At 75.3% G+C, this 110577-nt stretch carries 118 protein-coding genes and 1 pseudogene (3 of these 119 cut by a window edge); 45 read left to right on the top strand and 74 right to left on the bottom strand.

Annotated features, from left to right (window positions below; genetic code table 11):
- Positions 1-206, bottom strand: the 5' end (the start) of a protein-coding gene (locus HOP40_RS18640; protein ID WP_172160321.1) for a cobalamin biosynthesis protein. The gene continues 724 nt to the left of window position 1, outside the view; the window shows 206 of its 930 coding nt (coding positions 1-206); the start codon lies at positions 204-206; its stop codon lies off the left edge, out of view.
- 56 nt (positions 207-262) lie between these two features.
- Here HOP40_RS18640 and HOP40_RS18635 point away from each other — a divergent pair, with 56 nt between their 5' ends.
- A complete protein-coding gene (locus HOP40_RS18635) occupies positions 263-901 on the top strand; it encodes a flavin reductase family protein (protein WP_172160319.1) in 639 nt (212 codons plus the stop codon).
- On the opposite strand, the gene HOP40_RS18630 is transcribed toward HOP40_RS18635, so the two are convergent.
- Complete coding sequence (locus HOP40_RS18630; protein WP_172160317.1) at positions 880-1104, bottom strand: hypothetical protein; 225 nt, start codon at positions 1102-1104, stop codon at positions 880-882. The genes HOP40_RS18635 and HOP40_RS18630 overlap by 22 nt on opposite strands.
- Before the next feature lie 124 nt (positions 1105-1228).
- Positions 1229-2947, bottom strand: a complete 1719-nt coding sequence (locus tag HOP40_RS18625; protein ID WP_172160316.1) for an AMP-binding protein — start codon at positions 2945-2947, stop codon at positions 1229-1231.
- Positions 2948-3087: 140 nt separating this feature from the next.
- Between HOP40_RS18625 and HOP40_RS18620 the strand changes: the two genes are divergently transcribed.
- Together HOP40_RS18620 and HOP40_RS18615 are read left to right on the top strand one after the other, a co-directional pair.
- On the top strand, positions 3088-3528 hold the full coding sequence (locus HOP40_RS18620) for a hypothetical protein (RefSeq protein ID WP_172160314.1): 441 nt from the start codon (positions 3088-3090) through the stop codon (positions 3526-3528).
- A 151-nt stretch (positions 3529-3679) separates the two neighbouring features.
- A complete protein-coding gene (locus HOP40_RS18615) occupies positions 3680-4093 on the top strand; it encodes an SsgA family sporulation/cell division regulator (protein WP_172160312.1) in 414 nt (137 codons plus the stop codon).
- A 15-nt stretch (positions 4094-4108) separates the two neighbouring features.
- On the opposite strand, the gene HOP40_RS18610 is transcribed toward HOP40_RS18615, so the two are convergent.
- Together HOP40_RS18610 and HOP40_RS18605 are read right to left on the bottom strand one after the other, a co-directional pair.
- Positions 4109-4495, bottom strand: a complete 387-nt coding sequence (locus HOP40_RS18610) for a DUF5313 family protein (protein WP_172160310.1) — start codon at positions 4493-4495, stop codon at positions 4109-4111.
- Positions 4496-4557: 62 nt separating this feature from the next.
- A complete protein-coding gene (locus HOP40_RS18605) occupies positions 4558-5094 on the bottom strand; it encodes a DUF5709 domain-containing protein (protein ID WP_172160308.1) in 537 nt (178 codons plus the stop codon).
- Between the two features lie 84 nt (positions 5095-5178).
- Between HOP40_RS18605 and HOP40_RS18600 the strand changes: the two genes are divergently transcribed.
- On the top strand, positions 5179-5733 hold the full coding sequence (locus HOP40_RS18600) for a TetR/AcrR family transcriptional regulator (RefSeq protein WP_172160306.1): 555 nt from the start codon (positions 5179-5181) through the stop codon (positions 5731-5733).
- 26 nt (positions 5734-5759) lie between these two features.
- Here the strand turns inward: HOP40_RS18600 and HOP40_RS18595 are convergent, their stop codons facing one another.
- Both HOP40_RS18595 and HOP40_RS18590 read right to left on the bottom strand, forming a co-directional pair.
- Positions 5760-6695 carry an SDR family NAD(P)-dependent oxidoreductase gene (locus HOP40_RS18595; RefSeq protein WP_338053017.1) on the bottom strand — a complete coding sequence of 312 codons (936 nt, stop codon included), beginning with the start codon at positions 6693-6695 and terminating at the stop codon, positions 5760-5762.
- Positions 6696-6714: 19 nt separating this feature from the next.
- A complete protein-coding gene (locus HOP40_RS18590) occupies positions 6715-7458 on the bottom strand; it encodes a DUF1990 family protein (protein WP_172160304.1) in 744 nt (247 codons plus the stop codon).
- A gap of 46 nt (positions 7459-7504) precedes the next feature.
- Here HOP40_RS18590 and HOP40_RS18585 point away from each other — a divergent pair, with 46 nt between their 5' ends.
- Complete coding sequence (locus tag HOP40_RS18585; protein WP_172168552.1) at positions 7505-8215, top strand: DUF1990 family protein; 711 nt, start codon at positions 7505-7507, stop codon at positions 8213-8215.
- Positions 8216-8333: 118 nt separating this feature from the next.
- Here the strand turns inward: HOP40_RS18585 and HOP40_RS18580 are convergent, their stop codons facing one another.
- The 4 genes from HOP40_RS18580 to HOP40_RS18565 all read right to left on the bottom strand — a co-directional run bounded on the left by HOP40_RS18580 (position 8334) and on the right by HOP40_RS18565 (position 10901).
- Positions 8334-8645 carry a hypothetical protein gene (locus HOP40_RS18580; protein WP_172160302.1) on the bottom strand — a complete coding sequence of 104 codons (312 nt, stop codon included), beginning with the start codon at positions 8643-8645 and terminating at the stop codon, positions 8334-8336.
- Positions 8646-8694: 49 nt separating this feature from the next.
- A complete protein-coding gene (locus HOP40_RS18575; protein ID WP_172160300.1) occupies positions 8695-9672 on the bottom strand; it encodes an AsnC family transcriptional regulator in 978 nt (325 codons plus the stop codon).
- A gap of 73 nt (positions 9673-9745) precedes the next feature.
- A complete protein-coding gene (locus tag HOP40_RS18570) occupies positions 9746-10234 on the bottom strand; it encodes an SRPBCC family protein (protein ID WP_172160298.1) in 489 nt (162 codons plus the stop codon).
- A gap of 16 nt (positions 10235-10250) precedes the next feature.
- A complete protein-coding gene (locus HOP40_RS18565; protein WP_172160296.1) occupies positions 10251-10901 on the bottom strand; it encodes an HAD family hydrolase in 651 nt (216 codons plus the stop codon).
- Positions 10902-10994: 93 nt separating this feature from the next.
- On the opposite strand from HOP40_RS18565, the gene HOP40_RS18560 reads away from it, so the two are divergent.
- Both HOP40_RS18560 and HOP40_RS18555 read left to right on the top strand, forming a co-directional pair.
- Positions 10995-11597, top strand: coding sequence for a superoxide dismutase (locus tag HOP40_RS18560; RefSeq protein ID WP_172160294.1), 603 nt, complete (start codon positions 10995-10997; stop codon positions 11595-11597).
- A 55-nt stretch (positions 11598-11652) separates the two neighbouring features.
- A complete protein-coding gene (locus HOP40_RS18555; protein WP_172160292.1) occupies positions 11653-12549 on the top strand; it encodes a ribonuclease Z in 897 nt (298 codons plus the stop codon).
- A gap of 13 nt (positions 12550-12562) precedes the next feature.
- Here the strand turns inward: HOP40_RS18555 and HOP40_RS18550 are convergent, their stop codons facing one another.
- Both HOP40_RS18550 and HOP40_RS35960 read right to left on the bottom strand, forming a co-directional pair.
- On the bottom strand, positions 12563-13369 hold the full coding sequence (locus HOP40_RS18550) for an NAD-dependent epimerase/dehydratase family protein (RefSeq protein ID WP_240157135.1): 807 nt from the start codon (positions 13367-13369) through the stop codon (positions 12563-12565).
- A complete protein-coding gene (locus tag HOP40_RS35960; RefSeq protein ID WP_240157134.1) occupies positions 13363-13650 on the bottom strand; it encodes a hypothetical protein in 288 nt (95 codons plus the stop codon). Before HOP40_RS35960 ends, HOP40_RS18550 begins: the two co-directional genes overlap by 7 nt.
- Before the next feature lie 85 nt (positions 13651-13735).
- On the opposite strand from HOP40_RS35960, the gene HOP40_RS18545 reads away from it, so the two are divergent.
- Positions 13736-14791: a pyridoxal-phosphate dependent enzyme gene (locus HOP40_RS18545; RefSeq protein ID WP_172160288.1), complete on the top strand. Its 1056-nt coding sequence runs from the start codon at positions 13736-13738 to the stop codon at positions 14789-14791.
- Here HOP40_RS18545 and HOP40_RS18540 read toward each other — a convergent pair.
- The 8 genes from HOP40_RS18540 to HOP40_RS36615 form a co-directional block, all read right to left on the bottom strand.
- On the bottom strand, positions 14778-15134 hold the full coding sequence (locus HOP40_RS18540) for a cupin domain-containing protein (protein WP_172160286.1): 357 nt from the start codon (positions 15132-15134) through the stop codon (positions 14778-14780). The genes HOP40_RS18545 and HOP40_RS18540 overlap by 14 nt on opposite strands.
- A 73-nt stretch (positions 15135-15207) precedes the next feature.
- The gene (locus HOP40_RS18535) at positions 15208-18336 is read right to left on the bottom strand and encodes an ATP-binding protein (protein WP_205346811.1); all 3129 of its coding nucleotides are present in this window, start codon (positions 18334-18336) and stop codon (positions 15208-15210) included.
- A gap of 22 nt (positions 18337-18358) precedes the next feature.
- Positions 18359-19327, bottom strand: a complete 969-nt coding sequence (ligD, locus tag HOP40_RS18530; protein ID WP_338053016.1) for a non-homologous end-joining DNA ligase — start codon at positions 19325-19327, stop codon at positions 18359-18361.
- A 67-nt stretch (positions 19328-19394) separates the two neighbouring features.
- A complete protein-coding gene (locus tag HOP40_RS18525) occupies positions 19395-19790 on the bottom strand; it encodes a DUF6221 family protein (RefSeq protein WP_205346810.1) in 396 nt (131 codons plus the stop codon).
- A 155-nt stretch (positions 19791-19945) separates the two neighbouring features.
- Complete coding sequence (locus HOP40_RS18520) at positions 19946-20275, bottom strand: phosphatase RsbU N-terminal domain-containing protein (protein ID WP_172160282.1); 330 nt, start codon at positions 20273-20275, stop codon at positions 19946-19948.
- On the bottom strand, positions 20272-20682 hold the full coding sequence (locus HOP40_RS18515; RefSeq protein ID WP_172160280.1) for an STAS domain-containing protein: 411 nt from the start codon (positions 20680-20682) through the stop codon (positions 20272-20274). Before HOP40_RS18515 ends, HOP40_RS18520 begins: the two co-directional genes overlap by 4 nt.
- Positions 20669-21559, bottom strand: coding sequence for an STAS domain-containing protein (locus HOP40_RS18510; RefSeq protein WP_172160278.1), 891 nt, complete (start codon positions 21557-21559; stop codon positions 20669-20671). Before HOP40_RS18510 ends, HOP40_RS18515 begins: the two co-directional genes overlap by 14 nt.
- 41 nt (positions 21560-21600) lie before the next feature.
- Positions 21601-22680, bottom strand: a complete 1080-nt coding sequence (locus tag HOP40_RS36615; protein WP_172160276.1) for a sigma-70 family RNA polymerase sigma factor — start codon at positions 22678-22680, stop codon at positions 21601-21603.
- 236 nt (positions 22681-22916) lie between these two features.
- Here HOP40_RS36615 and HOP40_RS18500 point away from each other — a divergent pair, with 236 nt between their 5' ends.
- Positions 22917-23417 carry an ATP-binding protein gene (locus HOP40_RS18500; protein ID WP_172160274.1) on the top strand — a complete coding sequence of 167 codons (501 nt, stop codon included), beginning with the start codon at positions 22917-22919 and terminating at the stop codon, positions 23415-23417.
- Here HOP40_RS18500 and HOP40_RS18495 read toward each other — a convergent pair.
- On the bottom strand, positions 23392-24570 hold the full coding sequence (locus tag HOP40_RS18495) for an LLM class flavin-dependent oxidoreductase (RefSeq protein WP_172160272.1): 1179 nt from the start codon (positions 24568-24570) through the stop codon (positions 23392-23394). The genes HOP40_RS18500 and HOP40_RS18495 overlap by 26 nt on opposite strands.
- Positions 24571-24613: 43 nt before the next feature.
- Positions 24614-26104: an aldehyde dehydrogenase gene (locus tag HOP40_RS18490; protein ID WP_172160270.1), complete on the bottom strand. Its 1491-nt coding sequence runs from the start codon at positions 26102-26104 to the stop codon at positions 24614-24616.
- Between the two features lie 221 nt (positions 26105-26325).
- Here HOP40_RS18490 and HOP40_RS18485 point away from each other — a divergent pair, with 221 nt between their 5' ends.
- Positions 26326-27309, top strand: coding sequence for an AraC-like ligand-binding domain-containing protein (locus HOP40_RS18485; protein WP_172160268.1), 984 nt, complete (start codon positions 26326-26328; stop codon positions 27307-27309).
- On the opposite strand, the gene HOP40_RS18480 is transcribed toward HOP40_RS18485, so the two are convergent.
- The gene (locus tag HOP40_RS18480; RefSeq protein WP_205346809.1) at positions 27306-27827 is read right to left on the bottom strand and encodes a flavin reductase family protein; all 522 of its coding nucleotides are present in this window, start codon (positions 27825-27827) and stop codon (positions 27306-27308) included. The two genes, HOP40_RS18485 and HOP40_RS18480, sit on opposite strands and share 4 nt — an antisense overlap.
- Before the next feature lie 180 nt (positions 27828-28007).
- On the opposite strand from HOP40_RS18480, the gene HOP40_RS18475 reads away from it, so the two are divergent.
- Positions 28008-29276 carry a bifunctional 3,4-dihydroxy-2-butanone-4-phosphate synthase/GTP cyclohydrolase II gene (locus HOP40_RS18475; RefSeq protein ID WP_172160267.1) on the top strand — a complete coding sequence of 423 codons (1269 nt, stop codon included), beginning with the start codon at positions 28008-28010 and terminating at the stop codon, positions 29274-29276.
- 24 nt (positions 29277-29300) lie between these two features.
- Here HOP40_RS18475 and HOP40_RS18470 read toward each other — a convergent pair whose 3' ends face one another.
- Together HOP40_RS18470 and HOP40_RS18465 are read right to left on the bottom strand one after the other, a co-directional pair.
- Complete coding sequence (locus HOP40_RS18470) at positions 29301-30455, bottom strand: hypothetical protein (protein WP_172160265.1); 1155 nt, start codon at positions 30453-30455, stop codon at positions 29301-29303.
- Between the two features lie 49 nt (positions 30456-30504).
- Positions 30505-31002, bottom strand: a complete 498-nt coding sequence (locus HOP40_RS18465) for a VOC family protein (protein ID WP_172160263.1) — start codon at positions 31000-31002, stop codon at positions 30505-30507.
- A gap of 50 nt (positions 31003-31052) precedes the next feature.
- On the opposite strand from HOP40_RS18465, the gene HOP40_RS18460 reads away from it, so the two are divergent.
- On the top strand, positions 31053-31739 hold the full coding sequence (locus HOP40_RS18460) for a TetR/AcrR family transcriptional regulator (RefSeq protein ID WP_172160261.1): 687 nt from the start codon (positions 31053-31055) through the stop codon (positions 31737-31739).
- Here the strand turns inward: HOP40_RS18460 and HOP40_RS18455 are convergent.
- Both HOP40_RS18455 and HOP40_RS18450 read right to left on the bottom strand, forming a co-directional pair.
- Positions 31693-32535 carry an MBL fold metallo-hydrolase gene (locus HOP40_RS18455; RefSeq protein ID WP_172160259.1) on the bottom strand — a complete coding sequence of 281 codons (843 nt, stop codon included), beginning with the start codon at positions 32533-32535 and terminating at the stop codon, positions 31693-31695. The two genes, HOP40_RS18460 and HOP40_RS18455, sit on opposite strands and share 47 nt — an antisense overlap.
- Positions 32536-32548: 13 nt before the next feature.
- A complete protein-coding gene (locus HOP40_RS18450; protein WP_172160257.1) occupies positions 32549-33340 on the bottom strand; it encodes an enoyl-CoA hydratase/isomerase family protein in 792 nt (263 codons plus the stop codon).
- Positions 33341-33447: 107 nt separating this feature from the next.
- Here HOP40_RS18450 and HOP40_RS18445 point away from each other — a divergent pair, with 107 nt between their 5' ends.
- Positions 33448-35202 carry a CocE/NonD family hydrolase gene (locus HOP40_RS18445; RefSeq protein WP_172160255.1) on the top strand — a complete coding sequence of 585 codons (1755 nt, stop codon included), beginning with the start codon at positions 33448-33450 and terminating at the stop codon, positions 35200-35202.
- A 71-nt stretch (positions 35203-35273) separates the two neighbouring features.
- On the opposite strand, the gene HOP40_RS35500 is transcribed toward HOP40_RS18445, so the two are convergent.
- Both HOP40_RS35500 and HOP40_RS18430 read right to left on the bottom strand, forming a co-directional pair.
- Positions 35274-36440 carry an alpha/beta fold hydrolase gene (locus HOP40_RS35500; protein ID WP_205346808.1) on the bottom strand — a complete coding sequence of 389 codons (1167 nt, stop codon included), beginning with the start codon at positions 36438-36440 and terminating at the stop codon, positions 35274-35276.
- A 109-nt stretch (positions 36441-36549) separates the two neighbouring features.
- Positions 36550-37260, bottom strand: coding sequence for a flavin reductase family protein (locus HOP40_RS18430; RefSeq protein WP_172160253.1), 711 nt, complete (start codon positions 37258-37260; stop codon positions 36550-36552).
- Between the two features lie 139 nt (positions 37261-37399).
- Between HOP40_RS18430 and HOP40_RS18425 the strand changes: the two genes are divergently transcribed.
- From HOP40_RS18425 to HOP40_RS18410, 4 genes are all read left to right on the top strand, one after another.
- A complete protein-coding gene (locus tag HOP40_RS18425; RefSeq protein WP_172160251.1) occupies positions 37400-38002 on the top strand; it encodes a CGNR zinc finger domain-containing protein in 603 nt (200 codons plus the stop codon).
- A gap of 2 nt (positions 38003-38004) precedes the next feature.
- Positions 38005-38517, top strand: coding sequence for a putative immunity protein (locus HOP40_RS18420; RefSeq protein ID WP_338053015.1), 513 nt, complete (start codon positions 38005-38007; stop codon positions 38515-38517).
- Between the two features lie 886 nt (positions 38518-39403).
- A complete protein-coding gene (locus HOP40_RS18415; protein WP_205346807.1) occupies positions 39404-40576 on the top strand; it encodes a collagen-like domain-containing protein in 1173 nt (390 codons plus the stop codon).
- 40 nt (positions 40577-40616) lie between these two features.
- Positions 40617-41369 (top strand): ZIP family metal transporter, encoded by a 753-nt coding sequence (locus tag HOP40_RS18410; RefSeq protein ID WP_172160249.1) that lies wholly within the window; start codon positions 40617-40619, stop codon positions 41367-41369.
- A gap of 9 nt (positions 41370-41378) precedes the next feature.
- Here HOP40_RS18410 and HOP40_RS18405 read toward each other — a convergent pair whose 3' ends face one another.
- The 3 genes from HOP40_RS18405 to HOP40_RS18395 all read right to left on the bottom strand — a co-directional run bounded on the left by HOP40_RS18405 (position 41379) and on the right by HOP40_RS18395 (position 43228).
- Positions 41379-41600 carry a three-helix bundle dimerization domain-containing protein gene (locus HOP40_RS18405; RefSeq protein ID WP_172160247.1) on the bottom strand — a complete coding sequence of 74 codons (222 nt, stop codon included), beginning with the start codon at positions 41598-41600 and terminating at the stop codon, positions 41379-41381.
- An 85-nt stretch (positions 41601-41685) separates the two neighbouring features.
- Entirely contained in the window at positions 41686-42681 is a 996-nt protein-coding gene (locus HOP40_RS18400; protein WP_172160245.1) for a DUF6319 family protein, read from the bottom strand.
- 58 nt (positions 42682-42739) lie between these two features.
- The gene (locus HOP40_RS18395; RefSeq protein ID WP_172160243.1) at positions 42740-43228 is read right to left on the bottom strand and encodes a hypothetical protein; all 489 of its coding nucleotides are present in this window, start codon (positions 43226-43228) and stop codon (positions 42740-42742) included.
- Positions 43229-43350: 122 nt separating this feature from the next.
- On the opposite strand from HOP40_RS18395, the gene HOP40_RS18390 reads away from it, so the two are divergent.
- A complete protein-coding gene (locus HOP40_RS18390; RefSeq protein ID WP_172160241.1) occupies positions 43351-44787 on the top strand; it encodes a protein adenylyltransferase SelO in 1437 nt (478 codons plus the stop codon).
- 9 nt (positions 44788-44796) lie between these two features.
- On the opposite strand, the gene HOP40_RS18385 is transcribed toward HOP40_RS18390, so the two are convergent.
- Positions 44797-45573: a hemerythrin domain-containing protein gene (locus tag HOP40_RS18385; protein ID WP_172160239.1), complete on the bottom strand. Its 777-nt coding sequence runs from the start codon at positions 45571-45573 to the stop codon at positions 44797-44799.
- A 79-nt stretch (positions 45574-45652) separates the two neighbouring features.
- Here HOP40_RS18385 and HOP40_RS18380 point away from each other — a divergent pair, with 79 nt between their 5' ends.
- Positions 45653-46117, top strand: a complete 465-nt coding sequence (locus HOP40_RS18380; RefSeq protein WP_172160237.1) for a hypothetical protein — start codon at positions 45653-45655, stop codon at positions 46115-46117.
- Positions 46118-46162: 45 nt separating this feature from the next.
- On the opposite strand, the gene HOP40_RS18375 is transcribed toward HOP40_RS18380, so the two are convergent.
- From HOP40_RS18375 to HOP40_RS18365, 3 genes are read right to left on the bottom strand one after another with little or no spacing between them, the layout of a single operon-like run.
- Entirely contained in the window at positions 46163-47044 is an 882-nt protein-coding gene (locus HOP40_RS18375; protein ID WP_172160235.1) for a manganese catalase, read from the bottom strand.
- Positions 46992-47843: a cytochrome c oxidase assembly protein gene (locus HOP40_RS18370; protein WP_205346806.1), complete on the bottom strand. Its 852-nt coding sequence runs from the start codon at positions 47841-47843 to the stop codon at positions 46992-46994. The genes HOP40_RS18375 and HOP40_RS18370 overlap by 53 nt, the downstream gene beginning before the upstream one ends.
- Positions 47840-48316 carry a DUF2243 domain-containing protein gene (locus HOP40_RS18365; protein ID WP_240157133.1) on the bottom strand — a complete coding sequence of 159 codons (477 nt, stop codon included), beginning with the start codon at positions 48314-48316 and terminating at the stop codon, positions 47840-47842. The genes HOP40_RS18370 and HOP40_RS18365 overlap by 4 nt, the downstream gene beginning before the upstream one ends.
- Positions 48317-48411: 95 nt before the next feature.
- On the opposite strand from HOP40_RS18365, the gene HOP40_RS18360 reads away from it, so the two are divergent.
- From HOP40_RS18360 to HOP40_RS18350, 3 genes are all read left to right on the top strand, one after another.
- Positions 48412-48945: a hypothetical protein gene (locus HOP40_RS18360; protein WP_172160233.1), complete on the top strand. Its 534-nt coding sequence runs from the start codon at positions 48412-48414 to the stop codon at positions 48943-48945.
- A gap of 18 nt (positions 48946-48963) precedes the next feature.
- Positions 48964-50208 carry a phosphoglycerate dehydrogenase gene (serA, locus tag HOP40_RS18355; protein ID WP_172160231.1) on the top strand — a complete coding sequence of 415 codons (1245 nt, stop codon included), beginning with the start codon at positions 48964-48966 and terminating at the stop codon, positions 50206-50208.
- 706 nt (positions 50209-50914) lie between these two features.
- On the top strand, positions 50915-51148 hold the full coding sequence (locus HOP40_RS18350) for a hypothetical protein (protein WP_172160229.1): 234 nt from the start codon (positions 50915-50917) through the stop codon (positions 51146-51148).
- A gap of 7 nt (positions 51149-51155) precedes the next feature.
- Here the strand turns inward: HOP40_RS18350 and HOP40_RS18345 are convergent, their stop codons facing one another.
- Both HOP40_RS18345 and HOP40_RS18340 read right to left on the bottom strand, forming a co-directional pair.
- Positions 51156-51491 (bottom strand): hypothetical protein, encoded by a 336-nt coding sequence (locus tag HOP40_RS18345; RefSeq protein WP_172160227.1) that lies wholly within the window; start codon positions 51489-51491, stop codon positions 51156-51158.
- Between the two features lie 91 nt (positions 51492-51582).
- Entirely contained in the window at positions 51583-52206 is a 624-nt protein-coding gene (locus HOP40_RS18340; RefSeq protein ID WP_172160225.1) for a TetR/AcrR family transcriptional regulator, read from the bottom strand.
- Positions 52207-52259: 53 nt separating this feature from the next.
- On the opposite strand from HOP40_RS18340, the gene HOP40_RS18335 reads away from it, so the two are divergent.
- From HOP40_RS18335 to HOP40_RS18325, 3 genes are all read left to right on the top strand, one after another.
- Positions 52260-52745, top strand: a complete 486-nt coding sequence (locus tag HOP40_RS18335; RefSeq protein WP_172160223.1) for a cupin domain-containing protein — start codon at positions 52260-52262, stop codon at positions 52743-52745.
- Positions 52746-52857: 112 nt separating this feature from the next.
- On the top strand, positions 52858-53256 hold the full coding sequence (locus HOP40_RS18330) for an STAS domain-containing protein (RefSeq protein ID WP_172160221.1): 399 nt from the start codon (positions 52858-52860) through the stop codon (positions 53254-53256).
- Positions 53253-54164, top strand: coding sequence for a MerR family transcriptional regulator (locus tag HOP40_RS18325; RefSeq protein WP_172160219.1), 912 nt, complete (start codon positions 53253-53255; stop codon positions 54162-54164). Before HOP40_RS18330 ends, HOP40_RS18325 begins: the two co-directional genes overlap by 4 nt.
- On the opposite strand, the gene HOP40_RS18320 is transcribed toward HOP40_RS18325, so the two are convergent.
- Entirely contained in the window at positions 54161-54907 is a 747-nt protein-coding gene (locus HOP40_RS18320) for an ATP-binding protein (protein WP_172160217.1), read from the bottom strand. The two genes, HOP40_RS18325 and HOP40_RS18320, sit on opposite strands and share 4 nt — an antisense overlap.
- A gap of 164 nt (positions 54908-55071) precedes the next feature.
- On the opposite strand from HOP40_RS18320, the gene HOP40_RS18315 reads away from it, so the two are divergent.
- Both HOP40_RS18315 and HOP40_RS18310 read left to right on the top strand, forming a co-directional pair.
- The gene (locus HOP40_RS18315; RefSeq protein WP_172160215.1) at positions 55072-55809 is read left to right on the top strand and encodes a GAF and ANTAR domain-containing protein; all 738 of its coding nucleotides are present in this window, start codon (positions 55072-55074) and stop codon (positions 55807-55809) included.
- A complete protein-coding gene (locus HOP40_RS18310) occupies positions 55806-57290 on the top strand; it encodes a PP2C family protein-serine/threonine phosphatase (RefSeq protein WP_172160213.1) in 1485 nt (494 codons plus the stop codon). Before HOP40_RS18315 ends, HOP40_RS18310 begins: the two co-directional genes overlap by 4 nt.
- A 15-nt stretch (positions 57291-57305) precedes the next feature.
- Here the strand turns inward: HOP40_RS18310 and HOP40_RS18305 are convergent, their stop codons facing one another.
- Entirely contained in the window at positions 57306-57968 is a 663-nt protein-coding gene (locus tag HOP40_RS18305; protein ID WP_205346805.1) for a FadR/GntR family transcriptional regulator, read from the bottom strand.
- A 133-nt stretch (positions 57969-58101) separates the two neighbouring features.
- Between HOP40_RS18305 and HOP40_RS18300 the strand changes: the two genes are divergently transcribed.
- From HOP40_RS18300 to HOP40_RS18285, 4 genes are all read left to right on the top strand, one after another.
- Complete coding sequence (locus HOP40_RS18300) at positions 58102-59010, top strand: fumarylacetoacetate hydrolase family protein (RefSeq protein ID WP_172160210.1); 909 nt, start codon at positions 58102-58104, stop codon at positions 59008-59010.
- Positions 59007-59768: an alpha/beta fold hydrolase gene (locus HOP40_RS18295; RefSeq protein ID WP_172160208.1), complete on the top strand. Its 762-nt coding sequence runs from the start codon at positions 59007-59009 to the stop codon at positions 59766-59768. Before HOP40_RS18300 ends, HOP40_RS18295 begins: the two co-directional genes overlap by 4 nt.
- Before the next feature lie 30 nt (positions 59769-59798).
- Positions 59799-61091, top strand: coding sequence for a metal-dependent hydrolase family protein (locus HOP40_RS18290; protein ID WP_172160206.1), 1293 nt, complete (start codon positions 59799-59801; stop codon positions 61089-61091).
- Between the two features lie 383 nt (positions 61092-61474).
- The gene (locus HOP40_RS18285) at positions 61475-61639 is read left to right on the top strand and encodes a hypothetical protein (RefSeq protein ID WP_172160204.1); all 165 of its coding nucleotides are present in this window, start codon (positions 61475-61477) and stop codon (positions 61637-61639) included.
- Positions 61640-61666: 27 nt separating this feature from the next.
- On the opposite strand, the gene HOP40_RS18280 is transcribed toward HOP40_RS18285, so the two are convergent.
- The 12 genes from HOP40_RS18280 to HOP40_RS18220 all read right to left on the bottom strand — a co-directional run bounded on the left by HOP40_RS18280 (position 61667) and on the right by HOP40_RS18220 (position 75806).
- Entirely contained in the window at positions 61667-62368 is a 702-nt protein-coding gene (locus HOP40_RS18280) for an anti-sigma factor (RefSeq protein WP_172160202.1), read from the bottom strand.
- Positions 62349-62921 carry an RNA polymerase sigma factor gene (locus HOP40_RS18275; protein WP_172160200.1) on the bottom strand — a complete coding sequence of 191 codons (573 nt, stop codon included), beginning with the start codon at positions 62919-62921 and terminating at the stop codon, positions 62349-62351. Before HOP40_RS18275 ends, HOP40_RS18280 begins: the two co-directional genes overlap by 20 nt.
- Entirely contained in the window at positions 62918-63355 is a 438-nt protein-coding gene (locus HOP40_RS18270; protein WP_172160198.1) for a class F sortase, read from the bottom strand. Before HOP40_RS18270 ends, HOP40_RS18275 begins: the two co-directional genes overlap by 4 nt.
- A gap of 185 nt (positions 63356-63540) precedes the next feature.
- A complete protein-coding gene (locus HOP40_RS18265) occupies positions 63541-64356 on the bottom strand; it encodes a DUF4397 domain-containing protein (protein ID WP_172160196.1) in 816 nt (271 codons plus the stop codon).
- A 108-nt stretch (positions 64357-64464) separates the two neighbouring features.
- Positions 64465-64764, bottom strand: a complete 300-nt coding sequence (locus tag HOP40_RS18260) for an STAS domain-containing protein (protein ID WP_172160194.1) — start codon at positions 64762-64764, stop codon at positions 64465-64467.
- Positions 64765-64877: 113 nt separating this feature from the next.
- Complete coding sequence (nrfD, locus tag HOP40_RS18255) at positions 64878-65963, bottom strand: NrfD/PsrC family molybdoenzyme membrane anchor subunit (RefSeq protein WP_172160192.1); 1086 nt, start codon at positions 65961-65963, stop codon at positions 64878-64880.
- Entirely contained in the window at positions 65960-67006 is a 1047-nt protein-coding gene (locus HOP40_RS18250; RefSeq protein WP_172160190.1) for a 4Fe-4S dicluster domain-containing protein, read from the bottom strand. The genes nrfD and HOP40_RS18250 overlap by 4 nt, the downstream gene beginning before the upstream one ends.
- Positions 67003-70290, bottom strand: coding sequence for a formate dehydrogenase (gene fdh / locus HOP40_RS18245; protein WP_240157132.1), 3288 nt, complete (start codon positions 70288-70290; stop codon positions 67003-67005). Before fdh ends, HOP40_RS18250 begins: the two co-directional genes overlap by 4 nt.
- 112 nt (positions 70291-70402) lie before the next feature.
- Positions 70403-70873 (bottom strand): hypothetical protein, encoded by a 471-nt coding sequence (locus tag HOP40_RS18235; protein ID WP_172160187.1) that lies wholly within the window; start codon positions 70871-70873, stop codon positions 70403-70405.
- A 1665-nt stretch (positions 70874-72538) separates the two neighbouring features.
- The gene (locus tag HOP40_RS18230) at positions 72539-73402 is read right to left on the bottom strand and encodes an alpha/beta fold hydrolase (protein ID WP_172160186.1); all 864 of its coding nucleotides are present in this window, start codon (positions 73400-73402) and stop codon (positions 72539-72541) included.
- The gene (locus tag HOP40_RS18225) at positions 73399-74244 is read right to left on the bottom strand and encodes an SDR family NAD(P)-dependent oxidoreductase (RefSeq protein ID WP_172160185.1); all 846 of its coding nucleotides are present in this window, start codon (positions 74242-74244) and stop codon (positions 73399-73401) included. Before HOP40_RS18225 ends, HOP40_RS18230 begins: the two co-directional genes overlap by 4 nt.
- On the bottom strand, positions 74241-75806 hold the full coding sequence (locus tag HOP40_RS18220; protein WP_240157131.1) for a flavin-containing monooxygenase: 1566 nt from the start codon (positions 75804-75806) through the stop codon (positions 74241-74243). The genes HOP40_RS18225 and HOP40_RS18220 overlap by 4 nt, the downstream gene beginning before the upstream one ends.
- 69 nt (positions 75807-75875) lie before the next feature.
- On the opposite strand from HOP40_RS18220, the gene HOP40_RS18215 reads away from it, so the two are divergent.
- Complete coding sequence (locus HOP40_RS18215) at positions 75876-76886, top strand: AraC family transcriptional regulator (protein ID WP_172160183.1); 1011 nt, start codon at positions 75876-75878, stop codon at positions 76884-76886.
- Between the two features lie 22 nt (positions 76887-76908).
- Here the strand turns inward: HOP40_RS18215 and paaE are convergent, their stop codons facing one another.
- From paaE to HOP40_RS18180, 7 genes are all read right to left on the bottom strand, one after another.
- Positions 76909-78003 (bottom strand): 1,2-phenylacetyl-CoA epoxidase subunit PaaE, encoded by a 1095-nt coding sequence (paaE, locus tag HOP40_RS18210; RefSeq protein ID WP_172160182.1) that lies wholly within the window; start codon positions 78001-78003, stop codon positions 76909-76911.
- Positions 78003-78488 carry a 1,2-phenylacetyl-CoA epoxidase subunit PaaD gene (paaD, locus tag HOP40_RS18205; RefSeq protein WP_275691298.1) on the bottom strand — a complete coding sequence of 162 codons (486 nt, stop codon included), beginning with the start codon at positions 78486-78488 and terminating at the stop codon, positions 78003-78005. Before paaD ends, paaE begins: the two co-directional genes overlap by 1 nt.
- A gap of 50 nt (positions 78489-78538) precedes the next feature.
- The gene (gene paaC, locus HOP40_RS18200; RefSeq protein ID WP_172160181.1) at positions 78539-79465 is read right to left on the bottom strand and encodes a 1,2-phenylacetyl-CoA epoxidase subunit PaaC; all 927 of its coding nucleotides are present in this window, start codon (positions 79463-79465) and stop codon (positions 78539-78541) included.
- Entirely contained in the window at positions 79462-79788 is a 327-nt protein-coding gene (gene paaB, locus HOP40_RS18195) for a 1,2-phenylacetyl-CoA epoxidase subunit PaaB (protein WP_205347326.1), read from the bottom strand. The genes paaC and paaB overlap by 4 nt, the downstream gene beginning before the upstream one ends.
- A gap of 35 nt (positions 79789-79823) precedes the next feature.
- Positions 79824-80783 (bottom strand): 1,2-phenylacetyl-CoA epoxidase subunit PaaA, encoded by a 960-nt coding sequence (gene paaA / locus HOP40_RS18190; protein WP_172160179.1) that lies wholly within the window; start codon positions 80781-80783, stop codon positions 79824-79826.
- 88 nt (positions 80784-80871) lie between these two features.
- Entirely contained in the window at positions 80872-81516 is a 645-nt protein-coding gene (locus HOP40_RS18185) for a TetR/AcrR family transcriptional regulator (protein WP_172160177.1), read from the bottom strand.
- Positions 81513-82340: an enoyl-CoA hydratase-related protein gene (locus HOP40_RS18180; protein ID WP_172160175.1), complete on the bottom strand. Its 828-nt coding sequence runs from the start codon at positions 82338-82340 to the stop codon at positions 81513-81515. The genes HOP40_RS18185 and HOP40_RS18180 overlap by 4 nt, the downstream gene beginning before the upstream one ends.
- A 56-nt stretch (positions 82341-82396) precedes the next feature.
- Here HOP40_RS18180 and HOP40_RS18175 point away from each other — a divergent pair, with 56 nt between their 5' ends.
- The 5 genes from HOP40_RS18175 to HOP40_RS18155 all read left to right on the top strand — a co-directional run bounded on the left by HOP40_RS18175 (position 82397) and on the right by HOP40_RS18155 (position 88605).
- Positions 82397-83632: a thiolase family protein gene (locus HOP40_RS18175; protein ID WP_172160173.1), complete on the top strand. Its 1236-nt coding sequence runs from the start codon at positions 82397-82399 to the stop codon at positions 83630-83632.
- A gap of 31 nt (positions 83633-83663) precedes the next feature.
- Positions 83664-85694 (top strand): phenylacetic acid degradation bifunctional protein PaaZ, encoded by a 2031-nt coding sequence (gene paaZ / locus HOP40_RS18170; protein WP_275691297.1) that lies wholly within the window; start codon positions 83664-83666, stop codon positions 85692-85694.
- Positions 85691-87016 (top strand): phenylacetate--CoA ligase PaaK, encoded by a 1326-nt coding sequence (gene paaK / locus HOP40_RS18165; RefSeq protein ID WP_172160171.1) that lies wholly within the window; start codon positions 85691-85693, stop codon positions 87014-87016. The genes paaZ and paaK overlap by 4 nt, the downstream gene beginning before the upstream one ends.
- Positions 87017-87025: 9 nt before the next feature.
- Positions 87026-88141, top strand: a complete 1116-nt coding sequence (locus tag HOP40_RS18160) for a class II histone deacetylase (RefSeq protein WP_172160169.1) — start codon at positions 87026-87028, stop codon at positions 88139-88141.
- A 92-nt stretch (positions 88142-88233) separates the two neighbouring features.
- Complete coding sequence (locus HOP40_RS18155) at positions 88234-88605, top strand: Rieske (2Fe-2S) protein (RefSeq protein ID WP_205346804.1); 372 nt, start codon at positions 88234-88236, stop codon at positions 88603-88605.
- Between the two features lie 798 nt (positions 88606-89403).
- On the opposite strand, the pseudogene HOP40_RS18150 reads toward HOP40_RS18155, so the two are convergent.
- The 9 genes and pseudogenes from HOP40_RS18150 to HOP40_RS18110 form a co-directional block, all read right to left on the bottom strand.
- Positions 89404-90622: pseudogene (locus tag HOP40_RS18150) on the bottom strand (IS110 family RNA-guided transposase).
- 427 nt (positions 90623-91049) lie between these two features.
- The gene (locus HOP40_RS18145; protein WP_172160167.1) at positions 91050-91352 is read right to left on the bottom strand and encodes a YciI family protein; all 303 of its coding nucleotides are present in this window, start codon (positions 91350-91352) and stop codon (positions 91050-91052) included.
- 57 nt (positions 91353-91409) lie between these two features.
- On the bottom strand, positions 91410-92441 hold the full coding sequence (locus HOP40_RS18140; protein WP_172160165.1) for a TIGR03857 family LLM class F420-dependent oxidoreductase: 1032 nt from the start codon (positions 92439-92441) through the stop codon (positions 91410-91412).
- Entirely contained in the window at positions 92438-93535 is a 1098-nt protein-coding gene (locus HOP40_RS18135) for an ecdysteroid 22-kinase family protein (RefSeq protein ID WP_240157130.1), read from the bottom strand. Before HOP40_RS18135 ends, HOP40_RS18140 begins: the two co-directional genes overlap by 4 nt.
- A 66-nt stretch (positions 93536-93601) precedes the next feature.
- Positions 93602-93961 (bottom strand): nuclear transport factor 2 family protein, encoded by a 360-nt coding sequence (locus HOP40_RS18130; protein WP_172160163.1) that lies wholly within the window; start codon positions 93959-93961, stop codon positions 93602-93604.
- A gap of 66 nt (positions 93962-94027) precedes the next feature.
- Complete coding sequence (locus tag HOP40_RS18125; RefSeq protein ID WP_172160161.1) at positions 94028-95767, bottom strand: PEP-utilizing enzyme; 1740 nt, start codon at positions 95765-95767, stop codon at positions 94028-94030.
- Positions 95768-95982: 215 nt separating this feature from the next.
- The gene (locus tag HOP40_RS18120) at positions 95983-96687 is read right to left on the bottom strand and encodes a TetR/AcrR family transcriptional regulator (protein WP_240157129.1); all 705 of its coding nucleotides are present in this window, start codon (positions 96685-96687) and stop codon (positions 95983-95985) included.
- 71 nt (positions 96688-96758) lie between these two features.
- Positions 96759-98225, bottom strand: a complete 1467-nt coding sequence (locus tag HOP40_RS18115) for an aldehyde dehydrogenase family protein (RefSeq protein WP_172160157.1) — start codon at positions 98223-98225, stop codon at positions 96759-96761.
- A complete protein-coding gene (locus HOP40_RS18110) occupies positions 98222-99493 on the bottom strand; it encodes a cytochrome P450 (protein ID WP_172160155.1) in 1272 nt (423 codons plus the stop codon). Before HOP40_RS18110 ends, HOP40_RS18115 begins: the two co-directional genes overlap by 4 nt.
- A 69-nt stretch (positions 99494-99562) precedes the next feature.
- Here HOP40_RS18110 and HOP40_RS18105 point away from each other — a divergent pair, with 69 nt between their 5' ends.
- The 5 genes from HOP40_RS18105 (at position 99563) to HOP40_RS18085 (ending at position 104871) form a co-directional block, all read left to right on the top strand.
- The gene (locus HOP40_RS18105; RefSeq protein WP_172160153.1) at positions 99563-100363 is read left to right on the top strand and encodes an SDR family oxidoreductase; all 801 of its coding nucleotides are present in this window, start codon (positions 99563-99565) and stop codon (positions 100361-100363) included.
- 69 nt (positions 100364-100432) lie between these two features.
- Positions 100433-101968: an AMP-binding protein gene (locus tag HOP40_RS18100; protein WP_172160151.1), complete on the top strand. Its 1536-nt coding sequence runs from the start codon at positions 100433-100435 to the stop codon at positions 101966-101968.
- A complete protein-coding gene (locus HOP40_RS18095; protein ID WP_172160149.1) occupies positions 101968-102597 on the top strand; it encodes a histidine phosphatase family protein in 630 nt (209 codons plus the stop codon). Before HOP40_RS18100 ends, HOP40_RS18095 begins: the two co-directional genes overlap by 1 nt.
- A 23-nt stretch (positions 102598-102620) precedes the next feature.
- Positions 102621-103274: a MarR family transcriptional regulator gene (locus tag HOP40_RS18090; RefSeq protein WP_172160147.1), complete on the top strand. Its 654-nt coding sequence runs from the start codon at positions 102621-102623 to the stop codon at positions 103272-103274.
- A gap of 1 nt (position 103275) precedes the next feature.
- Entirely contained in the window at positions 103276-104871 is a 1596-nt protein-coding gene (locus tag HOP40_RS18085; RefSeq protein ID WP_205346803.1) for a pyruvate, phosphate dikinase, read from the top strand.
- 39 nt (positions 104872-104910) lie between these two features.
- Here the strand turns inward: HOP40_RS18085 and HOP40_RS18080 are convergent, their stop codons facing one another.
- Genes HOP40_RS18080 through HOP40_RS18060 form a run of 5 tightly spaced genes read right to left on the bottom strand, consistent with a single transcriptional unit; the run spans position 104911 to position 108428 of the window.
- Positions 104911-105714: an enoyl-CoA hydratase/isomerase family protein gene (locus HOP40_RS18080; RefSeq protein ID WP_172160145.1), complete on the bottom strand. Its 804-nt coding sequence runs from the start codon at positions 105712-105714 to the stop codon at positions 104911-104913.
- A complete protein-coding gene (locus tag HOP40_RS18075; RefSeq protein WP_172160143.1) occupies positions 105711-106472 on the bottom strand; it encodes an enoyl-CoA hydratase/isomerase family protein in 762 nt (253 codons plus the stop codon). Before HOP40_RS18075 ends, HOP40_RS18080 begins: the two co-directional genes overlap by 4 nt.
- Positions 106469-106690, bottom strand: coding sequence for a hypothetical protein (locus tag HOP40_RS18070; RefSeq protein WP_172160141.1), 222 nt, complete (start codon positions 106688-106690; stop codon positions 106469-106471). The genes HOP40_RS18075 and HOP40_RS18070 overlap by 4 nt, the downstream gene beginning before the upstream one ends.
- Positions 106690-107178: an aromatic-ring-hydroxylating dioxygenase subunit beta gene (locus tag HOP40_RS18065; RefSeq protein WP_172160139.1), complete on the bottom strand. Its 489-nt coding sequence runs from the start codon at positions 107176-107178 to the stop codon at positions 106690-106692. The genes HOP40_RS18070 and HOP40_RS18065 overlap by 1 nt, the downstream gene beginning before the upstream one ends.
- Positions 107175-108428 (bottom strand): aromatic ring-hydroxylating oxygenase subunit alpha, encoded by a 1254-nt coding sequence (locus tag HOP40_RS18060; RefSeq protein ID WP_172160137.1) that lies wholly within the window; start codon positions 108426-108428, stop codon positions 107175-107177. Before HOP40_RS18060 ends, HOP40_RS18065 begins: the two co-directional genes overlap by 4 nt.
- An 83-nt stretch (positions 108429-108511) precedes the next feature.
- Between HOP40_RS18060 and HOP40_RS18055 the strand changes: the two genes are divergently transcribed.
- Positions 108512-109312 carry an SDR family NAD(P)-dependent oxidoreductase gene (locus tag HOP40_RS18055; RefSeq protein WP_172160128.1) on the top strand — a complete coding sequence of 267 codons (801 nt, stop codon included), beginning with the start codon at positions 108512-108514 and terminating at the stop codon, positions 109310-109312.
- 67 nt (positions 109313-109379) lie between these two features.
- Positions 109380-110577 carry the 5' portion of an enoyl-CoA hydratase-related protein gene (locus tag HOP40_RS18050; RefSeq protein ID WP_172160126.1) on the top strand. Its footprint extends 2 nt past the window's final position, so 1198 of the gene's 1200 nt are visible here — the first part of the coding sequence; it begins with the start codon at positions 109380-109382; only part of the stop codon is in view: it crosses the right edge, with 1 base visible at position 110577.
- A protein-coding gene (locus tag HOP40_RS18045) for an acyl-CoA dehydrogenase family protein (RefSeq protein WP_172160124.1) crosses the window boundary here: on the top strand, positions 110576-110577 show a 2-nt sliver of it. 1180 nt of this gene lie beyond the right edge of the window; just 2 of its 1182 coding nucleotides fall inside the window; the start codon is cut by the window's right edge — 2 of its three bases fall inside, at positions 110576-110577; the stop codon falls past the right edge of the window. Before HOP40_RS18050 ends, HOP40_RS18045 begins: the two co-directional genes overlap by 4 nt.

Here is a 110577-nt window from a genome sequence, read left to right as displayed (position 1 = left end):
CCCTCCACCGCGACCCCGGCACCGACGACCCCGCCGACGAGCACGGCCGTGTGCACGACCCCCGACGCCCGCCGGTCGGCGTACGTCCGCCGCTCCACCGCCGCCGCGACCGAGCCGAAGCCCGCGACCGGGTGGAAGCGGCGGGGGTCGCCGAGCAGGGCGTCGGCGAGCGCCCCGAGGAGCAGCCCGGCTGCGCGCGTTCTCACGCCGCGAACCTACGGCGGAGCGGGCGCGGCGATCACCCGCGGGGCAGGATCGGGCCATGCGCACCGATCTCGACCCGGCCGGCCTCGGCGTCCGCGGGTTCTACCGCCTGCTCACCTCCGTGGTCGTGCCCCGCCCGATCGCCTGGGTCAGCACGCGCTCGGCCGCGGGCGTCGACAACCTCGCCCCGCACTCGTTCTTCACCGTCTCCTGCGTCGACCCGCCGATGGTCCAGTTCACCAGCGTCGGGGTGAAGGACTCGCTGACCAACGCGCGCGACACCGGCGAGTTCGTCGTCTGCCTGGCCACCGAGCCGCTGTTCGAGCAGGTCAACGCGACGGGCACCGACTTCCCGGCCGGGGTCAGCGAGTTCGCCGAGGTGGGGCTGACGGCCGAGCCGAGCGCGCTGGTGGCGCCGCCGCGGGTCGCCGAGTCACCGGTGGCGCTGGAGTGCCGCCTCGAGCAGGCGCTGACGCTGGGCGACTCGACGGTCGTCATCGGCCGCGTCGTGCACGCCTCGGTCCGCACCGACGTGTTCGACGGCGACCCCCACGACGGCGGCCTCCCCACGATCGCCGGCCTCGCCCCGCTGGCCCGTCTCGGGCGCGACGAGTGGTCGACCGTCGGCGAGCTCCGCGAGATCACGCGGATCCCCTACCGGCACTGGCCCGGGCACTACTCCGCGCCGACCGCCTGACCGAGCTTCAGGTCGTAGAGCCGCTCCGCCTCGGCGGCGACGCGGTGCAGGTTGCAGGGCCACTTCGCGCCCGACCCGCTGGAGTGGCGGCACGACGTGCAGCGCCCCAGCCGGTCGGGCACGTGGGCGGCGAGCAGCCGTCGCCACACCTGCGGCATCGCGGCCATCTCGCCGGCCAGGCCGGACTTCTGCGTGACGTCCACGGATCCCCCTCGTCGCGTCCGGGAGCCGGACGCGCGCGGCATTCGCGGCGCACCCGGTCCCGGTTCAGTGGAGTGGTACCCATTCTGGCGGGCGCGACGCCCGACGGCCTCCCAAGATCACGTACTAGAGGGTGAACTCTCCGGGCGGAGTGGCGCCGTCCTGGGCGTGCAGCTCGCCCTCGCGGCCCCGCAGCTCCACGCGGCGGATCTTGCCGGAGATCGTCTTGGGCAGCTCGAAGAACTCCAGGCGCCGGATCCGCTTGTAGGGGGCGAGGTTGTCGCGGGCGAACTGCAGGATCGAGCGCGCCGTCTCCTCGGTCGGGTCGTACCCCGCGGCGAGCACGACGTACGCCTTCGGGACGGCGAGCCGCACGGGGTCGGGCGAGGGCACGATCGCCGCCTCCGCCACCGCCGGGTGCTCGATCAGCACGCTCTCCAGCTCGAACGGCGAGATCCGGTAGTCCGAGGCCTTGAACACGTCGTCGGCGCGCCCGACGTAGGTGATGTAGCCGTCCTCGTCGCGGGAGCCGACGTCACCGGTGTGGTAGACGCCGTCGGCCATCGCCTCGGCGTTGCGCTCGGGGTCGCCGTGGTAGCCGACCATCAGGCCGAGCGGGCGCCGCTCGAGGTCGATGCAGATCTCGCCCTCGGTGACACCCTTCTCGCCGGTGGCCGGGTCGACCAGGACGATCGGGTAGCCCGGGATCGGGCGGCCCATCGAGCCCGGCTTGACGGTCTGCCCGGGCGGGTTGCCGATCTGCACCGTGGACTCGGTCTGCCCGAAGCCGTCGCGGATCTTGACGCCCCACGCCTTCTCGATCTGCTCGATGACCTCGGGGTTGAGCGGCTCCCCCGCGCCCACGACCTTCTGCGGCGGGGTCTTCAGGCCCGAGAGGTCGGCCTGGATGAGCATGCGCCACACCGTGGGCGGGGCGCAGAAGCTGTCGACGCCGCAGCGGTCGAGCACCGCCAGCACCGACGCCGCGTCGAACTTCGCGTAGTTCATGACGAGCACGCACGACTCGGCGATCCACGGCGCGAAGACGTTGCTCCACGCGTGCTTGGCCCAGCCGGGCGAGGAGATGTTGAGGTGGACGTCGCCGGGCTCGAGCCCGATCCAGTACATCGTGGACAGGTGCCCGACGGGGTAGCTGGCGTGGGTGTGCTCGACGAGCTTGGGCTTCGCGGTGGTGCCGGAGGTGAAGTACAGCAGCAGCGTGTCGGAGCCCTTGGTGACGCCGTCCGGCGTGAACTCCGCGGGGGCGTCGTCGGCGTCGGCGTAGTCGAGCCAGCCCTCGGGGGCGCCGCGGACGGCGATCCTCGTGTAGTCGCCCTCGACGCCGTCGAACTTGCCGGCGTCGGCGCCACCCACGACGACGTGCTTCGCGGCGCCGCGGTCGAGGCGGTCGCGCAGGTCGGACGCCGTGAGCAGCGTCGTCGCCGGGATGACGACCGCGCCGAGCTTCATCGCGGCGAGCATCGTCTCCCACAGCTCGACCTGGTTGCCGAGCATGAGGATGATCCGGTCGCCGCGCGCGACGCCGTGCCCGCGCAGCCAGTTGGCGACGCGGTTCGAGCGCTCGGCCAGCTCCCGATAAGTCCAGTGCGCCTCGGACCCGTCGCCCTCGACGATCCACAGCGCCCGCTTCGCGCCGCGCTCGGGATCGGCGGCGACGGCGTCGATGTGGTCGAGCGCGAAGTTGAACTCGTCGATCTCGGGCCAGGCGAAGTCGCGCAGCGCCGTGTCGTAGTCGAGGCGGTGCTCCTGCAGGAACGCCCGCGCCGCGTAGAAGGCCTCTGCCGAAGGGTTCTGTGCCGAAGGGTTCTGGACCGACCCGGTCATGTGGTTCACCTCGTGATGTCGCCGCCCGTGCTCCGGCGAACCCTAGTGATCCGCCCCGTCGGCCGCTGCCCCTCCTCCCACCCCGACGCGCCGCCCGCGGTGGCTGCCGGGCGCGGCGCGACGCGGCTAGCGTCCGCCGGATGACCCTGCGCCGCCTCCTGGTGACGTCCGCGACCGCCTGCGTCCTGCTGGCCGGCTGCGGCTCCCCCACCCCCGCCGCGACCCCCGACCCGGTCCCGCCGCCGTCGGGCGTCCCCGCCGTCACGGAGCCGGCGGTCGCGCCCGCCGTCGCCGCGCCGTGGCCCGCCCGCAGCGCCGCCGAGTCGGTCGGCCTGCAGGAGAGCGTCGACGACGGGGCGCAGCCCTGGCTGCTCGACCCCGCCGAGCTCGCCCGCTCCTACGTCGCCGCGGCCTACGGCTGGGACGACGCGACGGTGGTGGCGGCCGGCGGGGGCACGGCCGGTGCGGACACCGTCGACGTCACCGGCCCCGACGGCACCCGCCGCGTGCTGACCGTGGCCCAGCCCGGGCGCACCGGCGAGGGCGGCATCTGGGTCGTCACCGCCGACGACCCCGCCTGATCGCCCGGACGGGGCCCGGTCGTGACCGACCGCGACGGCCTCACTTGTTCGGGTGAACAGCGGCCGGAAGTGATGCGCCCGCGGCACCTGCGGCGATTCTCCTCATGACACCGTCGCAGCAGCGGCGGGCACCCGAACCACAGGGGCGATCATGGACACCGTCGACACGGTCTCGCAGGACATGTTCACCGTTCTCCACGGCCAGCCGGCGCCCGTCGTGACGCGCTGGAGCTACTCGGCGACCGACCCCTTCGCCGTCATCCTCGCCGTCCGGACCAGGGCCGACCGCTGGGTCGAGTGGCTCGTCGCCCGCGACCTGGTCCGCGAGGCGCTCGACGAGGCCGCCGGCGAGGGCGACATCCGGATGAGCCCGCAGGTCGTCCAGGGCTACGACATCGTCGAGATCGAGATCCGCTCGACCGACGGCCGCGCCGTCCTGGAGGTCGACCGCGACCTGCTGCGCCACTTCGTCGAGACCACCGCCGAGCTGGTCGCGTTCGGTGACGAGGGCGGCCGGATGGACCTGGACGTGGAGATCGCCAAGCTCACCGCGGGCGCCGAGTAGCACCGACGACCGGGATCAGCGGTACCGCTCCTCGTACCGCCGCGCCGCCGCCTCCCGCCGGGGGGCCGTGCGCTTCTCCCGGACCGCCTCGGCCTGGCCCCGCGCCCAGCCGGCCTTGACCGACCGGTGCTCGGTCGTCAGGTGGACGAACGAGGCCGCGTAGATCATCCCCACCGCCGCCCCGCCGAGCACGGCGACCAGCCGGACCCACAGCTCCCCGGGCACCAGCAGCACCAGCAGGATCCCGATCGGCACCAGCTGCACGATCGAGCGCAGCATCTGACGCAGCGCCCACGTCCTCGTCGTGACGTCGTGCAGCACCCAGTCGCGGTAGCGCGCCGGCAGCCCGCCGCCCATGGCGTACCAGAGCCACCGCAGCGGACCGGGCCGGTGCACCGTCATCCCTCCACCCTCGTCATCCCTCCACTGTCCCCGGGGGAACCGTGCCTGTCACCGCGACCTGCTCACAGGCCCGGTACCGGCCCCGCGTCCGTGCGTCCCGACGCCCCCGCGGCGGAGCCGTCGACCGCCCGGTCGAGGGTGTCGGCGAGGTCGCGGCCCGCGTCGCGGCGGGCGAGCGCGTCCTCGGACCCGTCGATCTCGGCCTCCACCTCCGGGTCGAGGAGCTCCGGGTCGGCGGCCACGGATGGCTCGCCGTCGACGCGCGTGTCGACGTCGACGTCGTGCACGGCCGCCTCCTCCGCCGACGCCGCACCGCCGTCGATGCCGACGTCGACGGCGTCCATGTCGTCGCCGTCGTCGTTGGTGAGCCGTCCGGCGCGGTCGACCTGCGCGTCGACGACCTCCTCGGGGAGCTCCGCGGCGAGCCGGTCGTCGAGGGTCTCGGTGCGGTCGTCGTCCAGGGCGTAGGGGCGGTCCGGCGGCACGTACCCGGCGTCGAGCGGGTCCGCCCCGGGCGGCCCCTCCATCGTCTCGCTGTTCTCGAGCTGCACCGACGCGCCCAGGTCGGGGGCGTCGGACTGGTCGTCGTAGTCGGGCATGCCGGGGCGTACCCCGCGGCGCGGCGCACCACACGCGTGCCCGATGTGGTCTGATCGCCCGATCCCGCCGGAGAGGAAGCGCCGATGACCACCGTCCCGCGCCCCCGCGACTCGGCCGCCACCCGCGGCGCCCTGCTGGCCGCCGCGCGCACGCTGTTCGCCGAGCGCGGCTACGACCGGACGACGGTGCGCGGCGTCGCCGACCGGGCCGGCGTCAACCAGGCGCTGCTGTTCCGGTACTTCGGCAACAAGGAGTCGCTGTTCGCCGAGGCGGTCACCGCGCAGGCGCTCGCCCCGCTGTCGGACGGCCCGCCGGAGACGCTGCTGGAGCGCCTGGTCACCGCCGTGTTCGCCGACGAGCCCGACGGCGCGATGTTCCACGCCGTCCTGCGCTCGGGGGGCACGCCGGCCGAGACGGTGCGCACCGAGCTCGGCGCCGCCTACCGCGCGGCGTTCGCGGCGCAGGCGGGCACCGACGACCCCGACGAGGCCGATCTGCGGGCCACCCTGCTGCTCGCGTGGCTGCTCGGGCTCGGGCAGGTCCGGGCCGAGATCGGCGCGGGGGCGGACCGCGGCGCCGTGGCCCACGTCCTGCGGGCGGCCCGCGTCCTGCTCGACGGGCCCACCCCCAGTGCCTAGCGCTGCACAGCCCGAGGAGCTGCTGCTCAGCTGGTGAGGGACTCCGCGCGGGCCCACAGCTCCGCGCGGTCGGCCGCGCTCTCCCGCGTCCAGGGCACGTAGTGCTCCGGGCGCGGGCGGCGGTCGTGCCAGAACCGCCCCGTCCCGGCGACGTCCGCGGGCGCGGCCGCGAGCCACACCGCGGTGTCGGCTCCCTGCTCGGCGGTGCGCAGCAGCGGGCCGAGCAGCCGCCCGAAGCCGGGCAGCGAGCTGGCGAGGCCCGGGGTGTCGGCCCAGCCCGGGTGCACGGCGTGGACGTCGACGCGGCCCCGCAGCTCCCGCGCCCACAGCCCGGACAGCACCACCTGCATCCGCTTCGTGCGGGCGTAGGCGGTGGTGCCGTCGTAGGGAACGGGCTCGTCGGACCGCAGGCGCTGGGCGTACATCCCGCCCGACGCGATCCACAGCACCCGCCCGCCGCGCTCGCCCAGCGGGCCCGCGAGCAGCCGCGTGAGCAGGTGCGGGCCGAGCACGTGCGTGGCCAGCGTCAGCTCGTGGCCCTGCGCGGTCGTCCTGCGCGCGGGCGGCAGCACCCCGGCGTTGTGCACGAGGAGGTCGGGACGCGCGTCGGCGAGGACGGGGGCGGCGCGGCGCACGTCGTCGAGATCGGAGACGTCGCAGCGCGTGACGCGCAGGTCGGCGCCCGGCAGCTCCGCGGCCAGGCGCGCGCGTGCCTGCTCGCCGCGCCCCTCGTCGCGCACGACCAGGTGGACCGCGGCCCCGAGCCGCGCCAGCCCGGCGACGGTGGCGAGCCCGAGGCCCCCTCCCCCGCCCGTGACCAGCGCGACCCTGCCCGCCAGCGCGCCCGGCGCCGGGTCGGCCTGCGCGCCCGACCACCCCGCCGACCGCGCGAGGTAGCCGAGGCGCGAGTAGCCGGGGGCGACCGTCCGGTCCAGGACGGTGTCGAGCGCGGAGATCAGCACCGCCCCAGGCTAGGGCCGGTCAGACCCCGGGGCCCGGCCGCGCCGCCACGTCCTCCTCGACGACGCGGGTGAGGACGGTGATGCCGTCGCGGACGGTGCCGCCCACCATCTCGGCGACGGCGCTGCAGGTGCGCGTCCACACCGTCAGCTGGATCTCCTTCGCCAGCGGCAGCCGGTTGTAGAGCAGGTGCGACGCGCGGTCGCCCGCGCGGGCCCAGGACTCGATGACGAACCGCAGCGCGCCGCCGGGCAGCGGCTCGGCCCGGAACTGGATCTGGCCCGCCTCCAGGTGCCCCCACAGCGTGGCCAGGCGGAACGAGCGCGGCGTCACGTCGATCACGCGGACCGGGCCGTCCCACGGCGCCGGGATGCGGACGACGTACTCGTCGCCCAGGCTCAGCGGTCCGTCGGTCCCGTCGGGGCGCTGGAAGACGGCGGCGTCGGGGACGGCGCAGTTGGGGTCGCGGCGCAGCTCGGCCATCACCGACTCGGCGGTGCGCTCGGCGCCGTCGACCTCGATGGAGTAGCTCCGGTGCATCAGCGGGCCGACGCCGTCGGAGACGTACTGGATGCGGTCGTCGCGGAGGTCGGCCGGGACGGGGTCGGGCAGGTCGCCCGCGTCGCCCCCGATCTGGGTGCGGTGCAGCACGGGGCCGCCGGGCAGGCGGTGGCGCAGGGCGTTGACGATCCCGTAGGGCCAGCGCAGGACGTGGTCGACGAACTGGAGGCGGGAGCCGGGGGCGGGACGACCGAGTAGGAACACGTCGGTCCGGGTACCCGATCCGCGTGATCATCACCGGAGGCCCGCGCTGAGGGGCCCGGACCTGCCCGCGATCGTCGAGGACCTCGGCCGCCGGCACATCAACTACGACGAGGGCCAGGCCCCGCCGCACGTCACGCACGGGTGGCACCAGGACCGCTGGACCCTCGAGCTCGGCTACGAGCAGCCCGGCGAGCCCGAGCCCCACGGGCTCGTGCACGACGCCGGCGAGCTCGTGAACGGCTACGAGTTCACCGACCCGGCGGTCCTGCGCGCGGTGTACCGCTACCCCGCCGACGTGGTGGGCCGCGACATGCTGCTGCAGGGCCGCTTCGCGAACTTCCGGTTCCTCATGGGCGTGCGGATCACCTCCGAGCTCGACGAGCTGCGCGACGGCCCGAACGGCCCGGAGCGCGTCGTCGGGTGGGCGTACCAGACCCTCGACGGGCACCTGGAGCAGGGGAAGCTCGTCTACGAGGTGGCCAAGGAGCTGCAGACCGGGCGGGTGGAGTTCCGGATCGACGCGTACTCGCGCCAGTCCGAGATCCGCAACCCGCTCTACCGCGTCGGCTTCGCGGTGTTCGGCCGGCGCACCCAGCTGCGGTTCTACCGGGCCGCGCTGGGCCGCCTGCGCGACCGCCTCCCGAACCTGCCCGGCACGGCCGAGCCGGGGCCCGACGGCCTGGTCCGCGTGCCCACCGGTGCCCCGCCGGACCGGGTGACGTGGGCGGAGATCCACGTGGTGCACCCGGGGGTCTGAGCGTCGCCCTCCCCCGCTCTTCCCGTTGCAGGAAAGCCACGTTCATGCAATCCAGTGGCGTGAACGTGGCTTTCCTGCAACTCGGGGGCGGGGCCTCGCGGGCAGAGCGGGCCCCCGGCTACGCCTGCGCACCCTCGATGTGCACCTTCACCGACCGCCCGTCGACCGACAGCCAGCCCGACTTCTCCGCGTAGCCCACCATCTTGTCCCACCGCGCCGGCCAGTCCTCGGCCGTGGCGGCGAGCTGCGCCCGGGAGCGCAGCACGGCCAGGTCGAGCCAGACGGCGCCGTCGGGCGCGACCTCGCCCGTCCCGGTGTCGCGCAGGGCGGCCCGCAGCGCGGGGCCGGTCAGGGAGGTCTCGAGGTGCAGGCGGGTGCAGTCGTCGGCGTCGACGACGACGGCGCCCTGGGCGGTGAGAGTCACGTGCATCGCCCGATAGTGCCCCGTGATCGTCGCCGGCGGCACCCGCGGGCGGCGGTCAGTCCCAGGACGAGCGCGGGGCGGGCGGGCTGAACAGCCCGCCGTCCTTGAGCGTGCCGACGACCACCGCGGTGTCCAGGGCGGTGACGCGGTCGAGCCAGGGGGCGTCGGTGGTGAGGTCGTGCAGGGCGTCGACTCCGGGCACCGCGACCTCGGCCAGCAATGGGCGGTCGCCGGTGACGCGGCACGCCCGCAGCACCCAGGGCTCGCGGCGCAGCCCGGCGGCCACGGCCGCCACGTCCCGCGGCACCGCCGACGCGCGCACGACGGCGCGCAGGGGGAACCCGATCCGGGCCGGGTCGACGACGACGCGGATGCGCAGGCGGCCGTCGCGGCGGAGGCGGTCGACGCGGCGGGGCACGGCGCTGCGCGAGAGCCCGGTGACCTCGGCCAGCTCCTCGTCGCCGCGGCGGGCGTCGAACTGCAGGGCGGTGAGCAGCATGCGGTCGCTCGGGCTCAGCTCCTTGACCTCGCCGAACGGCGCGTCGCCGGGCGGGGGCAGGTGCTCGGACAGGGCGTCGCACTCCTCGGTGGCGAGCAGGCCGGGACGCCACTCGTCCTCGGTGCGGACGTGGCGCAGGACCGTGTCGGCGGTGGCGTCGACGAGGCCGGGCACGCGGGGCAGCTCGTCGCCGACGAGCCGGGCGAGCCGGTCGGGCGGGCAGCGGATCTCCGCGACGCCCCCGGCCGGGCCCGCGAGCAGGTGCGCCCAGCGGGTGTCGCCGCGACGGGCCAGCGCGAGCACGGCCACCCGCTCCTGACCGGGCCCGCAGCGCAGGTGCACGACCGCGCCAGCCTCCGGCGCCGGCACGCCGACGACCCGGACCCCGCCCTCACCCAGCAGCGCCGCCCCGTGCCGGGCGACGGTGCCCTCGGGCTCGCCGAGCACGGCGGCGATCCGCTCCCAGGCGGCGCGGCCGTCGACCTGCAGCGCGCCGACGATGCGGCGGTCGAGCGCGCCGAGGGGGCCGGTCACCGCACACCCCTGCCTCGCCACCCCCGCCGGGGCGGGGTCCGTTCACGTCACGTTCTCCTGGACGCCGGTCAACCTACCGGGCCGGAACGCCGAGGTGGCGCAGCAGGTTCGCGGAGAAGCGGTCGCCCATCCGCTGCATCGTCTCCTTCATCACGGCGGTGACGGCCGGGGCCGCGAGCCGCGGGAGCGGCAGCTCCACGCTCAGACCGAGGCTGATCGCGAGCCGCGTGCCGCCGCCGGGCTCGTCGGTGAGGACGTACCAGCCCTCGGCGCCGGTGCTCTCGCGCACGCCGGGCGGCGGGGCGTGGGTGTAGTCGATGCGGTGGCCGTCACCGTCGCCCTCGTCGAACACCATCCGCTCGGTGAACACCGGGCTGATCCCGACGCCGAGCACCGACAGCCCGACGAGGTGCCACCGCCACCGGTCGCCGTCGGTCTCGATCTTCCGCAGCAGCGGCGTCAGCTGCGGCAGCAGGACGGGGTCGCGCAGCACCGCCCAGATCCGGGAGCGGTCGGCGGCCACGACGGCCTCCGACGCGGTGGTCGCGGAGAAGCGGCTCATCGGGGCAGTCTGCTGATCAGGAGCGCGCGGCGCGAGTCGGCCGGTCCGGGCCGGCATCCAGCAGCGCCAGCACGTCGGCCGGGCGGGCGGCCACCGCCGCGCCGACCGCGCCGGGCCGGTGGTTGTGCCCCCACGCCGCCGCGACCGGGACCGCGCCGGCGTTGACGGCGGTGGTCAGGTCGCTGTCGGTGTCGCCGACGTAGAGCGCCGCGGCGGGCGCCACCCCGAGCCGCCGGCAGGCGAGCTCCAGCCCGTCGGGATGCGGCTTGCGACGGGCCACGTCGTCGCCGGCGACGACGGTGTCGAGCAGGTCGTGCAGGCCGGTCGCGCGCAGCAGGATGCCGGTCGCGACGGCGTTCGAGCCGGTGAACACCCCGGTCGGGACGCGCCCGGCGAGCGCGGCCAGGACGTCGTGGACGCCCGGGTAGGGCTCGACGCCCTCGGCCTCGACGGCCAGCGCCGCGTAGAAGGCGTCGACCTCCGCGGGGCCCGCGTCGGTTCCGGCCAGGTCCGTGAGGATCGCCGCCGGCGTGGGTAACCGGAAGAGGCGCTCGACCTCGGCCGGCGGGATCGGCGGGCGGCCGGTGACCGCCGCGAACGCCGCGGCGATGGCGTCGACCGAGTCGAGGAGCGTGCCGTCCATGTCCCACACCACCGCCGCGACCACGGGACGCACGCTATCCCGCCGTCGCTGCGTGGATACGTTGGCTACAGCAAGATGATGGCACCACCGGAGAAGATCGAGAGAAGGAGCTGCACCGTGGCCCAGTACTCGCTGCCCGACCTCCCCTACGACTACGGCGCGCTCGCGCCGCACATCGCGGGCGAGATCATGGAGCTGCACCACTCGAAGCACCACCAGACCTACGTCAACGCGCTCAACGAGACACTCGACAAGCTCGCCACGGCCCGCGAGGGCGGCGACTTCGGCGCGATCGTCGGCCTGGAGAAGACCCTCGCGTTCAACCTCGGCGGGCACATCAACCACTCGCTGTTCTGGAAGAACCTCTCCCCCGACGGCGGCGGCAAGCCCACCGGCGACCTCGCGAGCGCGATCGACGAGGCCTTCGGGTCCTTCGACGCCTTCCAGGCCCAGTTCACGGCCGCCTCGACCACCATCCAGGGGTCGGGCTGGGGCGTGCTCGCCTACGACCCGCTCGGGCAGCGCCTGCACATCCTGCAGCTGTGGGACCAGCAGGGGAACGTGCCGGTCGGCGTCGTGCCGATCGTCATGCTCGACATGTGGGAGCACGCGTTCTACCTGCAGTACAAGAACGTGAAGCCGGACTACGTCAAGGCCTGGTGGAACGTCGTCAACTGGGACGACGCCGCGCAGCGCTTCGCCGCGGCCCGCGCCGCCTGACGCCCCCGGCGCCGGTCCGGGCCCCCCGCCCGGGCCGGCGCGTAGGGTCGCGGCCGTGTCCGACCGGGAGCTCGTGGTGCTCGGCACCGCCAGCCAGGCCCCGACCCGGCGGCGCAACCACAACGGCTACCTGCTCCGCTGGGACGGCCACGGCCTCCTGTTCGACCCCGGCGAGGGCACCCAGCGCCAGCTGCTGCTGGCCGGCGTCGCGAGCTCGGCGATCACCCGCATCTGCCTGACGCACTTCCACGGCGACCACTGCCTGGGCCTGCCCGGGGTCGTGCAGCGGCTCTCGCTCGACCGCGTGGCGCACCCCGTGCACGCGCACTTCCCGGCGTCGGGGCAGGCGTGGTTCGACCGCCTGCGCCACGCCACCCCGTTCCACGACGTCCTCGACGTGCGCGAGCACCCGATCACCGCAGACGGCCCGGTCGCCGACGAGCCGCACCTCGAGGTGCGCCGCCTCGACCACGGTGTCGAGGCGTACGGCTACCGCCTCGTCGAGCCCGACGGCCGCCGGATGCTGCCTGACCGCCTCGCCGCCGCCGGCGTCCACGGCCCCGCCGTCCGGGAGCTGCAGCGCACCGGGTCCCTCGGGGGCGTCGCGCTCGAGGAGGTCAGCGAGCCGCGGCCGGGCCAGAAGGCCGCGTTCGTCATGGACACCCGCCTGTGCGACGGCGTGCACGCGCTGGCCGAGGGCGTCGACCTGCTGGTGATCGAGTCGACCTTCCTCGACGAGGACGCCGACCTGGCGCACACCTACGGCCACCTGACGGCGGGCCAGGCCGGGGCGGTCGCCGCGCGCGCCGGGGTGCGCACGCTCGTGCTCACCCACTTCTCCCAGCGCTACCCCGACCCCGCCCGGTTCGGCGAGCAGGCGGCCGCGGTGTTCGGCGGGGACGTCGTGGTGGCCGAGGACCTGGTGCGGGTGCCGGTGCCGCCCCGTCGGTGAGCAGGCCGGTGAGTCAGGAGTCGAGCCGCTCCCCGAGCGGCGCCACGGTGAAGGCCCCGCCGACGCGGTGGTGGACGGGACCGGTGAGGTCGGGGCCGTCGGCGTCGCCGAGCAGGCCGGCCGCGTGCGCCTCGGCGTCGTCGAGCGGGTGGTAGCCCAGCGCCGCGCCCTCGTCGAGCGACCACCAGCGGCGGGTGTTCGCCGACACCCCCCACACCGTGTGGAAGCCACGTGCGGCCAGGGCGGCCTCGACCAGCCGGCCGCCGTCGTCGGGCGAGATCCACGTCGACAGGGCGCGGGCGTCGCCCGGGCGCTGCGCCCACGAGCCGATGCGCAGGCAGACGACGTGGGTGCCGCAGCGGTCGTGGTAGAGCCGCCCGAGCGCCTCCAGCGCCGCCTTGCTCCAGCCGTAGAAGGTGTCCGGGCGGGGCTCGGCGGTCGCCGGGAGCGGCCCGGCGGCGTCGCGGGTGTGGAAGCCGGCGGCGTGGTTGCTCGACGCGAGCACGACGTGCCCGACCCCGGCGCGGGCGGCGGCGTCGAGCACCGCCTGGGTGCCGTCGACGTTGGCCGCGACGATGTCGCCCCACGGCGCCTCGTCGGGGATCCCGGCCAGGTGGACGACGGCGTCGACGCCCGCCACCGCCGCGGCGACGGCGTCGCGGTCGGTGACCGACCCCGTGACGACCTCCTCGCCCGGCCCGGGGTCCGGGACGGGGACGAGGTCCATCAGCCGCAGCACCCGGCCGGGCCGGGCGAGACGCGGACGCAGGTCCGTGCCGATGCTGCCGGCGGCCCCGGTGACCAGGAGGCGGGTCACCACCCGCCCAGCCTCCTGCGGTTCGCCACCACCCGCTGGTGCACCGGCGCGAGGACGGCGGCGGCGAGGCGGGCCGTGTCGCGCGGCGGCGTCGTGACCGCCACGACGGCGGCGCGCGTGAACCCCTCCGTCTTCTCCCGCACCATGCGCGAGTACTCGCGACGGGCCTTCGCCGTGGGCGGCCACCCGCCGCGCACCATCCCGACCGTCCTGATCCCGATCACCACCGGTGCCGACACCGCGATCTCCACCATCTGCACCCAGGGCCGCACCCATCCGGTCATGGGGCCCACGGTAGGCGCGCGCGGTGATCATCGGCCACACTCCGCGCCATGGGAGACGCGAACAACAGCCTCTGAGACGGAGTCGATGGGACCCATACCGGCATCCGGGGGCGACCTGGCCGTGCTCCCCCGGGAGTTCCACGCGACCCTGCCCGGCTACCGCCCCACCCCGCTGACGCCGCTGCCCGCCCTCGCGGCGGAGCTGGGCGTGGGGCAGGTGTGGGTCAAGGACGAGTCCGAGCGGCTCGGCCTGCCGGCGTTCAAGGTGCTCGGCGCGTCGTGGGCGGTCAACCGGGCGCTCAGCGCGCGGGCCGGGCACGCGGACCCCGCGCGCTCGCTCGACGAGCTGCGGCGCCGCACGGCCGGAACGGCGCCGACCCTGGTCACGGCCACCGACGGCAACCACGGGCGCGCGCTGGCCCGGATGGCGCGGCTGCTCGGGGTGCGGGCACGCGTCCACCTGCCGGGCGGTCTCGACCCGGCCGTCGCCGACTCCGTCGCGGGCGAGGGGGCCGAGGTCGTCCCGACCGACCTGGTCTACGACGACGTGGTGCGCCACGCCGCGGCGTCGGTGCGGGGCGACGACGTGCTGGTGCAGGACACCGCCCGCCCCGGGTACGAGGACGTCCCCGGCTGGGTCGTCGACGGCTACGGGACGCTGTTCGCCGAGGTCGACGAGCAGCTCGGCGCGGCGCCGGACCTCCTCGTGGTGCCCACGGGCGTCGGCTCGCTGCTGCAGGCCGCGCTGCAGCACCACCGCTCGCGCCCGCCGGCGGTGCTGGCCGTCGAGCCGGTCGGCGCGGCCTGCGTGGGCCGCTCGCTCGCGGCCGGGCGGCCGGTCACCGTCGACACCTCGGCGCCCACGGTGATGGCCGGGCTCAACTGCGGCACCGTGTCCTCGACCGCCTGGCCGGTGATCGCGGAGCGGCTCGACGCCGCGGTCGCGGTCACCGACGACCAGGCGCTGGCCGCGGTGGCCGACCTCCGCGCCGCCGGGGTCCCCCTCGGGCCCTGCGGCGCGGCGGCCCTGGCGGGCCTGCGGGTGCTGGCCGCCGATCCCGGTGCGACCGCGCGCCCCGGCGCCGCGGCGGTCGTGGTGCTGGTGGGGACCGACGGCGGCCCGCCCGTCAGCCCCGGGTGAGGTGCGCGATCACCGTGTCGAACTCCGCGGTGGGCGAGAAGTCGACGTAGGCGCAGTCGGTGAGCGCGAAGGGCGCGTGCCCGGGCGCCCAGTAGAAGGCCTCGCCCGCGGAGTAGGTGCGGTCGCCGCCGGGCACGCGCATGAGCAGGCGCCCCTCCAGCATGTAGCCCCAGTGCGGGCACGAGCAGGTGTCGCCGGGGAGCCCGACGAGCGCCGGCCCGAGGTCGGTGCCCTCGGTGAGGCGGATGAACGAGACGGTCATCTCGCCGACCTGCGTGAGGCGGACCTCGACGTTCTCGTCCTTGATGACGACGGGCACGGTATCGGGGGTGAGTGTCTGCACGGGAGGCTCCTCGGGTCGGTGCAACGGGTGTGCGGCGGAGCCTCCCGCGCGGGCGTTCCTGGAACGTTCTCGATCATCGGGAGCGTTCGGGGGCGCTCGCGAGCGCCGCGCAGCGCGCCGCGTCGAGCGGCTGCCCCGCCGCCCCGAACCCGGCGGCCGCCGCCGCGAAGTGCGCCGCGGACGGCTCCCCCGCCGCCCGCGCCCGGTGGCCGCGGACCTCGTCGAGCGCCGCGTCCCAGCCCGGCAGCCGCATGACGACGCCGGCGAGCCACTCCGCCGACGTCCCGTACTCGGCCGCGCGGTCGAGGTCGCCCCCGCGCGCCGCCGCGATCGCGCCCGGGACGACGAGCGTGATCCGGCAGCCGGGGCAGGTCTCCAGCGGCCCGCGGACGGAGTCCTCGGCGTCGTCGAGGGCGGCCAGCGCGGCGTCGGGGTCGGCCGCCGCGGCGATCCGGGTGCCGTAGATGCGGTCGAGCAGGTGGAACCCGACGTCGGACTCGCGGGCGACGGCGAGCGCCTCGTCGAGCAGCAGGTCGGCGCCTCGGGCGTCGCCCCGGTGCAGGGCGATCTCGGCGCGGCGCTGCAGCGCCAGCGACTCCCCCACCGCGCCGCCGCTCGCCCGGCTCAACCGGATCGCCTCGCCGAGCGCGGTCTCCGCCTCCTCCAGCCGCCCGGACAGCAGCAGCGCCTCGCCCCGCAGCGTCACCGCGTACGCGAGGCCCCGGGCCGCGCCGAGCCGCTCGGCCTCGGCGGCGAAGGCGTCGGCGAACGCCAGGACGTCGGCGTAGGGCCGGGCGCCGTAGAGCAGGCGCTGGTTGATGCAGAGGTGCCCGTCGAAGACGCTGGTGGCGAGCTCGGGCAGGGCCGCGGTCTCCAGCAGGTCGGCGACGACGCTGGCGCGCAGCTCGCCGCGGGCGTGCGCGGCCGCGGCCTGCGCCCAGGAGGCGATGACCAGCGACGGGGCGTCGCCGGACTCCAGCGCGAGGCGCCGGCTCTCCGCGGCCTTCGCCGTGCCCGTCTCGGGGTCGGCGAACCCGAGCACCGCGGCGCCGGCCCAGGCCAGGGCGTGCGCGAGCCGGCCCCCGACCGTGACCGGCTCCAGGCCCCGCAGCGTGACCAGGGCGCCGGGCGGGTCGCCGCGCTTGACCTGGGCCAGCGCCTGCTTCGAGCGGATCTCCTGCGCGGCCGGTTCCCCCGCGGCGTCGGCCGCCAGCCCGTAGGCGGCCGGGGCGCGCAGGTCGCCCAGGGCGTCGAGGACCTCGGCGCGCAGGCACAGCGCGTCGGCGTGGCCCGGGTCGTGCTCCAGCAGGGCGTCGACGTGGCGCAGGGCGTCGCCGAACGCGCCGAGCCGGTGGGCGCGCTCCGCGGCGGCGAGCAGGAAGGGCACGGCCTCGTCGGGCCGGTCGCCGTCGAGCCAGTGCCGGGCGACGCGCGAGGGCTCCGCGCCCGCCCCCGCCAGCCGGCGCGCGGTGTCGCGGTGCATCGCGACCCGGTGGTGCGGGGGCACCTGCTCGGCGAGCGCGCGGCGGACGAGGTCGTGGCGGAACCGGTAGCGCCCGTCGTCGACGACCAGCGCGCCGGCCGCGAGCCCCGCGTCCAGCAGCGCGAACCCGTCGGCCTCGGGCAGCCCGGTCAGGGCGAGCACGCCGCCGGGGCCGAGGTCGCCGCCGGCCACCGCGAGGCGGCGCAGCATGGCGGCGATGGGCTCGTCGAGGTCGAGGAACCGGGCCGCGACCGTCTCCCACACCGACCGCGGCACCGCCGGCGCGTCCCCGGCCCGGGCCAGCTCGAGCGCGAGGAACGGGTTGCCGTGCGCGGTGTCCACGATCCGCGCCAGCGCGGCCGGGCCCGGGCGCTGCGGGGCCCCCGCGACGACGAGCGCCTCGACGTCGGCGCGCGGCATCGGGCCGAGGTCCACGACCGCGCACCGCCCCGCCCGCTCCAGCCCCGCGACGCCGCGCACCAGCGCGGTGCGGGCGGCGTCGGCCCGGTAGGACAGGACCACGAGCAGCGGCCGCGGCCCGCGGGTCCGGGCGACCTGGACGCAGGTCTCGACCGTGGCGTCGTCGGCGAGGTGGGCGTCGTCGACGACGAGCACGACCCCCGCGGGCGGGGCCGCCGCGGTGAGCAGCCGGTGCACGGCGCCGACGATCCGGTGCCGGTGCAGCGCCGGATCGGGGGGCTGCCCCGACCCGGCCAGCGGCGTCAGCCCGGCGAGCACCGCGCGGGTGGCGGCGGGCACGGCGTCGAGCAGGCCCCGGTCGCGCCCCACCAGCTCCTCGACGGCGGCGGCGAGCGGCGCGTACGGGCCGTCGCCCGCCGCGGCCGTGACCGTGACGACGAGCCGCCCCGCCGCCCCGGCCAGGGCCGCGACCTCGCCGCACAGCGCGGACTTGCCGATCCCGGCGGGGCCGCGGACGGCGAGGGCGCCCGGGTCCGCGGCGTCCCCCAGCGCCGCTCCGGCGCGGGCCAGCTCGACCTGCCGCCCGACGAACGCGGTCGCGGCCGGGCCGAGCCCGGCGACGCACTCCTCGTACAGCGCCCGGCTGCGCGGGCCCGGGGCCACCCCCAGCTCGCTCTGCAGGGCCGTGCGCAGTCGCCCGTACCAGCGGATCGCCCCGTGCCGGTCGCCCGCGCGCAGCGCCGCCCGCACCAGCTCCTGGTGGGCGTGCTCGTCGGCGGGCTCGACCTCGACCAGCCGCGCCCACCGCCCGGCCAGCCGCAGCACCTCGACGTGCCGGGCGCGCACCCGCTCGCGCGGGTCCTGCACCCACTCCTCGTAGCGGTACTCGGGCAGCAGCTCGCCGGTGCAGGCGTCCGCCGCGGCGCCCGCCGCCCGCGCGTCGCCGGAGCGGACGGCGTCGGCGGCCAGCAGCAGGAACCGGTCGAGGTCGACCTCCGCGGACGGGAGCAGCGCGACCCGCCCGCCGGCCAGCACGACGCCGTCCTCCCGGCCCAGCACCTGGCGGGCCTGGTGGGCGGCCTTGCGCAGGTTGGCCGCGCCGGCGGCGGGCGCGAGGTGCGGCCACAGGGCCTCGACCACCTGCTCGCGCTGCAGCCGGCGCCGCTCGGCGAGGGCGAGCAGCGCCACCAGCTCGGCCGCCCGGCGTCCCGGCCACCCGTCGGCGGGCACCTCGCGGTCGCCCACCACCACGCGGAACGCACCGAGCAGGGCGATGCGCACGGGTCCGGCGTCGATCACGCCGCCCATCGTGGCGGACCGGTCACGGCAGGTCGAGCACGATCTCGTCGGGATCCCGGTCCGGGCGCAGCCCGCGCCACGCCGCGTGCCGGAGCCGGCCGTCGGTGGTCAGCGTGCGATAGCGCACCTCCCCCACCAGCCGCGGCTCCACCCACCGCACGCCGCGGACGTGCTCGCGGGGCACCTCCTCGTCGAAGGGGCTGCGGTCGCGCCGCAGCGGGGCCATGCGGGCCATCAGGTCGCGCAGCACCGCCTCGGTGAAGCCGGTGCCGACGTGGCCGAGGTAGCGCAGCCGCCCGGCGCGGTCGCGGGCGCCCAGCAGCAGCGCTCCCATCGTCGACGCCCGGCGGCCCTGTCCGGGGCTCCAGCCGCCGACGAGCACCTCCTGGGTCCGCACCAGCGCCGTCTTGACCCACGCCGGTGACCGCCGCCCCGGGTCGTAGCGGGCCGCGCGCCGCTTCGCGACGATGCCCTCCAGCCCGTGCTGCCGGGCGACCTCGAGCATCTGCGCCCCGCTGACGTCGGGCACCGAGGGCGGCACGCCGACACCCGGCAGCGCGTCCAGGCCGAGGCCCAGCAGCACCTCGCGCCGCGCGTCGTAGGGCTCGGGCAGCAGGCTCGCGCCGTCGAGGACCAGCACGTCGAACACGTAGAACAGGACCGGGACGCGCTCGCGCAGCTCGGGCGCGGGGCCGCGCACGTGCATCCGCTGCTGCAGCAGCCCGAAGTCGGGCCGGCCCTGCGCGTCGAGCGCGACGAGCTCCCCGTCGACGAGCACCGAGCGCCCCGCGCCGATCCCGGCCGCGACGATCTCGGGGTAGCCGCCGGTGATGTCGTTGCCGTTGCGGCTGGCGATCCGCACCGCGTCGCCCGCGGCGGCGAGCACGGCGCGCACGCCGTCCCACTTGAACTCGACCGCCCAGCCCGGCCCCGCCGGCGGGTCGCCGGCGGTCGCGAGCATCGGGCTCACCGGCTCCGGCAGCGCGTCCACCCGCCCAGACTGCCCGTCCGGGCCGCCCGGGGGGAGCGTTTCCGCCGATCGGGTGCGGTGCCCGGCCTCAGCCGAGCAGCGGGAGCTGCACGACGTTGTCGGGCGTCTCGGTCCCCTCGTCGACGACGGCCAGCCACTCCGGGTCGAAGTCCGGGTGCTCGGCGAACACGCAGGCGAGGGCCGCGACGAGCGCGTGCGCCGGGTCGGACCCGGGCGGCCCGGCCTCGAGGATGCGCGACACCGCCGCCTTCGTGGCCGCCACCTCGCGCAGGACCCGCAGCGGGCCGTGCCGGGCGCCGTGGTCGGCGGTCTGCAGGATCGACTCGTACGGGAGCAGGTCCCCGGAGAGCACCACCGCCCGCGCCGCCGCCTCGTCCTCGTCGAGCCGCGCCAGCAGGAACCGCGCGAGGCCCTCGAGCCGGGGGTCGGCGTCCGTTCCGCGGGGATCGTCGTGGGTGGTCATCAGGGGTCTCCTCCCGGTGGCCCCGGACGGGGCGGCGGCATGTGCCCGCACCGCCCCGCCCGGAGACGGTGGCCGGCTCGCGCCGGATGTCAGGACGTCACACATGGGGACGGCCCGCACCGGCGGGGATGACGCGGGAGGGAGGAACCCGCTGGTCAGGAGGAGGTGGGGGCGTCGCCTCGCGGCGGCGCCGCGGCGCGGGCCAGGGCCGCGCGGTTCGTCATCTCGAAGGAGGCCAGCACCTCGACGAGGAACGCGGCCGCCGCCTCGGCGACGTCCTCGATCTCGTCGGGGCGGGCCGTGCGCAGGGCGTCGAGGAGGACGGTGTGGTGGACCTGGACGACGTCGAGCAGGCCGACCCCGCCGGTCAGCCCGGCGCGGCCGATCTCGTAGGCCGACAGCAGCGAGCTCTCGTCGCGGCGGCCCAGGTAGCGCAGGAAACCGACGCCGTAGTTGCGGCGCAGGCGCTCGAGGGCGGCGCTCATCGCAGCGGCCCGGCCGGGGGCACCGCGGCCCGGTCGGCGAGCACCTCGAACGCCTCCTCGAGGTCGAGCGCGGTGGTCACGGGGCCCAGCGAGGCGCCGAGCTCCACCATGGCCAGCGCGACGTCGGGCCGGATGCCCACGACGACGGTCTCGGCGCCCCGCAGCCGCGCGACCTCGGCGATGGTGCGCAGCGTGTGGCAGGCGAACGAGTCGATGACGTCGAGCGCGCCGACGTCGATGACCACCCCGCGGGACCGCCGGCTGCCGATCTGGTCGAGGAGGTCGCGCCGGAAGCGCAGGAGCTGGCCGTCGTCGAGCGCCGTGTGCACGGACGCGACGAGGTAGCCGCCCTGCGTCAGGATCGACACGCGGAGCGGCCCGGAGGGCTCGAGGTCAGCGGTCGGCATCATCCGCCCTGACGACGCGGAACCCGAGCAGCCGCTCGGCCTCCTCGATGCCGCCCTGCAGGTCGCCGACGGTGTTCATCTTGCTGAGGTCGACCCCGATCGTCACCAGGGTCTGGGCGATCTCCGAGGACAGCCCGGTGATGATGACGCCCGCGCCCATCAGCCGCGAGGCATCGACGGTCTTGACGAGGTGGTCGGCCACCGACTCGTCGACGTCGGGGACGCCGGTGATGTCGATGACGACCACCCGGGCGCGGTGCGAGCGGATGGCGTGCAGCAGCTGGTCGGTGAGCTGGTGCGCCCGGTCGGTGTCGAGCACGCCGATGATCGGCAGGATGAGCAGCCGCTCCCGGACCTGCAGGACCGGGGTGGACAGCTCGCGCAGCGAGTCCTGCTGCTGGCGGATCACCCGCTCCCGCTCCTCGACGAAGCTCCCCGCGACGGTCGTGGCGATGCGGTTGGCGGCCGGCTCGTAGGCGTTGAGGACCCGGTTGAGCAGGTCGAAGTCGTCGCGGTACTTCTCGAACAGCGAGCGGGCCAGGACGTCGCGCAGCAGCAGCACGATCCCGATGACCTCGTGGGTCTCGACCCCGCGCGGGATGATGCGCTCCGACAGGTCCCGGGCGTAGTCGCGCAGCTCGTCGACGCTGCCCGTCTCCAGCACGCCGACGTAGTTGTCGTACACGGACGTGACCTCGCTGAACACCTCCTGCGGTGTCATCGCGGACAGCAGGTGGGCCTCGTTGATCCGCGACGCCCACTCCTCGCGCAGCACGGTGCGGTGCTCACGCAGATGGGCGACGAGCTCGGGCAGCAGCATCGCGTCCTCCTCGTGCCGGTGGTGCTCCTCCACGTCCGACGGACCGTCCCCTGCCATCGTGCCTCCCTCGTCGTCCATCACGTCACGCCGCCACTCGGTCATCGTCGCCACTTGGTCATCGTCACCGTCGTGCCGCGCCCGACCTCGCTGACCACCTCGAACTCGTCCATCAGCCGCCGCGCGCCCGGGAGCCCCAGCCCCAGGCCGCGGTAGGTGCTGTAGCCGTCCTCCAGGGCCTGCGCGACGTCCCGGATGCCGGGGCCGCTGTCGCGGGCCACGACCCGGACGCCGGTCCGCCCGCCCGCCTCTTCCTCCTCCAGCACGGAGAACACGAACTCGCCGCGCACCGCGAACTTCACGATGTTGCGCGCGATCTCCGAGATCGCGGTGGCGATCACGGTGAGGTCCGTCCCGGAGAACCCGGCGGCGGCGGCCACCTCGCGGCCCTTCTGGCGGACGAGCACCACGTCGGCGTCCTCGCGCACGGGGACGCGGGTGTCGTCGGTCGCCGGGCGGCGCGCCCGCGGCGGGACGAGCCCCGGGGCCAGCCTGCTGCAGAAGTCGCAGGACAGGAGGTGGCCGTCGGCGTCGAGCTCGCGGCGGCGTCGCCGGTCCCCCGACGACACGGCGACCAGCACCGGAAGGCACCGGTCGGTGGGCGGCTCGGACCCGCTCTGCGTGACGAGGTACTCCACGCGCAGCCGCGAGCGCGTCCGGCTCAGCTGGGCGGCGATCGCGCCCGGCGTCGAGCCGCGGTCGGCCGCGAGCGTGGCCGTGTCCGTGCCGTCGACCTCGTGCGCCAGCAGGATCGCCCGTTCCTCCTCCGGGAGCCGGGCGATGGCGGTGGCGACGGTCGACGCCTCCTCCTGGCGCAGCAGCTCCTCGTCGGGGCGGGGCTCGGTGTCGTCGGTGTCGGCCAGCAGGTGCGCGCTGCGCCGGTCCCGCTGCTCGCGCTGCACCAGCGAGGCGATCAGGTTGCGTGCGATCGTCACCGCGTACGGGACGAGCGAGTCGTTCTCGATCCGCGAGCGCGAGGCCACGACCCGGGCCAGCGTCTCCTGCACGATGTCCTCGCGGGTCGCGGCGTCGGCGATCCGCGCCCCCACCACCCGTCGCACGATCGGCACGAGGTCCAGGATCGGGCCCTCGTGCGGCGGATCGGGGTGCGCGGCGCTCATGCCCGCCCCTTTCCACAGACACTCACGGAGCGCGGAGCGTAGCCCTACGGGGTGAGTCCCACCGGCCCTGCGACGCACCGTCACTCGACCGGACGGATCCGTCGGAGTCCGGGACCCGGCCGGGATGACGCGGGAGGCCCGCCCCCCCCTGTGTGATCCCGGTCCGCCGGTGCGCGGCGGCCCCGCCTCGGGGGATACTGCTGCCGCGGTCCAGCAGAGCGGCCGCGAGGAGAGGCATGACCACCATCGACGAGCCCCGCGCCGTCCGACCCGAGCACCCCGGCGACCTCATGACCGTGCTGCCCGCCGACGCCGCGTCGCTGCGCCCCGTGCGCAAGCTGGTGCGCACCTGGCTGAACGGACAGGGTTGGCCCGAGGACGAGGCCGAGGACGTGGAGCTGGCCGTCAACGAGGCCGTCGCCAACGTCGTCGACCACGCCTACCACCCGGGCACGGCCGGGACCGTCACCCTGCACGCCTGGATCCGCCGCACGGCCGGCGCGCGCCGCGTCGTGGCCACGGTGCTCGACCGCGGCCGCTGGGGCGCCCACCAGCCCGCCACCCCGCCCGCCCACACCCGCGGCCACGGCCTGGCCGTGATGAGCGGGTGCATGGAGGAGATGCACATCCAGCGCGGCACCGCCGGCACGACCGTGGTGCTGGTCAGCCGGCCGGTCGGCGCCGCGCCCGACGTCACGGCGGCGCAGGAGGTCAGTGCCGTAGGCCCGCCTGCTTGAGCAGGGGCATGACCTCGTCGCCGAAGTACTTGAGCTCCTCGTTGTAGTCGATGAGCCCGAAGATCATGCCCTCCATGCCGGCCTCGTTGAGCCGGCCGAGCTCCTCGGTGACCTGCTCGGGCGTGCCGACGATCGGGTAGCCGCCCCAGCCGGCGATGAAGCGCTCCTGCATCTCCTTGACGGCGTGGTCGAACGACTGGCTCGCGCCCGACCCGGCGATCTTGATGACGTTGCCGGCCGCGCCCCAGTCGCCCTCGTCGACGACCTGCTGGAACGCCCGCTTCGCCTCCTCCTCGGTGTCGCGGCAGACGACCAGGCCGTAGGTCATCGCGTGGATCTCGCGCTGGTACTCCTCGCGCGCCTTCGCCTTGAGCTTGGTCGTGTACCCCTTGATGTTCTCCAGGGTGTCCAGCGAGGCGAAGTTGAAGTCGACGTTGCGCGCCGAGAACTCGATGCCCGACGGCGAGTTGCCCGCGTTGATCAGCGCGGGCCGCGGGCCCTGGTGCGGCTTCGGGTAGGCCTCGAGCAGCTCCGCGTCGAAGTACGTCGAGTGGATGCCGAACGTCCCCTGCTCGGTCCAGAGCTTGTTCACGAAGTCGAGCCACTCCTGCCCGTAGGCGTAGCGCTCGTCGTGCTCGCGCTGCTCGGAGCCGAACATCTCCATCTCCGGCGGCACCCAGCCCATGACCATGTTCAGCGCGAAGCGGCCCCCGGAGATCCGGTCGACCGTCGTGGCCTGCTTGGCCGCGACGATCGGGTGCATCGTCGGCAGGTGGGAGGTCGCGGCGATCGCGATCCGCTCGGTCGCCTCGGCGACCCCGGCGGCCCAGGTGTAGGTCTCGAAGCAGTTGCCGTTGAAGTTCGTGGACCCGCCGAAGCCCTTCCAGCGGGCGACGGGGACGAGCACGTCGAACCCGAGCCGGTCGGCGCGCTGCGCGATCTCCTTGGTGTGCTCCCAGGTGATCTCGTAGCTGCTGGGCGCGTGGCTCATGATCAGGCCGTAGGAGCAGTTGGTCCCGAACAGGCCCAGCTTCATCTTCTGGTCGCCGAACAGCGGGTTGGTCTCGGTGCGGTCGGCCGCGGGCTGCGTCTCGGCGGGCGGGCGGGGGTCGGTGGGTGCGAGGCCGAGGCGCTCGTTGGCGGTGACGGTCATGGCGGTCTCCTGGTGTGCGGGAAGGGGCGCGGGGGGAGGGTGCTCAGCCGAGCTGGAACGGGTCGCGCGTGCCGCCGGTGAGCTCGACGAACACCGACTTGTTCTCCGTGTACTCACCGATCGCGTCGATGCCGTTCTCCCGGCCGATGCCGCTGGCCCCGAAGCCGCCGAAGGGCATGTTGGGCGCGATGACGCGGTAGGCGTTGATCCAGATCGTGCCGGCGCGGAGCTTCGCGGCGACGCGGTGCGCGCGGTGCACGTCCTTGGTCCACACCGCCCCGGCCAGGCCGTAGGGCGTGTCGTTGGCGAGCTTCAGCGCCTCGTCCTCGTCGGTGAACGTGTACGCGGCCAGCACCGGCCCGAACACCTCCTCGCGGACGATGGTGTTCTCCGGCGTCACGCCGGTGACGACGGTCGGCTTGACGAACAGCCCGCCGCGCTCGGCGTCGGGCTCTCCCCCGCAGGCGAACACGGCGCCCTCGGCGGCGGCGCCCTGCAGGTAGCCGAGCACCTTCTCGTACTGCGGCCGGTTCGCGACGGGCCCCATCTCGGTGGCGGCCTCGTTGGGGTCGCCGAGCACGATCGACTCCGCCCGCGCGACGACCTTCGCCACGAGCTCGTCGTGCACGTCGGCGTGCACGATCAGCCGGGAGCCGGCCATGCAGGTCTGCCCGGTCGCGGCGAACACGCCGGCGACGAGCCCGTTGGCCGCGGCGTCGAGGTCGGCGTCGGGGAAGACGATCTGCGGGCTCTTGCCGCCCAGCTCCAGGGTGACCCGGTTGAAGTTGGCCACCGCGGCCTGCGCGACCTTCGCGCCGGTCGCCGACGAGCCGGTGAACGCGATCTTGTCGACGCCCTCGTGGCTCGCCAGGGCCTCGCCGGTGGAGCGGTCCCAGCCGGTGACGACGTTGAGCACGCCCGCCGGGAGCCCGGCCTCGTGCAGGATCTGCGCGAACGCGACGGTCGAGGCGGGCGCGTGCTCGGACGGCTTCACGACCATGGTGCAGCCCGCGGCCAGCGCCGGGGCCAGCTTGAACGTGAGCAGCAGCAGCGGCGAGTTCCACGGCGTGATCGCCCCGACGACGCCGATCGGCTCGCGCCGGGTGTAGCCGAAGTAGTTCGGGTTGACCGGCGGGACGGTGCGCCCCTCGATCTTGTCGGCCAGCCCGGAGAAGTAGTAGTACCACTGCGGCAGGGCGTTGAGCTGCCCGATCATCTCGCGGTAGAGCTTCCCGGAGTCGTTGACCTCCAGGCGCGCGAGCCGCTCGGCGTTGGCCGCGATCGCGTCGCCGCAGCGGCGCAGGACCGCGGCGCGGGCGAAGCCGGTCATCGCGCCCCACTCGCCCTCGAAGGCGGCGCGGGCGGACGCGACGGCCTCGTCGACGTCGTCGGGCCCGCCGTCGGCGAGCCGGGCCCAGGGCTGCCCGGTGTAGGGGTTCTGGGTCTCGAAGGTGCGCCCCGAGCGGGCGTCCACCGACTTCCCGTGGATGAAGAGCTTGAGCTCCTCGAGCGCTGGTGGTGCGGTGGTCGTCATCGACCTCTCCCTCGTCGTCGGCTGGTGGCGGCCGACGCTAGGGACGGCGGGACCGGCCGCGATATCCGCGCGCGGCGGCCCTCGATCCGCTCCGTGCAGAACCGCCGCCCGCGCTCCACGGCCGCACCCTGCGGATACCGGCCTGCGCTCAGCGGCTGGCCATGACCTCCGTCTCGTCCTACGCTCCGGACGAGGCGGACACGGGGAGGTGTCGCACGGCGATGGAGACCGGTCCCCCTGCACTGCTGACACGGTTCCCGGTGCTGGGCACCCGGAGCCTCGACGAGGCGCGCGACGCCGTCACCCGCATCTACCTCGAGCACGAGCTGACGGCCCCCACCGACCACCTCGAGATGACGCTCAACGCCGTCACCGACCGGCGCTTCACGCTGGGCTACCTCACCTACCGGTCCGCGGCCAAGCTCGTGATGCCCGCGACCGAGGACAACTACCACGTCAACCTCACCGTCGCGGGCCGCACCGACGCCGACCGCACCGACGGCGGGCGCGCCTCCACCCACGGCGGGCGCAGCGGGATCGTGCTCGCGCCCGACCAGCGCAACACCGTGCGCTGGTCGCCCGACGCCGAGCAGCTCATCCTCAAGATCCCGCGCCGCAGCCTGGAGACGCACCTGGGCGACCTGCTCGGGCGGCCGGTGACCGACATCGTCGACTTCGACTTCGCGCTCGACCTCTCGACCGGGCAGGGCACCACGCTGCTGTCCTCGGTCGAGTTCCTGGCCCGCGAGCTCGACCGCCCCGGCGGCCTGGCCGAGCTCCCGCTGGCCCGCGAGCAGTTCGAGGCGTTCGTGATGACGCAGCTGCTGCACACCGGTCGCCACCAGTACAGCGACGACCTGCGCGCGCCCGCCGAGCCCCTGCGCCACGGCCGGCTGCAGCCCGTCCTGGACTACATGGAGCAGCACGCCGACGAGCCGCTGACCCCGCAGGAGCTGGCCCGCGTGGGCTGCATGAGCGTGCGCACGCTGCACGCGTCGTTCCAGCAGGCGCTGGGCGAGTCCCCGATGAGCCACCTGCGCCGGATCCGGCTCGACCACGTGCGCGCGGAGCTGCTGCGCAGCGACCCGTCGGTCACGCTCGTCACCGACGTCGCGGTCCGCTGGGGCTTCCTGCACCAGAGCCGGTTCGCCCAGCAGTACCGCGAGCGGTTCGGCGAGCTGCCGCGCGACACGCTGCGCGCCTAGGACTCCTCGGACTCCCCGCGTCCCGCCGCGATGCCGTAGGCGCCGCGGTGGAACAGCAGCGGGAGCCGGGCGGCGTCGGCGCCGAGGTCGTGCACGCGGCCCAGGACGATGGTGTGGTCGCCGCCGTCGTACTCGTCGGCGAGCGCGCAGTCGATCCAGGCGCAGACGCCGTCGAGGACGGGCGCCCCGGACGTCGACGGCGTCCACGGCACCCCGGCGAACTTGTCGGTGCCCGAGCGCGCGAACGCGGTGCTCAGCTCGCGGTGGTCGTCGGCGAGCACGTTGACGCAGAACCGGCCGATCTCCCGGATCCGCGGCCACGTCGACGACGTCCGGGCCGGGCAGAAGCTGACGAGCGGCGGGTCGAGCGACAGCGACGCGAACGACTGGCAGGTGAAGCCGACCGGGCCGTCCGGGCCCGTCGCGGTCACCACGACGATCCCCGAGGCGAAGTGCCCGAGGACCTCCCGCATGCGTCCGGGCTCCACGGCGGCCGGTGCCTCGATCGTCTCGTCCATGCCGGCCGACGCTAGGGGCGGTCGCGGCGCCCGCGCTATCCGCGGATCGCAGGGTGATAGCCGCGCACCGACGGCCGCGCACGGCGCTTCGCGGAACGGATGGAGCGGCGCGATGCGCGGATAGAGGCGGGCCCGCGCGGCTCGTAGCGTCGCCCGGAACGACCCCGACGAGGAGTGCCGATGACACCCACGACCGACGACCACGGGACGACGATCACCGAGCTGCCGGCCACCGGGGCGGTGCAGCGCGCGGTCGCGGCGCTGGCCGCGGGCCGGATGGTCGTCGTCGTCGACGACGCCGACCGCGAGGACGAGGGCGACCTCGTGCTCGCCGCCGCGACCGTGACGGCGGAGCAGGTGGCGTTCGTCGTGCGGCACACGACCGGCATCGTCTGCGCGCCGATGCCCGCCGAGCGGGTCGAGGCGCTGCACCTGCCGCAGATGGTCGCCGACAACACCGACGCCCACGGCACCGCGTTCACCGTCACCGTCGACCACCTCGACAGCGGCACCGGCGTCTCCGCCGCCGACCGCGCCCGCACCCTGCGCGCGCTCGCCGACCCCGCCACCCGGCCCGACGAGCTGCGCCGTCCCGGGCACGTGTTCCCGCTGCGCGCCCGCGCGGGCGGCGTGCTGGAGCGCGCCGGGCACACCGAGGCCGCCGTCGACCTGATGGGGCTGGCCGGGCAGGTGCCCGTCGCCGTCATCGGGGAGATCGTCGCGGCGGACGGGTCGATGGCCCGCGGCGAGGAGCTGCGCGCGTTCGCCGCGGAGCACGACCTGCCGGTGCTCGCCGTCGCCGACCTCGTGCGCCACCGCCGGGCCACCGAGCAGCTCGTCGAGCACGTCGCGACGTCGGCGATGCCGACGGTGTTCGGCGACTTCCGCGCCGCCGCCTACCGCTCCGCGCTCGACGGCACCGAGCACCTCGCGCTCGTCCTGGGCGACGTGGCCGCCGCGGGCGCGACCGAGCGCGGCGCCCTGATCCGCGTGCACAGCGAGTGCCTCACCGGCGACATCCTCGGCTCGCTGCGCTGCGACTGCGGCGCCCAGCTCGAGCAGGCGCTGCGCGCGATCGCCGAGGAGGGCTGCGGCGCCGTGGTGTACCTGCGCGGGCACGAGGGCCGCGGGATCGGGCTCGCGCACAAGATCCGCGCGTACGCGCTGCAGGAGGAGGGCCTCGACACCGTCGACGCCAACACCGCGCAGGGCCTGCCCGTCGACTCGCGCAGCTACGGCACGGGCGCGCAGATCCTCACCGACCTCGGCGTCCGCCGGATCCGGCTGATCACCAACAACCCGGCGAAGTACGGCGGGCTGGGCGGGCACGGCCTGGAGATCGTCGGCCGGGTGGCGCTGCCGGTGGCCGAGAACCCGCACAACGTGCGCTACCTGCGCACCAAGCGCGACCGGATGGGCCACCACGCCGCCGGGCGGCACGTCGTCTGACGGTGGGGGTGGTCGGGCCGGCCGTCAGGCGAGCGGGGCCCGGTGCCGCCGGTACGGGAGCGCGCACGCCAGGGCGAGCACGGCCAGGTGCGAGGCGAGCAGGGCGGCGACCCAGGCCCCGCGGGCGCCGGTGCCGGGCTCGTCGAGCCCCACCACCGCGGTGGCCACCGACCACGCGACGACGACGGCCACCGGCAGCAGGCCCGCCGCCACCCGGAACGCGGGGCGCCCGGACCCGGCCAGCGCGTACCCGCCCGCCAGGCCGCACAGGACCACGGCGAGCGCGCCGCCGCCCAGGCCACCGGCGATCACGACGCCCGCGGCCGCGGCCCCGGCGACCACCCCGACCGCCGACCGCCCGCGCCCCCCGCGGAGCCGGCCGGGGCCACGGCGGTGCGGCGCGCGGCCGAGCAGGACGCCGACGACGAGCCCCGGGAGCAGGATCCCGGCGAACGTCCCCGCCCACGAGACGTGCGATGGCCCGGGCTCCGCGATCTCCACCATCAGCGAGCGCAGCCCGGCCGCCCACGCCAGCCCGCAGACCGCGCCGATCACGGCCGCCGCCCGCGCGCTCGGCACGAGCGGCCCGCCCGCCGGCCGGTGCGGGACCGCGCAGCCCAGCGACTGCACGGCCAGCAGCGCGGCGAACAGCACCGCCACCCACGCCCCGCGGGCGGTCGTGACGGCGAGCGCCGGGGCGATGGCGGGGGCGCCGACCGCCCAGCCGACCGCCCCGGCCACCGGCAGCGCGCCGGCGACGACCCGTGCCGCGACCGGCCCGCGCCCGCCCAGCGCCCACCCGCCCGCGATCCCGAGCAGCGGCAGGGCGATCGCGCCGCCGCCGATGCCGCCGTCGGTGATTACCGAGACGAGGACACCGGGGGTCGCGACCACGAACGCGAGCGGGGCGAGGGCCAGCCACCCGCGGTGCGGGTGGCCGGTGCGGCGCAGGTGCTCGGCCGCGCCGAGCAGCGCGCCGGCGACGAGACCGGGCAGCAGGATCCCGCCGACGGTGCCGCCCCACTCCACGGTCGACTCCGGGCCCGCGACCTGCACCATCAGCCCGCGCAGTGCGGTGGCCCAGGCGAGGCCGGCCACCGCTCCGATCAGCACCGGGACGGCCGCGGCCCCGCGCGTCGCCGCGGTGGTGGTGGCCTGCGTGCCCGGTGCGCTGCTCATGGTCGTAGACGGTAGGAACCCGAGGCGTCCGCGGCATCCGTGGTGGCACTCAATCCGCCCCCTTCCCCGACCGCGCGATCGAGGCCTCCCGCCGCGCCGCGGTGCGCACGGCGTCGTGCACCTCGGGGACCGACGTGACGTCGGTGTGGTGCTCGGTCGTGTAGAAGCGCACCTCGTGGCCGTCGGGGTCGTGCAGCAGCGGCAGGATCCAGCCGAACGTCGCGAGGTGCACGCCCGCGTGCTCCTCGCCCAGGGCGGTGAGGCGGGCGGCGAGGGAGCGGATCGCGGCCTCGTCGGGCACGCCGATCGCGAAGAAGTCGAAGCCGGCCGAGGCCCGGGCGCGCGCCGGGTCGTGGCGCAGCGCGAGGTCCGGGCCGCCCGCGGGGTGGGTCATGCCGACGCCCGTGCGCACCCCGTCGTCGAACCAGTCCTGCTGCAGCCGGTAGCCGAGACGGGTCACGTACCAGTCGAGCGAGCGGTCGAGGTCGGAGACGGGCAGCTTGAGGTGGTGGACGCCGGCGAGCACCGGAGCCGTGGACACGTCCATGGGAGCCTCCCATTGCAGTGGGACTGCAGAATGCAGTTAGACTGCATCTCGTGGACGAGCCCGTCAAGACGCCGACCGGACGCGACCGCGCGAGCGCGACCCGGATCGCCGCCACCGAGGCGAAGGTGGTCGCCGCGGCCGCGCGGCTGTTCGTCGAGCGCGGCTACGCCGGCACCACGCTGGCCGACGTCGCCGCGGCGGCCGGGGTGGGCGCGCGCACGGTGTACGTGCGCTTCGGGGGCAAGGCCGAGCTGCTGGGACGGGTCGTCGACCAGGCGGTGGTGGGTGACGCCGAGCCGGTCGACGTGCTCGGCCGCGACCGGATGCGGACCGCGCTCACCGCTCCCACGGCCGCCGAGCGGCTGGCCGCGCACGCCGCGGCGGCGCGGGAGATCGTCGAGCGGGCCGGGGCGCTGTTCGCGGTGGCGCAGCAGGCGGCCGCCGTCGAGCCGCTGATCGCCGGGTTCTGGGAGCAGGCCCGCGCGCACACCCGCCACGCCTCGCACGCGTTCTGGACGCGGCTGGCGCAGGACGGCCTGCTCCCCGGCCCCTGCGACGTCGAGGCCCTCGCCGACACCGCGACCGTCCTGGTCGCGGCCGAGACCTACCTGCTCACGACCCGCCTGCACGGCTGGACGCCCGCGCAGTACGAGGCGTGGCTGCTGCGGACGACGACCGCGCTGGCCGGGCTCAGCCCGTCGCCGACCGCGCCGACCCCCACGCCGCACCCGGGTTGACCCGGCCGGGGTGGCGCTCCAGCAGCCCGCGGTAGAGCTCCTCGGTGGTGGGACCGGCGGCGAGCAGCTCCTCGAAGTCGAGGATGTAGCGCCGCGTCCGGTCGATCACCGCGGGGTCGTCGGGCAGCCCCGCGCGCTTGTGCCCGGCGACCACCGCGGTGGGCCGCAGGTCCTCGAGGACGTCGAGCGCGGCGAGCCAGGCCTTGCGCCCCACCGCCGGCGACTCGGCCAGGTAGAGGTGCACGTCGTCGTAGGCCGCGTCGCCGGCGACCACGAGGCCCAGCGACGGCACGTGCAGCGCGGTCGTGTCGTCGGTGTCGGTGTGGCCGAGGTCGACGATCCGCAGCTCCTCGCCCTCCAGCTCGATCACGTCGCCGTCGAGCGGCTCGGGCAGGACCAGCCGGTCGGGCACCTGGCCCGGGAACCGCGTGCGCCAGAACGACTCCACGAACTCCGGGGCGCCCTGCCCCTCCGCGTGGGCCACGGTGCGGGGCGTCGCCACCGCGCGCGCGGTGGGGAAGCGGTCGAGCAGCGTGGCCAGGCCGAACCAGTGGTCGCCGTGTCCGTGCGTGATGTAGATCGTCGTCAGGTCCTTGCCCGACGCCGCGACCCACGCGGCGAGCTCGGTGGCCTGCTCGACGGTGAGGAACGCGTCGACGAGGACGGCGTCGCGCTCGCCCGAGACCAGGGTCGCGGAGATGGGCGACCACCAGCGGCGGTCGAGGTCGGGCGGCAGGTCGGGGATCGCCGTCGGGATCCCGGGGGTGACGTGCACGGCGTAGGACAGCGTCGTCATCGGTCGTCTCCTCTCAGCGGCCCTGGTAGGCCATGCGGGGGCGCGGGCTGCCCGAGCGCAGCGCCTCGACGGCCGTCGGGATGGCCATCGCGGTGTCCTCGGTGTCCCAGAGCGGGAGGGCGACGTCGAACATGACGTCGTCGGCGGCCGCGGTGCCACCGGTCTCCCAGGTCCGCAGCAGCGCCTTGTGCGCCGCGTGCGCCTTCGTCGGGCCCCCGGCGAGGCGGCGCGCGAACGCGGTGGCGGTGTCGAGGAGCTCGTCGTCGGGCACGACCCGGTTGACGACGCCGCACCGCTCCATCTCCGCGGCCGGCACCCGCTCGCCGGTCATCGCCCACTCCAGCGCGCGCACCCTCCCGGCCCGCGCGGCGACGCGGTAGACCCCGCCGAGCAGGGTGACGATCGCGATCGACTGCTCGGGGTGGCCGAACCGCGCGCCCTCCCCCGCGATGATCACGTCACCGCGCAGCGCGAGCTCGAACCCCCCGCCCAGGCACATCCCCTGCACGGCCACGACGGTCGGCACGGACAGCCGCTCGAACCGGTTGAACGCGGCCATGAAGTGCTCGAAGTTCGCGCGCATCTCGCGGCGCGACCACTCCGGCCACGGCCCGATGTCGCCGCCGAGGCTGAAGTCGGGGCCCTCGGCGCGCAGCAGGACCGCCCGGACGTCGCTCGCCTCGATCGCGCGGACCGCCGCGAGCAGTTCGTCGGAGGTGCCGACGCCGATCCGGTTCTGCGGGGGGTGGTGCAGCGTGAGCGTCGCCAGCCCGTCGTCGTCGAGGGTGTGGGTCAGTTGCGTCATGGCAGAACCATAAGTGATACGCCTCGGTCGCAACAGACATATCTGTTCAGTTCTCACCTGTGTCACACTCGGGACCCGAGACGACGGACGAGGCGGAGGACGACGACGTGGATCTGCAGACGCTGCGCGGGCCCTGGGAGGTGGTCCGCGAGGTCGACGTGCCGATGCGGACCCGGGACGGGAAGACGCTGTACGCCGACGTGTACCGGCCGGTGGGGGTCGCCCCGGCGCCGACCCTGCTGCGCCGCACCCCCTACGGCAAGCAGCGCAACGACCTCGCCGAGCCGTTCACCGAGGCGCACTACCACGCGTCGCACGGCTACCTGGTGGTCGTGCAGGACACCCGCGGCCGGTTCGGCTCCGAGGGTGCCTGGTACCCGTTCGCCTACGAGGGGCGCGACGGGTACGACGCCGTCGAGTGGGCGGCGGGGCTGCCCGGGTCGAACGGCCGCGTCGGGATGTTCGGCCAGTCCTACGGCGCGCTGTCGCAGTACCTCGCCGCGGCGCAGCGCCCGCCGCACCTGGTGACGGCGGTGCCGGTGTCGGCGTACCTCGGGGCGTTCGAGAACTACTGGTACAACCACGGGGCGCTCGAGCTGTCGTGGACGCTGTCGTACTTCATGAACATGGCGCAGGACGTGCTCAGCACGCTCGGCGACACCGACCGCCTGGAGGCGCTGGAGAAGCTCCGCGCCGACCCGGAGATGCGGTTCTCCCCGCTCACCGACGAGGCGCTGCGCCACCGGCCCCTGCGCGACTGGGTGGAGCGGTTCGGGGCGGGCGCACCGTTCCTGGCCGACATCCTCCACCACGGCACCGACGGCCCGTACTGGTGGTCGATCGACCTGCGCCGCCAGCTGCAGAACATCGACGTGCCGATGCTGCACGTCGGGTCCTGGTACGACATCGCCAACTGGGACACCCCGCAGTACTTCACCGGCCTGAAGGACGGGGCGATGAGCGAGCGGGCGCGGGCGGGTCAGGCGCTGTTCATGGGCCCGTGGTCGCACCTGCTCCCCTACAGCCAGCCGACGTCGGGCGGCACCGGCGACATCGACTTCGGGCCCGAGGCCGCCTATCCCGTGCTCGAGATGCAGCGCGCCTGGTTCGACCACTTCGTCCGCGACGACCGGCCCGGCCTGCCCCAGCCGCCCGTCCGACTGTTCCTGCTCGGTGCCGACCGCTGGCAGGACGAGGAGACCTGGCCGCCCGCGGGCGCCACGACCACCGCGCTGCACCTGCGCAGCGGCGGCGCGGCGAACACCGCCGAGGGCGACGGGCGGCTCGACGCGGAGCCCGCGGCGGCGTCCGAACCCGCCGACAGCTACGTCTACGACCCCGAGGACCCGGTGCCGACCGCGGGCGGGCGCTACGTCGGCGGCGGCGTCCGCGACCAGCGACCGAACCAGGCCCGGCCCGACGTCCTCGTCTACACCGGCCCCGAGGCGACCACCGGCGTCGAGATGGCGGGCCCGCTGGAGCTGCGGCTGTTCGTCGCGACCGACGCGCCCGACACCGACTTCGTCGCCGTCGTCTCCGACGTGCACCCCGGCGGCTTCGTGCAGAACCTCGCCGAGGGGCTGGTCCGCATGCGCTTCCGCGACTCCTACGACGAGCCGTCGCTGCTGGAGCCGGGCAGCGTCCACGCGATCACCGTGGAGCTGGGCAACCTGGCCCACGTCCTGCGCCCGGGGCACCGGCTGCGCCTGCAGGTCACCTCCAGCGACTTCCCCCGCTGGGACCCGAACCCCAACACCGGGGAGAACCCGGCCGACGCCCGCACCACCCGGCCGGCGAGGCAGACGGTGCTGCACGACGCCGGGCACCCGTCGGCGCTGCTGCTGCCGGTCGTCCGGCGCTGAGACCCCGTGAGTGGATACGAGTGCTCCGGCACTCGTATCCACTCACGGGTGGGGTCAGCCCCGGGGTGGTGTCAGCCCTGGTGGAAGTGGTCGCGGTCGATCGTCCCGGCGAGGCGCTCCCCCAGCTCGCGGGAGAAGGCCAGAGCGGCCGCGAGCGGGCGGTGGTGGATGGCGACGTCGACGATCCGGCCCTCGTCGTCCTTCGTCAGCACGGTCACGCCCTGGAGCCGCGTCCCGCCGAACGCGGTGGCCTCCCACTCGAGGTAGGTGCGCACGCCCGCGCCGGCCTGGTGGGTGAACGTCAGCGACTCGTAGATCCCGCTCGCCGCGGCCATCACCTGCTGCACCGCCTCCGGGCCGACGACGGGCCGGTGCAGGGTGCCGGCCTGCAGCTGCACGGTCGGGGCGAACGCCTGCCCGAACGCGGTGGGCGTCTTCTCCTCGAACGCCGTGGTCCAGCCCTGGCGCTCGACGCCGGCGGCGCGGTTGCCCGCCGGTGCGCCCATCTCCGCGAGCAGGGAGGCCAGGTGCTCGCCCACCGCGCGGGGCTGCTCGGCGTGCACCCAGTGCCCGGCGTCCTCGACGGCGGCGGTGCGCGCCCCGGGGAACCGCGACAGCACCCCGGCCTCCACGACCTCGGCCGTGCAGAAAGGGTCGGCGGCGCCGCGCAGCACGAGGACGGGGCCGGTGAACGCCGACGGCCCGGTGCCCGCGGGGTCGCCGGTGTTCCAGGCGTCGACGAACTGCGGGACGGCGTCGACGGCGATGCGCGCGCCGGCGGTGCTCAGGCGGTCGAGCTCGGCGGGCGGGAAGCTCGCGCTGAGCTGCTGCCGCGCGCAGCGCTGGGCGTCGGCGCTGCCGCCCAGTCCTTTGAAGGGGGCCACGGCCTCCTCGGGCAGGTGCGTGCCGGCGAGCGGCACCGGCGCGAGCAGGGCGAGGCCGGCGACCCGGTCGGGCCGCGCCGCCGCCACGAGCTCGGCGATCTGCGCACCCATGCTCTGCCCGACCAGCACGAGCGGCCCGGTGGTGGCGTCGACGGCCGCGGTGACGTCGTCGACGTAGCGGTCGAGCGTGTAGGGGCCGGGCTCGTCGGGGCGGCCGGACATGCCGGCGAGGTCGACGGCCACCGCCTCCTTCCCGGAGGCGCCGAGCTCGTCGAGCACGGGCTGCCAGATCGCGGCGTCGTCGAGGAAGCCGTGGACGAGGACGAGGAAGGGGGGCGGGTCGGCGTCGACCATGGGGTGCTCCTGGGTGTGGTTCGGGTGTGGTTCGGGTGTGGTTCGGGTGTGGTTCGGGTGTGGGACGTGCGGGCGTGCGTGCGTGCGTGCGTGCGGGTGCAGGCGTGCGTCAGTCGCGGACGGCACCGGAGGCGGACCACGCCGCGGTGTCGATCGGCGAGAACTCCGTGGGGCGGTCGTCGAGGCGCTGCATCCGCGAGCCGCGTCGGCCGTCGACCAGGCCGTCCTCGAGCGGGGTCGTGAACACGTTCTCGACCAGCGTGTACTCGGCGGCGAGGCGGCCGACCGGGTGCAGGGCGGCGATGTCGATGCGGCCGCCGTCGAGGTAGAGGTCGTCGCGGATGTGGAAGCGGCGGACCTCGCCGAACACGACGTGGTCGCCCTGGTCGCCCATCGGGATGATCCGGTCGAGCGTGCACTCGAAGGAGATGGGCGCCCCCTCGACGCGCGGCGCCGAGACGACCTCGCACGCCGCCTTGCGCAGGCCGACGGCCTCGAACTCGTCGATCTCGGAGTCGAACTCGGCCGCACTGCGGTGCGCCTGGTGGGCGTGCGGCAGCGACACGAGGTTGGTGCAGAACTCGCCGGTCTCACGGATGTTGACGAAGGTGTCCTTCAGCTCGCCGGTCGAGCGCGGCTGCATCGACAGCGACACCATCGGCGGGACCCGCCCGACGACGGTGAAGAACGAGATCGGGGCGAGGTTCGCCACGCCCGTCGTCGACACGGTGCTGACCCAGCCGATCGCCCGCGGCAGGACGCTCCCGATGAGCAGCTTGTAGGAGGCGGCGGCGTCCAGGGTCGAGGCGTCGATGATCATCGAGTCGGGCTCCGATCGGTGGGTGCGGAGCCGGGAGGGCCCACGGGAGACATAACCGTAAGCTGCTGAGTTGCGTCACAGCAAGCCCCTGCGCGGCGAGTGGCCGCTTGACGACGACAGGGTCGAGTACAGTACGGATATGTCCCTGTCCGCCTCGGCGCGCTACGACGTCGATCTCGCCCCGACCGGGCTCGCGCTGGTGCACGACTTCCTCAACACCCGCGCCGCCGGGCGTCCCCGCCAGGCCGACCTGCTCGCCGACCTCGGCACGGCCCGCGCGTGGTTCGACGGCGCGGTGGACCTGTGGGCGGAGCGGACGGGGGCGCCGCGGCCCGAGGTCGAGCCGTTCGCCGCGGGCGACCTGCCGCGCCTGCTCCGGATGCGCGAGCAGCTCACGGTCCTGCTGCGCGCGCGCGACGGCGAGGAGTCCGACGCCGCGGAGGGCCGGGCGCTCACCGGGCGCGTCCGCCTGACGCTGGGCCCCGACGGCGTGCTCGTGGCCGAGCCGCGCGGCGACGGGCGCGAATGGCTCACCGGCGCGCTGCTCGCGGAGGTCCAGCGCGCGCAGCAGACCGACACCTGGCGACGGCTGAAGGTCTGCCGCAGCCACCTCTGCTCCGGCGCGTTCTACGACCGCTCGCGCAACAACAGCGGGGTGTGGCACGACGTGCGGGTGTGCGGCAACGCGGTCAACCTCCGCGCCTCCCGCGCCCGGCGGCGGGCGGCGGACCCGGCGACCTGACAGTGGACCTGGGCGCCGACGACCTCCGCGCGGTGAGCGCGTTCGCGGCGATCTGCGCGGAGGAGGTGCTCGGGCTGTTCGAAGCCGACCGCCCCGACGACCCGCGGCCCGCCGCCGCGGTCGCCACGGCGTGGGAGTTCGCCCGCGGTGGCCGGCGCGGGAAGGCCCTGCGCGACGCGGCGTGGGCGGCGATGCGGGCGGCTCAGGAGAGCGCATCGGAGGCCGCCGACGCGGCGGCCCGGTCGGCGATGGCGGCGGCGGGCGCCGCCTACCTCCACCCCCTGCCGAACGCCACGCAGGTCAAGCACGTGCTCGGGGCGGCCGCGTTCGCGGCGCGGGCTCTCGAACTGGCGGCCGGCGACGACCCCGCCGTCGGGGCCGCACACCTCGCGGAGGTGTCGGGGCGGGTGGGGCCGGAGGTGGTGGAGGTCCTGCTGCGCTACCCACCCGCTCCAGCCGGTGGGGGGAGGGTGGGCGAACTGACCCGCCTGCTCGACACCGCCCTCCGCCCCTGACGCACGCGCCCCGGCCGCCCTCCCGACCACCTGCGCAGGTCGGGACGGACCTCCCACGCACCTTCCGGCCTCCCGCGCCCGCTGGGACGTGCGCAGGTGGCCGACAGGTGCGCAGTAGTGCGGCGTGCGCATCGGCGGTTCGCGTTCCGCGGGACGCGGCCGCCCCCGTCCGCCCGGCCCGGCCCCCGCCGATCAAGGGCGGATGGTCGTCAGTCGATCACGAACCACGACCATCTGCGCTTGATCACCGGGCGGTCGAGGCAGCGGCTGTCGGGCCGAAGCAGCGGCGGTCGGCCGAGGCAGCGGCGGTCGGCCGAGGCAGCGGCGGTCGGCCGAGCAGCACCGAGCGGTCGAGGCAGCTCAGCCCCGCCCCCCGGGCTTCCCGCGCGCAGAACATGCTCCCGCGCACACAACATGCTCCCGCGCGCTCCCGGAGGCGCGCGGGAGCCTGGAACGCGCGCGGCAGACGGGAACGCGCGCGGGACGATCGCCGCCTGCGTTCCGCGGAACGCGCACGCCGACCCGACGGACCTGCACACGGGCGGACCTGCCGCCCCTCCCCTGCGTTCCGCGGAACGCTCAACCCCTCGTCCCGACCACCCCGGAACGCGATCCCGGGCCCCGAGGCGACTCCGGCGAGTGCGTTCCGCGGAACGCACTCGTCCGGGACGCCGCCCGGCCGTGCCGCCGACCAGCGCATGCGCGGCGTCACACGGTCAACGGGCCTGCGCGGGGCGTCACCTCCGGAGCGGGGGGGTAATCGGGGGGAACGGGCGGGAGGCAGTGCCCCCGCGTCGAGGAGCCCGCAGGAGTGCTCCACGGGCCGCCGGGCCAGCAGGGCCGCGGCGGCGGGATCGAGCAGTGGACCACGAGAGGCACATCCGGCATGACCCAGCCAGCAGACGTGAACGACCGCGGCACCGGCAAGCGCGGTGGCAAGAAGAACCAGGGTGCGGAGCAGGTCGCTCCGGAGAGCGTCGCGACGGTCGGCGCCCCGGGCGAGCAGGGCGAGAAGGGCCCGCGCGGTCCGATGGGGCCGGCCGGCGAGCGCGGTGACAAGGGCGAGAAGGGCCCGGTCGGGCCGCTCGGCGAGCCCGGTGACAAGGGCGAGAAGGGCCCGGTCGGCCCCGCGGGCGAGCGCGGTGACAAGGGCGACAAGGGCCCGGTCGGGCTCATCGGTGAGCGCGGCGACAAGGGCGACAAGGGCCCGGTCGGGCCGCTCGGCGAGCCCGGTGACAAGGGCGAGAAGGGCCCGGTCGGCCCCGCGGGCGAGCGCGGCGACAAGGGCGACAAGGGACCCGTCGGCGCCACCGGCGAGCCCGGTGACAAGGGCGAGAAGGGCCTGCCCGGGCCCGTCGGCCTGCGCGGCGAGACCGGCGCGAAGGGCGAGACCGGACCGCAGGGACCCGTCGGGCCCGCGGGTGAGCAGGGCCCGCGCGGCATCACGGGCCCGGCGGGGCTGACCGGCGAGCAGGGCGCGCCCGGCGTCCCCGGCTCGACCGGCCGTCCCGGGGAGCCCGGTCCGCGTGGACCGGTCGGGCCGGTGGGTCCGGTCGGCGAGCGCGGCCCGCGCGGGTCGGTCGGCGAGGCCGGCGAGCAGGGGCCGCAGGGCCTCCCGGGCGCGCCCGGCCAGCGCGGCGTGATCGGCGAGACCGGTCCGCAGGGCGACCGCGGTCCGCAGGGCCTGCAGGGCCCGATCGGGGAGGTCGGCGCCAAGGGCCTGACCGGTCCGCAGGGGCTCCAGGGCGAGCAGGGTCCGCAGGGCCCGGTCGGACCGCGCGGCGTCGCCGGCATCCAGGGCCGGCCCGGCCCGGACGGCGTCGTCCTGCTGGCCCAGCCGGTCCCGGCCGACCTGGTGCGCAACGTCGTCAGGGCCGCGCTGGACGTGAGCCCGCGGACGGTGCTCGACCCCCGCGCCGGCTTCCGGTACGTCACGACGCTGGCCTCGCGGCTGGTGAAGCTGCAGGGCGGGCTGCTGCTGCGCGCCGTCCTCACCGACGACGAGGACTCCCGCGCGACGCCGGGCGGCGACCGGTCCAACGTGCGCTCCATCGCCTGACCCGGTAGGACGGGCGGCAGGAGCGGACGAGAGGGGGCCCGTGCCCACCTGGCTCGCGGCGGGGCTGTGGGGCCTGGTCGGCGGCGGCGCGCTGGTGCTGGGCGCCGCCATCGCCTGGTGGGTGCGGGTCCCCCGCGCCGTCATCGCGGGGATCATGGCGTTCGGCGCCGGGGTGCTGATCTCGGCGCTCGCGTTCGAGCTGGTCGACGAGGCGGTCCGGCTGGGCGGCGCACTGCCGACCGTGCTTGGCTTCCTCGCCGGTGCCGTCGTCTACGTGGCCGCGAACACCGCCCTCGACCGGCGCGGCGCCCGCCACCGCAAGCGATCCGGCGGGCAGCAGCCCTCGGAGGCGGAGAGCTCGGGCAGCGGTGCGGCGATCGCGGTCGGCGCACTGCTGGACGGCATCCCGGAGTCGGTGGTGCTCGGCGTCGGGCTGCTGGCGGGGGGCGCGGTCAGCCCGGCCGTGCTGGCGGCCGTCGTCATCTCCAACGTGCCGGAGGGCCTCTCCAGCGCGGCGGGGATGAAGCAGGCCGGACGCAGCGCCCGCTACGTCTTCGGCGTGTGGACCGGCATCGCCGTGCTCAGCGGGCTCGCCGCGATGATCGGGTACCTCGCCCTCGACGGTGTCTCCCCCGCCGTCATCGCGACGATCACCGCGGTGGCGGCGGGGGCCGTGCTCGCGATGGTCGCCGACACGATGATCCCGGAGGCGTTCGAGCGGACGCACGTGCTGACCGGCCTCATCACCGCGGTCGGCTTCCTCACCGCGCTCGTCGTGCACCTGGCGGCGTGACCGGCCGCCTCAGCCCTCGCCGCCCGCCTCGCGCAGGACCTGCCGCGCGAGGCGCTCCACCAGCTCCGGGAGTGCGCCGACCGGCACCCCGGCCAGGTCGCGCAGCGCTCGCACCACCGCCGCGCTGATCTCCGAGAGCGGGACGACGGCCCCGAACTCGGCCATCAGCCGCTCGGTGATGTCGGCGACGGGGACCCCGTCGTGAGCGCGTGGGATCGGTGTGCCGGTCATGTGATGCTCCGTGTCCCGTACCGGGCGGCGGACGTCGCCACCCACCACGGGTGATCCCCGCCCCCGCCGCCGCAAACCTGCAGGCTCAGGCCTCGAACTCGTCGAGGACGCGCTGCGCCGCGTCGAGCTCGGCGCGCAGCTGCTCCACGCGCTCGCGCTGGCGGCGGCGCGCACCCTCGAGCGAGGACTCGACGGCCTCCGCGACCGCGACGGGCAGCGCCCGCGCCGCCGCGGCGACGGCGGTGGCCGGGACCGCCGTGGACGGCACCACGCGCTTCTTCCCGGCCAGCACCTCGACGCTCCACTCCCCCTCGGCGGTGGCGCTGAGGGTGACGCTCAGCTCCGAGGTGCGCGCGGTGTCGCGCCGCGCGCGGGCGGGACGGGCCGGGACGGCGGACGCCGGTGGCGTCGACGGGTCGGCCCCCGTGGCGCCGGGAGCCGGGGCCGGAGCCGCAACCGAGTCCGCCGCAGCCGAAGCGGCCCGGGCCTTCGCCGCCGCCCGGGCCGGAGCCGCTCCGGCCGACAGCTCGCCGGACGAGCCCGCCGGAGGCCCGCCGGACGGGCGGCCCGCCTGGTCGCCGGCCGAGCCGGGCCGCGACGCAGCGGACGACGGCGCGGACGAGGTGGCCGACGACGGCCCACCCGTGCTCGGCGTGCGGGACGGAGAAGGGGACGGCGAGCCGGGCGACGCCGCCGACCGCGCCGGAGCCGACCGCGTGGGCGCGGGTGCCACCGCAGCGGCGGACGCCTTCTCCCCGCGCCCCGCGGACGCGCCGCGCCCCGCGCTCCCGGCCGACGCGGCGCTCCCGCCCGACCCGCCCCACTTCCCCGCCGACGCCCGGCTCGGCCGGACACGGGTGAGCTCGTTGGGCGAGCAGAACATCGTGTCGCGGGAGCCGGAGCGCCGGACCTGGATGAACTCCCCCTCGCCGGCCTCCCCGACCGCCACGACCTTGGCCGAGCCGCCCACCGGCACGCCGACGGCGGCCTCGGTGAACCACACCGTGACCGGCCCGCTCGCGGCCGTCTCCCTGCGCAGTTCCACCACGTCCGGCTCGGTGAGCGCGTGCGGCACCGTCATCGTTCGTCGTCCCCTCGGTCGGCGAGCCGGATTATGCACGCGGCCACCGACAGGACGGCTACTCCGCCTCGCCCGGGGCGGTGCGGGTGGCGGGCGGCGGCGGGGTCACGCCGGTGCGGACCGCCGCGCTGTCCTCGGCGACGGTGCGGCCGTCGAACGGGTCAGCCGAGCCGGCGGCCCCGGTCCCGGTCCCCGTGCCGGCGGCCCCGGTCCCCGAGGTCCTCGTGCCCAGGGTCCCGTTGCCGGACGGCGTCGCCGACCCGGCCTCGGTGCGGATGCCGGGGTCGGTGGCGCCGGTGCCCGAGGACGCGGTGCCCGACGACGAGGACCGGGAGGTCACGGACGACGTCGCCCCCTTCACCTTGCCGACGGCCCGCGCCGCACCCTGTCCGGCGAGGGTCTTGCCGCGCTCGGTGAGCTCGGCGGCCTTCGGGCTCTGGGCGGCCTCCTTGGCCTGTCCCATGAGCTTGTCGAGCTGCCGCCGTCCCGCGGGCTGACCGGCGTAGTAGCCGGCGGCGGCGACCAGTGCGTACCTGAGCAGGGACATCGTGTCCTCCTGTGTGCGGATCGGTGGGATGGTGCCGACGTCTACCCCGGACCGGCCGTCGTCACACCCGCACCACGCGCGAGCGCCGCGCACTGTCGGCCGGGGCCCGTAGCCTGGACGACGTGACTGCCGCGGCCACCCTCCTCGACCTCGACGACGCGTTCGCCCGCGCCCTCCCCGACCTCGCGACGCCGTGGAGCGCCGCGGCGTTCCCCGACCCGCGGCTGGTGGTGCTCAACGAGCCGCTCGCCGCGGAGCTCGGCGTCGACCCCGCCGCCCTGCGCACGCCCGCCGGCACGGGGCTGCTCGTCGGCCGGGTCCCCGACGGCGTCCGCACGGTCGCGCAGGTCTACGCGGGCCACCAGTTCGGCCACTACCAGCCCCGCCTGGGCGACGGCCGCGCGCTGCTGCTCGGCGAGGTCCGCGACGTCGCCGGGCGCCGCCGCGACCTGCACCTCAAGGGCTCCGGCCGCACCCCCTACGCCCGCAACGGCGACGGCAAGGCGGTGCTCGGCCCGATGCTGCGCGAGTACGTGCTGGGCGAGGCGATGCACGCGCTCGGGATCCCGACGACGCGGGCGCTGTCGGTCGTGGCCACGGGCGAGCAGGTCCCGCGCGAGCGGCTGCTGCCCGGGGCCGTGCTGTGCCGGGTCGCGGCGAGCCACCTGCGGGTCGGCACGTTCTCCTACGCCGCCGCCACGGGCGACGCCGCGCTGCTGCGCGACCTCGCCGACCACGCTATCGAGCGCCACCACCCCGATCTCGCGGGCGCCCCGGACCGGTACCTCGGCCTGCTCCGCGGCGTCGCCGACGCCCAGGCCGACCTGGTGGCCCGGTGGATGCTCGTCGGGTTCGTGCACGGCGTGATGAACACCGACAACACCACGATCTCCGGCGAGACCATCGACTACGGCCCCTGCGCCTTCCTCGACGTCCACGACCCCGCCGCCGTCTTCAGCTCCATCGACCACAGGGGCCGCTACGCCTACGGCAACCAGCCCTCGATGGTGCTGTGGAACCTCGCCCGGTTCGCCGAGGCGCTCCTGCCGCTGCTGCACGACGACACCGACGCCGCCGTCGAGGCCGCGACCGAGGTGCTGCAGGGGTTCGCCCCGCGCTACCAGGCCGCCCACGACCGCGGGATGGCCGCCAAGCTCGGGCTCGACGCCCCCGATCCCGCGCTCGCCGCCGACCTGCTCGAGCTCCTGCACGCCCAGCGCGTCGACCACACGGGCTTCTTCCGCGCCCTGTCCGCCGGCTCGGCGCGCGACCTGTTCACCGACCGCGCCCCCTTCGAGGCCTGGGCCGCCCGCCGCGACGCCCTCCTGCCCGCCGACCGCGCGGCCGTCGCCGCCGCGATGGACGCCGTCAACCCGGTGAACATCCCGCGCAACCACCGCGTCGAGCAGGCCCTCGACGCGGCCACCGCGGGCGACACGGGCCCCCTGCACCGGCTGCTCGACGCCGTCACGCACCCCTTCGACGACCGTCCCGACCTGGCCGACCTCGCCGAGCCGCCGGAGGACGCCACGCCCTACGTCACCTACTGCGGCACCTGAGGGAGCGCGTCAGCGCGACGTCTCCGGCCGCTCACCCCTGCGCACCGGGGGCAGCCGCTCCACGGCCCCCGCGGTGGCGGCCAGCGCCCGGTCCACGACGGCGACGACGGGCGCGGCCCGGCCGCCGGTGAGCTCGTCGACCCGCTGGAGCAGGTCCCGGCCGCGGTCGAGCACGGTGAGCGGCAGCGCCGACAGCGGCTGACCGGGCGGGCGGCGCGACACGACCGGGTGCGCGCGCGTCGGCGAGATGCGGCGCACCAGCTCCCACTCCCAGCCCAGGCGCCGCAGCTCCGCGTGCCCGAGGGCCTCCTGCAGCCGCGGCAGCAGCACGTCCTCCTCGGTCCGCACGTCCTCGTCGAGCACGGCGAAGGTCTCGCGCAGCAGGGCGGCGTGCCCGGGGTCGGCGGAGCCGGAGCGGTCCAGCCGCGTCACCAGCTCGTCGACGCGCTGGTGGTCGCGCTCGATGTCGAGGGTGAGGTCGTCGCCCTCGGGCAGCACGCGCCGCGCCGCGGGGAACAGCACCGCCTCCTCGGCGAAGGCGTGCGTGAAGACCAGGCGGGCGACGGCCCGCAGCGCCACCGCGTGGGCCCGGCCCCCGGCCGCCTCGGTGGCGCGGGCGCGGTCCATCAGTCGGTCGAGCCGGGCGTGGTCGGCGCGCTGGCGGGCCAGGATGCTGGTCGGCCCGCCCATCTCGTCGACGCTCTGCGTCGCGATCGAGCGGGGGCCGTCGGGGCTGGGGTCGTCGGGGCTGGGGCCGTCGGGGCGGGGATCGTCGGGTGCGGTCATGGCGCTTCCGATCGTGTGGGGCGGACGGGGACGGGTACCTCCGGGCTCGGGCCGGGACGCCCGGCCGGAGGAGGACGACGTGCTGCCACCGCTGCGAGCCGATCACCGGCCGATCGCTCCCGAACGGTTCGACCTGCGGTTCGACGTCCCCGCGGCGCGGCGGCTGGCCCGGTTGTCGGTCGACCCGGTGTCCGCGGCGGTGCTGGTGGGCGACGGCCTGGTCGACCTGCGGCTGGGTCGCTGGGGGTGGTGCACGCCGCTGCCCAACCTGGCGTCGGTCGAGCTGGTGCGGCCGGCGGCCACCGGACGGCTGCTCGGCGTCCGGGCCGGTCTGCGCGACCGGAGCCTCTGCCTCGGGGCGAGCTGGTGCGAGCGGGTGCGGCTGCGCTTCCACCGCCCGGTCGCCGGTTCCGGGCCGTGGCGGCGGCTGCGCCACCCCGTCGCCGTGCTCGGCGTCGAGGACCCGCACGGGCTGGCCGACCTGCTCCGGCCCCACGTGCGGGACCACCGGTCCGCGGCGGTCGCGCACCGCGCGGCCTCCTGACGACCGGTCCGGCTCCGGACCCGCGGGTCCGGAGCCGGGACGCCGTCACTCGCGGTTGAGCATGTCCTGCGCGCGGCCCGCGACCTTCTCCATCGCGTTGGGGAGGTCGGTCGTGCCGTACATGCGCGCGTCGGGACGCGTGGGGGGCGGCATGGGGGCGGTCGTCGTCGGCCCCTCGTGGTAGGTGAACTCGCCCTTGCCGTCGACCGACGGGCCCTTGGCCCAGCGGCCCTCCGACGCCTGCGTGCCGTCGCTGAAGTTCAGGTACTGGTAGTTGACGTCGGTGTTCTCCATGCTCTGCGGGAAGTTGCTCGGCACCGGCAGCAGCTCGGCGCCCTCCTCCTGCAGCTCGGCGGCCGCGGCCAGCCACATGTTCTGGTGCATGGTGTCGCGCGCGAGCAGGAACGACAGCAGGTCGCGGACGCCGTGGTCGTCGGTCATGTGGTAGAGCCGGGCGACCTGGAGGCGGCCCTGCATCTCGGCGTTCGCGTTGGCCTGGAAGTCGGCGAGCAGGTTGCCGCTCGCGGTGATGTAGCTGCCCTGCCACGGGTTGCCGTTGCTGTCGACCGCGCGGGCGCCCGCACCGGCGACGATGGCGTGCTGCACGTCCATGCCGCCGACGACCGCCGCCACGGTCGGGTCGTCCTGCACGGCGTCGGAGGTGATGCCCAGCGGGGCCTTCTCCAGCAGCTGGGCGATCATCGTCGCCAGCATCTCGACGTGGCCGATCTCCTCGGACGCGATGCCGAAGACGAGGTCGCGGTACTTGCCGGGCGTGTGCATGTTCCAGCCCTGGAACATGTACTGCATGGCCACGCTGATCTCGCCGTACTGCCCGCCCAGCACCTCCTGGAGCTTGCGGGCGTAGACGGCGTCAGGCTTGTCCGGCGTCGACTTGTACTGCAGTTCCTGGCGGTGGAAGAACACGGCTTCTCCTGGGGCGATCGGGATGCGGACTCGCCGGGTGTGCCCGGCGACGGGGCCCCGAAACGGGCGACGGGCGGGCGCGGTACCAGGACGCGAACAGGGCGACGGCGAGCAGGAGCTCGGCCAGGTCGCCGCCGTAGTACATGAGCGGCGCGGCGTCGCGCAGGCCGTGCAGGTCGTGGGCGTGGAGCAGCTTGGCCAGGTGCGCGTGGGCCCCGCCCGCGAGCACGAGCACGACCGCACGGGTCGTCACCGACGGTCGGCGCGGCGCCGGGTCCGGGCCCGCGACCGCCCACGCGAACAGCACCCCGGACAGCAGGACGTGCACGTCGACGAGCGCGCGGACGGTGCCGTCGGCGGCCGCGAGGGCGTGCAGCGGCGTCAGGTACAGGACGTGGAGCCCGCCGACGGACAGGACCGCGGCGGTCACCGGGTGCGTGAGCACGTGCAGCACCCGGCTGCGCAGCACCGCCCGCGCGACGCCCCGGCGGGCGACCGGCAGCGCGCCCAGCAGGAGCGTGCCCGGCGCCCCGAGCACCAGCGCGACGGGCGCGACCATCCCCAGGAGCAGGTGCTGGACCATGTGCCCGCGGGGGTCGTGCGGCCCCAGCAGGGGCGACACGGCCAGCGCCGCCAGCACCAGCCCGGCGACCGTGCTCGCCGTCCGCAGCGGCGGCCACGGCCGCCCGCGGGCCCGGACCAGAGCCGCGTACGCGGCCGCCGGCACCAGCACGAGCAGCACCGTGACCAGCCAGCCCACCACCGGGACGGCGGTGCCGGCGTGGCCGGCGTGCGTCACCGGCCGCTCCCCCGCACCGGAGCGCCCTCGCGCCGCCCGCGCCGCGCGAGGACGGCACCGACCAGCAGCAGGAGCACCCCCGAGCCGCTCCAGGCGAGGTCGTAGGGCAGCAGGTCCTCGACGTAGCGGACCTGGTGCACGCGCAGCAGTTTGTGGTCGACGACGGCGTCGAAGAGCTGGAAGCCCCCGGCCCCCAGGAACAGTCCGGCCCACGCCGACACCGGGGCCAGCGCACCGCGGCGGCGCAGGTCGGCGAACCCGAACCCCGCGGCGACGAGGACGACGATCTCCGCGGTGTGCAGCAGTCCGTCGGACAGCAGCCCGATCGCGGGCGTCGCCCGGTCGTAGAAGTGGTGCCAGGCCAGGATCTGGTGGAACACGATCTCGTCGACCGCGGCCATCAGCCCGACGCCGATCGCGGCCGCCACGAGCATCGACCGACCGCGCTGCACGGGCCCTCCGGGTGCGTCCACGCCGCCGGGCTACCCGGCAGCGCGCGCGCCGAACGGGCGCCGGGGATCGCCGGGGCGCGGGCTTCGGGCGCACGTCAGCGGGTAGCCGCAGGGCCATGACGAGGAGCGCGATCTGGCAGGGTCTGGTCGCCGGCGCCGCCGGGGCCGTGGTGATGACGCTGGGTGAGAAGGTGGAGCAGCGGTTCACCCACCGCCCGGACTCCCTGGTGCCGGCCCGGGTGCTGCAGCGGCTGACCGGGCTCCCCGAGCGGCCCGCGAACCGCTCGGGCGCGGCGAACTGGACGATGCACATCGGGCAGGGCGCGCTGATCGGCGTGCTGCGCAGCGTCATGGCCCACGCCGGGCTGCGCGGGCCGGTGGCGTCGGCGATGTTCGCCGTGGTGCGGCTCACCAACGACCAGGTCCTGGAGAACGCCACCGGCGTCGGCGCGCCGCCGCAGACCTGGCCGCGGCCCGAGCTGGCCGTGGACCTGCTGCACAAGGCGGTGTTCGCCGCGGCCACCGGGATCGTCGCCGATGCGCTGGCCGCCCGGTCCGGCCCGGGACCCGGCCAGCGGCACGCGGCGCAGCACCCCGGACGGGTCTCCGACGCCGGTCCGCTGCCCCGCGACCAGGGGCTGCAGTCCTGAGACGCTAGGTTCGTCGGTGTGAAGGCACTGCTCCTGGAAGGCATCCACCCCGACGCGGCCGAGGCGTTCCGGCGCGCGGGCCACGAGGTCGAGACGCGCGCGGGCTCGCTGAGCGAGGACGAGCTCGTCGACGTGCTCCCGGGGGTGTCGGTGCTCGGGATCCGGTCCAACACCAAGGTCACCGCGCGCGTGCTCGACGCGGGCAAGGACCTGCTGGCGATCGGGTGCTTCTGCATCGGCACCAACCAGGTCGACCTCGCGGGCGCCACCGAGCGCGGGGTCGCGGTCTTCAACGCGCCGTTCTCCAACACGCGCAGCGTCGTCGAGCTGGTGCTGGGCGAGATCATCGCGCTCGCGCGGCGGCTGCCCGAGAAGACCCAGCGGATGCACGAGGGCGTCTGGGACAAGTCGGCGCGCGGCAGCCACGAGGTCCGCGGCCGCACGCTGGGCATCGTCGGCTACGGCAACATCGGCACGCAGCTGTCCAACGTCGCGGAGTCCGTCGGCCTGCGGGTGATCTTCTTCGACACGGCCGACCGGCTCGCCCACGGCAACGCGCGCCGCGTCGGCACGCTCGGCGAGCTGCTGGCCGCCTCCGACGTCGTGAGCCTGCACGTCGACGGCAGGCTCGGCAACGCCGGGCTGTTCGGCGCCGAGCAGTTCGCGCAGATGAAGCCGGGCGCGATCTTCATCAACGCCTCGCGCGGCATGGTCGTCGACGACAACGCGCTGCGCGACAACATCCTGTCCGGGCACCTCGCCGGCGCCGCGATCGACGTCTTCCCGTCCGAGCCCAAGGCCCAGGGCGACCCCTTCGAGTCACCGCTGCGCGGCCTGGACAACGTCATCCTCACCCCGCACGTCGGCGGCTCGACGCAGGAGGCGCAGGAGGAGATCGGGTACTTCGTGTCGGGCAAGCTGCTCGGCTTCGTCGCCGCGGGCGCCACCGAGCTGTCGGTGAACATGCCGCAGGTGGCCGCCCCGCAGCCCGCCGGCTCGTTCCGGATGGGCTACCTGCACACGAGCGTCCCGGGTGTGCTGGCCGAGATCAACAGGTCGCTGGCCGAGGCGGGCGTCAACGTGACCGGCCAGTCCCTGTCGACGCGCGGCGAGCAGGGCTACGTCGTCACCGACACCGACGCCGTGCTGCCCGACTCCGTGCTGGCCGACTTGCTGCGCTCGCCGTACACCGTCTGGCTGCGCTCCTGGCGGCTCGGTCCGTCGGCCGGCGGGGCCCCCCGGCCCTCGCGGGACCCGGTGTAGGCCCACTCCCGCAGCCCGGACAGCAGCCGGACCTGTCGCAGGCCGGGCGCGGTGTGCAGGATCGGGTCGAACGCCACCGGTGCCGGGTCGGTGCGGACGGCGTCGAGCCGCAGTGTCCCGACGCGGCGGCGCGCGCCGCCCACGACGAGCTCGGTCACCGCGCACACGACGGGCCCGCGCCCGACGGCCTCGGCGACCCGCGCGACGTCCGCGCCCTCGCCCGCCGGGCCGTCCGGCGTCTCCAGCCCGGGCCAGACGAGGCGCCCGCCCGCGGTGTAGGGCAGGACCGTGCTCCACGGCCGTCCCCACCAGGAGCGGACCGGGACCAGCACCGGGTGCGCCCACCCGCGCCCGGCGACCGCCGCGAGCAGCAGGTCGAACGGCCCGTGCCCGGCCGGGACGCGCAGGGCGATCCCGAGCAGGTCGGGCCATCCGCCGGGCAGCCCGACCGACCGCGACACCCGCACCAGCGCGGGGCGCGGCCCGGACGCGCCGAGGGCGTGCCCGAGCAGGCTGTCCGGGTCGAGGTCGATCTCGGCGTCGAGCTCCACGCCCGGGGTGTGCACGGCCCGGCCGTGGCGCCACCGCGCCACGCCCCGGAACGCCGTCTCGACGGCCGTCCTCCACGGGTTCATGCCCGGTCGGTACCCGCCGGGGGCGGCGGGAACCGCGGTTGACGGGCCCGGCGACGGGTACCGGTGCGGGCATGGGTCTGTTCCGCAGGACGCGCCGGTTCCCCCTCGACCGCCGAGGTGGGCTCGGCCCCGGCTCGCCCCGCGGCCGCTTCGGGCTGTGGGGCCCCGTCCCGTACTACTCGCGCCGGACCCGGGGCGGGGCCGACGTGTCGGTGGGCGGGTGCGGGTGCTGCCTGCCGATCCCGCTGCTGGTCGCGACCGGGACCGTGGGCGGCGTGCGGGCGCTGTGGCGCCGGCTGCGCTGAGCCCGGCTCAGCGCTGCGCGTCGAGCTCCGCCCGCTGGACGGCGAGCGGTGCGCCGGCGAGGTCCTCCTCGTTGCAGAGCAGCTTGACCTCGTAGTACGGGGACCCGGCGCGGTCGTCGTAGTCGAGGTGCACGGCGATGACGTCGAGCGGCTCCCCCAGCCACTCCTGCGCCGCCCGCAGCCAGGCCGCCGAGCGCTCCAGGGCCGTGGGCAGGTCGTCGTCGCGGAACTGCACCGGGCGGTAGGGCACCTGCTGCACCTCGTCGCGCGGATGCTGCGGCCGGGGCAGGTCGGTGGCCAGTCCGGCCTCGTCCAGGGTCAGGGCGACGGTCTTCTCACTCACGCGCACAGGGTGGCGCACCCCGGCGGGCCGGGCAAGCCGCGGTCACCCGCGCGGTCGCGGGGCCGGCGGCGTCACAGGGCGTCACACGGCGTCACGCGGGGTCGGGCAGGAACAGCCGGCGCAGCAGGTCGGCCATCCAGCGCTCGTAGCGCTCGGGCGACCAGCCCCGCTCGGTCACGGTCTTCCGGTAGACCATCGGCGAGCCGACCGACCACAGCACGTCGGCCACGGCGTCGGCGTCGTAGCCCTCGCGCAGCGCGGTCTTCCCGGCCAAGCGCTCGGCGACCATCCGCGAGCCCGCCAGGCGCTGGGCCTGCAGCGACTCCCAGAGCGCGCCCACGTCGGGGTCGGCGGTCGACGCCGCCTCGACGGCGCTGTAGACCGCGGCGACGCGCCGGCCCATCGTCGTGATGTTGCGGGCGTGCAGGGCGAGCATCCGGTGCGGGTCGGGTTCGTCCATCATCTCGACGAACCACGGGCGCTCGCGCACCGGCACGGGGTCGTCGTCGCCGCTCAGGGCGATGTCGACGACCTCCTTGAGGATCGCCGCCTTGCCCCCCGTCGCGGTGAACACCGTGGGCCGGGCCACCCCGGCGGCCGCCGCGATCTGCTCGATCGACGTCGCCAGGAAGCCCTGCTCGGCGTAGAGCCGCCCCGCGGCGTCGAGGATCGCCTGCCGCGCGCCGCCCCTCGCCATCCTCTTGACCTGCGTCACCTCCTTACTATACTGGCAGTCTGATTAGACCCGCAGTCTAATAGGAGGCGGCCATGTCCTTCCACCTGCCCGACGGCGCCGGCGACGCCTGGTGGTTCCTCGACACGCGGATGACGGTGAAGGCCGACCGCACGAGCACGGGCGGGGCGTACACCCTGCTCGAGTTCGCGGCACCGCAGGGCTTCGGACCACCGCGGCACGTGCACGGGGCGGAGGACGAGGCGTTCCTCGTGCTCACCGGGGCCCTGCACGTGGAGTGCGGCGACGACGCCTTCGACGTCGCCCCCGGCGGGTTCGTGTTCCTGCCCCGGGCGGTGCCGCACGCGTTCGTCGTCAGCTCGGCCGAGCCGGTGCGCGCCCTGCAGATCACCAGCCCGGGCGGGTTCGAGGAGTTCGTGGCGGCGGTCGGCTCCCGGGCGGACGGCCCGGGGCTCCCCCCGCCGTCGGTCCCGGACGTGCCGCGCCTCGCGGCGGCCTCCGCCCGCTTCGGCACGGACATCGTCGGACCTCCCCTCGGGGTCGCCGCCCCTCCCCGCTGACGGTCCCGGCGGTCCGGTCCGGTCCGGTCCGTTGCGGGAGCGGTGCAGCGCCAGCGGTCCGCAGGCAGGGTCGTTACCCTGGTCCCGATCGCCGGAACGCGAGAGGGACGAGATGCACCACCACGACGGGACCGCCGCCGGTCTGGCGGTCACGGCCACCCGGCCGGCGTCGGGACTCGCGGTCGTGCGGGTCCGCGGCGAGATCGACCGGGACACCGAGCCGCAGTTCACCCACTGCCTGCAGACGCTGCTCGACGCGGCCACCGAGGTCGTCGTCGTCGACCTCGCGGAGGTCACGTTCCCCGCCGCGCGCGGGGTCGACGCGGTGGTCGAGGGCGTCACGCGGGCCGGGTCGCGGGACGTGGCGCTGCGGCTGGTCGGGCGCCGCAGCGACGCCGTCGTGCGGGCGTTCTCCGCGGCCGGGGCGCTCGACCTCCTCGATCCCGCGTCCGACGCCGACGACGTGCTGCGCACGCTGCTCCCGCCCCGCGGGGAGGACGGCGGGTCGTGACGGCACAGCACCCCGGTCCGGAGCCGGTCTGGACCGCGGGGGCCGTGGCGCGGCGGATCGGCGTCGCGCCGTCGACGCTGCGGAGCTGGAGCCGGCGCCACGGGCTCACCGCCACCGGCCACCGCGAGGGCGCGCACCGCCGCTACACCGAGCACGACCTCGCCGTGCTGCAGGCGGTGCGCCGCCTCGTCGGCGAGGGCGTGCCGGTCGCGGTCGCGGCCGGGATCGCCCGGGCGACGGCGGAGCGGCCGGCGCCCGCACCGGCGCAGGAGGCCGCCCCGCCGCGGCGGCCGATCACGCAGGCGCTCGTGCGGGGCGCCCTGCGCCTCGACGCCGACGCCGTGCTCGGCGCCCTCACCTCCGCGCTGGCCGCCGACGGGGTCACCCCGGTGTGGGAGCGCTCGTGCGTCCCCGCCCTGCGGAGCGTGGGCCGGCGCGCCGGGGCCGACGAGGCCTGCATCGGCGTCGAGCACCTGCTGTCGTGGTGCCTGACGACGGCGCTGCACCGGCACAGCGCCCGGTACGGCTCGCGCGACGCCCCGTCACCCCGGGTCCTGCTGGGCTGCACCGACGGCGAGCGCCACCAGCTCGGCCTCGACGCCCTGCACGCCGCCCTGGCCGAGCGGGGCGTCGCCGCGACGGCGTTCGGCGCGTCGCTGCCCACCGCCGCCGTCGTGGCCGCCGCGCAGGCCCGGCCCACCGACGTCGCCGTGCTGTGGTCGCAGACCCCGCGCACCGGACGTCCGGGGGTGCTGCGGGAGCTGCTCCCGCTGGCCGGGACGGTCCTCGCCGCCGGGCCGGGCTGGAGCGGAACGCGCCTGCCGGCCGGGGTCGTGCCCGTGACCAGCCTGGGCGGCGCCCTCGACGCGGTGCTCGCGGCACGCCCCCTGGCGGTGGCGGGCGGCTAGACCGGCACCGCGCCGCTCGGGCGGGCCCACACCACCTTGCCGTCGTCGTGGGGCGTCCACCCCCAGCGGTCCGACAGCGCCTGCACCACCTGCAGCCCGCGGCCCCGCGCCGCGCGGACGTCGTGCGGCCGCAGGCTCGGCGGCCGGGGCGAGGAGTCGCGCACCGCCACCTCCAGCACGTCGCCGTCGAGCGTCATCCGCAGCAGCGCGCTCGACCGGGCGTGCTCCAGGGCGTTGGTGACGAGCTCGTTGGCCACCATCACGACGTCGTCGACGTCCCAGCGGCGGCCCCCCGCCGACCACGCCCGGGCGCAGCGGGCCACGACCTGGCGGGCCCGGGCCAGCGACGACGGCTCGTCGTCGACCGTCCACTGCGCCGAGAGCCGGACCGGGCGCTCCCCGCACCGCCTGCGGGCCTGCTCGGCCGACGTCGCCAGGACGACACCGGTCAGCGCGGGCAGCCCGGCCAGCGTCGCGCGCAGGTCCGGGTCCGGGCAGCTCACGACCAGCCGCGCCGCCGGCCACCCGCCGGCCGCGTCCACGGCGTCGACCAGCACCAGGACGAGGCCGGTGACGGTGTCGGGGTCGGTGCTCCCGAGGCGGCCGAGGTCGGCCACGACGCACCCGTGCTCCTGCAGGAGGACGCCCAGGACGCTGCTGAGCTCCCCGTCCCCGTCCGCGGCGACCCTGCCGCGCAGCTCCACCCGCACCCCACCGGGACCGGTGTGCGCTACCAGCCGCACGGCGACGTCCCGGCCGACCCCTCGACGAACACTCGCGCTCCCGTCCTCCGTGCTGGCCCGCTCCGTCGCACCGGCCCGATGGCCCTTCCGGTACCCGGCGGTCGGGGGGCGCAACCGCCGATGTCCCCCCGGCGTCGACCGCGGCGCAGGGGGTATCCGCCCGTGTGCCGCACCACCTGCCGCCCGCCGACGAGCTCTCGTCGCTGCACGCCCGCACCTCGGGCCTGCTGCTCCCGCCGGAGACGGTCGGCACCGCCATCGGACTCCTCACCTCGGTGGCGGCCGAGACCGTCCCGGGGTGCGCGGGAGCCGGGTTGACCCTGGTCGACGACGACGGCGCACCGACCAGCCGCGGGGCCTCCGCCGAGGTGGTCCTGCGCGCCGACGGCCTGCAGTACTCCCTCGGTGAGGGCCCCTGCCTCACGGCGTGCGCCGACCGGCTCCTCGTCCGCGTCGACGACCTCGGCGCGGACCGCCGGTGGCCGCGGTGGACGCGGGAGGCGGCGGCGCTCGGCCTGCGCTCGGCGATGAGCGCGCCCCTGGTCGCGGGCGACCGCGCGCTGGGCGCGCTCAAGGTCTACTCGACGGTGGGCGGCGCCTTCGGGGAGCGCTCCGCCCGGGTGCTGGCGCTGCTGGGCGCGCAGGCGGCGATCGTGCTGGCGCACGCCGGGTCGGCGCAGGCGGCGGGCCGGCTCAGCGACGACCTGCGCTCCGCCCTGCGCAGCCGCGACGTGATCAACACCGCCCGGGGCGTGGTGATGGAGCGCCGCGACGTCGACGGCGACCGCGCCCTCGCCGTCCTGATCGCCGCGGGCCGCCACGAGGGCCGGACGCTGCACGACGTCGCCGTCGACCTGGTGCGCCCGGGGACGCGGCGCCGCCGCCCGCCGGGGCCGTCGTGACCGGCGACGACCGCAGGCCGCGCCCGGGCGCCGAGGAGCAGCGGCGGCTGCTCGCCGTCGGGCTCTCCCGCGCGGACCTCACCGCCGAGCAGCTGTGGCGCCGCTACTTCGCGCTCGGCGGCCTCGAGGGGCCGGTCGAGGTGCGGGAGCACCTCGACGGGGGAACGCCCCTGCCCGCCGCGGAGACCGACCTGCTCGCCCACGCCGTCAACGAGCGGCTCGACGAGATCTCCGGGCGGCGGGTGCCCTACCGGCTCGCCGTGCGGGAACCGCCGCCCCGTTCGGGACCCCTCGCCGCGCTGGTCGAGGCGCTGGAGGGCAGCCACCGGGCGCCGCCCGAGCGGCTGCCGGCCGTCGCGGAGGCCGCCGGGCGGGCCCTGGGCGTGGAGGTGTCGGTGTTCCTCGTCGACTACGACCAGGAGGCACTGGTCCCCGCGGCGGGCGGCCGGGAGCCGCTCGGGATCGACTCCAGCGCCGCGGGGCGCGCCTTCTCCCGCGTGCAGGTGCTGACCTCGGGGTCGTCGGGGGCGCCGCGGATGTGGTTCCCCCTGCTCGACGGGGTGGAGCGCCTCGGCGTCGTCGAGGTCGCGGTGGACGACCCGGCCGATCTCGACGACCCCCACCTGCGTGACCAGTGCCGCTGGCTCAGCGCGCTGCTGGGCCACCTCATCACCGCCACGACCCGCTACGGCGACGGGCTGGACGTCCTGCGCCGCAGCACGCGGCGCACGGCCGCCGCCGAGCTGGTGTGGGAGCTGCTGCCGCCGCTCACCGCGGGCACGGACGCGTTCGTGCTGGCCGGGCTGCTCGAACCCGCCTACGAGGTCGGCGGCGACGCCTTCGACTACGCGCTGAGCGGGACGACGGCCCACCTCGCGGTGTTCGACGCCACCGGCCACTCGCTGTTCTCCGGGCTCGTCGCCGCGGCGGCGCTGTCGGCCTACCGCGCCGCACGCCGCGGCGGCGAGGGCCTCTACCACCAGGCCGCCGCCATCGACGAGACGGTCGGCGACCTGTTCGGCCGCACCACGCGGCTCGTCACCGGGGTGCTCGCCGAGGTCGACCTGGCGTCCGGACGGATGCGCTACGTCACCGCCGGGCACCCACCGCCGATGCTGATGCGCGACGGCCGGGTCGTGCGGTCGCTCGAGGGCGGCCGCCGTCCGCTGTTCGGGATCGCCGCCGCCGCGGCGTCCGCGCCCGCCGCCGCCCGCACCGAGGAGCTGACGGTCGGCGAGGAGGTGCTGCAGCCCGGCGACTGGCTGGTCCTGCACACCGACGGCATCACCGAGGCGCGCGACGCCACGGGCGCGTTCTTCGGCGAGGAGCGGCTCGTCGAATTCCTGCAGCGCGAGGCCGCCGCCGACGCCCCGCCCCCGGAGACGGTCCGGCGGCTGGTCCGGGCCGTGCTGCGCCACCAGGACGGGGTGCTGCAGGACGACGCCACCATCGTGCTGGCGCGGTGGTCGCCCGTCCCCTGACGGCCCGCCGGGCTGTCAGTGCCGCCCCAGCAGGTTGTCGGCGACGTTCTCCAGGTGCCGGCGCATCGCGGCGTGGGCCGCGTCGGCGTCGCGGTCGCGCAGCGCCTCGACGATCGTCGTGTGCTCGGCGTGGTAGCAGCGGCGGCGCTCGGGCGTGGAGGTGCGGCGCTTGAGCGTGCCCCACACGGGGAGTGCGCGGGCGGTGTTCATGACGTCGAACATGCTCATCAGCAGGCCGTTGTGCGCGGCCTCGGCGATGGCCCGGTGCAGGCGGGCGTCCCAGGACTCGAACCCCTCGAAGTCGTCGCTGGCGCCGCCGCGCTCCAGGCACGCGCCGACGCGGTCGAGGTCGGCGGAGGTGGCGACGCGCGCCGCCAGGGCCGCCACCGGCGGCTCGATGACGAGCCGGACCTGCATGATCTCGGCCGGGCTGGTGTCGGCGGGGGCGTCGCCGGCCGGCGCGTGGGCCGCCTCGGTGAGGAACGTGCCGCGCCCGACGTGGCGCACCACCAGCCCCTCCTCCTCCAGCGCGTCGAGCGCGCGGCGGATCGCGCTGCGGGGCGCGGCGAGGCGCTCGACGAGCGCGCGCTCGGTGGGCAGCTTCGCCCCCGGGCCCAGCGACCCGTCCGCCGCCCCGTCGTGGACGAGGGCGCGCAGGGACTGCTCGACGGTCAGCACGCCGACACCGTAACCCGTCGGACCAATCGACACCAATAAATCTGCGTCCCAGCGCCTCTCGACAAGGACGAGAGCAGCGGCGTACGGTCTCGCGGTCCGCATTGGTGTCAAATGGTTCAGATTGGTTCAGCCCATGAAGCTGGTGACGTTCTCGACCGGGGACGGCGACCGACCCGGGGTGGTCGACGCCGAGCGGGAGGTGGTGCGCGACCTGTCCGCCGTCCTGCCGGCCGGCACGGGCGTGCTCGACCTCGTCGAGGGGTGGGCCGGGTACGCCGACGCCGTGGGCCGCGCGGCCCGCGGGGAGGCCGGCGCGCCCGGGCACCCGCTCGGCGCGGTCGTGCTGCGGGCGCCCATCCCGGTGCCGCGGCGCAACGTGTTCTGCGTCGGCAAGAACTACCGCGACCACGTCGTGGAGTTCGGCCGGTCCGGCTACGACAGCCCGGACCGCTCCGAGGACATGCCCGAGCACCCGGTGGTGTTCTCCAAGGCCACGACCGCGGTCACCGGCCCGTTCGACGACGTCGACCCGCACCCCGGCGTCACTTCCGAGCTCGACTACGAGGCCGAGCTCGGGGTGATCATCGGTGTCGGCGGGCGCGGCATCGCACGCGAGGACGCCCACCGCCACGTGTGGGGCTACACGATCGTCAACGACGTCACGGCCCGGGACCTGCAGCGCAGCCACAAGCAGTGGCTGATCGGCAAGTCGCTCGACACGCACTGCCCGATGGGGCCCTACGCCGTCACCGCCGACGAGGTCGTCGACGTCACCGCGCTGGTGGTGGAGAGCCGCGTCAACGGCGAGCCGCGGCAGTCGGCCCCCGTCAAGGACCTGATCTTCGACATCCCCGAGCTGATCGCCGTGATCTCGGCCGGCATCACGCTGCAGCCCGGCGACGTCATCGCCACCGGCACCCCCGCCGGCGTCGGGATCGGCTTCGACCCGCCGCGGTTCCTGGTGGCCGGCGACGTCGTCGAGGTCGCGATCACCGGCCTCGGCGCCCAGCGCAACCGCATCGCCCGACGAGGAGACGCATGAACGTCCACGGCACGGAACTGGCGGTCGAGGTCGACGGGGAGGGCCCCGCGGTCCTGTTCGTCCACGGCCTCGGCGGCACCTCGAACTTCTTCCAGGTCCAGGCCGACGCCCTGGCCGCGGACCACCGCGTGATCCGCGTCGACTCGGCCGGGGCCGGGCGCTCCGGGCTCGCCGAGGGCATCAGCATCGAGAGCCACGCCGACGACCTGGCCGCCGTCCTCGACGCGCTGGACGTCGCCTCCGCCGCGGTGGTCGGGCACTCGATGGGCACGCTGGTGGCCCGGGCCCTGGCCGCGCGCCACCCCGGCCGGGTCTCCGCGCTGGCCCTGCTCGGGGCCGTCGCCGAGCCCGCCGAGGCGGGCCGGCAGGCCCAGCGCGACCGCGCCGCGGTGCTCCGCGCGCAGGGCACGGCCGCCGTCGCGCCCGGGGTCGTCGCCAACGCCCTGTCCGAGGCCACCCGCCGCGACCGGCCCGAGATCGCCGCGTTCGTCCGGGAGCTGGTGATGCGCCAGGACCCCGAGGGCTACGCCCGCAACTGCGAGGCCCTCGCCGCCGCCACCGACCCCGGCCCGGTCGACCCGGCGCTGCCCCTGCTGCTGGTCACCGGCGACGAGGACAGGGTCGGCCCGCCCGCCGTCTCGCACGACCTCGCCGCGGCCCACGGCGACGCGACCGTCGAGATCGTGCCCGGGATCGGCCACTGGACGGCCCTGGAGGCCGCCGGGCCCGTCACCGACCACCTGCGCAAGTTCCTGTAGTCCCGCCTCACCGACGAGGAGTCACCCGCGATGAGCACGACCCTGTTCCGCAACGTCTCGATCCTCGACTCCACGGGAGCCGACCCCTACCCCGGTGACGTCCTCGTCGAGGACGACCGGATCGCCGCCGTCGGCACCGTCGACCCCGCCCGGGCGGCGGGCGCCCGCGTCGTCGAGGGCCGCGGCCGCACCCTGATGTCCGGGCTGTGCGACGCCCACACCCACTTCTCCTGGAACAACAGCGCCGACCTCGACGGCCTGGGCACGATGCCCGTCGAGGAGCACCTGCTGTTCTGCATCGAGTCGGCGCGCACCTACATCGACTCCGGCTACACGATGTGCCTGGGCGCCGCGTCGGCGAAGGACCGCCTCGACGTCGTCTGCCGCGACGCGATCGACGCCGGGCGCATCCCCGGCCCGCGCTACCTCGCCAACGGCCCGGAGATCGCGGTCACCGGCGGCGCCCTCATCAAGTCCATCACCAAGTTCGCCGACGGCCCCGAGGGCATGCGCAAGGCCGTGCGCGAGCTGATCGAGCTCGGCGTCGACCAGATCAAGCTGTCGATGACCGGCGAGGAGATCACCGGCACCCAGCGCGCCGAGGACACCTACTTCTCCGACGAGGAGGTGGCCGCCGCCGTCACCGAGGCCCACCGGCGCGGCAAGCGGGTCTGCGCCCACGCCCGCAGCGCGGAGAGCGTGCGGATGTGCGTCCGCCACGGCGTCGACATCGTCTACCACGCCTCCTTCGTCGACGAGGAGGGCCTGGACATGCTCGAGGAGGCCAAGGACTGGGTGTTCGTCGCGCCCGGCCTGAACTGGCTCGTCGCCACCCTCTACGAGGCGGAGGCGTTCGGCTTCCCGCAGGAGGCCGCCGAGGCCGTCGGCTACAAGAAGGAGCTCGAGCAGGCGGTCAAGGGGCTGCGCGAGATGCACCGGCGCGGGATCAAGCTGCTGCCCGGCGGCGACTACGGGTTCGCCTGGACCCCGCACGGCACCTACGCCCGCGACCTGGAGCACTTCGTCGAGCTGCTCGGCTTCACGCCGATGGAGGCGATCCTGTCGGCCACCGCGCTCGGCGGGGAGATCATGCTGCGGCCCCACGAGCTGGGCAAGGTCCAGCCCGGGTACCTCGCCGACCTGATCCTCGTCGACGGCGACCCGCTCGCCGACATCACCGTGCTGCAGGACCACGACCGGCTGCACTACGTGATGAAGGACGGGCGGTTCCACAAGGAGAGCCCCGCCGACGAGGCGCCGGCCCCCGACCCCGGGAACATGCCGGCCACGGGCACCGAGCAGCTCGTCGGCCGGCGCCCGTAGGCCGCGCGGTGACCCTGCTGGTCTGCCGCACCTGCCCGCGCTACGACACCCGCGCGAGCGGCGAGTTCGGCCGGCGCCTGCTCCGGGCGCTGGCCGGCTCCGGGGTCGCCGTCCGCGGGGTGCCGTGCCTGGGCGGCTGCCCCGAGGACGGCGTGGTCGCCCTCGACGGGCCGGGGAAGGCGCGCGTGCGTCTACCCGGCTCGGCGAGGGCGACGCCGCCGCCGTCCTCGCCGCCGCGGCGGCGCACGAGGCCTCCCCCACCGGCGCGCCCTCGGAGTGGGAGGTGCCCGGGGCGCTGGCCGACCGGCTCGGGTCGGTCACGCTCAAGCGCTTCCCGGCGGCGACGGCCCCTTGGGCGGGCCCGTACCGGGTACGCCCCCGCCATGACGACACAGCGCGAGGACGAGCACGACCAGGACGCCGAGCCCACCATGACCGCACCGCCGGAGGACCGGCCCGACGGTCTGCCCGACGGGGCGTCGACCGGGGGCCGCGACGACGACGCCGACGTGGTCGACACCGACGACGCGCAGGAGGCGGGCTCGTAGGCCTGCGGCGGCGTGGGGCGGCCCGGGTCAGGTCAGCGCGCCGCGCACCAGGCTGGTCCGGGAGTGCCGCTCGTCGCCGTCCCACCGCTCGGCGGAGACGTCGACCGTCGCGAACCGGGCGGTCGGCAGGTCCGCGGGCACGCTGAACTCCCCGCGGTAGCCGTCGCCGTCGCGGGCCAGCGCCCCGAGGGACACCAGTCCCCCGCCCGAGGTGTCCATCAGCCAGGCCTCGAGGTAGTCGGTGCCGGGCGGCGGCACCGCCCCCTCGACGCGGACGACGACCACCCGCCGCCCGCGGTCCTCGGCGAGTCCCGCCGTGCCGGAGGCGCCGGGCTCGGCCGCGTCGACCGTCGCGAGCACGGCCTGCGGCCCGGGCCGCGGCGGCGCGGACGCGACCGCCCAGCCCAGGCCCAGCCCCGCCATGAGTGCGACGAGCGCGGCGGCGACGGGCACCGCGGCGCGGCGCAGGAACCGCCGGGACACGGGGGCGGGAGCGGTGTCCGGCGTGATGTGCAGCTCGCCGGTGATCGCGGCCCAGACGCGGTCCGGCGGCTCGCCGTACTCGCTGCCGTCGGCGGCACCGGCCACCGCCAGGTCGACGGTGCGGCGCAGCGACTCCACGTGGCCACGGCACAGCGCGCACCCCTCGAGGTGCCGCTGGACGGCGGGGTCCCGCGCCTCGGCGGGCAGGGCCGCGAGGGTGAGCAGGTCAGGATCGGGGTGCCACACCGTCGACCTCCCACCGTCGTCGCAACCGCTCCAGCCCGCGCCGGAGATGGCTCTTGACCGTGCCGAGGGGCAGCCCCGTCAGCGTCGCGATCTGCTGGTGCGTCAGGTCGTCGAAGAAGGCCAGTCGCACCACCGTTCGCTGCTGGGGTGGCAACCGGTTCAGCTCGTCGGCCACCACCACCGCCTCCACCACGTGATCCGGGACCCCGCGCGGGCGTCCGTGGGAGCCGGCGAGGTCCACGCCGGCCCGGGCGGCCCGGTCCATGACCTCGTTGTCGCGGTTGCGGGCCGTGAGCCGGTCGGCGACCTGGTGGCGGGCGATGCCCATCAGCCAGGCGCCGGCGCGCCCCCGCTCCGGATCGTAGGTGGCGCGGCTGCGCCAGGCACGGACGAACACCTGCTGGGTGACGTCCTCGGCGTCGTGGTGGCTGCGCAGGCAGCGCAGCGCGAAGCCGTAGACCGACCGGCCGTGGGCGTCCCACAGCGCGCGGAGCGCGACCGGGTCCCCGGCCAGGAAGCTCCTGGCCAGGGCCCGGTCGGGCTCCTCGGTCATGCCGCGCCGCCTCCGGTGGGCGACGCCGTCACGACGACGTTCTCCCGGTACGAGCGGGCCTCGCGGTCGAAGTCGCCGCCGCAGGTCACCAGCGTGAGCACCGGCGCCCCGTCGCGGGCGAAGAGCTCGTCGACGGGCAGCTCCTCCTTGGCGATCCTGCGGACGCGGTCGACGACGTAGGCCACGACCGCGCCGTCGGCCAGCTCGACCTCCACGGCGTCGCCGGGCGCGAGCTCGCTCAGGCGGTAGAACGCGCCCTCGCCCTGCACGCGGTCGTCGACGTGACCCGAGAGCACGGCGGAGCCCGCCGCGGCGCCCGGTCCGGGCCCGAAGCGGTACCAGCCGACGGTCGACACGTCCTGCGGCACCTCCATCTCGCCCCGCTCGTCCACCCCGACGTCGACGACCTCGACGTCCACGTCGAGGGAAGCCAACCGCACCCGAGACGGCGCCGCGACACGATCACCGGGCTCCGGAGGGGCCGTGGACCACGGAGCGGCGGACGGCGAGGGGGCGGGCGACGGTGCGGTGGCCGCGGCGGGCGCCGCCGCGGGAGCGGTCGGTGTGGCCGCGCACCCCGCGAGGGCGAGCACGGCCACCGCGGCCACCGCGCGCGCGATCAGCGCCGTGCGGCCGCGACGCGGGCGGCGCCCACGGTCACGGCGGCCAGGCCACCGACGCCCAGCAGCAGCATCCACGCGGGGGCGCCGGGCTCGTACGGGGAGCCCGAGGGCGCGCCGGACGGGACGCCCGACGGCGCGCTGTGCAGCCCGTCGACCGTGACGACGACGAGGTCGAGGTTGCCGGCCTCCAGCGAGCCGATCGCGTGCACGAACGTCGCGGTGCCCTCGGCCAGGTCGAGGTCGGCCGGGCCGATGACGGGCTCGGTGGTCCCGGCGGCGGCCACGGAGGCCGACACGGTGCCCGCGGGCACCTCCAGCGCCTCCTGGTCCGGGTTGGTCAGCCCGGACACGACCGGCGAGCCGCCGGCGAGCACGTCCACGGCGGGCGCGGCGGCGGTGTGCCGCACGACGAGGCGGGCCTGCCCGGCCGGCACCGACGACACGTCGTTGACGAACGGGGTGACGGTCGGGTCGCCGCCCTCGGTCAGGTGCGCCACGAGCGTGACGTTCCCGCCCGCGGGCAGGTCGGCGGTCGCCGAGAGCAGCGGCTCGCCGGAGCCGTCGGCCGCGTCGGCCGGGAAGACCGCGACCTCGCGGCTGCCCGCGGGCAGGTCGACGGGACCGGCGCTCGTGCCGGGCTGGAAGTCGTCGAGGGCGCGGGTGCCGTCGACGTAGACGTCCACGGGCGTGTCCGGGATGCCGTGGACGACGTAGACGGTGCCGGTCTCCTGAGCGAACGCGGCGGGGGCCACGGCCAGGGTCGTCGCCAGTGCCGCGGCGACGCCGCAGGCGGCGAGGGTGGTTCTGCGCATGGGTGCTTCCTCTGGTGGGCGGTGGGGAGCGTGCATCCGGGACTACCGCCCGGGGGGCGCTCCTGGATGCACCGGCCCGGCGCGTCGGCCGATCTCCGACCGCACGGCTCAGCGCTCGTGCACGACCAGCCGGCGGTCCAGGCCGGTGATCGCGAGGACGCGGGGCAGCAGGCTCCGCGCGTCGACCGCGACCTCCACCGGCCGCCCGACGCACTCGAACAGGACCTTCACCCCGGCGCTGTCGAGGTAGCGGACGGCGGTGAGGTCGAGCACCACCGGCGAGCCCGACGCGACCGCGTCGCCGACGGCGGTGCGCAGCGCGTCGGCGGCGGACAGGTCGACGTCCCCGGCGACGGCGACGGTCACCGTCCCGTCGTCGCCGGGACGCGTCCGGACGTCCAGGCCCATGCGTGCCGTCCCGCTCCCCTCCCGCTCCCCGTCCTCCTTCCGGCGGCGGGTACCCGGGGCGGACCGGTCGTGAACGAGCGGATCGGGCGCACCCGGTCCGGGGACGGCGGGCGTCAGCCGCCCCGCTGGGCCGCGGCGTCACCGGCGGCGAGCCGCTCGCGCTGCGGCACCACCACGTACTTCGGGTCCTTCGTCGACGCCACCCCGGCCTCGAACACCCCGAACCGCTGCAGCGCACTGCCCGCCAGCAGCGCGATCCCGGACGCCGCCGCCGCGCCCCGGCTGCGCGGCGCCGCCGCCAGCGTGCCGAGCAGCCCGGCGGCCGTCAGCAGCTCCGACGCCTTCCGCAGCCGCCCCGGCCCGCCCGTCCGCAGCGCCTCCCCGGCCAGCCCGGCGCGGTGCTCCATGCGCCGGCCCGCGGCCAGCTCGGTCGCGGCGCCCGCCACGGCGAACCACCGGGCCGGGCCCGCCTCGCGGACCGGCGTCGTGAGCATCCCGAACCCACCGCCCGCGGCGGCGGCCGAACCGGTGAAGACGAAGGGCAGCTCGTCGCGCACCGCGTTCCACGCGGGTACGGCCGTGTGCGAGAGCAGCACGGCGGTGTAGGCCGCGACCGCGGGCGCCGCCGCCGCCGACGCCACCCCGGCCGGGCGCGACACCGCGCGCAGCAGGCGCGCGAGCGGGTGCCCCCGCCGGTGCGCGGGCACGAGCTCCCACACCGCGGCGGCGCCCACACCGGGCCCGAACAGGGTGAGGATCCACGTCCCGACGCTCATCGGCGAGGTCGGCTTCGCGACGCGGAGCATGTGGTGGAACCGCTCCGGGCGCCCCAGGTCAGACACCAGGAACCACATGCTCGCCAGCAGCGCCCCGAACGACCCGAGCCAGCCCGCGCGGCGCAGGCGGGGGCGGCCGGTGAGGTCGGCCCCGGCCGCGAGGACGGCGGTCGACGCCGCCAGCCCGCCGCTGAACAGGTAGGCGGCGATCTTCCACTCCCAGACCGGCGCCTTGAGGACCGGCCGCCCGTAGTACGAGCGGAACTCCGCGTCCGGGACGACGGTCTGCTCGCCCCTCCCCCGGCCGGCTCCGGGGCGGCGCCGCGGCAGGGGCTGCTCGCCCTGGAACAGCTGCGCCTCCTGCCCGATCCCGCTGAGGTCGCTGCGCCGCTCGGCGGGCACCGGGTCCCTGCGGCGCGTCACCGGCGCACCCCCGGCAGCGCCGCGCCGAGGAACGCGCCGACGCCCGCCAGCGCGAACGCCACCGCCGCCGCCCCGGCCGCGCGCCACATCGCGGGCGCGTCGCGGGTGGGCACGACGGGGTCGGGCGGCAGGCCGTAGACCTCGGGCTCGTCGAGCAGCAGGAAGAACGCCCCGTCGCCGCCCACGCCGTCGTCGGGGTCGCGGCCGTAGAGCCGGGCCTCCTCGACGCCGAGCCCGTGCAGCTGCTCGAGGCGGCGGTCGGCCCGCTCGCGCAGCTCGTCGAGGTCGCCGAACTGGATCGAGTTCGTCGGGCAGGCCTTGGCGCACGCGGGCTCCAGCCCGTCGCCGATGCGGTCGTAGCAGAGCGTGCACTTCTGGGCGCGGCCGTCGCCCTCGCGGCGGTCGATGACGCCGTACGGGCAGGCCGAGACGCAGTAGCCGCAGCCGTTGCAGATGTCCTGCTGGACGACGACCGTGCCGAACTCGGTGCGGAACAGCGCACCCGTCGGGCAGACGTCGAGGCAGCCGGCGTGCGTGCAGTGCTTGCACACGTCCGACGCCATCAGCCAGCGCACGGAGCTGCGGACCTCGGCCCCGGTCCCGTCGCCCGGGCGGGAGAAGGACGGCATCCCCAGCTCCTCGGGGTCCCGGGGCAGCGGCGAGGTGCCCAGCTCCGACCCGCCCCGCGGCGCCGCCCGCAGCCGCGGCTCGACCGCGTGCGAGGTCTGCGGCAGCCCCGACGGGCCGGTCGGCAGCAGGTCCAGCGCCGGCTCCTGGTGCCCGATCCCGCGCTCCTGCTCGATGAACGCGACGTGGCGCCAGGAGTCGGCGCCGAGCATGCCGGTGTTGTCCATCGACATGCCGAGCAGGTCGAGCCCGTCCTCGGGCACGGTGTTCCACTCCTTGCACGCGACCTCGCAGGCCTTGCAGCCGATGCACACCGAGGTGTCGGTGAAGAACCCGACGCGGGCCGGGTGCTCGGTGTAGCCGGCGTCGGCCGCCACGTCGTCCATCGGCCCGGACAGGCGGTTCCGCTCGGTCATGACGACTCCTCGGGGGACGGCGAGTCGGCGGTGTGCGGCACCCCGTGGACGGTGGCGACGCGCGTGCCGGTCTCGGTCGTGATGCCCGCGCGGGCGCGCAGGTCGGCGAGCATCGCCACCATGTCGGCGCCGCGCGGGCGCGGGCCCGGCCGGACGTCGCAGGTGGCGACCTTGCTCTCCTGGATGAAGACGTTGGCGTCCACGACGATCCCGAACAGGTCGTTGACGACGTCGCCGGACACGAGCCCGGTGTGGCCCCAGTGGTAGGGCAGCCAGACCTGGTGGACCACGCGGTCGTCGACGCGCAGCGGCGCCATCCGGTCGGTGACGACGACGCGCGCCTGCACCGCCGCCCGGCTGGTGACGACGTGCGCGGTGCCCAGGTGCGTCAGCCCGCGGACCCGTGCGAGCTCGGGCGACACCTCGACGAACAGCTCCGGCTGCAGCTCCGCCAGGTAGGGCAGCTGCCGGCTCATCCCGCCCGCGGTGTGGTGCTCGGTGAGCCGCGCCGCGGTGAGCACGAACGGGAACACCTCCGAGTGCGCCTCGGGCGGCGACGGGTTCGACGGGTTGTCCGGGCGCCCGTAGACCTTGCGCGTCGGGCTGCCCTGCTGGGTGTAGAGCGGGTTGCGCACCGGCGACTCGTGCGGCTCGTAGTGCGTCGGCAGCGGCCCGTCGACGACGCCGTGCGGCGCGTACAGCCAGGCCTTGCCGTCGGCCTGCATGATGAACGGGTCGTCACCGCGCAGGGCCGCGGGCCCGCAGGAGCCGTCGGGCGGGACGTGGTCGGGCGGGACGTCCTTCGGGAAGTCCGGCACGTCGTCGCCGGTCCACTCGCCGCGCTCGGCGTCCCACCAGACCAGCTTCTTGCGCTCGCTCCACGGCCGGCCCTGCGGGTCGGCGGACGCCCGGTTGTAGAGCAGCCGCCGGTTCGCGGGCCACGTCCAGCCCCACTCGTTCTCGTAGGGTCCCTGCACGTCGTGGGGCTTGCGGCGCGCGGCCTGGTTGACGCCGTCGGCGTACACGCCGCTGTAGATCCAGCAGCCGGCCATCGTCGTGCCGTCGGCCTTCAGCTCGGTGTAGGCGTTCACCGGCTCGCCCGTCGTCAGGTCGACGCCGTTGATCCGGCGCAGCACGTCGTCGGCGGACGGCTCGTCGCCGTGCATCGCGTAGTCCCAGGCCAGCTTCTGCAGCGGCTCGTCGCGCGGGTCCGTGGACGCCGCGACGCGCTCCCGGATCCGGCGGCCCAGGTGGTAGGTGAACCAGAGCTCGGAGCGCTGGTCGCCCTTCGGCTCGACGGCCTTCTCCCGCCACTGCAGCATCCGCTGGGTCTGGGTGAACGTCCCCTCCTTCTCCACGTGCGACGCGGCGGGGAGGAAGAACACCTCGGTGCGGCACTGCTCGGGGACGATCTCCCCGGTCTCGACCTCCGGGCCGTCCTTCCAGAACGTGGCGCTCTCGATCATGGCGAGGTCGCGGACGACGAGCCAGTCGAGGTTGGCCATGCCCAGGCGCTGCAGCTTGCCGTGCACCGAGCCGACCGCGGGGTTCTGGCCGAGCACGAAGTAGCCCGACACCTTCCCGTCGACCATGTCCATGACCGTGCGGAACGTGCCGTGGTCGCCGTCGATCGCCGGAAGCCAGTCGAACCCGAAGTCGTTCTCCGGCGTGGCGTGCTCGCCGAAGTACTCCTTGAGCAGCGAGACGACGTAGGTGTCGGCGTCGTACCAGAACCCCTTCTGGCAGTCGGCCCGCAGGTGGTCGACGTACGCCGCCAGGTCCGGGTGCAGGCCGGCGGTCGGCATCGGCAGGTAGCCCGGGAGCAGGTTGAACAGCGTCGGGATGTCGGTGGAGCCCTGGATGCTCGCGTGCCCGCGCAGCGCGAACACCCCGCCGCCCGGTCGCCCGATGTTGCCCAGCAGCAGCTGCACGATGGAGCCCGCGCGGATGTACTGCGCGCCGACGCTGTGCTGGGTCCACCCGACGCTGTAGACCAGCGCGGACGTGCGGTCGCGCGTCGAGTTGGCCGTCCACGCGTCGCACACCGCGCGGAACAGCTCCGGCGGCGTCCCGCACACCCGCTCCACCATCTCCGGGGTGTAGCGGGCGTAGTGGCGCTTGAGGATCTGGAAGACGCACCGCGGGTGCTGCAGCGTCGGGTCCTGGACGATCCCGCCGACGTTCTCCAGCGACGGCCCGCCCGAGCCCGCCTGCAGCGCCTCGGTCTGCTCCTTCGCCCCCTCCGGGCTGGCCTCACCCGTCGCCTCGGTGTTCTCGTAGCGCCAGGTCTGCCCGTCGTAGCTCGCGGTCGCGGCGTCGTAGCCGCTGAACAGGCCGTCGAGGTCCTCGGTGTCGGCGTAGCGCTCGTCCACCAGGAAGGAGGCGTTCGTGTACGCCGTCACGTACTCGCGGAAGTCCAGGTCGTTCTCCAGGACGTGGTGGATCACGCCGCCGAGGAACGCGATGTCGGTGCCGGCGCGGATCGGGACGTAGGTGTCGGCGAGCGCGCTGGTCCGCGTGAAGCGCGGGTCGATGTGGAACACGCGGGCGCCGCGCGCCTTCGCCTCCATGACCCACTGGAACCCAACCGGGTGGGCCTCGGCCATGTTCGAGCCCATGATCACGATGCAGTCGGAGTTCGCGAGGTCCTGCTGGTAGTCGGTGGCGCCGCCGCGCCCGAAGGAGGCCCCCAGACCGGGGACGGTGGCGGAGTGTCAAATACGGGCCTGGTTCTCGATCTGGATCGCCCCGAGCGCGGTGAACAGCTTCTTGATGAGGTAGTTCTCCTCGTTGTCCAGCGTGGCGCCGCCCAGGCTCGCGAAGCCGGTCGTGCGGCGCAGCCGGTTGCCGTGCTCGTCGGTGTCCTGCCAGCCGCGCTCCCGGGCGGCGAGGACGCGGTCGGCGATCATGTCCATCGCCGTGTCGAGGTCGAGGTCGGTCCACTCCGTGGCGTACGGGGCGCGGTAGCGGACCTTCTCCTCGCGCTGCGGGCCCGTCACGAGCTGGAGGCTGGCCGAGCCCTTGGGGCACAGGCGCCCGCGCGAGATCGGGGAGTCGGGGTCGCCCTCGATCTGCACGACCTGCTCGTCGCGGACGTACACCTTCTGCGCGCAGCCCACCGCGCAGTACGGGCAGACCGACTTCGCCACGCGGTCGGCCGTGGCCGTCCGCGGCCGCAGGCCGACGTGCCCGGGCGACTGCGCCGCGGCGCCGCGTCCCAGCGGGTCGTTCCCGGTGAGCTGGCGGTACACCGGCCACGACGTCAGCAGGTCCCGGATCCCCACGCGGCACTCCCCCTCGCGGGCGGCGCCGGCGGCCTCCCGTCGCGGCCCGGCTACCCGGGCGCGAGGGGTCGAAACGCGGTGCGGGTGCCGTTTCCGCGGAACCGGCCGGGAGTCAGACGCCCAGGGGCGCGACGCCGGCGGAGGTCTCGTACGGGTTCGCGTAGGGCAGCGGCTCGTCCCCGCCCGCGGTGACGACGTCGAAGATCCCGTTGAGGTCGGTGTCGTCGAACACCAGGTCGGCCAGGCCGTCGGCCTGCTCGGCGACCGCGGCCACATCGGCCACGAAGAGCCCGTCGGCCGGGACGTTGTCGAACTGCGCCACGTCGTCGTAGAAGTCGCCGTCGACGTCGGTGAGGACCGCGTCGATGTGGCCGTCGTAGTTGGAGTCGATCAGGGTGGTCTCGGTGTAGCCGTCGCCGTCGAGGTCGACGTACTCGTGGGCCGTGTCGGTGGCGGAGTACTCGGGCGTGAGCGGGAGCTCGATCTCGTCGGTGGTGTCGACGGCGTGGGACATGTCGGTCATCTCGGGGGCGTAGCACTCGGACATCGGGTCCTCCAGGATCGGCGTGGCTCGTGGTGTCATCAGGAAGGACTCCGGGGAGGGGGCCGGGGTTACAGCAGTTCTCGACGACTTTCCGGGCGTTCCGCACTCGGGCGCTCGGCCCCGGCCCAGCCCGCCGATCAAGGGCGGATGGTCGTCAGTGGATCACTCACCACCATCCGCCCCTTGATCACCGCCGGGATGGGGCGGTCCGGGCTGGTGATCACCGAGAGTGCGACGTGGTGGTCGTCGTGGGGGCCGTGATGTCACGGTTCCCGTGATCACGGCAGGGGCGGGACGCGCCTGGCGCCCGGCCCGCGCGTTCCGCGGAACGCAGCACCCCGCGCACCTCCCGGCGCCGCACACACGTCCGGACGTGGGCGGGAGGCCGACGGGCGTGCAGCCCGAACTCACCCGCCAGCGCCGCGTTCCGCGGAACGCGCCCCACCGCCGACCCGCGCCGCACACACGTCCAGACATGCGGGAGGCCGACGGGCGCGCACCTCGCGCTCCCCGCCAGCACCGCGTTCCGCGGAACGCGCCCCACCGCCGACCCGCGCCGCACAGACGTCCGGACGTGCGGGAGGCCGACGGGCGCGCAGCCCGGACTCACCCGCCAGCGCCGCGTTCCGCGGAACGCTCCGGCCTGCGTCCCGCGCCCGCACCCGCCCGCCCCGTGCCCCCTCGACCGACCCACCCGGCTCGCACCCGCCCCCGCGCACCCCGTGCGCCCGCGCCCCACCCGGCGATCAAGGGCGGATGGTCATCAGTGGATCACTCAGCACGGCCATCTCCCCTTGATCACCGCCGGGAGGGGGCGGACAGTGGCCGGTGATCATCGGGAGTGCGACGTGGTGGTCGTTGTGGGGACCGTGGCGGCACGGTCCCGGTGATCACGGCAGGGCCGGGACGCGCCGACGCCCAGCCCGCGCGTTCCGCGGAACGCAGCACCGTCCGCCGAACTGCGCACCTCCCGGCTCCGTGCACCCGACCGGACATGCGCGGGAGGCCGGAGGGTGCGCACCTCGCGCTCCCACACCAGCGCTGCGTTCCGCGGAACGCGCCTCACCGCCGCCGACCCGCGCACCGCCCAGCTCGCACACGTCCGAACGTGCGCTCGAAGCCGACGGGTGCAGCCCGCGCTCACCCAGCGACGTCGCGTTCCGCGGAACGCTCCGGCCTGCGCCCCGCACCGCACCCGCACCTGCCCGCCCCGCGCACCCTCGACCAAGCCACCTGACTCGCACCGCCCCGCGCCCCCCGACGCACCCTCGGCCCCCGCCCGCCGATCGAAGGCGAATGGTCGTCAGTGGATCACCCAACACGACCATCCTGCCTTGATCACCGCCGGGAGGGGGCGGCCCGGCCCCGGTGATCGCGGAAGTGCGACGTGGTGGTCGTCGTGCGGGCCGCGGCGTCACGGTCTCGGTGATCACGGCAGGGGGGACGCGCCGGCGCCCAGCCCGCGCGTTCCGCGGAACGCAGCACCGTCCGCCGAACTGCGCACCTCCCGACGCCGCGCACCCGACCGGACATGCGCGGGAGGCCGAAGGGTGCGCACCTCCCGCTCCCCGCCACGCCCCGCGTTGCGCGGAACGCGCCCCACCGCCGACCCGCGCCGCCCACCCCTCCGGACCTGCGCCGGACACCGACGCGTGCGCCGCCCACCCCCGACACGACCCCGACGGGCGGAAGGCGACGACCGCCCTACCCCGCCTCCACCCGCTCCCGAACCTCCGCCAGCACCGTCCTCCGCACCAACCGGGCGAACTCGTCCGCCCGCTCCACCTGTGGCACGTGCCCCGTGTCGGCGAAGACGTGGGTGCGGGCGTGCGGGAGCAGGGCCCGGGCGGCGCGCAGGTGGTGGGGCGGGAGGACGAGGTCGCGGTCGCCCCACACCACCAGCGTGGGGCGGGGGTGGCGGGCCACCTCCTCGAGCAGCGCCGACCGCCACGCCGCCCGGATCCCGCGGAACGTCCCGAGCTCGCGGGCCGCCTCCAGGAACACCTCGGCCTGGCCGGGCTGCCGCGCCACCTCCATCGCGTGCTCGACGCGCTCGTCGGTGACGAAGGAGGGATCGAAGAACAGGGCGCGCTCGGTGCGCCGTGCGGCCGTGCGGTCGACCCCGTCGAGCAGCCGCCTGCCTACCCCGGGCACGGCGAGGATGCGCAGCGCGATCGCCACCTCCTTGCCGAACCCGGCGCTGTTGACCAGCGTCAGCGTCGCCACCCGCTCCGGCGCGAGCGCCAGCTCCTGCAGCGAGACGGCCCCGCCGAGCGAGTTGCCCATGAGGTGCACGGGGCGGTGCTCGCCGAGGGCGTCCAGCGTCGCCAGCACGCCGTCGGCCAGCGAGCGCAGCGTGACCGGCCCGGGCAGGCGCTGCGAGAACCCGAAGCCGGGCATGTCGAGGCTGATCACGCGGTGGTCGTCGGCGAGGCGCTCGTGCTGGGGCTCCCAGTCCTCCAGGCTCCGGCCGATGCCGTGCAGCAGCACGACCGGCGGGAGCGCGGGGTCGCCGCTCTCGTGCACCCGGACCCGCGCGCCGCGGACGTCGACGAACGCCCCGTTCACGCCCGCGCCCGCTTCGCCAGCACGGCGGTCAGCCTGTCGAGCACCCCGCCGTAGGAGCCGGGCAGCACGCGCGCCAGCACGTCGGGGACCTTCGCGCTCGCCGCGATCAGCACGCGCGTCCGCCGGCGCTCGACGCCGTCGAGGATCTCCTCGGCCGCCTTCTCGGGCGGGTAGGTCAGCAGCGACCGGAACGCCTGCTGGCTCCGCTCGACCTCCTCGGCCGACACCCCGGACCCCACCCGCGCGCTCTCCGCGACGCGCGTGCGGATCCCGCCGGGGTGCACCTGCGTGACGCCGGTGCCCAGCGGCGCGAGCTCGTGGCGCAGCACCTCGCTGAACCCGCGGATCGCGAACTTGCTCGACGAGTACGCCGACTGCCCCGCCGGGCCGATCAGCCCGTACAGGCTGGAGACGTTGACGAGGTGCCCGCCGGGCTCGGCGGTCAGCGCCGGCAGCAGCGTGTGGGTGAGCACGACGGGCGCACGGAAGTTGACGTCCATGACCCACTCGAACTCCTCGAGCGTGAGCTGCGCGAACCGCCCGCCGAGCGCGACCCCGGCGTTGTTGATCAGCAGCCCGATCCGCGGGTGCTCGGCGAGGACCTCCTGCGCGAGCGCGGCGGTCGCGGCCCGGTCGGCGAGGTCGACGACCTTCGTCGACACCGCGATCCCGGGGTGCCGCTCGCGCACCGCGGCGGCGACGGCGTCGAGGCGCTCGGCGTCGCGGTCGACCAGCACGAGGTCGCTGCCGCGCAGGCCGAGGCCGTGCGCGAGCTGCTCGCCGATGCCGCTGGCGGCACCGGTCAGGACGGCGGTGCGGCCGGCGAACCGGTAGGGCTTCATCGGGCGCTCTCCTGCAGGGCGGTCTCCGGGGAAACGGGACGGGCGGCGGGCGCAGGCGCAGGCACAGGCACAGGCGCGGGCGCGGACACAGGTGTGAACGCCATGTCCCGGCGCAGGTCGGCCCACGGCGCGGTGAGGGCGTCGAGCACGTAGTTCTGGCGCGTCGTCCACGGGTTCCGGGCGCCCTGGCGCGGGAAGCGGTCGATGGCGCGCTGCACGTAGCCCGAGCTGAGGTCCAGCAGCGGCCGGCGCCCCTCCCCCGCGGCCTCGCGCGACGGCGTGGCGATGGCGTACCCGCGGCGCTGCATGTAGCCGAGCAGGCGGGTGACGTAGCGGGAGGACAGGTCGGCGCGCAGCGTCCACGACGCGTTGGTGTAGCCGATGCAGTACGCGAAGTTGGGGACGCCGCTGAGCATCACGCCGCGGTACGTGACCTCCTCGCCGAGGTCGACCGGCGTGCCGTCGACGCTCAGCTCGATGCCGCCGAAGGCCAGCAGGGAGAGCCCGGTCGCCGACACCACGACGTCGGCCTCCACGACCTCGCCGGTCGTCATCCGGATGCCCGAGGGCACGAAGCGGTCGATGTGCCCGGTCACGACCGACGCGTCGCCGCGGCGGACGGCGCGGAAGAAGTCGCCGTCCGGGACGACGCACAGGCGCTGGTCCCAGGGCTGGTAGGTCGGCGTGAAGTGCTCGTCGACGTACGCGGGGTCCTTGAGGAAGCGCAGCGCGATGCTCCGCAGGATCGCCTTGACGCGCTCCGGGCGGCGCCGGCTGAGCTGGTAGAACGCCTGCGTCAGGGCGACGTTCTTGGCCCGCACGAGCTTGTGCGCGAGCCCGGCGGGCAGGACGCGGCGCAGCCTGTCGGCGAGCGCGTCGGTGCCGGGCAGCGCCGTCAGGTACGACGGGGAGCGCTGCACCATCGTCACGTGGGCGGCGGTCCCGGCCATCGCCGGGACGAGCGTGACGGCCGTGGCGCCGCTGCCGATCACGGCGACCCGCTTGCCGGTGTGGTCGAGGTCGGCGGGCCAGGACTGCGGGTGGACGAACTCGCCCGTGAAGTCGTCGAGCCCGGCGAACGCGGGCTGGTGGCCGTGCGCGTAGTCGTAGTAGCCGGTGCAGACGTAGAGGAAGCCGCAGGTCAGCTCCTGCACGCCGGCCGCGGAGCGCGTGCGGACCGTCCAGCGGGCGTCGGCCGACGACCAGGACGCGCTCACGACGCGCGTGCCGAACCGGATGTGCCGGTCGATCCCGCCCTCGGCGGCGGTCTCGGTGATGTAGCGCCGGATGCTCTCGCCGTCGGCCATCGACTTCGGGTCGGTCCACGGCCGGAACGGGTAGCTGAGGGTGAACATGTCCGAGTCCGAGCGCACGCCCGGGTAGCGGAAGAGGTCCCAGGTGCCGCCGATGGCGTCGCGCGCCTCGATGATCGCGTACGTGGAGCCCGGGCGCTCCTGCTGCAGGCGCCACGCGGCGCCGATGCCGGACAGCCCGGCTCCGACGACGAGGACGTCCACGTGCTCCGGCGGGGTCACGGCACTGCTGCTCTGGTCGGCGGTCACGGCCCCAGTGTGCCCGCCGGCGCCGACCACCACTTGACCCTGCACGACAACCATTTACCCTTGCGCGACATGGGGTCCATGGTGCGCGCCGCGGCGCTGCGGGGTCTGCAACCGCTGGTCGACGAGCTCGGCGGCGACGGCGCCGCGCTGCTGGCCCGGTTCCGCGTGCCTCCGGAGGCCGTCGACGTCGACGACGCCGTGATCCCCGCGCACACCGCGGGCCGCCTCCTGGAGACCGCCGCCGCCGAGCTCGGGTGCCCCGACCTCGGGCTGCGGCTGGCCGAGCACCAGGGCCCCGAGGTGCTGGGACCGCTGGCGATCGCCGTCGAGAGCGCCCAGACGATGGGCGACGCGCTGGACTGCGCCTCGCGCTTCCTGTTCGTGCACAGCCCCGCCCTGAGCGTCGAGCAGGTGCCCGATCCCGAGGGCGCGCGCGGCGTCGTCGGCCTGCGCTACGGCAGCCGCGACGCCGAGACCATCCCGCCGCAGTCGATCGACCTGGGCCTGGGGCTGCTGCACCGCGTCGTCGGCCTGCTGCGCGCCGGGCCGTACGGGCTGCGTGCGGCGCACCTGCCGCACCCGCCGCTCGCGCCGGTGTCGCGCTACATCGCGTTCTTCGGCGCCGACGTCCTGTTCGACCGCCCGCACGCCGTGCTCCGCGTGCCGGCCGAGCTCGCCGCCACCCCGGTGCGCGGGGGCGACGAGATGCTGCACGGCATCGCCGTCGAGTTCCTGGAGAGCCACTTCCCCGAGCCCGGGCGGATCGTCGCGCCCCGCGTCCGGGGTGCGCTGGCGCAGTCGCTGGGCACCTCGCCCGCGCGGGTCGACGCCGTCGCCCGGCTGCTGGCGCTGCACCCGCGGACCCTGCAGCGCTACCTGGCCGTCGAGGGCACGACGTTCGGCGCGATCCTCGACGACGTGCGCCGCGACACCGCGCACCGCCTGCTCACCCGCACCGACCTGCCGCTGTCGCAGGTCGCCGCGATGGTCGGGCTCGCCGAGCAGTCGGCGCTGACGCGGGCGGTGCGACGCTGGTTCGGCGCGCCGCCGCGGGAGGTGCGGCGGCGCGCCGGGACGTGAGCTGTTCGGGCCCGGGAGCCCCTCAGCTGTCGAAGTCGATCGTGACCGAGTCGGAGACCGGCAGCGTCTGGCAGGTCAGCACGAACCCGGCCTCGACCTCGTCGTCCTCCAGCGCGAAGTTGCGGCGCATCGTCACGTCGCCGTCGACGACCTTCGCCCGGCACGTCCCGCACACCCCGCCCTTGCAGGCGAAGGGCAGGTCGCCGCGAACCTTCTGCGCGGCGTCGAGCACCGACACGTCCCGCGGCAGCGTGAGCGTCGTCGACCGGCCGTTGAGCACGACCGTGACCTCGCTGCCCTCGCCGTCGGGCGCCTCGTCGTCGGCGCGGGTGGGCTCGGGCGGCGGCTCGTCGACGTAGAACAGCTCGCGGTGGATCCGCTTGCGGTCCACGCCCAGCTCGGTGAGCACCGTGACCGCGTCCTCGGTCATCCCGAGCGGGCCGCACAGCCACCAGTGGTCGGTGTCCTCGACGTCGACGAGCGCGCCGAACAGCGTGCGCATCCGCTCGGCGTCGAGGCGGCCGTTGAAGATGTCGGCCTCGGTGGGTTCGCGGGAGAGCACGTTGAGCAGGTGCAGCCGCGGGCCGTAGGCGTTCTTGAGGTCGGCGATCTCCTCGGTGAACATGACGGTGTCGGTGCGGCGGTTGCCGTAGAGCAGGGTGACGTGGGTGTCGTCGTGCGCGGCGAGCAGCGACGCGGCGATCGACAACACCGGTGTGATGCCCGACCCGGCCGCGACCAGCCCGTGGCGGGTGCCGGCCTCGAGCTCGGGGGTGAACGCGCCCGCGGGCGGCCCGACCTCGACCTCGTCGCCCGCCTCCAGCCGGTCGACCAGCCACTCGGAGAACAGCCCGCCCGCGACGCGGCGCACCCCGACCCGCGGGGCGGCGCCGGCGGGCGCGCAGATCGAGTACGACCGGCGCTCCTCGCCGTCGGCGGTCTCCTGGCGCAGCGTGAGGTACTGGCCGGGGCGGAAGGCGTAGGTCTCGCGGAGCTCGTCGGGGACGTCGAAGGTGACGGCGACGGCGTCCTCGCAGAGGCGCTCGACGGCCGCGACCCGCAGCGGGTGGAACCCGCTGGTGCGCGGCTCGACGACCTCGGTGGTGGCGGCCGTCATCAGATCTCCTTCATGTGCTCGAAGGGCTCGCGGCACGACGGGCAGCGGCGCAGGGACGTGCACGCGGTGGGCCCGAAGCGGGAGAGCTCGTCGGTGGCGGGCGCGCCGCAGTGCGGGCAGCGCACCGACGACGACGGCGCGCCGAGCGTCAGCGGGATCGGGCCGGTGGGCCGGGTGGCGGCGCGGCCGGGCGGGGCGATGCCCGCCTCGGCGAGCTTGCGGCGGCCGGCGTCGCTGATCCAGTCGGTGCTCCAGGCCGGCGAGAACACCGTCCGGACGTCGACGCGCGCGTACCCGGCGCGGGTGAGGGCGGCGCCGATGTCGTGGCGCATCTCGTCGATGGCGGGGCAGCCCGAGTAGGTCGGGGTGATGGTGACGGTGACCGCGTCGCCGTCGACGTCGACGGAGCGGACGACGCCGAGGTCGTCGAGGGTGAGCATCGGCATCTCGGGGTCGACGACGTCGGCGACGACGGCGCGTGCCACCCGTGAGTGGATACGAGTGCTGGAGCACTCGTTACCACTCACGGCCCGGGTCACCACGTCGCACCCGGGTGCTGCCGCGCCAGGCTCTGCATCTCGGCCAGCACGTGCCCCAGCTGCTCGGTGTGCAGCCCCTGCCGCCCGCTGCGCCCGCCGATGGTGCCGATGAACGGGCGGTCGGGGCGGGTCAGCGTCGAGCGCTCGAGGACCTGGTCGAGCACGCCGTCCACCTCCTCGCGCACCGCGGCCGGGTCGACGGCCACCCCGGCGTCGACGAGCCGGCGCTCCTCGTCGGACGTGCGGAACAGCTCGCCGACGTAGGGCCACAGCGCGTCGAGCGCGTCCTGCGCGCGGCGGTGCGACTCGGCGGTGCCGTCGCCCAGGCGCAGCATCCAGCGGGCCGCGTAGTCGCGGTGGTAGGTCAGCTCCTTGACGCCCTTGGCCGCGACGGCGGCGACGACCGGGTCGGCCGAGTCCTGCAGGCGGTGCAGGACCGCGAGGCGCCAGGTCGAGAACAGCAGCAGCCGGACGACGGCGCGGGCGAAGTCGAGGTCGTCGGACAGCTCGGCGAGGCCGACGTTGCGGAACTCCCCGTCGGTGCGCAGGTAGGCCAGCGAGTCCTCGGTGGCCCCGCCCCCGTGCAGGTGCGCGGCGCGGGCGAGCAGCACGCGGGCCTGGCCGAGCAGGTCGAGCGCGGTGTTGGCCAGCGCGACCTCCTCCTCCAGCTCCGGGGCGTTGCTGACCCACTCCGACAGGCGGTGGCTGTAGATCAGCGCGTCGTCGCCGAGCATGAGGCAGTAGGCGGCGAGGTCGGCCGGGTCGACGCCGTCGGGCACCGGCGACGTGATCTCCGCGCCGGCCTCCTCGACGATGCCGGTCCCGAACGCCCAGCGCGGGTCGTCGTGGCCGGTGGTCTCCGACAGCGACTGGTACGCGTTCGTCGCGTCGTGCTCCTCGACCTCGGTGTGGTGGGTGTTCACAGGTGCGGCACCTCCTCCGGGATCGCGTAGAACGTCGGGTGCCGGTAGACCTTGTCGCCGGCCGGCGCGAAGAACGGGTCCTTCTCCGCCGGGCTCGACGCCGTGATCGCGTCGGCGCGCACGACCCAGATCGAGACGCCCTCGTTGCGGCGGGTGTAGACGTCGCGGGCGTTGTGCAGGGCCATCTCGTCGTCGGCGGCGTGCAGCGAGCCGACGTGGACGTGGTTGAGCCCGCGCTTGCCGCGGACGAACACCTCGTAGAGCGGCCAGGCGCGGCGCGAAGGCTTGACGCCCTGCCCCGTCTCGACGCCCTCGGTCGGCACGGCCCCGTGGCCGCCCTCCGCGGTGAACTCCCCGCTCATGCCCGGACCCCCGCCTGCTTCTCCGCGTACGCCTGCGCCGCCTCGCGCACCCAGGCGCCGCCCTCGTGGGCGCGGCGCCGGTGCGCCACGCGCTGGGCGTTGGCCGGGCCGGAGCCGGCGATGACGGCCTTGAACTCGTCCCAGTCCGGCTCCCCGTAGTCGTGCGCCTTGCGCTCGGGGTTCCAGACCAGCTCCGGGTCCGGCAGCGTGACGCCGAGCGCGGCGGCCTGCGGCACCGACATGTCGACGAAGCGCTGGCGCAGCTCGTCGTTGGTGTGGCGCTTGATGCCCCACGCCATCGACTGCGCGGAGTTGGGCGAGTCGTCGTCGGGCGGGCCGAACATCATCAGCGACGGCCACCACCAGCGGTTCACCGACTCCTGCACCATCTCGCGCTGCGCGTCGGTGCCGTTGACCATCGCCAGCAGGAGCTCGAAGCCCTGCCGCTGGTGGAACGACTCCTCCTTGCAGATGCGGACCATGGCGCGCGCGTACGGGCCGTAGGAGCAGCGGCACAGCGGCACCTGGTTGCAGATCGCGGCGCCGTCGACGAGCCACCCGATGACGCCGATGTCGGCGTAGCTCAGCGTCGGGTAGTTGAAGATCGACGAGTACTTCTGCTTGCTGTCGATGAGCTTCTCGGTGAGCTCCTCGCGGTCGACGCCGAGCGTCTCGGCCGCGGCGTAGAGGTACATGCCGTGCCCGGCCTCGTCCTGCACCTTGGCCAGCAGGATCGCCTTGCGGCGCAGCGACGGCGCCCGCAGGATCCAGTTGCCCTCCGGCTGCATCCCGATGATCTCGGAGTGCGCGTGCTGGGCGATCTGGCGGATGAGGGTCTTCCGGTAGGCCTCGGGCATCCAGTCGCGCGGCTCGATCCGCTGGTCGGCCTCGATCGTCCGGTCGAAGCCGGCCTCGAGGTCCAGTGCAGGACCGGGGCGGTCCTCGGTCACCGTCATGGGAATCCTCCGTAACCGAATGTTCGTTCGTCTGATGATGGCGCACCCGTGCCCGCGGCGCAACCGGGCGGACGTGTGACGCGCTGCGTCAGGCGGGCGGGATGATGCCGTCGGAGACGACCCGGACGATGTCGTCGGGCAGCTCCTCGGTCCCCGGGCGCCCCGGGCGGTACCACTCGATGATCGAGTTGACGGTGCCCGAGAGCAGCCGCGCGGCCAGCAGCGGGTCGACGCCCGAGCGGACCTCGCCGTCGGCCACGGCCTCGGCCACCAGCGACGCGATCGACGCGTCGAACGCGCGGCGCCGGGCCAGCGCCCAGCGCTCGGTCCCGGTGTTGCCCCGGACCCGCAGCAGCAGCGTGACGTACGGGAGCTCGGAGGTCAGCACCTCGACCTGGCGGCGGATGATGTGCTGCAGCCGCTCCAGCGCTGGTCCGTCCTGCGCCGCCGGCTCCTCGAGGATGCCGAACAGCCCGTCGAGCGCGCGGTGCAGGGCCGCCCGGAGCAGCTCCTCCTTGCCCCGCACGTGGTGGTAGAACGACGACTTCGTGATGCCGGCCGCGCGGGAGAGGTCCTCCATGCTGGTGGCGTCGTAGCCGCGGGTGTTGAACTCCGCGACGGCCACCGCGAGCAGCGACGACGCGTCGTAGACGGGCCGGCGGGCGCCCGCCTCGCCACGCGCGCGGCGCGTGCGGACGACCGGCGCCGGCGGCTCCGAGGGGGCCGCGCTCATGCGCCCTCGAACGACGGCCGCCGCTTCGCGAGGAACGCGTCCACGGCCTCGCGGTGGTCACGGGTGACGCCGAGGCGGCCCTGCCCGGCGCTCTCCTCCTCCAGGACGCGGTCCAGCGGCGACACCGCCCCGATCGCGACGGCCCGCTTGATCTCGGCGTAGGCCAGCGTCGGGCCGGCGGCGAGCGTGCGCGCGAGGTCCAGCGCCGCACCCAGCACCTCCTCGACCGGCACGACGGCCCGGACCAGCCCGGACGCCTGCGCGGCGGCGGCGTCGAAGGACTCGCCGAGCAGCAGGAGCTCGGTGGCGCGGGCGGCGCCGAGGGAGTGCACGAGCGTGGCCGAGAGGCCGGAGTCGGCGGTGAGGCCGATGGCCGCGAAGGCCGTGGCGAACGTGGCGGTGTCGGCGGTGACGCGCAGGTCGCAGGCGAGCGCGAGGCCCAGGCCGGCGCCCACCGCTCCCCCGTTGAGGGCCGCGATCACCGGCTTGGGCATCGTGGCGAGCAACCGGACGATCGGGTTGTAGTGCTTCTCGACGGTCGCGAACGCGGTGGCCGCGTCGGCCTCGAGCGCCTGCACGTGCTCGCCGAGGTCCTGCCCGACGCAGAACGACTTGCCCGTCCCGGTCAGCACGACGGCCCGCACGGACCGGTCCGCCGCCACGCCCTCGAGGGCGCTGAGCAGCGCCTCCTTCAGCTCGACGGTGAGCGCGTTGCGCCTGGCCGGCCGGTTGAGCGTGACGATCGCGACGGCCGGGTCCTTCTCGTCGGCGGTGACGAGGACGGCGGCGTCGCCTGCAGCACTGTTGGTCTCCACCCGGGTCATGCTAGCCTCCCCCACAACCGAACGATCGTTCGCCGACGACGCTGGAACGGACTCAGATGACCGACGTGTTCCTGGTGAGCGGGGCCCGCACCCCGCAGGGCAAGTACGGCGGAGCGCTCGCGGGCGTCCGCCCCGACGACCTCGCCGCGCTGGTCGTGGCCGAGGCCGTGCGGCGGGCCGGGGTGCCCGGCGACGCGGTCGACGAGGTCGTCCTCGGCGCCGCCAACCAGGCCGGCGAGGACAACCGCGACGTCGCGCGCATGGCGCTGCTGCTGGCCGGCCTGCCGTCGACGGTGCCCGGCTACACCGTCAACCGCCTCTGCGCGAGCGGCCTGACGGCCGTCACGAACGCGGCGCACGCGATCCGCGCGGGCGAGGCCGACGTCGTCGTGGCCGGCGGCGTCGAGTCGATGACGCGCGCGCCCTGGGTGATGGCCAAGCCGGGCACGCCGTGGGCGAAGCCGGGCGAGGTCGCCGACACCTCGCTGGGCTGGCGCTTCACCAACCCGCGCTTCACCGCGATGGACCGCGCCGCGCCCGAGGTGCACACCGAGACCGAGGGACCGGTCACGCTGTCGATGGGCGAGACGGCCGAGGAGGTCGCCGCGCTCGACGGCATCACGCGCGCCGAGTGCGACGAGTTCGCCGTGCGCAGCCACGCCCGCGCCACCGCCGCGGCCAAGGACGGCCGCTTCGACGACGAGCTCGTGCCCGTCCCCGTCCCCCAGCGCAAGGGCGACCCGGTCGTCGTCACCGCCGACGAGGGGCCCCGGCCCGACGCGTCGGCGGAGTCGCTCGGGCGCCTGCGCCCGGTCTTCCGCGAGGGCGGCGTCGTCACCGCCGGCAACGCGTCGCCGCTGTCGGACGGGGCCGCCGCGCTCGTGGTCGCGAGCGAGCGGGCGGTCCGCGAGCACGGCCTGACGCCGCTCGCGCGGATCGTGGTCGGCGCGAGCGCCGGCGTCGCCCCGCACGTCATGGGCCTGGGCCCGGTGCCCGCCACGCGCAGGGCGCTCGACCGCGCTGGCTGGTCGGTCGGCGACCTCGACGCCGTCGAGCTCAACGAGGCCTTCGCCGCGCAGAGCCTCGCGTGCGTGCGGCGCCTCGGGCTCGACCCCGAGACCGTCAACGCCGACGGCGGCGCCATCGCCCTGGGCCACCCCCTGGGCTGCTCCGGCGCCCGCATCACCCTCACCCTCGCCCACCGGCTGCGCCGGGAGGGCGGCCGCCGCGGCCTCGCCTCGCTCTGCGTGGGCGTGGGTCAGGGCGTGGCCCTCCTGATCGAGCGCGTCTGACCTTCCCCGACCGAGAACTGGGAGACACCTCTTGAGCACCCCCACACTCCGCAGCCACGTCATGGGCGACTGGCACACCGCGACCGGCGAGGGACGCCCCCTGCACGACGCCGTCACCGGTGCGGAGATCGCCCGCATCTCCTCCGACGGCCTCGACTTCGCCGGAGCCCTGGAGTACGGCCGCACCGTCGGCGGGCCCGCGCTGCGCGCGCTGACCTTCCACCAGCGCGCCGCGCTGCTCAAGGCGCTCGGCCAGCACCTGCGCGAGCACCGCGAGGAGCTGTACGCGGTGTCGGCGCAGACCGGCGCCACGCTCGGGGACTCCAAGTTCGACGTCGACGGCGGCATCGGCGTCCTGCTCGCCTACGCCTCTAAGGCCAAGCGCGAGCTGCCCAACGACACCGTCTACGTCGACGGCGACGTGGAGCCGCTGGGCCGCGGCGGCACGTTCCTCGGCCAGCACGTGTGCACCCCGCTGCACGGCGTCGCGGTGCAGGTCAACGCGTTCAACTTCCCGGTGTGGGGGCCGCTGGAGAAGTTCGCGCCCGCGTTCCTCGCCGGGGTGCCCAGCATCGTCAAGCCGGCGAGCCCGACGGCGTTCCTCACCGCGAAGCTCACCGAGCTGGTCGTCGGCTCGGGGCTGCTGCCCGAGGGCGCGTGGCAGTTCGTCGCGGGCTCGGTCGGCGACCTGTTCGACCACCTCACCGGCCAGGACCTCGTCTCCTTCACCGGCTCGGCGTCCACGGCGCAGACCCTGCGGACGCACCCCGCGATCGTCCGGCACGCCGTGCGGTTCACCGCGGAGGCCGACTCGCTCAACCTCTCCGCGCTCGGCCCGGACGCCGCGCCCGGCACCGACGAGTTCGACCTGTTCGTCAAGGGCCTCGTCGCCGAGATGACGGTCAAGGCGGGCCAGAAGTGCACCGCGATCCGCCGCGCCTTCGTGCCCGAGGAGCACGTCGACGCCGTGGTCGAGGCGGCGTCGGCGCGGCTGGCGAAGGTCACCGTCGGCAACCCCGCGTCGGCCCGGATGGGCGCGCTGGCGAGCCTGGAGCAGCGCGAGGAGGTCCGGCGCAGCGTCAAGGCGCTGGCCGACGCCGGGCGCATCGTGTTCGGCGACCCCGACCGCGTCGACGTGGAGGACGGCGACGCCGACCGCGGCGCGTTCCTCTCCCCGATCCTGCTGGTGGGCGACCCGGAGCGCACCGAGCCCCACGAGGTCGAGGCGTTCGGCCCGGTCTCGACGATCCTCCCGTACTCCTCCACCGCCCAGCTGATCGACTACGCCGCCCGCGGCCAGGGCAGCCTCGCCGGCTCGCTCGTCACGGCCGACACGGCGTGGGCCCGCGAGGTCGTCCTCGGCGTCGCACCCTGGCACGGCCGGCTGCTGGTGCTCAACGCCCGCGACGCGAAGGAGTCGACGGGCCACGGCTCGCCGATGCCGCAGCTCGTCCACGGCGGTCCCGGCCGCGCCGGCGGCGGCGAGGAGATGGGCGGCATCCGCGGCGTGCTGCACCACATGCAGCGCACGGCGATCCAGGGCGACCCCGACACGCTCGCCGCGATCACCGGCCGCTGGGTCACCGGTGCCGAGCGCCGCGAGTCCGACGTCCACCCGTTCCGCAAGCACCTCGAGGAGCTGCGGCCGGGCGACACGCTCGTCGCCGGGCCCCGGACCGTCACGCAGGAGGACGTGGAGCACTTCGCCGAGTTCACCGGCGACACGTTCTACGCCCACATGGACGCCGAGGCCGCCGCGGCCAACCCGCTGTTCGGGGAGCGCGTCGCGCACGGCTACCTCATCGTCTCCCTCGCCGCGGGCCTGTTCGTCGACCCCGACCCGGGCCCCGTGCTCGCCAACTTCGGCGTCGACAACCTGCGGTTCCTGACGCCGGTCAAGTTCGGCGACGCCCTCACGGTCACGCTCACCTGCAAGCAGCTGACCCCGCGCGACTCCGCGGCCTACGGTGAGGTCCGCTGGGACGCCGACGTCACGCGCCAGGACGGCGAGTCGGTGGCCCGCTACGACGTCCTCACCCTCGTCGCGAAGAAGGAGTCATGACCACCACCGCCCGCCGGCTCGGCGACGCCCCGGCCCCCGACACCCTCGACCCGGCCGAGCGGATGTCGGTCGACGAGCTGCGCGCGCTGCAGCTCGGCCGGCTGCAGTGGACGCTGCGCCACGCCTACGAGAACGTGGCGCACTACCGCCACGCCTTCGACGCGCACGGCGTGCACCCCGACGACTGCCGCGAGCTCGGCGACATCGCGAAGTTCCCGACCACGAGCAAGGCCGACCTGCGCGACAACTACCCGTTCGGGATGTTCGCGGTGCCGCAGGCCGACGTCCGCCGGGTGCACGCGTCGTCGGGCACCACGGGCAAGCCCACGGTCGTCGGCTACACCGAGGGCGACATCGACCGCTGGTCCGACCTCATCGCCCGGTCCCTGCGCGCGGCGGGCGCCCGTCCGGGGCAGAAGGTGCACAACGCCTACGGCTACGGCCTGTTCACCGGCGGCCTCGGCGCGCACTACGGCATCGAGAAGCTGGGCGCCACGGCCATCCCGATCTCCGGCGGCATGACCCCGCGCCAGGTCCAGCTGATCACCGACTTCGAGCCCGACGTCATCATGGTGACGCCGTCCTACCTGCTCACGATCATCGACGAGTTCGAGCGCCAGGGCATCGACCCGCGCTCGTCGTCGCTCAAGGTCGGGGTGTTCGGGGCCGAGCCGTGGACCGAGCAGATGCGCCTGGAGATCGAGGAGCGCATGGACATCCACGCGGTCGACATCTACGGGCTGTCGGAGGTGATGGGCCCGGGCGTCTCGCAGGAGTGCGTCGAGACCAAGGACGGGCTGCACGTGTGGGAGGACCACTTCCTCCCCGAGGTCGTCGACCCGCTCGACGCCACGCCGCTCGCCGACGGCGAGGAGGGCGAGCTGCTGTTCACCTCGCTCACCAAGGAGGCGCTGCCGATCATCCGGTACCGCACCCGCGACCTCACCCGCCTGCTCCCCGGCACCGCCCGCCCCGCGATGCGGCGGATGCAGAAGATCACCGGCCGCAGCGACGACATGATCATCCTGCGCGGGGTCAACCTGTTCCCCACGCAGATCGAGGAGATCGTCCTGCGCACGCCGGGGTTCGCGCCGCACTTCCAGCTCGAGCTGACGACGCAGGGCCGGCTCGACGCCTTGTCGGTGCGCGTCGAGGCCCGCCACGACACCACGCCGGAGCGCCGCGCGGCCGCGGCCGCCGAGCTGGTGAAGGCGGTCAAGGACGGCATCGGCGTCAGCGTCACCTGCGAGGTCGTCGAGCCCGACTCGCTGGAGCGCTCGGTCGGCAAGCTGCAGCGCATCCGCGACCGCCGCACGACGTAGAGGAGCCCGATGACCACCGGCTACCTGTGGGACGAGATCTTCGGCTGGCACGACACGGGCAGCGGCACGCTGTTCCCGGCCGACCCCGACCTCGGCCACCAGCCCATCTCCCACCACGTCGCGCACCCGGACACGAAGCGCCGGATGCACGAGCTGATCTGCGTGTCCGGGCTCGTCGACCACCTCACGCGGATCGCGCCGCGCACCGCGTCCGTCGAGGAGCTCACGCGGGTCCACACCCCGGAGCACGTCGAGCGGATCGTGCGGGAGAGCGCGCAGCCCAAGGGCGGCGACGCGGGCGACGGCATCTCGCCCTTCGGCAAGGGCGCCTACCGCATCGCCGCGCTCGGGGCGGGCAGCGCGATCGCGATGACCGAGGCCGTCGTCGCTGGCACCGTCGACAACGGCTACGCGCTCGTCAACCCGGCCGGGCACCACGCCCTGCCCGAGACCGGGCTCGGGTTCTGCATCTTCAACAACGTCGCGATCGCGGCGAAGCACGCGCAGGCGGTGCTCGGGATCGAGCGGATCGCGATCGTCGACTGGGACGTGCACCACGGCAACGGCGCCCAGGCGATCTTCGCCGAGGACCCGTCGGTGCTGACGATCTCGCTGCACCAGGACCGCTGCTTCCCGCCCAACTCCGGCCTGGTCGAGGAGCGCGGCACGGCCGCGGGCGAGCACTACAACGTCAACATCCCGATGCCGGTCGGCTGCGGCGACGGCGCGTACCAGTACGCGGCGCGCACCGTGATCGGGCCGGCGCTGGAGGCGTTCGCGCCCGAGCTGATCATCGTCGCCTCGGGCTTCGACCCCAACGCGATGGACCCGCTGGCCCGCCAGCTCGTCACGACGCGCGGGTTCATCACGCTGACCGAGACCGTCATGGAGGCCGCGGCGCGCTCGGCCGGCGGGCGGCTGGTGCTCGTGCAGGAGGGCGGGTACAGCCCGGTCTACGTGCCGTTCTGCGGCCTTGCCACGATCGAGACGCTCGCCGGGGTGCACGTGATGGACGACGGCCTGCTGCCCGTCGTCGGCGGGATGGGCGGGCACGACCTGGAGCCCCACCAGAAGGAGCTCGTCGACCGCGTGGCCGCGTTCGTGGGCGACATCGCGCGGGCCTGACGCCCCTGGGGTGGTGTGGCTGGCGGAGTGGTGTGGCCGGCCGGTCTGCGGGTAAGCCCGGACCGGCCGCCCACCACTCCTCCGGAGGCACCGTGACCGACGCATCCCTCTCCGACACCTCCATCCCCGACGTCCCGACCCCGCCCGGCACCGTCCGCCGCGTCGGCCAGTGGGCGGTGGGGACGAGCAGGGGCGAGGACTTCGCGGTGTCGCGGCGCTGCCGCCACCAGCTCGCCGACCTGAGCAAGGGCACCGTCGACGCCGACGGCTGCCTGGTCTGCCCCTGGCACGCCAGCCGCTACGACGTGCGGACCGGCCGGATGGTCGACGGCCCCCGCGGCTTCCTGTTCTACCGCGGCCCCACCCCCGGCTACAGCGCCCTGGTGCTGGGCTACGCCAAGCACCTGGCCTTGCGCGTGGGGCGGGTGGTGCGGACGGCGGGGAGGATCACGGTCCAGCGCTGACGCCCCCATGATCACCGCCTGGGAAGCGAAAGCGGCGGGAGGCGTCGCATTCGCTTCCCAGACGACGATCACCGGCGGGTGGCGCGGCCTCGGGGCGGGTGAGCCTCGGGGCAGTGAGCCTCCGGGCGGTGAGCCCCGGGCGGTGAACCCCGGGCGGTGAGCCTCCGGGCGAGCGGGACTCGAAGCGCGCGAGCCTCGGGGCGCGCGAGCCTCGGGGCCGGGCGTGACTCGGGGGCCAGCGAGCCTCCGGGGCGGCCGAGCCTCAGGCCGACGAGATGCCGGCGCCGGCAAGCGGGCAGCCCCCGCAGTGTCAGGAGTGGGGCGCTCGGCCACTTCTCCCCGCGAGTCGGGGTCTCGTTGCGAGCGAGTCGGGGTGTGGTGGTGCACGCGTCGCGGCCTCATCACGTACGAGTCGGGTGGAAGCCGCGCGCCGTTCCCGACGCACCGGTCTCGTGCGCCACGCACCAACTGCAACCGGTGTGCCGGGCGCGGAACCGGTGTGCGGCGGCAGGCGGCGGGCCGAGCGAGGCGGTCTCGCACACCCTGTGGCGAGCTGCGCACGTCCGGCCGCGCGCAGGACGCCACCAGGAGCGCAGCTCGCGACCCCGTCGGCCGACAGCGCGCGGTCCACGGTGGCCGCGGTCGACACACCGGTTCCGTACTTCGCACACCGGTCGCAGCCGGTGTGTCGCGCACGGAGCCGGTGCTGAGCGGCGCCGGCGCCGGACTCGCGCGCAACCAGACCCCGACTCGCTCGCAACGAGACCCCGACTCGCGGGGGGTGTCTCTATGGGGTTGTCAAGCGGCGGCGGGCGCCGGGCGAGGCTCCGAGGACGTTGGCGGTGCGTAGGGCGTGCGGTCGCGGAGCATGGCGTAGATGACGTCGGTGCGGCGGCGGGCGAGGCAGATCAATGCGGCGTTGTGCCGCTTGCCTTGGGCTCGTTTGCGGTCGTAGTAGGCGCGGCTTGTCGGGTCGGCGAGGCTGGCGAACGCCGACAAGAACAGCGCGGACTTCAGGGCGTGGTTCCCGCGCTGGGAGCGGGTCTCGCCCTTGATCGAGGTCCCGGATCTGCGGGTGACGGGAGCGAGGCCGGCGTAGGCGGCGAGGTGCCCGGCGGTGGGGAACGCGGCGCCGTCCCCGACGATGGTGAGGATCTTGAGGGCGGTCCTGAACCCGAGGCCGGGCATCGAGATCAGGACCTCGGCAAGAGGGTGGGCCTCCAGGCGGGACTCGAGCTCGGCGGCCAATGTGTCGCGCTCGGCGCGGACCTCCCGCAGTTGGGTGGCGACGCCGACGATGACGCGGCCGAACGCGGTGGTGCCGGGGACGACGACGGTCTGGGCGTCGAGCGCGGCGAGGATCTGCGCGGGCAGGGTCTTGGCCAGCCGCGGCGAGCGAGGGCGCATCGCGGCGGTGATGCCGTCCTCGCCGAGCTGGCGCAGCGCGTCGGGTGTGGGGGCGGCGGCGAGCAGGTCGAGTACCCCCGCCGCGGTCCATACGGGGTCCGAGCAGGCGTTCCAGCGCGGGATGGACGTGCAGCAGGGCGTCGCGCAGGCGGTTGATGAGCCGGGTGGACTGAGCGGCGAGGTCGTCGTCGTAGCCGGCGAGCACGGTGAGTTCGGCGAGGATCTCGTCGTCGGTGCCGACCCGGCGCAGGGTGTGGGGCATGGTGCGGGCTGCGTCGGCGATGACGTAGGCGTCACGGGCGTCGGTCTTGCCCTGTCTGGGGTGCAGGTCGGCGATGCGGCGCATCGCCAACCCGGGCAGGTAGGCGACCTCGATCCCCAGTGACCGGGCGACCGCGACGGCCAGGGCACCGATCGAGGCGGGCTGATCGACGACCACCAGCACCCGTCCGTGCACGGACAGCTGCTGGAAGATTTCGGCCAGCGCGGTCTCGTCGTTGGGCAGCGGCTTGTCGTGCAGCCGCTGCCCGGTCGGGTCCAGCGCGCAGGCGTGGTGCACCGATTTGCCTACGTCGAGCCCACAGAACACGGTGAAGTCGTGCTCGGGGATCTTGTCGGACTTCGACAACGACGCCTCCTTAGCCGCTGGGGCAGGCCGACCCGGGCACCCGCGCCGGCAGCCACGTTACGAGCAGACCACGCGAGCGGGTCAGGTCTCTATCAGCGGTCGTTGGCGCCCTCCGACCACGGTGACAACACCCCCCAGATCATCGACGACAGGGGCGACAAGTCATGCCGTGACCGGTGGCCTGCAAGCCCTCATCGGGCTTGATCAAGAAGGTAACGGGGGTGGTGGCGCCCCGGTCGTGAGGGTCACCCGCAACCCGGCAACACGGCACCCCGCCTCCACGACGCCCCGAGTCCACGTCACCCCGACACGCTCGCAACGAGACCCCGACTCGCGGGGTGGGGCTCCCGTCGGCGGGCGAGGCCGGTGGGCGCGGTCGGCGGGCCCCCTCCGGGGACCGCGCCCGCCGCTACCGCTCCCGCGGCTCCAGCCGCTCGGCCCCGATCGTCACCGGCCAGCTCTGCACCGTCCGCTCCGCCACCACCCCCTGCACGCAGAACGGGTCGGCGTCGGCGAGCTCGTGCACCCGCTCGGCGGAGGGCACGTCGAACACGAGCAGGCCGCCCGCCGGGCCGGGCTCGCCCAGGCGCCCCGCCACCACCAGCTCCCCCGTCCCGACCAGGCCGTCGAGGTACTCGCGGTGGACGGGACGGTGGGCGGCGACGGCGTCGGGGTCGTCGATGTAGCGGTAGGTCAGGGCGAACAGGGCCACGGATCCTCCTGGGTCGGCTGGCTGCAGCGTGCCACCCGGGTGGCCGGCGCCGGGCCGTCAGGCCCCCGCCGCGTAGGCCGCGACCACCGGCTCCAGCTCGGCGGGCGTCGAGCAGTGCAGGATGACGCCGTCGACGCCGAGGTCGAACTGCGCGCGCACGCGCTTCGCGCACTCCTCGGGCGAGCCCGTGGCGGCGGCGGACAGCCACTCGTCGGGCAGCACCCCGGCGATGTGCTCGATCTCCTCGCGCGTGGCCACCGCGTCGGCCCAGCCGGTGAGGCCGGCGACGACCGGGTCGGCGCGGAAGCGCTCCAGCGCCGACGGGTCCCACGCGTTGGTGCGGACCAGGAGGTCGCCGTACACCTGCAGGTAGGTGGCGAGCCGGGCGACGGTCCTGCGCAGCCGCACCTCCTCCGGCACCGGGTCGGGCACGGTGGCGAAGCACGACCAGACCCGCACCGACGCCGGGTCGCGCCCGGCCTGCTCCGCCGCCCGCCGCACCCGCTCGACGCAGCGCACGACCGTCTCGTCGGCGAAGTAGGTGTGCAGCACGACGACGTCGGCGGCGCGCCCGGCCAGCGCGAGGGTCGCCGGCCCGAACGCGGTGAGGCCGATCGGGATGTCCTCGTCGAAGGAGGGGTCCAGTCGGAGCTTCGGGTAGCGGCCGGCGGGGCCGTCGTGGCCGGTCACGGTCTCGCCGCGCCACAGCCGTCGCATGAGGCCGATGAAGTCCTCGAGCTGGGCCGTCGTGACCGGCGGCAGCCCGAACGCCTCCAGCTGCGGGGCCAGGCCGCGACCGAGGCCGAGGGTGAACCGGCCGCCGGTGAGCCGGTGCATCGTCGTCGCCCACGCCGCGGTGACGGCGGGGTGGCGCGTGTTGTGGTTCGTCGCGGCGGTCGCGATCGTCATCCGCTCGGTCACGGCCCCGGCCGCCCCGCTCAGCGAGGCCGCCTCCTTGACGTTGAACCGCTCCGAGAGGAACGCCGTGCCGAACCCGATCCGCTCGGCGAGCCGGAGCTCGTCGAGCATCTCCCGCGGGTTCTCGACGTGCCCGCCGAGGGTGTAGAAGCCCAGCTCGGGGGTGGTCACCGGCCCGGCGCCCCGTCGACGGCCGCCACCGCGTCCCAGTCGCGCGCCGCCGCGCAGTTGCGCTCGAGCAGCGCCACGATCAGCGTGTTGACGACGTCGTTGTCCGGCAGCACGGCGATCGCCGCGGTCGTGATCATCAGCCCGCTCAGCACCTGGGTGCGGTAGTCCGCCATCGCCTCGGCCTCGGGATAGGCGGGCCCGGTGCGCGCGAACGTGCGCAGGTAGTGGTCGAGCAGCCGGGGCTCGTGCGCCCGCCGCTCCTCGACGGGGAGGCTGCCCGAGAGGAAGTAGCCGACGTCGTACATCGGGTTGCGCAGCCCGGTGACCTGCCAGTCGATGAGCACCGCGCGCGTGCCGCCCGGCGTCTGCTCGAACAGCACGTTGTCGACGCGCGGGTCGCCGTGGCTCAGGGTCAGGCGCGACTGCGGCAGCAGGTACCAGTCGCGGACGATCCGGCCGGCCGCGGCGACGACCTGCAGATCGGCCTCGTCCAGCCGCCCGCGGTAGCGCTCGAGCGCCGCGGCGACGCCGGTGCGGGTGGCCGCGGTCCAGTAGTCGGCCACCGCCGCCATCCGGATCGGCCACTCCGGCGCGGTGGCCTCCTCCACCGGCGCGAACGCCGCGTGCAGGTTCGCGAGCTCGGTCAGGACGGCCTCGGCCTCGGCCGCCCCGCACCCGGCGACCTGGTTGCCCGGGACGGCTGAGGTGAGGTCCTCGAGCACGAGGTTGATGTTGGTCTCGTCGCCGGCGACGTGGAAGGCGTGCGGGATGCGGCAGGCCGCGCGCTCGCCGATGGCGCGGTAGGCGCCGATCTCGCGGTGGTAGGCGCCGCTGCCGAGACCGTGGGCGTGCACCTCCGGCACGCTGGGCCGGAACTTCGCGACGACCGCGTCGGGCGCGCCCTCGGGCCGCGTCGCGTAGTCGATGGTGACGCGGACGGTGTCACTGACGTTGCCGGCGCCGATCGGGGTCGTCGCGACCGAGCGGACGGCGACGTCCGGGTGGGTCGCGGACAGGACCGACCCGATCCAGGCGGCGTCGATCTCGGCGACGGTGTCCAGCAGTGCGGGCGTGGTCGTTGCGGCGGTGCTCACGATGGTCCTCCGGGGCCTGGGGTGGCGTGCCGTGCTCGGGGCCGTGCGCAGTACTGGTCTCGGTGCTCAGTGCCAGCGTTCGGTGGCGTAGGGGGCGTTCCACACGTCGGTGATGCGGCCGTCGGCGACGCGGAAGACCTCGATGCCGCTGAGCGTGCGCTCCGCGGTGCGGCCGGTGGCGTTCCAGACGAGGACGGCGTGCTCGGCGTCGCCCGCCAGCACCTCGTGGGTGAACCACGGCTGCCACGCGGGGAGGTCGGCCGAGATGCGGTCGATCTGCTGCTGGTGGCTCAGCGACGTCGTGGAGCCGGGGTCGTGCCGGACCAGCGGGTCACCGCAGATCTCGCGGACGACCTCGACCCGGCCCTGGTGGTAGATCTCGTCGAGGTAGCGGCGGACGACCTCGACGGGCGGGCTGTGCGTCATCGGTGTGCTCCTGGGGTGCGGGTGGCCCGGGGCGCCGAGCGGCTCGGCGCCCCGGGGCGTGCGTCCTCAGACCTCGAGGATCGTGACGATCGCGCTCGTGCCGTCGACCTCGATCAGCGCGCCGTCCGGGATGCGGCCGGTCGCGTCGGTGGCCGAGACCACGCACGGGATGCCCAGCTCGCGACTGACGATCGCCGCGTGCGAGAAGGGCGCCCCCACGTCGACGACGACGCCCGCGGCCGCCACGAACAGCGGCGTCCACGACGGGTCGGTGATCGGGGCGACGAGGATGTCGCCCGGCTCCAGCGCCGACGGGTCGTTCGGGTCGGTCAGTACCCGGGCCCGCCCGCGCGTGACGCCCGTGCAGCCGGAGACGCCCTGGATGGTCTCCCCCGCCACGGCGGCGGTGTGCGTGCGGTCGGAGCGGCGCTTCCACTCCGACAGCGGCGGGACCTCGCCGACGACGACGAACGGCGGCTCGTAGTCGAACAGCTCGACGTAGGTCTTCTCCCGCGCGCGGACCTGCTCGGTGAACGAGCCCGGGTCGGCGAGGTAGGCGGGCAGCTCGTCGCCGAACAGCATGAAGACCTGCTTGGCGTCGTCGAGGTGACCCGCCTCGACGCCGCGGCGCCCGAGCTCCAGCGCCGGCAGGCGCAGCTCGTGGACGAGCATCGCCGACGTGGTGCGCGACCGCTCACGACCCCGCAGCCACAGCGCCGCGGCCTTCAGCGCGACCTCGAACTGGCCCAGCGCCTCCGCGTTGCCCGCCAGCAGCTCGCGGACGGTGGCCGCGGCGGCCTCCCGGTCCTGCACGCGCACCGCGTTCTTGACCTGCGGCGCTTCGTCGTCGCCGATGCCGCGCATCCGGTCGACGGTGTGCAGCGCGAGCTCGGGCCTGAGGCTCCAGGTGTCGGCACGCAGCTCCCACTCGGCGGGGCCGCGGAAGTCCCAGTCGGCCAGGAAGGCGTCGAGCTCGGCGCGGAAGGCGACCACGCCGGCGTCGTCGCTCGCCGCGATGCGCCCGTAGAGCCCGGGGACGCCCGCGTCGAACAGGGCCGCGACCGCGCCGGTACGGGCGTTGCGACTCAGTGCCCACATGCCGCTGGACGGGCCGGTGGAGTCGACGTCGCCGATGCCGCTGACGAGCGTCAGCCCGAGCTCGGGCTTCCCGACGGCCGCGGCGAGCTGACCGATCGCGCCGAGGCCGACGCCGGACTTCAGGCTCGACTCGATGTGGTGCTGGAACAGCCGCGTCTGCAGGTCGCCGTAGGACGTGAGGCGCTCGACGAGCTGCTCGTCGGTGAGCGTCGACAGGTCGGGGCGGGAGCCGCGCACGGCGAGGACGTCGGCGCGGTCGGCGTCGTAGGTGCCCAGGTTGTCGGCGAGCAGCACCTCGTTCATGAGCCAGCCACCGGCCTGCTCGGAGAACGCGGGGTCGTCGTCGAAGTCGCGCTTCTCGCTCTCGTAGGACGGGATGCCCGGCATGTCGCCGAAGTACTGCAGGTCGACGGCCTCGGCGCCCATCCCGGGCACCCGCACGCCGAACAGCCGCATCAGCGACATGTTGATGTAGAGGTAGCTGCCGAAGGCCGGCAGGACGTTGCGGTCGACCGTCTTGTCGTAGATGTCGTGGTCCCACACCTTGCAGGCCACGAAGGCGGCCTCCCAGCCGGGCTCCAGGTTGGCCTGGAAGCCGATCGAGGCGTTCAGCGGGGAGATCGGGTCGGGGAAGATCTCCCCCACGTTCGCGCGGGAGTACAGCGGAAATGTCTTCGAGGTGCGGTCGAAGATCGGCCAGTCGGTCACGGAAGCGGTCTCCCTCGTCACTGGGGCTCGAGTGGCACGGTCGCTCGTGCTCGGGCCGGGGCCTGCAGCCCGGCAGGAAGCTCCCGGGACCGCGTCGGGCGTCGCGGAGCCGGAGCACTCTCCCCGTTCTGCGACGAACGAGTCACATCGTGGCGCGGTGGAGAACGGCTGTCAACCCGTCGGGGGCACGTCGCGGCCCCGATCCGGAGGGAAGCTCAGCCCGCGGAGACGGGACCGGCGTGCGCGCCGTCGACCAGCGGCAGCGCGCGGTGCCACACGGCACCGACGACGGCCGCGAGCGCGTGGATCCGCTCCGGCCGGGGCGCCTCGGGGGCGAGGCCGATGTGGACGTACGCCGTCTGCTCGATGGTCGAGCCGAGGACGTCGGCCAGCAGGTCGAAGTCGGTCTCGGCGATCACGCCCTGCTGGTGCAGCCGCCGCAGCCAGCGCCCGGTGCGCTCGACGTAGCCGGCGCGCTGCTGCAGCCACAGCTGCGTGAAGCCCTCCTCGGCGCTGGACGCCGCGGCCTCGCGCATGACCCGCAGGATGTGCCGGTTGCGCGTGTAGGAGGTGAGGTAGGAGGTGGCGAGCACGACCATCGTGTCGAGGTCGACGCCGCTGCCGACGACGGAGCGCCCGGTCGAGGCGGTGAGCTCGTCGAGGCTGGGGCGCAGCGACTCGAGGAAGATCTCGTTCTTGCTCTCGAAGTGCCGGTAGAAGTTGCCCTGCGAGACCCCGGCGCGGAAGACGATGTCGGAGATCCGCGTGCGGGCGTAGCCGTACTCGGAGAAGCAGCTCAGCGCGGCGTCGAGCAGCTCCTGGCGCGTGCGGAGCCCGCGGACGTTCTTGCCGCGCCGCACCGGCTGCTTCACCGCCGCCGCGGCGTCCTCGGCCGCGGGCGACGCATCCTGCTGGGCCACCGGCACCTCCGAGGCGAGTTTGTGAACGCCTCTCACCATATCGTGGCGGCGGGCGGACGCCGTCGCGGCGCTCAGCCCAGCAGCGAGGTGATCTCGACGAACTCGTCGATGCCGTAGCGGCCGAGCTCCCGGCCCAGCCCCGACCGGCCGTAGCCGCCGAAGGGCGCGTCGAGGCTGTCGCGGGTGCGCACGCCGTTGACCTTCACCTGCCCGGCCCGGATCCGGGCGCCGACGGCCCGTGCGCGCTCGCGGTCGGCCGACCAGACGCCCGCGGCGAGGCCGTAGTCGGTGCTGTCGGCCAGCGCGACGGCCGCCGCGTCGCCGGAGCCGTAGACCTGCACCGCGAGCACCGGACCGAACACCTCCTCGCGGGCGAGCGCGAGGTCGGGCGGGACGTCGGTGAAGACGGTAGGCCGGTAGTAGTAGCCGACGTCGAGACCATCGGGGGCCTCGGGCCCGCCGGTCAGGAGCCGGGCACCGTCGGCGGAGGCGCGCCGGACGTGCCCGCGCACGCGCTCCCGCTGCGCCGCACTGACCAGCGGGCCGAGGTCGCTGCTGGCGTCGAACGGGTCGCCCGTCCGGATCTCCCCGACGGCGGCGACCAGCCGCTCGCAGACCTCGTCGTGCAGCGCGGCCGGCACCACGAGCCGGGTGAGCGCGTTGCAGGCCTGGCCGGAGTTGAAGAACGCCTGCTGCACCGCGCTCGGCACGGCGACGTCGAGCGGGGCGTCGTCGAGCAGGACGTTCGCCGACTTGCCGCCCAGCTCCAGACAGACGCGCTTGATCCCGGGCGCGGCGAGCCCGGCGACCCGCGCCCCGGCGTCGACGCTGCCGGTGAAGGAGACGACGGCCGTGCGGGGATCGCGCACCAGCGCCTCCCCGACGACGGGACCGGTGCCCGACACGACGTTGACGACGCCCGGCGGCAGCCCGACCGCGACGACGAGCTCGGCGAGGGCGTAGGCGCACAGCGGCGCGACCTCGCTCGGCTTGAGCACCACGGTGCAGCCCGCGACCAGCGCGGGGCCGATCTTGGCCGCGATCTGGTGCAGCGGCATGTTCCACGGCGTGATCGCGACGACGACGCCCGCGGGCCGGCGCAGCACCTCCCCCGCCGACGTCGGCTCGCGCCACGGGTAGCCCTCGGCGAGGTCGGCGGTGGTGCGCAGGACCTGCGCGGGCATCCGCACCTGCGCCGGGACGGCCAGGTGCCACGGCATCCCGACCTCGGTGGCGACGACGCCGCCGATTTCCTCCGCCGCCGCGTCGAGCGCGGCGGCCAGCGCACGGACGTACCCGACACGCTCCGCGACGGCGGTGGCCGCCCACGCCGGCCAGGCGGCGTGCGCGGCGTCGACGGCCGCCGTGGCCTCGGCCGCGGTGCCGGCCGGGACGTGCGCGACGACCCGCTCGGTCGCCGGGTCGACGACCGCGACCGGCTCGCCCGCCGAGCGGACCCACCGGCCGCCGATCAGGTGGTCGGTGCGGTCGCGGACGAGGTCGGCTCCCGGGCGCCGGGTGCCGACGCCGGCCGTCACCGGCGGCCCTGCGTCATCCGCACCGGCAGCCGCTTGATGCCGCGGAACCAGTTGGACAGCAGGCGGTCGGGCTCGCCGAGCAGCTCGACGTGGATGTCGCGCGCGATGAGCTGCTCGTAGAAGACGCGGGTCTCCATGCGTGCGAGGTGCGCGCCGAGGCAGAAGTGCGGGCCGGCGCCGAACCCGAGGTGCCGGTTGGGCGTGCGGTCGAGCCGGAACTCCTCGGGCGCCTCGAACTGCCGCTCGTCGCGGTTGGCCGAGGAGAACCACAGGACGACCTTCTCCCCCGCCTTCACCGTCCGCCCGTGCAGCTCGACGTCGGTGGTGGCGGTGCGGCGCATGTGCACCACCGGCGACATCCAGCGCACCATCTCCTCGATGCCGGTGCGCAGCAGCTCCGGGCCGCCCTCGCGCAGCCGCGGCCACAGGTCCCGCTGCCCGAGCACGGCGACCGAGCCGCTGAGCAGGTTGCGGGTCGTCTCGTTGCCCGCGACCGTCAGCACCATGTAGTAGGGGTTGAGCCAGTCCTGCGTGAGCGGCGCGTCCCGGAACCGCGACTGCACCAGCGTGCTGACGATGTCCTCGCGCGGGCAGCCGCGGCGCTCCTCGCTGAGGGCGGCGTAGTAGGCGAACAGCTCCTCGCGGGCCTTCGCGGCCGTCTCGGGCCCGGCCGAGTACTCCGGGTCCTCGCTGCTGGACTCGTTGGTCCAGCGCAGCAGCAGGTCGGCGTCCTCGGTGGGGACGCCGAGCATCGGGGCGAACACCAGCAGCGGCAGCCGCGAGGAGATCACCTTGACGAAGTCGAACTCGCCCAGCTCGAGGGCCTCGTCGAGCAGCGCCGTGGTGACCTCCTCCACGCGCCCGGCCAGCTTCTCGACCGCGCGGGGCATGAAGGTGCTGGTGAGCAGGCGGCGCATCGGGCCGTGGTCGGGGGCGTCCATGTTGTGGATCTGCCGCGGCCCGTTCCCCTCGGCGCGGCGGCTGGGGATCTGCGTGCCCTCGCCGTTGCCGAACCGGGTGGCGTCCTTGGCGACGGCCTCGATGTCGGCGTAGCGGGTGAGCGACCAGAAGCCGGCCTCGTCGCCGGGTCCGGGGTTCCAGAACAGCGGCGAGTCCTCGCGCAGCCGGCGGAACACGTCGCCGTCGCGGTCGTCGGCGAACAGCCGGGTGTCGAGCAGGTCGAACTCGTCCGGCCCGTCGTCGGGCGCCCCGCTCCCGTGGGGCACCGGACCCGTCTGCGCCCCGGGGCACACCCTCGTCGTGGCCATCGTCCGCTCCATCCGTCAATTTGCGACTGACGCTATACATCTTGGCGGACGGATGGCAGGGTGCGCAACATGTCCAGCCACCCCACCGGCACCGGGAGCCGGCGCGTCGTCGTCACCGGAGCGGCGTCGGGCATCGGCGCGGCGCTGGCCGCCCGCCTCGTCGCCGCCGGGCACGAGGTGATCGGTGTCGACCGCGCGCCCGCCACGATCCCGGACGGCGCCGTCCGCGTCACCTGCGACCTGGCCGATCCGGCGTCGGTGGCCGCGGCGGTCGGCGAGATCGACGGGATCGGCGCGGGCCCTCTGCACGGCCTCGCCGCCGTCGCGGGCGTCCCGGGCACGGCGCCCCCGGAGACGGTCTACGCCGTCAACCTCCTGGGCCTGCGCCGGCTCACCGAGGCGCTCCTCCCCCGCCTGGCCGACGGCGGCGCGATCGTGCTGCTGTCCTCGATGGCGGGCTACCGGGGCACGGCGACCGACGAGGAGGCGGCCGCGCTGGTCGCCCTGCCCGACGACGTGCTCGCCGCCCGCCTGGCCGCCCTCGGCCTGGCCGGACCGGAGGCCTACCAGCTCTCCAAGCAGCTGGTGCAGCGCTACGCGCTCGACCTGGCGGCCCGGCTGCACCCCCGGGCCGTGCGCGCCACGAGCATCAGCCCGGGACCGGTGCAGACGCCGATCCTCGCCGACTTCCGCGCCACGATGCCCTCGCTCGACGTCGCGGCCGAGCTGGTCGGGCGGCACGCGCGGCCCGAGGAGGTCGCCGCCGTGGTGGAGTTCGCGCTCTCGCCGGAGGCGTCCTGGCTCAACGGCGTCGACCTGCGGCTCGACGGCGGCCTCACCGCGCTGCGCTCCACTACTGCGACTCGCTAGTCACGTCTCGGCTTGTCCCCGCGCCCCCGGGCTCGTACCGTGGGCCCACATCGTCGACTCGGAGGTCGTGTGCACCCCGGCAGCGTCGCCCAGACGGTCCCCGACCGTCCGGCCATCGTCCTCGCGGAGAGCGGGGAGTCCCGCACCTACGCGGAGCTCGACGACCGCAGCGCGCGGCTCGCCGCCCTGCTGCGCGCCCGCGGCGTGGCCCCCGGCGACACCGTCCTGCTGCTCCTGGGCAACGACGTGCGCTGGGGCGAGGTGCCGTGGGCCTGCTGGCGCAGCGGCCTCTACCTCGGCGCGGCCAACCGCCACCTCACCGCCGACGAGCTGGTGCCCGTGCTCGAGGAGGCCGCGCCGCGCGCCGTCGTCACGTCGGTGGACCTGGCGCCGACCGTCCGCGAGGCCGCCGCGCGGGCGGGGCTGGGCGACGACGTCCTGTGGCTGGTCGTGGGCTCGGGCGGCCACGACGACTACGACACCGCCCTCGACGCCACCCCGCGCGATCCCGGCCTCGTCGAGACGCTCGGCGGGCGCCTGCTGTTCAGCTCGGGCACGACCGGGCGGCCCAAGCCGTTCCGGGTGCACCCGCAGGACCGCCACCCCGCCGACGCCCCCGTCCGCTCCGGCGGCCTGATGCGCTCGCTCGGCTTCGACGACACCGGCAACGTCCTGCTCGTCCCCGGCCCGGCCTACCACGCGGGCCCGCTCGGCTTCCTGCAGTCGGTGCACCAGCTCGGCGGCACCGTCGTGCTCATGGAGCGGTTCGACGCCGAGGGCGCGCTCGCCGCGATCGAGCGCCACGGCGTCACGCACAGCCAGTGGGTGCCGACGATGTTCGTGCGGCTGCTGCGCCTGCCCGAGGCGGTGCGCACGCGCTACGACCTCTCGACCCACCGCGTCGCCGTGCACGCCGCCGCGCCCTGTCCGCCGGACGTCAAGCGGGCGGTGCTCGACTGGTGGGGCCCGATCGTCCACGAGTACTACGGCGCGAGCGAGGGCTACGGCCGCACCACGATCGGCCCGCACGAGTGGCTGGCCCACCCCGGTTCGGTCGGGCGGTCGGTGGAGAGCGCGGTGCACGTCGCCGACGCCGAGGGCCGGCTGCTGCCGCCCGGCGAGGTGGGGACGGTGTGGTTCGCCCGGCCCGGCGCCGCCGACCCCGCCCGTGCCGACGACGGCACCGCCGACCTCGCCGCGACGCCGGGCTGGGGCACCGTCGGCGACCTCGGCCGCCTCGACGACGACGGCTACCTGTACCTCACCGGCCGCCTCGGCCAGACGATCATCACCGGCGGCGTCAACGTCTACCCGCGCGAGATCGAGGACGCCCTGGCGCTGCACCCCGCCGTCGACGACGTCGCGGTGCTCGGCGTGCCCGACCCCGAGTTCGGGGAGCAGGTGAAGGCCGTCGTCGTGCCCTCCCCCGCAGCGCGGCCCGGCGACGACCTGGCCGCGGAGCTGATCGCCCACTGCCGCACGCGTCTCGCCGGCTTCAAGTGCCCCCGCACGGTCGACTTCGTCGACGCCCTGCCCCGCAGCGACGCCGGGAAGATCCTGCTGCAGCCCCTTCGTGACCGCTACCGGCCCGTGGAGACGACCTGATGGAGCTGCTGCTCATCCGCCACGGCCGGCCCCGGCCCGAGGAGTCGGCCACCGGTGCGGGCGTCGACCCGCCGCTGACCGAGCCCGGCCGCGCCGAGGCCGACCTGCTCGGCCGCTACCTCGCGGCCGAGACCGGACCCGACGTCGTCTACACGAGCCCGATGCGCCGCGCGCGGGAGACGGCCGAGGCGATCACCGCCCGCAGCGTCGTCCCGCTCACCGTCGACGACCGCCTGCGCGAGTTCGACCACGGCGCCACCAGCTACACCCCGCCCGAGCTGAGCACCGCGGGCCCGGAGGCGCGGCGCACGCTGTGGCGGGCGCTGGAGACCGGGGTGTGGGGCGCGCACACGTTCGACCCCGACGAGTTCGAGGCGCGCGTCGCCGCCGCGTTCACCGACATCATCGCCGCGCACACGTCGTCGGTGGTGGCGGTCGTGTGCCACTCCGGGGTGATCAACTCCTTCCTCGGCACCGTCCTGCGCCGCCCGCGTGGCATGTTCTTCCAGCCCGCGTACACCTCGATCAGCCGCGTCGCCGCCTCCCGCGACGGCCGCCGCCAGCTGCTCACCCTGAACGAGACCAGCCACCTCCAGCTCGCCGCGGTGCACGAGCCGCGGCGGTCCTGACCGTCCGACCGAGAGGCCATCCGGTGCGCACCGACGACGATCCCACCGCCACCCCCACCGACACCGACCCGCGGCTGCTCGTGCTGCACCTGCTGCGCCTGGGCGGGTTCGTCGCGGCCGACCGCGTCGCGCGCGGCACCGGGCTCGACGTCGACGTCGTCACCGGCATCCTGGAGACCGCCCGCGCCGACGGCCTGGCCACCGAGCGCTCGGGCCGGATCAGCGGCTGGGTGCTCACCCCGGACGGCCGGGCGGCGCACGCGGCCCTGCTCGCCGAGGAGCTGGACCGGCGCGGGGCGCAGGCCGCCGTGGAGGAGGCGAGCACGGCGTTCCTCGCGCTCAACGAGCCGTTCAAGGCGCTGTGCACGCGCTGGCAGATGCTCCCCGACGGCTCGATCAACGACCACGGCGACGCGGCGTACGACGCGTCCGTCGTCGAGGACCTGGGGCCGGTGCACGAGCGGGTCGTCGCCCTCACCGCCCGGCTCGCCGGGACCCTGCCCCGCTACGACCGCTACCCGCGCGCCTTCACCGCCGCCCGCGAGCGGCTCCTCGCGGGCGACCGGAAGGCGTTCGCCGCGCCGCTGTCGGAGAGCTACCACGACGCGTGGATGGAGCTGCACCAGGACCTGCTCAGCACCCTGGGCCGCGAGCGGTCCGCGGCGGACGGGCACTGACGTGACGACGACAACGGCGACGCTCGGGCTCTACGCGTTCGACCATCCGCACGACCGGCCCCCGCGCCAGCTCGCCGACCTGCTGGGCGGCAAGGGCGCGGGGCTCGCAGAGATGACCTCGGTGCTCGGCCTCCCGGTCCCGCCCGGCTTCACGATCGCGCTGCCGGTGTGCCGGGCGTACCGCGAGGGCGGCTGGCCGGACGGTCTCGACGCCGCCGTCGAGGAGCACTGCGCGGCGCTGGAGGCGCGGATCGGGCGGCGCCTGGGCGACCCGGCCGACCCGCTGCTCGTCGCGGTGCGCAGCGGCGCCCCGCGCTCGATGCCGGGGATGCTCGACACCGTCCTCAACCTGGGGCTGAACGACGAGACCGTCGAGGGGCTGGCCGCGGTCTCCGGCGACGCCGCCTTCGCCTGGGACAGCTACCGCCGCTTCCTCACCATGTACGCGACCACCGTCCTCGGCGTGGACGCCGGCGCGCTCGGGCACGCCCCGGCCCCGGTGGGCGCCGAGGCACTGCGGGGGCGCGTCGCGGAGATCCGGGACGTGCTCGCGCGGCTCGGGGCGACCGTGCCGCAGGACCCGCGCGCGCAGCTGCGCGGCGCGGTCGAGGCCGTGTTCCGCAGCTGGGACAGCCCGCGCGCGCAGACCTACCGCGCCCGCGAGGGCATCGACGGCGACGTCGGCACCGCCGTGAACGTGCAGGCCATGGTCTTCGGCAACCTCGACGACGCCTCGGGCACCGGCGTCGTGTTCACCCGTGACCCGTCCACCGGGGCGAACCGCCCCTACGGCGACTTCCTTCCCCGCGCGCAGGGCGAGGACGTCGTCGCCGGAACCGCCCGCACGCTCACCCTCGACGACATGGCCGCGCACCTGCCCGGCGCGCACGCCGACCTCCTCGGGCACCTCGCCCGGCTGGAGCGCCACTACCGCGACATGTGCGACGTCGAGTTCACCGTCGAGCGCGGCACCCTGTGGATCCTGCAGACCCGCGTCGGCAAGCGCGGCGCGGTGGCGGCGGTGCGGCTGGCCGCGCAGATGGTCGACGACCCCGCGATCGCGCTGACCCCCGCCGAGGCCGCGGCCCGCGTCACCGACGACGAGCGGCAACGGGCGCGGGGCGAGGTCGTCGCGGCGGCGAGGCAGGGCGCGATCGCCGGTGCGGTCGCGACCGGCCTCGGGGCGTCGCCGGGGCGGGTGAGCGGAGCCGCTGTGCTCGACGCCGACGCGGCGGCCGACTCCGAGGGCGACGTCATCCTCGTCCGGCCCGAGACCAGCCCCGAGGACGTGCACGGCATGTCGGTCTCGGTCGGCATCCTCACCAGCACGGGCGGGCTCGTCAGCCACGCGGCCGTCGTCGCGCGCGGCTGGGGCATCCCCGCCGTCGTCGGTGCGGCGGAGCTCGTCGTGGGGGCGGCGGAGGTGACGACGGCCGACGGCGCCGTGGTGTTCCGCGCGGGCGACCTCATCACGATCGACGGGACCACCGGCGAGGTGTGGTTGGGCGGTGCGGCCGACGGCGGGGCCGCGGACCTCACCGACGACGAGATCGTGGAGCGGGACCTGCCGGAGCTGCTGCGGCTCCGCCACCCGTGAGTGGAAACAGGTGCTATAGCCCTGGTTTCCACTCACGGGTCAGTTCCCGGTGAACCTCGGCGCCCGCCTCTCGATCACCGCGGCCAGGCCCTCGAGGGAGTCGGCCGTGCCCGACAGCTCCGCCACCGTGCGGGCCTCCTCGGGCAGCTGCGCCTCCACCCGGCCCCCGAGGCCCGACCACACCAGGCGCTTGGTGGCGGCCAGGGCCTTCGGCGCGCCCGCGGCCAGGGTGCGGGCCAGGGCGAGGGCCTCGTCGTGCAGGTCGGCGTCGGGGACCACGCGGGTGACCAGGCCGATGTCGAGGGCGTCGGCGGCCGTCAGCGTCGGGTTGGTCAGGAAGATCTCCATCGCCTTCCGCACTCCGACGATCTGCGGCAGCGTCACCGAGGACCCGGCGTCCGGCGCCATCCCGACGCGCGTGGCGCCCGACATGAACCGCGCCGACTCCGCCGCCAGCACGATGTCGGACGCGCAGACCAGCCCGAACCCGCCCCCGCCCGCGGCGAAGCCCTGCACCGCCGTGACCACCGGCGCCTGCAGGCCGAGCAGGCCCTGCACCGAGATCTGCAGCCAGGACGTGGCCTCGCGCAGGTAGTCGGGCAGTGCGTCGCCCTTGCTCGCGAACGTCTTCACGTCGCCGCCCGCGCAGAAGTTGCGGCCCTCCCCGGTGAGCAGCAGGACCCGCAGGCCCGGCTCGCCGTGCGCGCGCATGACCGCGTCGTAGAGGGCGCGCAGGAACGGCACGTCCATGCCGTTGGACGCCTCGGGCCGGTTGAGGCGCAGGTGCCCGACGCCGTCGTCGTCGAGGTCGAGCAGGACCTGCCCCGTGTCGATGAGCTTCATCGTTCCCTTCCCGTGAACCGGCCGATCCCGGCGCCGGCCTGCTCCCCCGCCAGGTGCTCGAGGGTCGATGCGGTCTCGGCCGCGAGCCCGTCGCGCAGCGAGCCGCGCAGGCCGGAGCGGACGAGATGCTTGGTGCGGGCCAGCGCGGCCCGGTCCTTGCCCGTGAGGTTCGCGACCAGGTCGGCAGCGCCCCGCTCGAACTCCTCCGCCGGCAGCGACCGGTAGACCAGGCCCCACGCGGCGGCCTCGGCTCCGGTCAGCCGGTCGCCGGTGAGGAGGTGGCCCAGGGCTCGCTGCGTCCCGACGATGCGCGGCAGCCGCTGCGACCCGCCGCCACCCGGGATCATGCCGAAGTTGGCGTGGTTGTCGGCGAGCACGGCGTCGTCGCGGACCACCGCGATGTCGACGGACTGCACCAGCTCGAACCCGCCCGCCATCGCGACGCCCTCGACCACGGCGACGACCGGCACCGGCAGCTCCGCGATCAGCTCGCACGCCCGCACGAACGTCTCGAACAGCGGCCGCAGCGCCTCGGGACCCTCCTCGCGGAGCCGGGAGACCTCGTGGAAGTCACCGCCCGCGCAGAAGTGCCCGCCCGCCCCGCGGACGACGACGACGTCGGCGCGCTCGGCGGCGTCGGCCAGGGCCGCGTGCAGCGCGGCGGCCAGCTCCAGGGTGATCGCGTTGCGCGCGTGCGGCCGGTTCAGCGTCACGTGCGCGACCGGACCCTCGACGCGCAGCAGCACGGGGGCGGTCACGCGCCGCTCCAGCGGTCGGCCGACGGGTCGAGCAGCTGCACGAGATGACCCTCGGGCAGCCACACCAGTGTCTCCAGCTCCAGGGCGTCGAGGAAGCGGACGCGGCCGGTGCGCAGGTCCTCCAACCTCAGGCGCGGGCTGTTGGCCGTGGTGTCCACGCGGACGGCGACGTCGGCGAACTCGTTGCCGACCACCCCGTCGCCCACCCCGCCGCCCATCAGATGAGGAACGACATCGTCGGCAGGACGCGCGCGTTGTCGACGAGCGCGACCTTCTTGTACGACATCCGCAGCTCCCCGTCGACGAGCCGCAGCCGGTAGGTGCAGCGCCCGGCCCACACGTGCGTGCCCCGCTCGCGCGACTCGACGAGCACGAAGTTGGCCTCCACCACCACGTCCTCGCCCACGGCCTCGTCGAGGACCTCCACGTTGGACACCACCCGCCGCAGCCGCGACGCCGGGATCTGCGAGTGCCGCCGCCCCGTGCGGAACTGCTTGATCCGCGTGGCGATGCGGTTGCGGTTGTCGTGCACCACCGACATCCGCGTCATCGGGTCGGCGTCGTCGGACCCGGCGGGCACCCAGTAGAGGGCGTCGTCGGTCCAGAGCGCCTCCCACTCCTCGTAGCGGTGCTCGTCGGCGAGCCGGGCCTCGCGGTAGAGGAAGCGCTCGACCGTCCGGATGTCGAGGTCCACGACGGAGCTCATCGCGTCATCAGCTCCCGGTAGTGCGCCCAGAAGCCGCGCATCGCGGTCTCGTCGGTGGCGCCGCCGACGGTGTGGCCGCGCTCGTCGACGTGCTCGCGGTGCGACCCCCGCCGCACGTCGACCCACTCCGGCCGCAGCTCGCCCAGGCCCACCTGGTTGCGCTCGTACATCTCGGTGTCGTCGGCCAGCAGCAGCCCCGCGGGCCCGACCGAGCCGACGCACTGCTGCAGCATCCGCCGGTTCATCTCGGGTGCACCCTTGAGCTGCACCGCCGTGACGTGCTGGACGGTGACGTCGTGCGCGAGCGGCTGGATCGTGAACATCTGGATCTCGGCGATGAACAGGTTCGGGAAGATCATCACGTGCGGGGCGCCCTCGACGAGGATCTCCTGCGCCGCCTCCCCGTGCGCCGCGCGCATCGCCGCGACGTAGCCGGGCATCCGCTCCTCGGTGGTGCCGAACCAGCCCAGCGGCGCCCCGAGCCGGCGGAACTCCGGGCGCAGGTCGTTCTCGCTGTGCCCGTGGCCGAACGCGCGGGTGACGGCGCTCGACTTCTCCCCGTACAGCGCTCCGATCCCGCTCTCGGCGACGCTGAAGATCGAGGCGTGGACGAACTGCGGGTGGTAACCGTCGGTCTCGTTCTCGGCCAGGAGCTTCCAGTTGGCGCGCGCCCGGTGCTGCAGCCAGCCGGCCGTCAGCTCGATCTCGCCCTCGGGCGAGAGGCGCACGAGCCGGTCGATCTCGCCCGCGGCGTCGCCCAGGTGCTCGGCCAGCGACGGGCCGTCGGGGGCGAAGCTGCCGAAGACGAACCCCTGGTGGACGGCGACGCGCGGCACGCGACCCAGCCCCAGATCGAGCTTGCCGCGGCCGCCGTAGCCCTGGTGGAACGGGTAGCCGACGAGCTCGCCGGAGTTGCGGTAGGTCCAGCCGTGGTAGGCGCAGCGGAAGGAGCTGGAGTTGCCGGCGGCGGCCTCGCAGACGAGGTTGCCGCGGTGCGCGCAGCGGTTGAGCAGCAGGTGCACCTCGCCGTCGGCGCTGCGGCTCATGATCACGTCCTGCGGCCCGATGGCCTTGCGCACGTAGTCGTTCGGCTTCGCGACCTCGCTGACGTGGCCGACGTAGACCCAGGTGGAGTACCAGATGCGCGCCAACTCGTCGGCGAAGACCTCGGGCGAGGTGTAGAGCGAGCCGTGCACGCGCTCGGGCTGCACGAGCTCGTCGTAGCGCGCCCGGGTGTCGGCGTGAGTCACCGGTACTCCCTCCGGAGGGGGACGGAAATTAATCTGAGTTAAAGACTAGCAGCTACCCTGCCCGCAGGGACTCGGGAGGCGTCATGGATCTGGGACACGCGGGGGCCCGCGTCGTCGTCACCGGCGGGGCGGCCAACATCGGCCGGGGCATCGCCCGCGGCTTCGCGCGGGAGGGCGCGCGGGTGCTGGTCGCCGACCGCGACGCCGAGCGGGGCGACGCCGTGCGCGACGAGCTGCGGACCCTCGGCGCGCCGGACGCCGTCGCGCTCGCCGTCGACCTGACCGACGACGGCGCGGGCGGGCGGGTCGTCGACCGGGCCGTCGCGGAGTGGGGCGGCGTCGACGTCCTGGTGAACAACGCCGGCTGGAGCGCGCCCGGCTGGTTCGCCGAGCAGACCGACCGGGAGCTGTGGCGGCGGACCGTCGAGGTCAACCTGTTCTCCGCCATCGACTGCACCCAGGCCGCGCTCGGCCCGATGCGCGAGGCGGGCCGCGGCAGCGTCGTGTTCCTCTCCAGCGACTCGGCGTTCGGCGCGGTCCGCCAGGGCATCTACGGCGCCACCAAGGCGGGCGTCATCGCGCTGGCGCGGACCGTCGCGCGCGAGCACGGGCGGCACGGGATCCGCGCGAACGTCGTCGCGCCGGGGCTCGTCGTGCCGGCCGCGGACGAGCCGGTCGGGCCGGGCAGCGTCTGGGCCACCCCGGACGGCGAGCCGCTGTTCACCGACGAGCAGCTCGCGTCGATCGTCCGGACGCAGGCGCTGCGGCGCCCGACCACGGCCGACGACGTCGCGCACGCCGTGCTGTGGCTCGCGTCGGACACGGCGGCGCGGCAGGTGACCGGGCAGCTGGTGGCCGTGGGCGGGGGGTCGTCGATGCCCTGAGGTGGGGCCGCGAGGTTGCCCGCGCCGCGAACCCGTGTCTATTCTCGGTTAGAAAAAGGAGGCACGAGTGACGGACTCGCCCGCCATCGCGCGGCAGCTCTACGAGGCGCTGGCCACCGGTGACGGCCCGGCGCTCGACGCCCTGCTCGACCCGGCCTTCCGCGGCGTGCTGGCCGACGGCATGCCCTTCGGCGCGGGCGGCGGGCACGACGGGGCCGACGCCATGCGCCGCGACGGGTGGGCCGTGATCGGGCGGCACTTCGCCGCGCGGGCCGAGCCCGAGCGGTTCACGGCCCTGGAGGACGGGCGGCTGCTCGTCACCGGTCGCTACGGCGGGCGCGGGCGGCACGGGGGCGGCCCGCTCGACGCCGCGTTCGCGCACGTCCTCTCGATCGCGCACGGCCGCGTCACCGCGCTGGAGCAGTACACCGACACCGCGCGCTGGGAGCGGGCCGCGTCGCCGTTCTCGACGCTGGCGCTGCAGGTCGTCGACGGCGTCGCGACCGTCCGGCTCGACCGTCCCGACCGCGGCAACGCCATCGACCCCGCCATGACCCGCGACCTCGCCGAGGTCGCCACCCGGCTGCGCGAGGACGACGCGGTGCGCGCGGTGCTGCTGGCCGGCAACGGGCCGATGTTCACCGCGGGCGGCGACCTCGCGCTGCTGTCCGGGCTCCCGGCCGACGAGCTCCCACGGGTGCTGCGCCGCATGATCGACGACTACCACCTGGCGCTGGCGCGGCTCTCCGCCCTGGACGCCCCGATCGTCGCCGCGGTGCACGGCGCCGCGGCGGGCGGCGGGCTCGGGATGGTGCACGTCGCCGACATCGTCATCGCCTCCGAGGAGGCCACGTTCGCGCTGGGCTACGGCGGCATCGGCCTGACCTCCGACGGCGGAAACACCTGGTACCTGCCGCGGCTGGTCGGGATGCGCCGGGCGCAGGAGCTGTTCCTGCTCAACCACCGCTTCTCCGCCGCGGAGGCGCTGGAGTGGGGCCTGGTCACGCGCGTGGTCCCGGCCGCCGACGTCGAGGCGGAGGCCGGCGCCGTCGTCGCCCGGCTCGCGGCGGGCCCGACCCGCGCCTTCGGCGGCATGCGCCGCCTCCTCCGCCAGAGCCTCGAGACCGGCCTGCGCGACCAGCTCGCCGCCGAGCAGGACCTCATCGTCGAGGCCTGCACCACGCCCGACGCCGCGGAGGGCCTGGCCGCCTTCATCGGGAAGCGGCGCCCGCAGTTCACCGGCCACCGATCACGGGAGACCCCAT

The sequence above is a fragment of the Pseudonocardia broussonetiae genome, assembly GCF_013155125.1.
GTDB classification, from domain to species: domain Bacteria; phylum Actinomycetota; class Actinomycetes; order Mycobacteriales; family Pseudonocardiaceae; genus Pseudonocardia; species Pseudonocardia broussonetiae.
This window is presented reverse-complemented; position numbering and strand designations above follow the sequence as displayed.

Excerpts from the sequence above, each read along its gene's own strand:
- HOP40_RS18635 (WP_172160319.1), top strand. The coding sequence starts at position 263 with ATGCGCACCGATCTCGACCCGGCCGGCCTCGGCGTCCGCGGGTTCTAC.
- HOP40_RS18625 (WP_172160316.1), bottom strand. The coding sequence starts at position 2,947 with ATGACCGGGTCGGTCCAGAACCCTTCGGCACAGAACCCTTCGGCAGAG.
- HOP40_RS18620 (WP_172160314.1), top strand. The coding sequence starts at position 3,088 with ATGACCCTGCGCCGCCTCCTGGTGACGTCCGCGACCGCCTGCGTCCTG.
- HOP40_RS18615 (WP_172160312.1), top strand. The coding sequence starts at position 3,680 with ATGGACACCGTCGACACGGTCTCGCAGGACATGTTCACCGTTCTCCAC.
- HOP40_RS18610 (WP_172160310.1), bottom strand. The coding sequence starts at position 4,495 with ATGACGGTGCACCGGCCCGGTCCGCTGCGGTGGCTCTGGTACGCCATG.
- HOP40_RS18605 (WP_172160308.1), bottom strand. The coding sequence starts at position 5,094 with ATGCCCGACTACGACGACCAGTCCGACGCCCCCGACCTGGGCGCGTCG.
- HOP40_RS18600 (WP_172160306.1), top strand. The coding sequence starts at position 5,179 with ATGACCACCGTCCCGCGCCCCCGCGACTCGGCCGCCACCCGCGGCGCC.
- HOP40_RS18580 (WP_172160302.1), bottom strand. The coding sequence starts at position 8,645 with ATGCACGTGACTCTCACCGCCCAGGGCGCCGTCGTCGTCGACGCCGAC.
- HOP40_RS18570 (WP_172160298.1), bottom strand. The coding sequence starts at position 10,234 with ATGAGCCGCTTCTCCGCGACCACCGCGTCGGAGGCCGTCGTGGCCGCC.
- HOP40_RS35960 (WP_240157134.1), bottom strand. The coding sequence starts at position 13,650 with ATGACCGGATGGGTGCGGCCCTGGGTGCAGATGGTGGAGATCGCGGTG.
- HOP40_RS18545 (WP_172160288.1), top strand. The coding sequence starts at position 13,736 with ATGGGACCCATACCGGCATCCGGGGGCGACCTGGCCGTGCTCCCCCGG.
- HOP40_RS18525 (WP_205346810.1), bottom strand. The coding sequence starts at position 19,790 with ATGACCACCCACGACGATCCCCGCGGAACGGACGCCGACCCCCGGCTC.
- HOP40_RS18520 (WP_172160282.1), bottom strand. The coding sequence starts at position 20,275 with ATGAGCGCCGCCCTCGAGCGCCTGCGCCGCAACTACGGCGTCGGTTTC.
- HOP40_RS18515 (WP_172160280.1), bottom strand. The coding sequence starts at position 20,682 with ATGCCGACCGCTGACCTCGAGCCCTCCGGGCCGCTCCGCGTGTCGATC.
- HOP40_RS18510 (WP_172160278.1), bottom strand. The coding sequence starts at position 21,559 with ATGGCAGGGGACGGTCCGTCGGACGTGGAGGAGCACCACCGGCACGAG.
- HOP40_RS36615 (WP_172160276.1), bottom strand. The coding sequence starts at position 22,680 with ATGAGCGCCGCGCACCCCGATCCGCCGCACGAGGGCCCGATCCTGGAC.
- HOP40_RS18500 (WP_172160274.1), top strand. The coding sequence starts at position 22,917 with ATGACCACCATCGACGAGCCCCGCGCCGTCCGACCCGAGCACCCCGGC.
- HOP40_RS18495 (WP_172160272.1), bottom strand. The coding sequence starts at position 24,570 with ATGACCGTCACCGCCAACGAGCGCCTCGGCCTCGCACCCACCGACCCC.
- HOP40_RS18490 (WP_172160270.1), bottom strand. The coding sequence starts at position 26,104 with ATGACGACCACCGCACCACCAGCGCTCGAGGAGCTCAAGCTCTTCATC.
- HOP40_RS18485 (WP_172160268.1), top strand. The coding sequence starts at position 26,326 with ATGGAGACCGGTCCCCCTGCACTGCTGACACGGTTCCCGGTGCTGGGC.
- HOP40_RS18480 (WP_205346809.1), bottom strand. The coding sequence starts at position 27,827 with ATGGACGAGACGATCGAGGCACCGGCCGCCGTGGAGCCCGGACGCATG.
- HOP40_RS18475 (WP_172160267.1), top strand. The coding sequence starts at position 28,008 with ATGACACCCACGACCGACGACCACGGGACGACGATCACCGAGCTGCCG.
- HOP40_RS18470 (WP_172160265.1), bottom strand. The coding sequence starts at position 30,455 with ATGAGCAGCGCACCGGGCACGCAGGCCACCACCACCGCGGCGACGCGC.
- HOP40_RS18465 (WP_172160263.1), bottom strand. The coding sequence starts at position 31,002 with ATGGACGTGTCCACGGCTCCGGTGCTCGCCGGCGTCCACCACCTCAAG.
- HOP40_RS18455 (WP_172160259.1), bottom strand. The coding sequence starts at position 32,535 with ATGACGACGCTGTCCTACGCCGTGCACGTCACCCCCGGGATCCCGACG.
- HOP40_RS18450 (WP_172160257.1), bottom strand. The coding sequence starts at position 33,340 with ATGACGCAACTGACCCACACCCTCGACGACGACGGGCTGGCGACGCTC.
- HOP40_RS35500 (WP_205346808.1), bottom strand. The coding sequence starts at position 36,440 with ATGGTCGACGCCGACCCGCCCCCCTTCCTCGTCCTCGTCCACGGCTTC.
- HOP40_RS18430 (WP_172160253.1), bottom strand. The coding sequence starts at position 37,260 with ATGATCATCGACGCCTCGACCCTGGACGCCGCCGCCTCCTACAAGCTG.
- HOP40_RS18425 (WP_172160251.1), top strand. The coding sequence starts at position 37,400 with ATGTCCCTGTCCGCCTCGGCGCGCTACGACGTCGATCTCGCCCCGACC.
- HOP40_RS18415 (WP_205346807.1), top strand. The coding sequence starts at position 39,404 with ATGACCCAGCCAGCAGACGTGAACGACCGCGGCACCGGCAAGCGCGGT.
- HOP40_RS18405 (WP_172160247.1), bottom strand. The coding sequence starts at position 41,600 with ATGACCGGCACACCGATCCCACGCGCTCACGACGGGGTCCCCGTCGCC.
- HOP40_RS18400 (WP_172160245.1), bottom strand. The coding sequence starts at position 42,681 with ATGACGGTGCCGCACGCGCTCACCGAGCCGGACGTGGTGGAACTGCGC.
- HOP40_RS18395 (WP_172160243.1), bottom strand. The coding sequence starts at position 43,228 with ATGTCCCTGCTCAGGTACGCACTGGTCGCCGCCGCCGGCTACTACGCC.
- HOP40_RS18385 (WP_172160239.1), bottom strand. The coding sequence starts at position 45,573 with ATGACCGCACCCGACGATCCCCGCCCCGACGGCCCCAGCCCCGACGAC.
- HOP40_RS18360 (WP_172160233.1), top strand. The coding sequence starts at position 48,412 with ATGACGAGGAGCGCGATCTGGCAGGGTCTGGTCGCCGGCGCCGCCGGG.
- HOP40_RS18350 (WP_172160229.1), top strand. The coding sequence starts at position 50,915 with ATGGGTCTGTTCCGCAGGACGCGCCGGTTCCCCCTCGACCGCCGAGGT.
- HOP40_RS18335 (WP_172160223.1), top strand. The coding sequence starts at position 52,260 with ATGTCCTTCCACCTGCCCGACGGCGCCGGCGACGCCTGGTGGTTCCTC.
- HOP40_RS18330 (WP_172160221.1), top strand. The coding sequence starts at position 52,858 with ATGCACCACCACGACGGGACCGCCGCCGGTCTGGCGGTCACGGCCACC.
- HOP40_RS18300 (WP_172160210.1), top strand. The coding sequence starts at position 58,102 with ATGAAGCTGGTGACGTTCTCGACCGGGGACGGCGACCGACCCGGGGTG.
- HOP40_RS18295 (WP_172160208.1), top strand. The coding sequence starts at position 59,007 with ATGAACGTCCACGGCACGGAACTGGCGGTCGAGGTCGACGGGGAGGGC.
- HOP40_RS18290 (WP_172160206.1), top strand. The coding sequence starts at position 59,799 with ATGAGCACGACCCTGTTCCGCAACGTCTCGATCCTCGACTCCACGGGA.
- HOP40_RS18285 (WP_172160204.1), top strand. The coding sequence starts at position 61,475 with ATGACGACACAGCGCGAGGACGAGCACGACCAGGACGCCGAGCCCACC.
- HOP40_RS18275 (WP_172160200.1), bottom strand. The coding sequence starts at position 62,921 with ATGACCGAGGAGCCCGACCGGGCCCTGGCCAGGAGCTTCCTGGCCGGG.
- HOP40_RS18265 (WP_172160196.1), bottom strand. The coding sequence starts at position 64,356 with ATGCGCAGAACCACCCTCGCCGCCTGCGGCGTCGCCGCGGCACTGGCG.
- HOP40_RS18260 (WP_172160194.1), bottom strand. The coding sequence starts at position 64,764 with ATGGGCCTGGACGTCCGGACGCGTCCCGGCGACGACGGGACGGTGACC.
- HOP40_RS18250 (WP_172160190.1), bottom strand. The coding sequence starts at position 67,006 with ATGACCGAGCGGAACCGCCTGTCCGGGCCGATGGACGACGTGGCGGCC.
- HOP40_RS18235 (WP_172160187.1), bottom strand. The coding sequence starts at position 70,873 with ATGACACCACGAGCCACGCCGATCCTGGAGGACCCGATGTCCGAGTGC.
- HOP40_RS18225 (WP_172160185.1), bottom strand. The coding sequence starts at position 74,244 with ATGAAGCCCTACCGGTTCGCCGGCCGCACCGCCGTCCTGACCGGTGCC.
- HOP40_RS18215 (WP_172160183.1), top strand. The coding sequence starts at position 75,876 with ATGGGGTCCATGGTGCGCGCCGCGGCGCTGCGGGGTCTGCAACCGCTG.
- paaE (WP_172160182.1), bottom strand. The coding sequence starts at position 78,003 with ATGACGGCCGCCACCACCGAGGTCGTCGAGCCGCGCACCAGCGGGTTC.
- paaA (WP_172160179.1), bottom strand. The coding sequence starts at position 80,783 with ATGACGGTGACCGAGGACCGCCCCGGTCCTGCACTGGACCTCGAGGCC.
- HOP40_RS18185 (WP_172160177.1), bottom strand. The coding sequence starts at position 81,516 with ATGAGCGCGGCCCCCTCGGAGCCGCCGGCGCCGGTCGTCCGCACGCGC.
- HOP40_RS18180 (WP_172160175.1), bottom strand. The coding sequence starts at position 82,340 with ATGACCCGGGTGGAGACCAACAGTGCTGCAGGCGACGCCGCCGTCCTC.
- HOP40_RS18175 (WP_172160173.1), top strand. The coding sequence starts at position 82,397 with ATGACCGACGTGTTCCTGGTGAGCGGGGCCCGCACCCCGCAGGGCAAG.
- paaK (WP_172160171.1), top strand. The coding sequence starts at position 85,691 with ATGACCACCACCGCCCGCCGGCTCGGCGACGCCCCGGCCCCCGACACC.
- HOP40_RS18160 (WP_172160169.1), top strand. The coding sequence starts at position 87,026 with ATGACCACCGGCTACCTGTGGGACGAGATCTTCGGCTGGCACGACACG.
- HOP40_RS18130 (WP_172160163.1), bottom strand. The coding sequence starts at position 93,961 with ATGACGCACAGCCCGCCCGTCGAGGTCGTCCGCCGCTACCTCGACGAG.
- HOP40_RS18110 (WP_172160155.1), bottom strand. The coding sequence starts at position 99,493 with ATGGCCACGACGAGGGTGTGCCCCGGGGCGCAGACGGGTCCGGTGCCC.
- HOP40_RS18105 (WP_172160153.1), top strand. The coding sequence starts at position 99,563 with ATGTCCAGCCACCCCACCGGCACCGGGAGCCGGCGCGTCGTCGTCACC.
- HOP40_RS18095 (WP_172160149.1), top strand. The coding sequence starts at position 101,968 with ATGGAGCTGCTGCTCATCCGCCACGGCCGGCCCCGGCCCGAGGAGTCG.
- HOP40_RS18080 (WP_172160145.1), bottom strand. The coding sequence starts at position 105,714 with ATGAAGCTCATCGACACGGGGCAGGTCCTGCTCGACCTCGACGACGAC.
- HOP40_RS18070 (WP_172160141.1), bottom strand. The coding sequence starts at position 106,690 with ATGGGCGGCGGGGTGGGCGACGGGGTGGTCGGCAACGAGTTCGCCGAC.
- HOP40_RS18065 (WP_172160139.1), bottom strand. The coding sequence starts at position 107,178 with ATGAGCTCCGTCGTGGACCTCGACATCCGGACGGTCGAGCGCTTCCTC.
- HOP40_RS18055 (WP_172160128.1), top strand. The coding sequence starts at position 108,512 with ATGGATCTGGGACACGCGGGGGCCCGCGTCGTCGTCACCGGCGGGGCG.